Origin of the sequence: Streptomyces sp. NPDC005181 (assembly GCF_040608395.1) — a bacterium.
Taxonomy (GTDB): Bacteria; Actinomycetota; Actinomycetes; order Streptomycetales; family Streptomycetaceae; genus Streptomyces.
Map to the genome: position 1 here is coordinate 1 of NZ_JBEXID010000012.1, position 113,306 is coordinate 113,306.

Consider the following 113,306-nt stretch of genomic DNA (forward strand, 5'->3'; position numbering starts at 1 on the left):
TCTTCCCTGTCTTCTTCCCCCCGGGCGGGGGGCGCCGCCCGCCCCCGCGCCCCCCCGACCCTCACCAATTTCACGGTATGGCAGAAGCTGAGGTGCGTTGTAACTACGACAGCGGATTGATGGAAAAGTGGTATGAAATCGACTCCTCTTATCAGCGCAAGGGGATCTCTGCACATAAAGAGCAGTTGAGGAAGGCGAAACGAGAATTCCAGAAGCGAGTCTCCTTCTCCAAGAAACTGCTGGCTCGCAACTGACTGCTATGCAGTGTTCGACCGTGCATGGGGCAGGATATGCGGCATGCCAAGCGCAGAAGACACGAGCGTGCACCAGCAGCGGCCCGTCGTACGGCCCACCCAGCAGGACGAGATCGCGGCAGCCGGCAGCGAGCTGATCGGCGGCCGGTCGGGGCGCTGGGCGAGGACCGGCACCGGCCCGCTCACACCCGTGCGTGTCGTCGCGCTGGTGGCGATCGGGATGTTCGCGCTCGGCATGGTGCAGAAGGCCCCCTGCTACAACTGGGCGTGGTTCAGAGGCGCCAGTTCGCAGTACACGCACGCCTGCTACTCCGACATTCCGCATCTCTTCGTCGGGCGTGGCTTCGCCGACGGCCTCGTGCCGTACTTCGACCGGCTGAGCGGCGACATGCAGTACCTCGAGTACCCCGTACTGACGGGTGTGTTCATGCAGGTCGCCGCCTGGCTGACGCCAGGCGGCTCCATGCAGTACCGCGAGCAGATGTACTGGGTGGTCAACGCGGGCATGCTCATGATCTGCACCGCGGTCATGGCCGTGTGTGTCGCACGTACGCACCGGCGCCGTCCGTGGGACGGGCTGCTGGTCGCCCTGGCGCCCGCCTTCGCGCTCACCGCGACGATCAACTGGGACCTGCTGGCCGTCGCCCTGACGGCCGCGGCCATGCTCATGTGGTCCCGACAGCGGGCGTTGGCGTTCGGCATCCTCATCGGCCTCGCCACGGCCGCCAAACTCTATCCCGTATTCCTGCTGGGGCCGATCTTTGTGCTCTGCTGGCGGGCCGGTAAATGGCGGGAGTTCTTCGTGGCGACGCTCGGTGCGGCCGCGTCCTGGCTGGTGGTGAACCTGCCGGTGATGGTGTTCGCGCCCGAGGGGTGGAAGAAGTTCTACACGTTCAGCCACGACCGGCCGCTCGACTTCGGTTCGTTCTGGCTGATCATCGCGCAGCGTGCCGGCATCTCCATCTCGGTCGACACCGTGAACAACATTTCGCTGCTGCTGACGCTCCTGCTGTGCGCGGGCATCGGCGTGCTGACGCTGATGGCCCCGCGCCGCCCTCGCTTCGCCCAGCTGGCGTTTCTCGTCGTCGCGGCGTTCATCCTCACCAACAAGGTCTATTCGCCGCAGTACGTGCTGTGGTTGATCCCTCTCGCGGCGCTGGCCAGGCCGCGCTGGCGGGACTTCCTCATCTGGCAGGCGTGCGAGGTCATGTACTTCCTGGGGATCTGGATGTACCTCGCCTACACGACGAGCGGCGACAAGCACCAGGGGCTGCCGACGGAGGGCTACCAGCTGGCGATCGCCGTGCATCTGCTGGGCACGCTGTACCTCTGCGTCGTCGTCGTACGGGACATCCTGATGCCGGAGCGGGACGTCGTACGCAGCGACGGGTCGGACGATCCGTCGGGAGGGGTGCTCGACGGGGCCGAGGATGTCTTTGTCCTGGGACACGCGGCGGTGCACCGGCCGCGGCACGCGGCGCACGCAATCGAGGGACCGCGGGTGGAGTGGGGCGCGGCGCACGAATCGGCCACCGACTGAGCATGGCCTCGCCGGAAGGCTGCGAGCCCTCGGCGAGGCCCTGGCCTCAACGGTCGTTCTCCGGGTCGTCCCAGCGCCTCAGCGGTCGACGAGGCGGTCGAACTGGGTGGTCGTGTGGCGCAGATGGGCGACCAGCTCGTCGCCGACCTTCGGCTCCGGCGCGTCCGCGGGCACGAAGAGGATCGACACCTGCATGTGCGGCGGCTCGGCGAACCAGCGCTGCTTGCCCGCCCAGACGAACGGCGACAGATTGCGGTTGACCGTGGCCAGGCCCGCGCGGGCGACGCCCTTGGCCCGCGGCATCACGCCGTGCAGCGCCTTCGGGGCCTCCAGGCCCACGCCGTGCGACGTACCGCCGGCGACGACAACCAGCCAGCCGTCGGAGGCGGCTCTCTGCTGGCGGTAGCCGAACCGGTCGCCCTTGACGACACGTGTGACGTCAAGGACGGAGCCCCGGTACTCCGTCGCGTCGTGGTCGCCGAGCCACAGCCGTGTGCCGATGCGGGCGCGGAAGCGGGTCTGCGGGAACTGCTGCTGCAGCCGGGCCAGTTCCTCGGCGCGCAGATGGCTGACAAACATGGTGTGCAGCGGCAGCCGGGCCGCCCGCAGGCGGTCCATCCAGCCGATGACCTCCTCGACCGCGTCCGAGCCGTCCGTACGGTCCAGCGGCAGGTGCAGGGCAAAACCTTCGAGGCGTACGTCCTCGATGGCGGCGTGCAGCTGCCCCAGCTCCTCCTCCTTGACGCCGTGACGCTTCATCGAGCTCATGCACTCGATGGCGACCCGGGCCCCGACCAGTGCGTGCACACCGTCCACGGAGGACACGGACCGGATGACGCGGTCGGGCAGCGGCACCGGCTCCTCGCCCCGCCGGAACGGGGTGAGGACCAGCAGATCGCCGCTGAACCAGTCCTTTATGCGGGCCGCCTCGTAGGTGGTGCCGACGGCCAGCGTGTCCGAGCCGAAGCGGATCGCCTCGTCGGCGAGCCGCTCGTGACCGAAGCCGTATCCGTTGCCCTTGCAGACCGGGACGAGGCCGGGGAACTGGTCGAGCACGGATTTCTGGTGCGCCCGCCAGCGCGCGGTGTCGACGTAGAGGGAGAGCGCCATGGCCGGTCCGGAACCTTTCTGGTGGCTGCGGTGTATCAGAGGTATGCGGAGCTTGATGAAGTGCCTGAGCTTGTTGGCCTGCCTTCCGGCATGCCTGCTGAAGCGCCTATTGAAACGAATGAAGCCGGTTTCGTCAGCGTCGCGACATGTAAATGTCGAGTGCCTTGTGCAGAAGCTTGTTGAGCGGGAAGTCCCACTCGCCGAGGTACTCCGCCGCCTGCCCGCCGGTGCCCACCTTGAACTGGATCAGGCCGAAGAGGTGGTCGGTCTCGTCCAGCGAGTCGGAAATGCCGCGCAGGTCGTAGACGGTGGCGCCCATGGCGTACGCGTCGCGCAGCATCCGCCACTGCATCGCGTTCGAGGGCCGGACCTCGCGCTTGTGGTTGGCGGACGCGCCGTACGAGTACCAGACGTGGCCCCCGACGATCAGCATGGTCGCGGCCGCGACGTTCTCGCCCTCGTGCCGCGCGAAGTAGAGCCGCATCCGGTTGGGGTCCTCGTTGTTGAGGGCCGTCCACATGCGCTGGAAGTAGCCCAGCGGTCGCGGCCGGAAGTGGTCCCGCTCCGCCGTGATCTCGTACAGCCGCTGCCACTCGGCCAGTTCCTCATAGCTGCCCTGCACGACCTCGACGCCGGCCTTCTCGGCCTTCTTGATGTTGCGTCGCCACAGCTGGTTGAAGCCCTTGTGGACGTCTTCGAGCGAACGGTTGGCCAGCGGTACCTGGAAGATGTAGCGCGGCTGTACGTCACCGAATCCGGCACCGCCGTCCTCCCCCTGCTGCCAGCCCATCTTCCGCAGGCGGTCCGCGACTTCGAAGGCGCGCGGCTCGATGTGGGTGGCCTCGACGTCGCGCAGGCGCTTCACGTCGGGGTCCTGGATGCCGGACTTGATGGCTGCCGCGTCCCAGCGGCGGATGACGACAGGCGGACCCATCTTCACGGAGAATGCGCCCTGCTGCTTCAGATGCGTCAGCATCGGCCGCAGCCAGTCGTCCAGGTTCGGGGCGTACCAGTTGATGACCGGGCCCTCGGGCAGGTACGCGAGATACCGCTTGATCTTGGGCAACTGCCGGTACAGCACCAGGCCTGCGCCGACGAGCTGGCCGTTCTTGTCGAACCAGCCCAGGCTCTCCGAGCGCCATTCGGCCTTCACATCAGCCCATGCCGGGACCTGCATGTGACTCGCCGCGGGCAGATTCTGGATGTACGCCAGATGCTGCTCGCGGCTGATGGTCCTCAGGGTCAGGCTCATGTCGGGGCGCTCCTCGGCAGGTGTGTCCCCATCGGTCAGGGGCTCCGGCTCTCGCGCCGAAGCCTACTGCGACCGGGGAGCGCCCCGTCTGGCCCTATGGGACCTTGCCGACCCGGCCGGACCCGACGGCCCGGCCCACCGGGACCTGGACGGCCCCGGGGTGTGGACCGGCGCCGGGTCCCAGTGTGTTCGGCCGGGCCCGGACCGGAGTCAGCCGACCACGCCGCCGAAGAGGCCTCCGTGGGCCATGCCCAGGAAGAATCCGATGGCCGACGCGCCGATGCCGAGGATCAGCGGGAACCTCTCGCGCGTGGTCACCGAGATGTACTGCCCGTACGCACCCGTCAGGATCCCGAGGAGTCCGGCCCACGAGCTGATCAGATGCAGGCCGTGGAACATCGCCGCCACGAAGGCGACAGCGCCGAGAACGACTGTTACCGCCACCAGAGTGTCCTGCAGCGGATGGGGTCTGCCGTCCGTGGCCAGCAGGGAAACGGGAGGGCGGGTTCGCATTGTCTGTGCCATGGAGTACCTCCTGGCCGAAAGGCGGCGTCTCGTGGCGCCGCTCACACCCGATGTGTACAGATTGCGTCTCCTGAGCACCGGATTTCAACCGGAAGCCGGTGTGCGGGTACTCTGTAACGTCTGCACCGGTGTCTGCCCAGGCCAGCACATCAGCCCTTCTCGATGGAGGGCGTTGTCAGTGCCGGCTGTTTTACTCGGAGACACTGTTGCTTTACGCATCACGACCCTCCTGCCACGGAACGACCGTGGCCGCTGAGTCCAAAGGAGGTGGGTTCCACATGCGTCACTACGAGGTGATGGTCATCCTCGACCCCGATCTCGAGGAGCGCGCTGTCTCCCCGTTGATCGAGAACTTCCTCTCCGTCGTCCGTGAGGGCAACGGAAAGGTTGAGAAGGTCGACACCTGGGGCCGTCGTCGTCTCGCTTACGAGATCAAGAAGAAGCCCGAGGGCATCTACTCGGTCATCGATCTGCAGGCCGAGCCTGCGATCGTCAAGGAGCTCGACCGCCAGATGAACCTGAACGAGTCGGTCCTCCGGACCAAGGTCCTCCGTCCCGAGATCCACTGAGCATCTAGCTCAGCGGTCATCGGGTTCGAGTAGCAGCAAGCAGCCAGAAGCAATCCCCGCCGAGAGGTTCACCCATGGCAGGCGAGACCGTCATCACGGTCGTCGGCAATCTCGTCGACGACCCCGAGCTGCGCTTCACCCCGTCCGGTGCGGCGGTCGCGAAGTTCCGTGTCGCGTCCACTCCCCGCATCTTCGATCGACAGACCAATGAGTGGAAGGACGGCGAAGGCCTGTTCCTCACCTGCTCGGTCTGGCGACAGGCGGCGGAGAACGTCGCCGAGTCGCTTCAGCGAGGCATGCGCGTTGTCGTGCAGGGCCGGCTGAAGCAGCGGTCGTACGAAGACCGCGAAGGCGTGAAGCGCACGGTCTATGAGCTGGACGTCGAGGAAGTCGGCCCCAGTCTCAAGAGCGCCACGGCCAAGGTCACCAAGACCACCGGTCGCGGTGGCCAGGGTGGCCAGGGCGGCCAGGGTGGTTACGGCGGTGGCCAGCAGGGCGGCGGCAACTGGGGCGGCGGTCCCAGTGGCGGTGGCCAGCAGGGTGGCGGCGGTGCTCCCGCCGACGACCCGTGGGCCACCAGCGCGCCGGCCGGCGGCCAGCAGGGCGGGGGTCAGCAGGGCGGCGGAGGCGGTTGGGGCGGAAGCTCCGGCGGCTCCGGCGGTTCTGGTGGTTCTGGTGGCGGCTACTCGGACGAGCCTCCCTTCTAGGGCAGCTCGTACCCCCACTTCTTGATCACACAGGAGAAACACCATGGCGAAGCCGCCTGTGCGCAAGCCTAAGAAGAAGGTCTGCGCGTTCTGCAAGGACAAGACCCAGTACGTGGACTACAAGGACACGAACATGCTGCGGAAGTTCATTTCCGACCGCGGCAAGATCCGTGCCCGCCGCGTCACCGGCAACTGCACGCAGCACCAGCGTGACGTCGCCACGGCAGTCAAGAACAGCCGTGAGATGGCGCTGCTGCCCTACACGTCCACCGCGCGATAAGGGAAGGGTGACCGAATAATGAAGATCATCCTCACCCACGAGGTCTCCGGCCTCGGCACTGCCGGCGACGTCGTCGACGTCAAGGACGGGTACGCCCGTAACTACCTGGTTCCGCGTGGCTTTGCCATCCGCTGGACCAAGGGTGGCGAGAAGGACGTGGCGCAGATCCGCCGCGCCCGCAAGATCCACGAGATCGCGACGATCGAGCAGGCCAACGAGGTCAAGGCCAAGCTCGAGGCCGTGAAGGTCCGTCTGGCTGTTCGCTCCGGCGACGCCGGCCGCCTCTTCGGCTCCGTCACCCCGGCCGACATCGCTACGGCGATCAAGGCTGCCGGTGGCCCGGACGTCGACAAGCGTCGCGTCGAGCTCGGCTCGCCGATCAAGACGCTCGGCGGACACCAGGTGTCCGTGCGTCTGCACCCCGAGGTTGCAGCGAAGCTCGGCATCGAGGTCGTTGCTGCCTAAGGGCAGAGCTCACCAGAGCAGGTGAGGGGCCGTACTCCATGGGAGTGCGGCCCCTCGTCGTTTCACGTGAAACCGACTCCGTGGCCGGTGGTCAGCGGATGGCCCCGGTGACCATCCACTTGCCCGAACGGGTCCGCAGCCAGAGCGTCACCATGCGGACCGTCATCATCAGGGTCATCGCCCACCACAGCGCCGTCAGCCCCCCGCCGATCGTGGGCACGAGCAGGGCGACCGGAGCGAAGACAGCCAGGGTGATCAGCATGGCCCAGGCGAGATAACGTCCGTCCCCGGCGCCCATCAGTACACCGTCCAGGACGAAGACCACGCCGGCGATCGGCTGGGACAGTGCCACCACCAGCAAAGCCGGGATCAGTGTGTCCTGCACCGCCCCGTCACCGGTGAAGAGCGGGATGAAGAGGGGCCCCGCGAGCACGATCAGTGCCCCGAGCACCACACCCGAGGCAATGCCCCACTGCACCATCCGGCGGCATGCCTCACGCGCGCCCTGGGTGTCATTGGCTCCCAGATAGCGGCCGATGATGGCCTGCCCGGCGATGGCGATGGCATCGAGGGCGAAAGCCATCAGGCTCCACAGGGAGAGGATGATCTGGTGGGCGGCGATATCGGTGTCGCCGAGGCGTGCGGCGACGGCGGTGGCGATTAGCAGTACGGCACGGAGCGACAGCGTACGGACCAGCAGGGGGACGCCGGCCTGCGCGCTGGCCCGGATTCCTGTCGCGTCGGGGCGCAACGAAGCCCCGTGCCGACGCGCTCCCCGTACCACCACGATCAGATAGGCGGCAGCCATCCCGAACTGGGCGATCACCGTGCCCCAGGCCGATCCGGCGATACCGAGCCCGGCGCCGTAGACAAGACCCGCATTGAGGGCGCCGTTGGCCGCGAAGCCGCCGATGGCGACATAGAGCGGGGTTCTGGTGTCCTGCAGGCCCCGGAGTACGCCGGTCGCGGCCATCACCATGAGCATGGCGGGGATGCCGAGACTGGATATCCGTAGATAGGTGATGGCGTACGGGGCGGCGGTGTCGGAGGCGCCGAAGATACCGACGAGCCAGGAGGCCGAGGGGAGCGTCACGGCTATGACGGCGACACCGAGGAGCAATGCCAGCCAGATGCCGTCCATGCCCTGCCGTATCGCGGAGGAAAGATCGCCCGCTCCTACCTGTCGGGCGACCGCCGCCGTGGTGGCGTACGCGAGGAAGACGAAGATGCTGACGGCGGTGGTCAGCAGTACTGCGGCGACGCCCAGGCCCGCAAGTTGCGGTGTGCCCAGATGGCCGACGATGGCGCTGTCGACCATGACGAAGAGCGGCTCGGCGACGAGTGCGCCGAAGGCGGGGACGGCGAGCGCGATGATCTCGCGATCGTGCTGTCGGCGACTGGAGCGCGAGGGCGCTGGGGCCAGGGTCATAGGGGTCAATCTAACCTTCCACAGGTAACGGACGCAATGTAGTAGTGATCCTTACATTTGCGGGTGCGTCGTGTTCTTCCGCACGTGGTTTGCCGTGATCTTGTGCCGACTCGGAAAGTTTTTCTCCCCCACAGCCCGTGGATGGAGAAAGACCAGGTCAGAAGTGTGGTGATGGTGGTGTTATGAGTTTGTCCACAGTGCTGTCCCCCGCTCCGTGCACAGGTTCTGCGGAGTTCTCCACAACATCTGGTCCGTCGTCCACATGCCCTGTGGATAACTAGATTGGCTGACGGTGCTGGGCCGCCTACGGTGGACCGGCGCCCACACCCCGTTTCAGCCCTGGCATCCCACAGAACTCGACGTGCAGGAACCGGAGTCGAGCGTCTTGATTGTCGGTGCTGTGCCGTAAGAAGGAGTGGCACGGCGAGGGTCCGCGGAGCGGACGGGAGGAGGTGGCCCGGTGAGTATTCCCGAGCCTTTGGACGACCCCTGGGCCGACACCGGTCCCAGTGACCGTCTGCCCGTTTCCCGCCCGCGTCGCGGTGACAGCCGGGACCGTGGTGAGCAGCACGACCGCGGCCGGGAGAGCAGCGGCTGGGACGGCGGATCGCCCGGCTTCGAGCGCGTTCCCCCGCAGGACCTCGACGCCGAGCAGTCGGTTCTCGGCGGCATGCTGCTGTCCAAGGACGCCATCGCCGACGTCGTGGAGATCATCAAGGGGCACGACTTCTACCGTCCCGCCCACGAGACCGTCTTCCAGGCGATCCTCGACCTCTATGCCAAGGGCGAGCCGGCCGACCCGATCACGGTCGCGGCCGAGCTGGTCAAGCGCGGCGAGATCACCAAGGTGGGTGGTGCCCCCTATCTGCACACCCTCGTCCAGTCCGTGCCGACCGCGGCCAACGCCTCGTACTACGCGGAGATCGTCCACGAGCGGGCGGTCCTGCGACGGCTCGTCGAGGCCGGCACGAAGATCACGCAGATGGGATACGCGGCCGACGGCGACGTCGACGAGATCGTCAACTCCGCGCAGGCCGAGATCTATGCCGTCACCGAGCAGCGCACCAGCGAGGACTATCTGCCGCTCGGCGACATCATGGAGGGCGCACTCGACGAGATCGAGGCGATCGGATCGCGCTCCGGTGAGATGACCGGTGTACCGACCGGCTTCACCGACTTCGACGCGCTGACGAACGGCCTGCACCCGGGCCAGATGATCGTCATCGCGGCACGTCCGGCCATGGGTAAGTCCACGCTGGCCCTGGACTTCGCCCGGGCAGCGTCGATCAAGCACAACCTGCCCAGCGTGATCTTCTCGCTCGAAATGGGGCGCAACGAGATCGCGATGCGTCTGCTGTCCGCCGAGGCGCGGGTGGCGCTGCACCACATGCGTTCGGGCACGATGACCGACGAGGACTGGACGCGGCTGGCCCGCCGGATGCCGGACGTCTCGGCCGCCCCGCTCTACATCGACGATTCGCCGAACCTTTCGATGATGGAGATCCGGGCGAAGTGCCGTCGTCTGAAGCAGCGGAACGACATCAAGCTGGTGATCATCGACTATCTGCAGCTGATGCAGTCCGGTGGTTCGAAGCGGGCCGAGAGCCGTCAGCAGGAAGTCTCGGACATGTCCCGAAACCTCAAGCTGCTGGCGAAGGAGCTGGAGCTGCCGGTCATCGCGCTGTCCCAGCTGAACCGTGGTCCCGAGCAGCGTACGGACAAGAAGCCTATGGTCTCCGACCTGCGTGAATCCGGCTCCATCGAGCAGGACGCCGACATGGTGATCCTGCTGCACCGCGAGGATGCGTACGAGAAGGAGTCCCCGCGAGCGGGCGAGGCGGACCTGATGGTGGCCAAGCACCGTAACGGTCCGACAGCGACGATCACCGTGGCGTTCCAGGGTCACTACTCGCGCTTCGTGGACATGGCACAGACCTGAGGTGCGACCGGCGGATCATTGCCGCGGTCGTGGCCTGGAGCTCCCCGGTGGACCGCAAGCGACGCGCCGGGGGCCGGGATTGCGCGAGGGCAGCCTTGCTGTGCCTGCCGCGTTCGCCGACGTGGTCACTCCGTTGGGATGATTCGCGTGACGAGGGTCTCCACCACCCGGTCCAGGTCGCGGTCGGCGGTGTCGCCGCCGGTGAGCATGCCGGGCAGGGTGAAGTGGTCCAGCAGCAGGCCCGTCATGGCGAGGTAGAGCACGAGGAAGGCGTCGGCGTCGCCCGGCAGCCCGGACTCCCGGTGGAAGCGGGCGTTCTCGTCCAGGTCGGCGCGGACGGTTCGGTTGAGGTGGTCGCGGAGGGCCGGCCGACGGGTTGCCTCCAGGCGCAGTTCCAGCATGGCGAGATAGCCGGTGCGGTCATCTGCCATGCTCTGCACCAGCCACTGCATCAGCTCGGTGACCAGCTCGCGTGAGGGCGCCGGTCGCATGGCCTCCTCGACCCTGACCGGGTCCGGTGTCATCCGGTCGGTGATCCGGGCACCCGTCTGCATGAACAGATCGTCCCGATTGGCGAAGTAGTTGGACGACGTGCCCACAGGGACGCCCGCCTGCGCGTCGACCGCGCGGAAGGTGAGTCCTCGTGCGCCCTCGTGCGCGAGCACCTCGATGGCCGCGTCGACGAGCGCCGTCCTGCGCTCGGGGTTCCTGACCATGCGTACCCCCTCATCCTTTGGCTCATCGGTGGAAAGGAATTGCCCAACCACTACATATGAAGCACTATGAGTGTAGTGGTTGAGTGTCCGGTCAACCCACATCGAACGGGGATCTCGTGCGAAAGCTGACCTACTTCATTGCCTGCTCCATCGACGGCTTCATCGGGGATCCGGGCGGCGACGCGTCGTCCATGTACCCGTTCGTGAACGAGGAGTTCCTCGAGTTCCTCACGGCCCAGTATCCGGAGACGGTCGCGACCGAAGGCCGCCGCCAGCTCGGCTTTCACGACGCCGAGAACCAGAGGTTCGACACCGTGATCCAGGGGAGGGGCAGCTACCAGCTGGCGCTGGACATGAACATCACCAGTCCGTACGCCCAGCTGCGCGAACTCGTGGCCTCGCGGACCATGAAGGAGTCGCCCGACCCGAACGTCGAGCTCGTCTCGGACGATGTGGTCGGCAGGGTGCGGGAGCTCAAGGCGGAGGACAGCGAACTCGGGATCTGGCTCTGCGGCGGCTCGCAGCTCGCGGGGGAGTTGCTCGACGAGATCGACGAACTCGTGATCAAGACGTATCCGCTGGTCTACGGCTCGGGCATGCCGATGTTCGGTTCGGATTTTGCGGCCACCGAGTTCGCGCTGGAGTCGGTGCGTATCTTCGACAACGGGGTGCTGGTCAGGACGTACAGCCGCAAGCGTTGAGCTCTTGGCCCGCACACCTCGAAATGAGGTCGCCACGGAGCGGCTGCGCCGGTACTTGTTGAGCATGACCTACCACTCGGAAGAACTGCTTCCCGGCACGCAGCGCGCTCTGCTGCACCGCATCGCCACCGCGCAGGCCGAAGGCCGAGCCCCTTCGCTCGTCGCTGCGGTGCAGCGCCAGGGCCGGATCGTCTGGAGCGGCTCCCGCAGCTGCGTCGACGGCCATGCTCCTGATGCCGATACGCAGTTCAGGATCGGTTCCCTCACCAAGACCTTCACCGCCGTGCTGGTTCTGCGGCTGCGCGACGAAGGTCTGCTGGACCTCGACGACCCACTGGAGAAGCATCTGCCGGACACGGGCGTCGACGGTGTCACCGTCCTTCAGCTGCTCGGTCACAGCGCGGGACTAGGTGCCGAGTCGCCCGCACCCTGGTGGGAGCGGACGCCGGGCACGTTGCGTCCTGAACTCGCCGATGTCCTCGGCGAGCAGACCCGGATGCATCCTCCAGGCCGGCGCCATCACTACTCCAACCCCGGCTACACGCTGCTCGGCGCGCTGATCGAGGCGGTGCGTGGGGCATCCTGGGCGGAAGTGCTGCAGCGCGAGATTCTGGAACCGCTGGGCATGAGCCGTACCTCCACCCAGCCGCAGGCGCCGCACGCGGGTGGCTGGGCAGTGCACCCCTGGGCCGATGCCATGCTGCCCGAACCTGCCGAGAACCTTGGTCTGATGGCCCCGGCAGGGCAGCTCTGGTCCACGGCCACCGACCTCCTCCGGTTCGCCTCCTTCCTTGCCGAGGGGGACGACCGGGTACTCGGCGCCGCTTCGGTGGAGGAGATGCGCGCGCCGTCGGCGCCGCCCGAGTCCGGTGACTGGCAGGGCAATTACGGTCTCGGCCTGCAAGTCGTGCGAGAGGGCGGGCGCACCCTTCTCGGGCACACCGGTTCGCTGCCGGGCTTTCTGGCAGCGCTCTGGCTCAGCATCGAGGACGATGTGGCTGCCGTGGTGCTCACCAACACCACCGCAGGACTGTTCGCCGGTGAGGTCGCCGCAGTCCTCGTGGGGATCGTTGCCGAGGCCGAGCCCCGTATTCCCGAGCCCTGGCGTCCGCTGAACGAGGTCGACGCGGAACTCCTCGCCCTGACCGGCCCTTGGTACTGGGGCACGCGTCCGAACATCCTGCGGCTGACCGCGGACGGAGGGCTGGCACTGCAGCCGCTGCGTGGCAGTGGTCGCGGCGCCCGCTTCGTCGCGCAGCCCGACGGCAGCTGGATCGGACTGGACGGGTACTACGCCGGGGAGACGCTCCGCGTCATCAGGGCCGGCGACGGCAGCGTGAGCCACCTCGACCTGGGGTCGTTCGTCTTCACGCGTGAACCGTACGATCCTGCGTCGGCCGTCCCCGGCGGGGTGGACACGGAGGGCTGGCGAGGCCTCGGCGCCTGAGTGCCACGCCGTCACGTCCCTGTGACGTGGCGGCGTTGCGTTTCACGTGAAACGCAACGCGTGGTGTTCCAGAGGCCTCGGCGTGGACCTCTCAGGCCGTCAGCTCCCTTTCCAGTGGGGTCCGGAAGCGCGGAGTGATCCGCGTTTCACCCACCCATCCCGACAGCCGGGACGCCTCCGCCCCGATCGCGGCGGTGGCCTCCCGGCCGATGTCGGTCAACAGTCGCCATACCGGCTCACCGTCGGCGCGCTGAGCCCAGCCGCCCACGATCCGGCCGTTCCACCACACCGTCGGTCCGACATTGCCGGCCCGGTCGAAGAGCGCCCCCCGGTACTCCGCCGGAAGGTGGAAGCCGCGATCGGCCCAGCCCATCGCGCTCGGGTCGAGGGCCGGAAGCAGCGCCGCCCAGGGATCCAGGGCCGGTTCGGGCTCCATATCCCCCGGTGAGACCCAGCCCGTGGCGCCGTTGTCGAGCCGCACCCCCTCGGCTTCGGCGGCTGCCAGTGCCTTGCGTGCCTGGCCGAGGCTCCAGCCCGTCCACCACTTCAGGTCGGCCTCGGTCGCGGGGCCGTACGAGCGGAGCCAGCGCAGGGCCACTTCCGCCTGTGCCGCTGCGGGCTCCCGGGCGGGCCAGGGCTCGGCTGCCGTCCATCGGAACTGGCTGGACGTCCAGGAGCCGCGCGGCCTGTCCCGGCGGATCAGACCGTCGGCAGCCAGGACTCGTATGACGCGTGTGGCAACGCCTTGCACCGTCTCCTGCTTCTTGCCGGGAAAGACGGTGATCTTCGTACGCAGTGCCGGTACGGCGGCGGACAGCTCGCTGCCGGTGGCCGGGCCATGAGCCGTCAGGACGGCGAGAGTCTCCTTCTCCGTCTTGGCGAGCCAGCGCTCGTCCAGTCCGTTCCCGTCGTCCCGCAGGTGCTTGAGGAAAGTCCGGCGCTCCTTGGCGGCCACGGCCCGGGCGTTCGACGCGTCGATGTACGGAGCGAGCCTGTGCGACACGGTGAAGAGGGTGTTGCGCATAGAGAGCAGCCGGACCAGCGAGGCGTCCTCGTAGAGAGCCCGTTCCACCGCGCCGACGCTCGCCTCGGACAGCCGGGCGCAGACGGAGAGGAAGACCGTGGCCGCGTCGGTGGCGTGCAGGGCCACGACCGCGTCGGCCACGGACTCCGCGGACGCTGCCCGCGCGGAAGGCACCAGGAGATGGCGCAGGCCGAGCCTGGCCCGGCGCTGTGCGTCGCTGATGCCGTGCACCGGGGCCTCCTTCGGCCTTGGGATCCCGCCGTCGGGCTGCGAGCAGCGGTCAGAGGGAGAGCTTGAAGCCCACGTGACTGGCGATGAAGCCGAGTCGCTCGTAGAAGCGATGCGCATCGGGCCGGGTCGCATCGGACGTCAGCTGGACCAACTGGCAGTCCTGGCGCCGGGATTCGTCCACGGCCCATTGGATCAGCCGAGTCCCGAGGCCGCTCCCGCGCTCATCGGCATGAACACGGACACCTTCGATGATCGAGCGCGTCGAGCCGCGCCGGGACAGCCCGGGGATCACGGTCAGCTGCAGGGTCCCCACGACGGCGCCTTCGCGTACGGCGACGACCAGGTGCTGGTGCGGGTCGTCGGCAAGTCGGTGGAACGCGGCGTGGTATGGGGCGAGGTCGTCCGGTGACTCGCGCTGTGCGCCCAGTGGATCGTCCGCCAGCATGGCCACGACGGCCGGGAGGTCGGTGAGGGCCGCAGGCCGTATCTCCAGATCGCTCATGAGCGGCAGACTACGCAGATCACACGGCCCGCGCGGGGACCTTCAGCTCTTCGACCGTCCTGACCAGGTGGGCCAGCTCGGGATTCTTGGCGGCCTCGTCGAGAGCGGCACGCAACGCCGTGTCATTGGTCGGCCGGGCCTCGGCGAGAAGGGCGAGGCCGGCCTCGGTCACATCCGTGTAGATGCCGCGGCGGTCGGTGTCGCAGAGATGCCGGGTCAGTAGCCCGCGGTCCTCGAGTCGGGTGACCAGGCGGGTGGTGGCGCTCTGGCTGAGCACGACGGCGTCCGCTACCTGCTTCATCTGCAGATGGCCGCCCGGGCCGTTGTGCTGCCGGCTCAGGACGTCGAGCAGGGAGTACTCCCGCACGCTGAGGCCGTGCCCGGACTGCAGGGCCCGCTCGATATGGGCCTCGATCTTGCCGTGGAGCAGGGAGAGGGCGCACCAGCCCTGGGAGAGGGCGGTCAGTGCGGGGTCCGTCGCTGTCATGGTCTCTCCTCCGTGCGGGAGCTGCTTCCGTCCAGGATAGGGGACGTCCGCAATAGCCCGTGCTTGCAATTAATCCGCGCCTGCAATTATTGTGAACGCTCGTAAGGCGCAGACGCAATCTTCTGGGAAGGTGAAACCCATGCCGCTCGCGCTCCTCGCCCTCGCCATCGGGGCATTCGGTATCGGAACCACCGAGTTCGTGATCATGGGGCTGCTCCCCGAGGTTGCTGCGGACTTCCAGGTCTCGATCCCGACCGCAGGTTTTCTGGTCACGGGTTACGCCCTCGGCGTCGTACTCGGCGCTCCGCTGATGACGGTCCTCGGCACCAGGGTCACCCGCAAACGCATGCTGATGCTCCTGATGGGGCTGTTCGTCCTAGGCAATGCGGTGTCCGCCGTAGCCCCCGTCTTCGGGGTGATGCTCGCGGGACGGGTGATCGCCTCACTCGCCCACGGCGCCTTCTTCGGCATCGGGTCGGTCGTCGCGGCCGATCTGGTCGCCCCGCAGAAGAGGGCCGGCGCGATCGCCATGATGTTCACCGGCCTCACCGTCGCCAATGTCGTCGGCGTACCGCTGGGCACGTACATCGGGCAGAGCGTCGGATGGCGGACCACGTTCTTCATCGTTGCGGCCCTCGGAGTCGTCGGCCTCCTCGGTGTGGCCAAGCTGGTTCCCGAGCAGCCGAGGGCCGAGGGCGTACGGCTCCGCCACGAGCTGGCCGCATTCCGCAATGTGCAGGTGCTGCTCGCCATGGCGATGACCGTCCTGGGCTTCGGCGGGGTCTTCGCCGCGATCACTTACATCACGCCGATGATGACCGAGATCGCCGGCTACTCCGCGTCCGCCGTCACCTGGCTGCTGGTCCTCTTCGGGCTCGGCATGGTCGGGGGCAATCTGCTCGGCGGCAAGTTCGCCGACCGCCACCTGATGCCGTTGCTGTACGTGTCGCTGGGTGCCCTGGCGGTGGTCCTGTCCCTGTTCACCCTGACCGCCCACAACAAGATCGCGGCAGCCGTCACCATCGTCCTGATCGGCGGCCTGGGCTTCGCGACCGTACCGCCACTGCAGAAGCGGGTGCTCGACCAGGCAGCGGGTGCTCCGACCCTCGCCTCCGCCGTCAACATCGGCGCCTTCAACCTCGGCAACGCACTGTCTGCGTGGCTCGGCGGCATCGTCATCGCGGCCGGTCTCGGCTACACCGCACCCAACTGGGTCGGCGCCGCACTGGCCGCATCCGCCCTGGTTCTCGCCGTCCTCTCCAGCGTCCTGGAACGCCGGACGGTCACGCACAGCCGGAGCGTCGCCGGTCACATCCCCGAACCGGTCGCAGTCGCCGAAGCCCGGCGCTGACACCCCCACAGCCACCACGCGTACGTACGCTCAACCGCACCAAGGAGATATCCCTCATGACCACCACCCTCTCGCCGGTCGCTGTCGCCCCGCTGACCATCCAGGACGCGGAAGCACTCGTTGCCGCTGCCCGCACCGCCGCGGAGGCCGCCGGTGTCACCGCTGCCGTCACGGTCCTCGACGCGGGCGGTCACCTGCTGGCCTTCCGGCGCGACGACCGGGCCGTTCTCATCGCAGGCGAGACCAGCACCCGCAAGGCGTACACGGCCCTCCAGCTCGGCGCCCCGACCGCCGACCTCGTCGACGCGGTCCAGCCTGGCGGGCTCTTCCACACTCTGCCGACCGCCCTCGACCGGCCGCTGCTCTTCATCGCCGGCGGGGTCCCGGTCTTTCGCAACGGCCGGCTGATCGGCGCCGTCGGAGTGGGCGGCGGCGCGCCCGAGCAGGACCATGGCTTCGCGACAGCTGCCGTGGAGGCGCTCGCCTAGTCGGTGAACCACCGTACAGACAGCGAAAATACCTGGATGCCCGTCTCCAAGTGTCGGGAGAGGCACGGCACATGGGGGCGGACATGCGTGGTTGCGCGCGCGGACGGCGCTTCGGCCGGTCCGGTCCGCGTCAGCCCGTCGCCACGGTCAGCGGCGCGAAGCGGCGGGTCCAGTCGCCCGGCAGTTCCGGGGTCCGGTAGGTCATCACCGCGGTTCCGGAACCTGCCTGCAGACCGCACTCCTTGAGCAGGCCCAGCAGCTCCTCATGGCGCGCGTCGATGTCCACGCGAAGGGGGCGGTCCGTCGCCTCGGCGAGCGAGGTGACAAGCGCCTTCGCCGTGGCGGTGTCCCGGGCGATCAGCGGACCAACCGCATGGATTCGGTCACTCGGCCAGATCGCGGCGTAACCGACCAGCTCACCGTCGTCCTCCGCGACCCGCAGCTGGTCCGCGAACGCCGGCAGCCGGGCGAGGATGTGCGTCCGGTCGGCGCCGAAGACCTCCGTGTCCAGCCGGAGCATGGCACGCAGATCCCCGGCGGCGGCCGGGCGGACGGTCACGGCGCCCGCCGCTGAAGCGCCGCCGCTCGATGCACCACTGGGCCGGAAATGCCCGATCACCCGCTCTGCCCGCCCCACTGTTTCGAAGCCGAGCTCTTCGTAGAGTGGCCGCCCCGACTCCGTGGCGTACAGGCTGAGCGAGGTCTTCCCGGTCGCCTCGATCACATGACGCATCAGGCGACGGGCGATCCCCTGCCGTGTGTACCGCGCGGCGACGAGCAGCATGCCGACGGCGGCGAGGCCCCGGCCGTAGGAGGTCACCACACAGGCGGCCATCAGGCCTTTGCCCTCGGGGTCGTCGATGCCGTAGCCCGTCCCCGCGGACAGGAGCAGGCCCCATCGGAGCTCATCACGCGGCCAGCCGCGGTCCTCACAGAGATCGGCGCAGGGGACCAGGTCGCCCCGGGTGAGACGCCGGACGGGTGCGTCGGCGTGCGGACGGGGCAGTGGGCTGGGCATGAGACTCAGGCTGTACGACGCAGTGATCGCTCGTCCACCGCTTTACCGGAACTGGCCGGGACGCGTAGCCGGCGGCCGCGCCGGGTCGGCCCCCATGGCTTCAGTACCGAGACCGCGGTCATGAAGAGATACGTGGCTGTTGCCACGGAAGGCGCGACGACCAGATTGATGTCGACGGCGCCCTGTGTCGCGGCCGCGTCGATGCCGGGGCGCAGCGAGAAGACCGACAGGGCCGTCGTGATCAGAGTGAGCCAGAACTTCGTCCAGACCCAGCGGTGCCTGGCGAGGCCCCACGGGGCGCCGAGCGCCAGCACCAGACCGCTGAGCAGCGAGACCAGGGCGACGGGTACGACGAGCCAGTCCCCGAAGATCTTCATGGCGCGGGTTGCGGCCTGCGCGGTGGCGGTGTCGCCGGTCAGGAAGGCCGTGATCCCGAGCGTCAGCAGGCCGACGGTGAGACCCAGCCAGCTGACGGAGACCGCGACATGGGCGACCAGGAGACCTCGGCGAGCGGGACGCTTGAGTGGTTTCACGTGAAACACGGTGCCTGGCAAAGGGCAGTGGGGCGTCCGACAGCGGGAGTATCCGTGCGTACGTGCTTCGGCGTACGAGGCGCCTTGCTGCCGCATGCTCCGGGCGGGTCCCGTAGGCCGAAGCCCTGCCGTGGATTCCGGGCACAGCCATGGGACAAGGGAGCGTAACGGGAAACGTGGTTCGGATACCCGGACTTCCCATTATTTGTCCGGCCTGGAGGCGGGGCAGGCATGCTGGGGCGAGGGGCCGCACGCGGTGGCTGCGAGCACTGTCGGCACGCAAGGCGACCAGAAGATGTTCGAGGCGAGGCATAGTTATGGACGCTCCGGCCACCACGCAGACCGGCGACGAAACTCTCAGATCTCCTGATGCGACCCTGATCCACCGCACCCTGACGGAGATCGCCCCTGTCGCGGACCAGGCCACCTCGTACTTTTACGCACTGCTCTTCGTCCGCCACCCCGAACTGCGCGCCCTGTTCCCGGCCGCGATGGACGCCCAGCGCGACCGTCTCCTGCGGGCGATCCTGACGGCCGCCGACCGGATGGACGACCCCGATGCGCTGACCGAGTACCTCGGCGGACTGGCCCGGGGGCACCGTAAATACGGCACCCTGCCCACGCACTATCCGGCGGTCGGCGAGGCCCTCCTCAGCGCCCTCAGCCGCTACGCCACCACGTGGGACGGTGCGGCCGAGGCGGCCTGGATCCGCACCTACACCGCGCTGTCGCAGATCATGATCGATGCGGCCGCCGAGGACGAGGAACGAGCGCCCGCCTGGTGGACCGCTGAGGTCGTCTCCCACGACCTCAGAACGCCCGAAATTGCGATCCTCACGCTCCGCACCGACCAGGCGTACCCCTTTCTCGCCGGCCAGTACACCGCCCTGGAAACCCCGTGGTGGCCGCGGATCTGGCGGCATTACTCCTTCGCCTCGGCGCCCCGGCCCAACGGTCTGCTCACGTTCCACATCAAGGCGGTTCCGGCGGGCTGGGTCTCCAACGCACTGGTCCACCGGGCCCGCCCCGGCGACGTACTGCGGCTCGGCCCGCCCACCGGCTCGATGACGGTCGACCACACCACCCACAACGGTCTGCTCTGCCTGGGCGGCGGCACGGGCATCGCACCCATCAAGGCGCTCGTCGAGGATGTCGCCGAACACGGCGACCGGCGCCCGATGGACGTCTTCTACGGCGCACGCAGCGACCGCGATCTGTACGACATCGACACGATGCTGCGGCTCCAGCAGACCTTTCCCTGGCTCGCCGTCCGGCCGGTGGTCTCCGGCGGGTCGGGCAGGGGACTGAAGCGCCTGTTGCCCGACGCCGTACGCGAGCTCGGACCGTGGCACGAGTGCGACGCCTATCTCTCGGGCCCGCCGGGGATGATCCGCAGCGGCGTGGACGTACTCACGGGCATCGGCATGCCGCCCGAGCGCATCCGGTACGACTCCGTCGAGGAACTGGCACCCACGATCGGCCCGGCCTGAACCCGAGCCCGTACCGGCAGGAGCGGGAGCAGGCAGAAGCAGGAGGACCCCAGGTCCCGGATCAGCCCAGATCCGGCGCATGCATCGCCCGCACGCCCTCGATATTGCCGTCCAGGTAGTGCCGCAGCGACAGCGGTACGAGATGAACGGCGGCGATCCCGATACGGCTGAACGGCACCCGTACGACGTCGTACTCCCCGCACGGATCCTCGATCTCAGGGCCGTGCCGGCGGGACAGGTCCATCGAGTCCAGCCGGCAGACGAAGAAGTGCTGCACCTTCACCCCCTTCACCCCACCGCCCTCGATGTGCTCCACGGTGTCGACGAAGCAGGGGACCACATCGGTGATCTTGGCGCCGAGCTCCTCGTCCACCTCGCGGTGCAGAGCGTCGACAACGGTTGCGTCCTCAGGCTCGACCCCACCGCCCGGCGTGAGCCAGTACGGATCCACCCCAGGCTTGGTGCGCTTGATGAGGATGAGGTCGTTGCCGTCGAGCAGGATGGCGCGTGCGGTGCGCTTGACCACAGGACGTTCGGTCATGGCAAGAGAGTGGCCCACAGAACCCGTTCTGAAACACCCGCACGTCCGGGGGTCACCAGTCGGCTGCAGCGCGCACCAGCCACTCGTGCGCCCGCGCGATGTGGGGCAGGGCGAGTGTGCCGGTCCGCGCGGCCAGGAAGTAGGTGCGTAGCGGTGGCACCGGCGGGTCCAGGAGCGCCACCACCTCGCCCCGCTCCAGCGCCCCCTCGCAGAGATAGCGCGGCAGTACGGCAAGTCCGGCGCCCGCCGCGGTGCACTCCAGGACAGCCCGCAGATCCGGTGCAATGACGGTGCCTGCGGCCGCAGGACGGCAGTCGAAGACGGCGGCCCAGTAGCGGGAGACGAGCGGCAGACTCTCGTGCACTTCCACCACCGGCAGCTGCTCCAGCACCACAGGACCCTTGTGCCGCAGCGTTCCGGGGCCGAGGCGCGCGGCCCAGCGCGGGGCGGAGACCAGCACGTGCTCCTCGTCACAGAGCGGAGTCGCGGTGAGCAGCCCGCCGCGCGGCCGGGCCGTCGCGATGGCCAGATCATGGTGTCCGGCGGCGAGCCCCTCCAGTGTCTCCTCAGCGTTCGCGAGGAATGAACTGCGCAGGGCGAGGCCGTGGGAGACGAGGGGGGTGAGCGCGGGCAGGGCGCGCAGCGAGATGAATTCCGGGGGCCCGGCCAGATGCAGCGTCCGTACGGCCGACTCCTCGTCGAGCCCGCTCTCGGCGATCTCGACCAGCGCGTCCAGATGGGGGGCCGCCCGCTGCGCGAGCTCGTCGCCGATGGTCGTCGGGGTCACACCGCGGGCCTTGCGCAGGAAGAGCGGGCGGCCCAGCTGGCGTTCCAGTGTGCGTATCTGCGAGGTGACCGCGGGCTGGGAGAGGCCGAGCAGCGCGGCGGCCCGCGTGAAGGACCCGGCTCGGTGCACCGTCACGAAAGTACGCAGCAGGGCCAGGTCCACGTCCTGTCCCCTCCCACCCTTGCGAAGCGTCCGACCCGAACAACTATAAATATGTCGATAGGTCGCTGTCGCTACCGTGATTGGACACCGACGCAGAGTCAATTAGCCTTGTCCAGGCGGTTCTTCGCGCGTGGAACCGGGACGGTCCGAGCCACGAGGGGGGAGGCTCGGACCGTCCGTACCCGCTATGTCTTCCTGTGCCCCGCCGGCTCGGCGCCGGCCCATGGCCCCGCTCAGCGACCGCCCATCGCCTCATCCAGCGCCCGCTCCACATCGGCCACCAGATCGTCCGCGTCCTCGGCCCCGACCGAGAACCGGATGAAGCCTTCCGGCACGGCGTCGCCTCCCCAGCGCGCCCGCCGCTCGGCGGTGGAACGCACGCCGCCGAAGCTCGTGGCGTCGTCGACCAGCCGCAGCCCGCTCAGGAAGCGCTCGGCGATCTCGCGGTCGGACAGCACGAACGACACCACGGAGCCGAAGCGTCGCATCTGCCGCACGGCGACCGGGTACGAAGGGTCGGTGGGCAGCCCGGGATACCGCAGCCCGGTGACCTCCTGCCGCTTGCCCAGCGCCTCGGCGAGGACGAGCGCATTCGCGCACTGCCGGTCGATCCGCAGCTCCAGCGTGGCCAGCGACCGGTGCGCGAGCCAGGCCTCCATCGGTCCTGGGATCGCCCCGACGACCTTGCGCCAGCGCCGCACCCCCGCCGCCAATTCCGGATCGCGGCAGGTGACGTGGCCGAGCAGGATGTCACCGTGTCCGGTCATGCCCTTGGTGTCACTGGCTACCGAGAAGTCGGCGCCCAGCTCCAGCGGACGCTGGCCGAGCGGGGTGGCGAGCGTGTTGTCGACAGCCACCAGGACGCCGGCCCTGTGCGCGGCATCGATGAGCCGCCGCAGGTCGCAGACGTCGAGCCCAGGGTTGGACGGCGTCTCGATCCACAGCAGTCTGGCCCCTTCCAGGACCGCCAGCTGTGCGTCGCCGCCGGTCGGCGCCGTCCGCACCTCGACGCCGTACGCCTCCAGTTGCTCACGTACCAGCGGCAGCGCCTGATAGCCGTCGTCGGGCAGGACGACCGTGTCACCGGACCGCGCCTGGGACAGCAGTACGGCCGAGATCGCCGCCATGCCGGAGGCGAACACCGTGGTCTCGACCGTCTCCCCCGGCGCTTCGAGCTCGCCGATGGCCCGCTCCAGGTGGGTCCAGGTCGGGTTGGTGTCCCGGCCGTACGTGTACGGGCCGGTCGGCTCGCCGGAGAGGTGGAAGTGCGCGGCGAATACCGGACCGGGCAGCGTCGGTTCGAACTGTTCCGGTTCGGGAAGACCCGCTCGTACCGCCCGGGTTCCGTCGCCCATGGTGCTCATGCTGATCCTTCTGTTCTCTGGTCGTGCCGGTGCTTCTGTTTCCGCTGATCCTGCTGCTTCCGCTGATCGCTCCGATTCAGTCGGATCAGTCCTCGTCCGGCAGGACGACATTCAGTGCCCAGGACACGATCGAGATGATCAAGCCGCCGAGTACGGCGGTCCAGAAGCCCTCGACATGGAAGCTGAGGTTGAACTGGTCGGCCAGCCAGGAGGTCAGCAGCAGCATCAGCGCGTTCACCACAAGGGTGATCAAACCCAGTGTGAGTATGAACAACGGCAGGGTGAGCACCTTGACTATGGGCTTCACCACGAAGTTCACCACCCCGAAGAGCAGAGCCACGAGGGCCAGGGTGAGCACCTTGCGACCGGTACTGCCGCCGGACAGCGTGATGTTGTCGAGCAGCCAGATGGCTACGGCCAGCGCACCTGCGTTGGCGATCGTCTTGACTACAAAATTCTTCATGTGTCTGATCGTGGCAGACATGATCGGTGGCGAACACCGACAGAACGAAAGCAAGGGGCGGACGGGCCATGAAGGCATTCAGACTGGACGAACTGGAGGCGGAGCGGGCCGCCAACGACGGCGCGTATCTGCAGTTCCTGCGGGAACGGAACATGTCCGTCGGCCTGTACGCGCTGGACGCCGGCGATCTCGATCCGCAGCAGCCGCACAACCAGGACGAGGTCTACCTCATCGTCAGCGGGCGCGCCGCGATCACCGTCGGCATGGAGACCACACACGTGGGCAGGGGAAGCGTGGTGTACGTACCTGCTGGTGTGGCCCACAAGTTCCACCACATCACCGAGGATCTGCGGGTGATGGTGGTCTTCTCTCCGCCGGAGAGCTGAGCCGGCTCTCAGGGATCCCTAAGGGTTCGATCAGGGGAGTTCGGGGGCTCGGGCGCCCCCGCAGGCCACCCTCGCGCCTCTAGCATCGAAGCAGGTGCTCATCGAAGCAGTGATCATCGAAGCGGGTACGCACAGAGACGAGGTAGGACGATGGCCGTTCGGGAGATATTCGCGGGGATGCCCTGGTGGGTGAAGTGGGTCGCGGTGCCCGTCATCGCGATCGTCGTGTTCGGCGGCCTGATCGCCAGCGTGATCGGGTTCGTGATCGGCCTGCTCTTCAAGGTGCTGGTCTTCGTGATCCTGGTCGGCGGGCTTGTGTTCGTCGTACGGAAGTTCATGTCGTCCTCGTCGTCGCGCGGCGACTGGTAGGGCGGGGGCCGGTCACCGGTCGGGCGATTAGCCCAGCTGAGCTAAGTACAAGACGAAACGACGCCCCTTGCGGACGGTGCCGATACAGTGGCAGTCCGCTGTCGTTGCCTGGGAAACAACTGTCCGTCACCACTCTGACCAGTGGTTTGTGTGAACGCCCGGTCTCTGGACCCAGGCTTGCGGCAGGCCCGTGGGGGCGGCCCCCACGAACGGGCTGACTGCCCGTCACCATGCCTGGGGGTGACCTTTGACCACGGCATCGAGTACCGCTGTCCCGACGTTGATCGGTTCGGTTCAGCGTGCGTTGAGGCTGTTGGAGGCTGTGGGCGCCCATCGGGACGGGGCGCCCGCGAAGCAGCTCGCACGGGAAGCGGGGCTTCCCCTTCCCACCGCCTATCATCTGTTGCGCACCCTGACCCATGAAGGCTATCTGCGCCGGGAGAACGGGGTCTTCCTCTTCGGCTCCGCAGCCGAGAGGCTCGTCGACGACGGTGCGCTGCAGAGTCGTCGCAGCACCATGGCCCAGTCGCTGGCCCGCTGGCGCGACATCATCGGTGTGCCGGTGTACTGCGCCGTCTACCGCGAGGGTGAGATCGAACTCATCGCGGTCGCCGACACCCCTGCCGCACCCGCGGTCCAGGAGTGGGCGTCGTTCCGGGAGACCGGGCATGCCCATGCGATCGGCCAGTGTCTGCTGAGCCAGCTCGACGAGAAGGCCCGTGAGGACCATCTGGATCGTCACCCTGTGCAGCCGCTGACCCGCTACTCGGTGCGGGACCGGCCGGCGTTTCTCGAGCGCCTGAGGTCGTTGGACCGAATGGAACCCGTCATCGAACGACAGGAGTACGCCCTCGGAACGGTCTGTGCCGCCATCCCGATCGCAGCCGGATTCACGGCTGCCGCCATGGCGATTTCGGTGCCTCTCGACCAGGAAGATCGATTGCTCCCCGCAGTCGAACGGCTACGCGGTGAAGTGGCGAGCCTCTTGCGTTCGTTCGTGTTCTCTATCAGTATCTGAAAAATCACTCCTTGTGATCTGCTATCGCGTGCACCACGATGGCGTCAATAGGGCCATGGGGGATCATTCCTGGCCAGATTCATCTACTGCGGGGTTGAACGATGCGCGAGTCGGTTCAAGCTGAGGTCATGATGAGTTTCCTCGTCTCCGAGGAGCTCTCATTCCGTATCCCGGTGGAGCTCCGGTACGAGGTATGCGATCCGTACGCGATCCGGATGACCTTCCATCTGCCCGGTGACGCCCCCGTCACCTGGGCTTTCGGTCGTGAGCTGCTGTTGGACGGCCTCAACAGCCCCAGCGGTGACGGAGATGTGCATATCAGCCCCACGGAGCCCGAGGGGCTGTCCGACGTACACATCCGGCTTCAGGTCGGCGCGGATCGCGCTCTCTTCAGGGCGGGTACCGCGCCACTCGTCGCGTTTCTCGACCGGACGGACAAGCTCGTCCCCCTCGGTCAGGAGTGCACGCTGAGTGACTTCGAGGGCAACCTCGAGGAGGCGCTCGGCCGGATCCTGGCCAAGGAGCAGAACGCCGGCTGAAATGGTTTGCGCAGACGGCCGCCGCGCGGTCGAACACGGTGTCTGCCGAACGGGTGATATGTGCTCCGCGCCAGCCCGGCCGCTGCCTTGGGTGTCAGTGCTTCGCTCTGCGACGCCGGCCCCGTCCGTTCCGTACGGGTGCCGAAGCTCCGGTCTCTGCGCCGTGCCCTGTGCGGTCCGCGGAGACGACCAGCGCCGCCAGCACCGTCGTCACCGGCACCGAGGCGACCAGTCCGATCGACCCGACCAGCGTTCGTACGATCTCCTCCGCCACCAGTTCGCTGTTGGCCACCGTGCCCACGCTGCTCTGCGCGATCGAGAACAGCAGCAGCAAGGGAAGCGCGGCGCCGGCGTAGGCGAGCACCAGCGTGTTGACCACTGAGGCGATGTGGTCGCGACCGATCCTGATACCTGCCCGGTACAGCTTTCGTGCGCCCATCGTCGGGTCGGCCTGGTGCAGCTCCCAGACCGCCGATGTCTGGGTGACCGTCACATCGTCGAGCACGCCGAGCGAGCCGATGATGACACCGGCCAGCAGCAGGCCGCTCATGTCGATGTGCGGGTACAGACCATGGATGAGGCCGGTGCTGTCGTCGGTGTTGCCGGTCAGGCTCGCCCAGTCGATGAAGCTCGAACCGAGCAGCCCGATCAGCAGCAGTGAGAGCAGCGTGCCGATGACCGCGACCGAGGTGCGGGCGGTCAGCCCGTGGCACATGTAGAGCGCGATCAGCATGATCGCGCTGGCGCCGATGACCGCGACCAGCAGCGGGTTCGAGCCCTGCAGGATCGCGGGGAGGATGAACAGGGTCAGCACGGCGAACGACACGGCGAGCGCGATCAGCGCCATCACCCCGCGCATCCTGCCCACCACGACCACCGCGAGAGCGAAGATCCCGGCCAGCAGAGCCATCGGGAACTTCCGGTCCACATCCGTCACGGAGTACTGAAGGTCATGGGGTGCGTCGGGGGCGTACGCGACGATCACGCCCTGCCCCTCGTGCAACTGCCGTGGCGCGTCGGGCTGGACGATCTCGACGAAGGTCCTGCCTTTGTCGTGGCCGGTCGTCACCTCGATCGTGGCCTTCTCGCACAGCCCCGGCTCCTGGCCGGGAGTGGCGTTCCCCGACGGCGTCGTGGTGGTGCCGGTGGCCGGCGTCTGTGCGGCGTTCACGTCCTTGCAGTCGACCTTGTCGACGTGTACCACCTTGGCCTGCTGGGTCTGTCGGTCGAAGCCGACGCCGGTGCGCTCGTGCGCGGGCGCACCGCCCGGCCAGAGCACCACCAGGCCGACGACGACGGCGGTGGCGAACGGGATCAGCACGGCCGCGATGACCTTGCGCAGATGCTTCGAGACCGGTGCGGCAGGTCCGTGGCTGTGCGAGTGACCGTGCTGATGGTCCTGGGGGCCGGAGTCACTTTGAGGGGACGTCACCGGGGGATCATCGCAAGAAGAGGAGGGGTGCACTGTTCAGTACGCCTCGAAGGGCGCTAGCTTGGTGGCACCTTTGTACACGCGGGAGCTCGGAGCACCGGGCTGAGAGGGCGCTGATATCCGTACATCCGTACGGGACAGGCTGCGCCGACCGCCGAACCTGTTACCGGGTAATGCCGGCGTAGGGAGTAGGTCTCATGACCACATCGGACGCACGCACGCCTGCCTCGAACCAGAGCGACGAGGCCGGAAAGCCCATCGGCTGGCACAAGGGATACGTCCAGGGCTCGCGCCCGGACCTCCGGGTGCCGGTCCGGCAGGTGCACCTCACCAACGGCAAGGACGTGACGCTGTACGACACGTCCGGGCCGTACACGGATCCCGCCACCGACACCGACGTCCGCCGCGGCCTCGAGCCGCTGCGGGAGAACTGGATCATCGCCCGCGGCGACACCGGGGAGTACGCGGGCCGCCCGGTCCGCCCCGAGGACGACGGGCTCAAGCACACCTCGCCGCGCGGCGGACTGCGCAACCTCGACGCGGTCTTTCCCGGCCGCCCGCGCCAACCGCGCCGCAGCCGCGACGGGCAGCCGGTGACCCAGCTCGCGTACGCCCGCCGGGGCGAGATCACCCCGGAGATGGAGTACGTGGCGATCCGGGAGAACGTCGAACCCGAGGTCGTACGCGAGGAGATCGCCGCCGGCCGGGCGGTCCTGCCGGCCAACGTCAACCACCCGGAGATCGAGCCGATGGTCATCGGCAAGCGGTTCCTGGTGAAGGTCAACGCGAACATCGGCAACTCCGCAGTCACTTCCTCCATCGAGGAGGAGGTCGAGAAGATGACGTGGGCGACGCGGTGGGGCGCCGACACGGTCATGGATCTCTCCACCGGCCGCAACATTCACACCACCCGTGAGTGGGTTCTGCGCAACTCCCCGGTGCCCATCGGCACCGTTCCGCTCTACCAGGCCCTCGAAAAGGTCGACGGCAGGGCCGAGGAACTGACCTGGGAGATCTACAAGGACACCGTCATCGAGCAGGCCGAGCAGGGCGTCGACTACATGACGGTCCACGCCGGCGTGCGCCTCCCGTACGTCCCGCTCACCGCCCGTCGCAAGACCGGCATCGTCTCCCGCGGCGGCTCGATCATGGCGGCCTGGTGCCTGGCGCACCACAAGGAGTCGTTCCTGTACGAGAACTTCGAGGAGCTCTGCCAGATCCTCGCGACATACGACGTGACGTACTCGCTGGGCGACGGGCTGCGTCCCGGCTCGATCGCCGACGCCAACGACGAGGCGCAGTTCGCCGAACTGCGCACGCTCGGCGAACTCAACACGATCGCCAAGCGGTTCGGCGTCCAGACGATGATCGAGGGCCCGGGCCATGTCCCGATGCACAAGATCAAGGAGAACATAGACCTCCAGCAGGAGATCTGCGAGGAGGCGCCGTTCTACACGCTCGGCCCGCTGACCACCGATGTCGCCCCGGCGTACGACCACATCACCTCGGGCATCGGCGCCGCGATGATCGCCTGGTGGGGGACGGCGATGCTCTGCTACGTCACGCCCAAGGAGCACCTGGGCCTGCCCAACCGGGACGACGTCAAGACGGGCGTCATCACCTACAAGATCGCGGCCCATGCGGCGGACCTCGCCAAGGGGCACGCGCGTGCGCAGGACTGGGACGACGCGCTGTCGGACGCGCGCTTCGAGTTCCGGTGGGAGGACCAGTTCAACCTCGCTCTGGACCCGGACACGGCGCGGGAGTTCCACGACGAGACGCTGCCGGCCGAGCCGGCGAAGACGGCCCATTTCTGCTCGATGTGCGGCCCGAAGTTCTGCTCGATGAAGATCTCCCAGGACATCCGTCGTGAGCACGGTGGTTCGCAGTCGGAGATCGAGGCGGGCATGGCGGAGAAGTCCAAGGAGTTCGCGGCGGCCGGCAACCGCGTCTATCTGCCGATCGCGGACTGAGTTATCGGGTGGAGCACTGTGCCGGGGCGCTGCCAGAACTGTCCCGGCGCAGTGCGCCTGGTGCGTGTATCGGTACGACGGTTGACGGCTCCGCCGCTCACGCTGAAGCGGCCGGGTCAGTCCAGCTCGTGCTCCGGGCCGCCGAAGTCCGGGCTGGTGAAGTCGGGGCTTGTGAACGACGGGCGGGGACCCGCCGCCGGGCCCTCGTCCGGGCCCGAGAAGTCCGGTCTGGAGTAGCCGATCTTCGGGATGCGGTTGGCCGAGCGGTGCGGTGTGCGTGAAGCGGGGCCGGCCGTGGGATCGGCGAGCGCGTCCCGCAGGAACGGCAGGATGCCCCGCTCCAGCAGCGCATGGCGCCAGGCCTCCCTGGCGCGCGCCACATCCTCCGGCAGCTCGTCCTCGGTCTCCTCGGCCGGCAGCGACGTCGAGCCGTTGCGCAGCGCCGTGGTGAGCAGCCCGATGGCGGCGGCCAGTATCGCTGCCGCCATGACCGCCGCGAAGAACCAGCCGGCGGTGACCATGGTGTCGGCGAACGACGGGGGCCGACTGAGCATCTTCAGGATGTAGCCGACCAGCAGGAAGATCAGCGCGGCGGTGCCCGCGAGCATCGGCGCCAGGACGGTGACGACCGCCCCTATGCCGGCGCCCGGCCGGTCCGGATCGTCCGCTTCGGACCCGAGGCCCGAGCCCTGGGCGGAGTCGGCGGCCGGTCCGCGCAGTTCTTCGCGGACCTTCACGTAGTGGTCGTACTCGGTGGCCGCCGCCGTGGTGATCAAGGCCGTGGCGTTCAGTGCCATGGTGCGCAGCTGTTCCGTGTTGAGCCGTTCGCCGACTCCGGCCAGATCCGGTCGTTCGTGAGCGTGACGCAGCGCATCGCCGAGGATCCGCTCGTACTCGGGTCGGTCCTCGGCCAGCAGGTGCGGAGCGCTGTTCATGTGCATCCCCCGATGCTCCGTTGGGCCTGAGTACCCGCGTGGACCGGGCAGTTGGGCGGAAACGGAGGAGAGCCTGCTACTGATAGGCCGATGGTAGAGCGCTCACGGCACGGGGTGACAGGGGGTTTCCGTAAATAGGCCCAGTGGTCGGCGTGGTCAGGTCGTGGATGCGTCTTCCCCGAAGACCATCAGTCATGCAACGGCAGTTGGACGACCAGCAGCTTTCCAGCCATGGTCACGCCGCCGTCCATGGCGATGGCGAGCCCGTCCGCGTACACGTGCGGCCCGTCCACCACGGGGCCGGCGCTGTCTTCGCCGTCCTCCGAGCCGACCTCGCCGAGCAGATACGGAATGGGGCTGTGACCATGGACGATGCGCTGTCCGCCGTACGCCGCCATCAGCTCCTGGACCGCCTGCGAGCCCCCCTCGTCGCGGAAGGCGAACCGCTTGGTGAGCTTGCGGAACAGGTCCCAGCACTCGTCGGCGTCGTTACGCGTGAGAATGGCGTGCACGGTCTCGTTGACGTCTTCGATGGTGGAGCCGTAGTCGAGGTACGCCGTCGTGTCGGAGTGCATCAGAAGGTGCCCGTCCTCCTCGACGACCGCGTCGAGCCGGGACATCCACTGGAGGTGGACATCCTGGAGCCGCTCCATGTCGGTCTTCTGGCCGCCGTTGAGCAGCCAGGCGGCCTGGAAGGTGGCGGTGCCCGCACCGGAGTTGACCGGTGTGTCGGAGAACCGCTTGGCGCCGATGAGCAGTAGCTCGTGGTTGCCCATGAGGGCCTTGCAGTAGCCGCCCGCGGCCGCGGCCTCGGCGGACAGGCGCATGACCAGGTCGATGACGCCGATGCCGTCCGGACCGCGGTCGGTGAAGTCGCCGAGGAACCAGAGCCGGGCGTTGCCCGCGGCCCAGGCGCCCTCGGCGTCGATGAGGCCCTGTGCGGCGAGGGCGTCGCGGAGCTCGTCCAGATATCCATGGACGTCGCCGACCACGTACAGCGGTCCGAGCCGCGGGTCCGGGACGGTCTGCACCTGGACGGTGTCACCGCGGTTGATCACGGGAAGATCGCGCGCGGTGGGTGTGTATCCCTCCGGCTCGTCGCCCGGTACGGCATGGCCGGGGTGCGGCGGTGCGGGCGGCACCGGAGTCTGCGCATAGGGCGGCACACGGAAGTCACGCAACGTCGCCGTCCGCACCACGGGTTCCTGACCGGCCCCCTGTGTCATCGACCCCTCCACCACCGTCGCGCCGCCGTACACCTGACGGGCCCTGCTGGTCGGGGTGGTCCGCGGTGTCGTGCGCCCATCATAGGAATGCGGATCGTGCTGTGTGATGCACCAGGGGTGGTGAATCCGGGCGCACGACAGCTTCACCGGCCGATTAGTCCCAATTGTTCTGATCAGTCCCCGGACGGGGACCGAGGAGCGCTGACCGTGGTGCGGGGCGGACGGCGTTGCGAGGACGTCCGGACGATGAGTTCGGTCGGTATGACCCGCTCCACCGGACCGTCCTGGTCGACGCCTTCGATCGCGTCGATGAGAAGCTGGACGACCGCTGTGCCGATCCGGCGCGGTTTGAGCGAGAGCGTGGTGATGGGGGGCTCGGTCGTCGCGTAGACGGTGGACTCGCTGCAGCAGACCAGCAGCAGATCCTCGGGGACGCGCAGGCCGTACCGGCGTGCGGCCGCCAGCAGATCGGTGCCGTTGGGGTCGAAGAGCCCGTAGACGGCGTCGGGCCGGTCCGGGCGGGCGAGGAGCCGGTCGGCGGCGACCGCCCCCGCGCACGGGTCGTGGGCGGGATAGGACTCGTACACCGGATCCTGACCCACGCGCTCGCACCAGTGGAGGTACGCGGTGGTGGAGAGCCGGGTGTACGTGTCGGTGGTGGTGCCGGTGAGCAGGCCGATCCGGCGGGCGCCGGCGGCGGCGAGATGGTCGAGGAGGTCGAGCACGGCGGCCCGGTGGTCGTTGTCCACCCAGGCGGTGACCGGGAGGGTCCCGGCGGGGCGGCCGTCCGAGACGACGGGCAACCCCTGGCGGACGAGTTCGGTGACGACCGGGTCCTGGTCGGAGGGGTCGATGACGACGGTGCCGTCGAGGGCGACGTTCGACCAGACGTCGTGGCGTGAGGTGGCGGGAAGAATGACGAGGGCGTAGCCGCGGGCGAGCGCGGCGGAGGTGGCCGCTCTGGCCATCTCGGCGAAGTAGGCGAATTCGGTGAAGGTGAAAGGTTCATCCCCGTACGTCGTCACGGTCAGGCCGATGAGGCCGGACTTGCCGGTACGGAGGGTTCGGGCCGCGGCGGACGGGCGGTAGCCCAGGCGCTCGGCGACTTCGCGGACATGGCGGCGGGTGGCGTCCGGGAGCCTTCCCTTGCCGTTGAGCGCGTCGGAGACGGTCGTGATGGAGACCCCGGCGGCGGCGGCCACATCCCGGATTCCCGCTCGTCCCTGCCGGCCGCCGCGCCGGGGTGTCTCCGTCCGGCCCACCTGGTGCTTTCCTGCTGCTGTCATGGCGAGCCGATAGTAGGGCTCGGGCGGGCGGTTGGGCCGGTCGCATATTCACGCATTGACAGGCACGTTTCTGCATGATCGTTTGATATCAAATGCCTTGTAAAACAAGGGTATTGAGAGGGTCAGCCGCAGTGTATGACGCGTGGATGCGGATGGGCCTACAGAATGGTCGATGTTTCGAAGAGGTCTCAACTCACCTCTTCGGGGGACGCGCGCCACGGAGTGAGCCACCGGCGCGCGCCGGGATGAGGAACGCTCCCCCCATTCCCGGGCCCACCGGACGATTCCTCCGCTCTCCCATTCGCAGCAGCGCCCAATCCTCATAAGGTGAGCAGTATTGATGTGTACGACGGTCGAGGAGGACCTGCGGTGAGCGAGACGAGCCCCAAGCTGCGCGCCGAACTGGACGGCGTCCCCGCCTACGTGCCGGGCAGGCCGGCGGCGGCCGACGGACCGGTCGCGTTCAAGCTGTCCTCCAATGAGAACCCGTATCCGCCGCTGCCCGGAGTGATGGAGTCCGCCCTGGCCGCGGCCGCGACCTTCAATCGCTACCCGGACATGGCCTGCACCGGTCTGATGAACGAGCTGGCCGACCGGTTCGCTGTGCCCGTCTCGCATCTCGCCACCGGAACCGGATCCGTCGGGGTGGCGCAGCAGCTGCTCCAGGCCACGTCGGGCCCGGGTGACGAGGTCATCTACGCCTGGCGCTCCTTCGAGGCGTACCCGATCATCACCCAGGTCAGCGGCGCGACCTCGGTGAAGGTGCCGCTGACCGACGGCGAGGTGCACGACCTCGATGCGATGGCGGACGCGATCACGGACCGCACCCGGATGATCTTTGTCTGCAACCCGAACAACCCGACCGGGACGGTGGTGCGCAGGGCCGAGCTGGAGCGGTTCCTGGACCGGGTGCCGGGCGATGTGCTCGTGGTGCTCGACGAGGCGTACAAGGAGTTCATCCGCGATGTCGAGGTGCCGGACGGCATCGAGATCTACCGGGACCGGCCCAATGTGGCGGTGCTGCGGACGTTCTCCAAGGCCTACGGTCTGGCCGGCCTACGGGTCGGGTTCGCGGTGGCCCACGAGCCGGTGGCGGCCGCACTGCGCAAGACGGCGGTGCCGTTCGGCGTCAGCCAGCTGGCGCAGGACGCGGCGGTCGCCTCGCTGCGCGCCGAGGACGAACTGCTCGGCCGGGTCGGCTCCCTGGTCTGCGAACGCATCCGGGTGCACAAGGCTCTGGTGAGCCAGGGCTGGACCGTGCCTGAGTCCCAGGCCAACTTTGTCTGGCTGCGGCTCGGCGACCGTACGCTCGACTTCGCCGCGGTGTGCGAGCGGGCCGGAGTCGTGGTCAGGCCGTTCGCGGGCGAGGGTGTGCGGGTCTCGATCGGCGAGGACGAGGCGAACGACGTGTTCCTGAGGGTGGCGGAGGCGTACCGCAAGGAGCTGTAGCCGAAGTCCTGCTTGCGCATACCGGAAGGCCCCGTACCTCTCGTTCGTCGAGGTGCGGGGCCTTCGCGTGGGAGCGTCCCGATAGGGGGACCCCCCTCGAACATCCCGAAAGCCTGTGCGCCATAATGCTTGTGAATGTGAACGCGTTCACAAGCGCGTCCTGTTTCTCCCGTGATCAGACGGATTAGCAGGGCAAATTGCCGCCCACCACGGCGACGTAAGGAGAAGTGACGTGGAGCTAGCTCTGGCGCCTGAGACCTTGGCGCGATGGCAGTTCGGTATCACCACCGTCTACCACTTCCTCTTCGTTCCCCTGACGATCTCTCTCGCCGCGCTCACCGCCGGCCTGCAGACCGCCTGGGTGCGGACCGACAACCAGAAGTACCTCAAGGCCACCAAGTTCTGGGGCAAGCTCTTCCTGATCAACATCGCCATGGGTGTCGTCACCGGCATCGTCCAGGAGTTCCAGTTCGGCATGAACTGGTCCGACTACTCACGCTTCGTCGGCGACATCTTCGGCGCCCCGCTGGCCTTCGAGGCGCTGATCGCCTTCTTCTTCGAGTCCACGTTCATCGGGCTGTGGATCTTCGGCTGGGACAAGCTGCCCAAGAAGATCCACCTCGCCTGCATCTGGATGGTCTCCATCGGGACGATCCTCTCCGCGTACTTCATCCTCGCGGCCAACTCCTGGATGCAGCACCCGGTCGGCTACCGGATCAACAAGGAACGCGGTCGGGCCGAACTCACCGACTTCTGGCATGTGCTCACCCAGAACACGGCGCTCACCCAGTTCTTCCATACCCTCACGGCGGCCTTCCTGGTCGGCGGCGCGTTCATGGTCGGCATCGCCGCCTTCCACCTGGCGCGCAAGCAGCACATCCCGGTGATGCGCACCTCGCTGCGGCTGGGACTGGTCACCGTCGTGATCGCCGGACTGCTCACCGCCGTCAGCGGCGACCTGCTCGGCAAGGTCATGTTCAAGCAGCAGCCGATGAAAATGGCCGCCGCCGAGGCGCTCTGGGAGGGGCAGGACGCGGCACCCTTCTCGATCTTCGCGGTCGGCGATGTGGCCAAGGGGCACAACACCGTGGAGATCTCCGTCCCGGGGATACTGTCGTTCCTCGCGGACGACACCTTCCACTCGTACATCCCCGGCATCAACGACATCAACAAGGCCGAGCAGGAGAGGTTCGGACCCGGCGACTACCGGCCCAACATCCCGGTCGCCTTCTGGAGCTTCCGCTGGATGATCGGCTTCGGCATGGCGTCCTTCGGACTCGGCCTGCTCGGACTGTGGCTGACGCGGAAGAAATTCATGCTGCCACCGGGGCTGCGGACCGGTGAGGACGAAGTGCCGCATCTGGTCCTCTTCAAGAACAAGGCGCTCAGCCCGAAGCTCACCAAGCTCTACTGGATCGTCGCCCTCTGGACGCTGCTCTTCCCCCTGATCGCCAACTCCTGGGGCTGGATCTTCACCGAGACGGGCCGCCAGCCCTGGGCTGTCTTCGGGGTGCTGCAGACCCGCGACGCCGTCTCCCCCGGCGTCTCGCAGGGAGAGGTGCTCGCCTCGATGATCCTCTTCACCCTGCTCTACGCGGCGCTCGCCGTGATCGAGGTCAAACTGCTCACGAAGTACATCAAGGCCGGACCGCCCGAGCTCACGGAGTCCGACCTCAACCCGCCCACCAAGATCGGCGGCGACGACCATGACGACGCCGACCGGCCGATGGCCTTCTCGTACTGACAGCAGAGGAGCGGAGAGATGCAACTCCACGACGTCTGGTTCGTCCTCATCGCCGTCCTCTGGATCGGCTACTTCTTCCTGGAGGGATTCGACTTCGGCATCGGTGTCCTCACCAAACTGCTGGCCCGGGACCGCAAGGAACGGCGGGTCCTGATCAATACGATCGGGCCCGTCTGGGACGGCAACGAGGTATGGCTGCTCAGCGCGGGCGGCGCGACCTTCGCAGCCTTCCCCGAGTGGTACGCCACGCTGTTTTCCGGCTTCTACCTGCCGCTGCTGATCATCCTGCTCTGCCTGATCGTGCGCGGTGTCGCCTTCGAGTACCGGGCGAAGCGGCCCGAGGAGAAGTGGCAGACCAACTGGGAACACGCGATCTTCTGGACGTCGCTGATCCCGGCCCTGCTCTGGGGTGTGGCCTTCGGGAACATCGTGCGCGGCGTGAAGATCGATGCCGACATGGAGTACGTGGGCGACTTCGGGGACTTGCTCAATCCGTACGCGATCCTCGGCGGTCTGGTCACGCTCTTCCTCTTCACCTTCCACGGTGCGGTGTTCGCCGCGCTCAAGACGGTCGGGGACATCCGGGAGCGGGCGCGCGGCATGGCGCTCAAGCTGGGTCTGGTCACCGCGGTGCTCGCGCTCGGCTTCCTGATCTGGACGCAGATTGAGAACGGTGACGGCAAGAGCCTCATCGCGGCGGTCCTAGCCGTGCTGGCGCTGGTCGGAGCGATCGGTGCAATAGCCGCGGGACGTGAGGGCTGGTCGTTCGCGCTCTCCGGAGTGACCATCACGGCCGCGGTCGCGATGCTCTTCCTGACGCTCTTCCCGAACGTCATGCCGTCCTCACTGAACGACGCCTGGAGTCTCACGGTCACCAACGCCTCGTCCAGTCCGTACACGCTGAAGATCATGACCTGGTGCGCAGGGATCGCCACCCCCGTGGTGCTGCTGTACCAGGGATGGACGTACTGGGTGTTCCGCAAGCGGATCGGTACGCAGCACATCGCCGAGGCGCACTGACGCGCCTGGGCCCCTCTTTCGGGCGAGAGGAAGGTCTCGGTCTTTCCTCGCCCCGGTCCACCGAACGAGCTCTCTGGGGGCTGTTTCACGTGAAACCGATCGACCCGCGTCTGCTCCGCTACGCCCGTGCCACCCGGCTCTTCATGGCTGCCGTGGTGGCACTCGGAGTGGTCGGGGCTGCGCTGGTCATCGCCCAGGCCATGCTCTTCGCCGAAGTGGTGGTGGGCGGGTTCGAGGCCGGGCTCACTGTTTCCGGGCTGCGCACCCCGCTGATTCTGCTCGTGGCGGTTGCGCTCGGCCGCGGACTGGTCTCCTGGCTGACCGAGCTGGCCGCGTACCGAGCCAGTGCGGCGGTCAAGTCAGAGCTCCGCGGCCGGCTGCTCGACCGGGCGGCGGAGCTCGGGCCGGACTGGCTGAGCGGCCAGCGCACCGGCTCCCTGGTGGCGCTCGCCACCCGCGGTGTCGACGCGCTCGACGACTACTTCGCGCGCTATCTGCCGCAGCTCGGGCTCGCGGTGGTCGTTCCGGTGGCGGTCCTCGCCAGGATCGTCACCGAGGACTGGGTCTCGGCAGCGATCATCGTGGTCACGCTGCCACTCATTCCGCTCTTCATGATTCTGATCGGCTGGGCCACCCAGTCCCGGATGGACCGCCAGTGGCAGCTGTTCTCGCGGCTCTCCGGACACTTCCTCGACGTGGTCGCGGGACTTCCGACGCTGAAGGTCTTCGGCCGCGCCAAGGCCCAGGCCGAGTCCATCCGCACCATCACCTCGCAGTACCGCAAGGCCACTCTGCGGACCCTGCGGATCGCCTTCCTCTCGTCCTTCGCCCTGGAACTCCTCGCCACCCTGTCGGTGGCACTGGTCGCCGTCACCATCGGTATGAGGCTCGTGCACGGCGAACTCGACCTCTACACCGGCCTGGTGGTGCTCATCCTCGCGCCCGAGGCCTATCTGCCGATCCGGCAGGTCGGGGCGCAGTACCACGCGGCAGCCGAGGGGCTCTCGGCCGCGGAGGAGATCTTCGCCATCCTGGAGACAGAGCCGCGGGCCGGCGGTTCGGCGGACGTGCCGCAGTCGCTGCGGCTGGAGCTGGAGGGCGTGACCGTACGGCACGAGGGCCGTACCGAACCTTCGCTGGACGGGGCCTCACTGGTGGTGGACGAGGGGGAGACCGTCGCCCTGGTCGGCCCGAGCGGTGCCGGGAAGTCCACGCTGCTCAATGTGGTGCTGGGGTTCACGGCGCCGGACGAGGGGCGGATACGGGTCGGCGGCGTCGATCTGGCGACGCTCGCGCCCGAGCGCTGGCGGGAACGGATCGCCTGGGTGCCTCAGCGCCCACAGCTCTTCGCGGGCACGATCGCGGAGAACGTACGGCTGGCCCGGCCGGACGCGGACGACAGCGCGGTGACGGCGGCGCTGCGGGACGCGGGGGCGCACGACTTCGTGGCGGAACTGCCTGACGGCGCGCAGACGCTCCTCGGCGAGGACGGCGCGGGACTCTCCGCCGGTCAGCGGCAGCGGCTCGCGCTCGCGCGGGCGTTCCTAGCCGACCGGCCGCTCCTGCTGCTCGACGAGCCGACCGCGAGCCTGGACGGCGAGACGGAGGCGGGGATCGTCGAGGCGGTACGGAGGCTGGCGGCGAGGCGGACCGTGCTGCTGGTCGTGCACCGCCCGGCGCTGCTCTCGGTCGCGGACCGGGTGGTGGTGCTGGAGTCCGGTGCGGCACCGGAACGGCAGTGGACCATGTTGCCGGCCGAGGGGGCGGCCGTGATACCCCGGCAGGCGCGCGCGGACGGCTCCGGGAACCGGGACACGTACGAAGCCGAGCGGGAGCCCGAGGTGCTGCGGGAGACCGCATCCAGGTCCGGGCAGGTGCTCGCCCGGATCCGGGAGGCGGCAGGGGCGCAGCGCGGACAGCTGGCGCTCGCACTGCTGCTGGGCAGCCTTGCCCTGGGCTCCGCCGTCGGGCTCATGGCCGTCTCCGGCTGGCTGATCTCCCGCGCCTCAGAGCAGCCCCCGGTGCTTTATTTGATGGTCGCCGTGACGGCCACCCGTGCCTTCGGGCTCGGGCGCGCCGTCTTCCGCTACGCCGAGCGTCTCGTCTCGCACGACGCAGTGCTGAAGATGCTCGCTGAGCTGCGCGTCGCCGTGTACCGCGGACTGGAGCGCGTCGCGCCGGCCGGACTGGGCCGGACACGACGCGGGGACCTGCTGTCCCGGCTCGTCGCCGATGTGGACGCGCTGCAGGATTACTGGCTGCGGTGGCTGCTGCCCGCCGGGACCGCGGTCGTGGTGGGAGCGGCGGCCGCCGGGTTCACCGGCTGGCTGCTGCCGCAGGCGGGTGTCGTACTGGCCCTCGGACTGCTACTGGCCGGGGTCGGGGTGCCGCTCGTGAGCGGTGCCTGCGCCCGCCGTGCGGAGCGCCAACTGGCGCCCGCACGGGCCGATCTGGCCACCCGGATCACCGATCTGCTCGGTGGGACCGCCGAACTGACCGTTGCGGGCGCGCTGCCCGCGCGCAAGGAGAGGACGCGGGAGGCCGACACCGTCCTGACCCGGATCACGGCACGCGCGGCGACGGCCACCGCACTCGGCGGCGGCCTCTCCGCCCTGATCTGCGGCCTCACCGTCGTCGCCGCCGCACTCGTCGCTGTCCCTGCGGTGCACGACGGACGCCTGGCAGGTGTGGAGCTCGCGGTGGTGGTGCTCACCCCGCTCGCCGCCTTCGAGGCCGTCACCGGTCTGCCACTCGCCGTGCAGTACCGGCAGCGGGTCAAGCGGAGCGCGGAGCGGGTGTACGAGGTGCTGGACGCCCCGGTGCCGGTGCGAGAGCCCGCGACCCCGGCCGAGGCCCCCGCGACACCCTTCCCGCTGGAGGTACGGGGGGTGACGGCCCGGTATGCGGGAGCGTCGCGGGACGCCCTGGACTCCGTCGACCTGACGCTGACCGCAGGCCGGCGCGTCGCGGTCGTCGGCCCTTCGGGCTCCGGGAAGACCACCCTCGCGCAGGTCCTGCTCCGCTTCCTGGACGCGCGGGCAGGGACGTACCGGATCGGTGGTGTGGAGGCCTCGGCGCTGGAGGGGGACACCGTCCGGCGGTTCGTCGGACTCTGCGCCCAGGACGCACATGTCTTCGACAGTTCCATCCGGGAGAACCTGCGGCTGGCCCGTACCGTCGCAACGGACGAGGAACTGCGGGCCGCCCTTGCACAGGCACGGCTGCTCGGCTGGGCAGAGGCGTTGCCCGATGGGCTCGACACCGTCGTCGGCGAGCACGGCGCGCGCCTGTCGGGCGGTCAGCGCCAGCGGCTCGCGCTGGCCCGGGCGCTCCTCGCCGACTTCCCCGTACTCGTTCTGGACGAGCCGGCCGAGCATCTCGATGCGGCGACGGCGGACGCCCTGACCGCGGATCTGCTGACCGCGACCCGGGGCCGTACGACGGTCCTGATCACCCATCGACTGGCGGGGCTCGAAGCGGTCGACGAGGTGGTGGTGATGGACGCGGGCAGGATCGTGCAGCGTGGTCCGTATGCCGCTCTCGCGGCGGCGGACGGCCCCCTGCGCGGGATGCTGGAGCGCGAACGGGAGACCGTACAGGAGGCGGACCGGGTGCCGGACGGAGCCGAGCGGACGTAGAAAGAGGGCGGCGGCCGCCGGATCGAGCCGCAGGATCCGTCAGCCGACTTTCCTCCCCAAAAGGGGCTAACTAGGCTCTGGGTATGGCAGAGCAGGACCCGAAGGACTCACTCGAAGCCGCAACGCAGGCGACCCGCAGCCTGCAGGGCCTGTCCACCGAGCTCACCGCCCGCGTCCCACAGCTGCTGGAAGCAATGCGCTCCGTCGGCACCGGGCTCGAACTGCACTCCACCCTCGATCGGATCTGCGAGACCGCCGCCGAACTCGCCCACGCCAGGTACGCCGCCATCGGAGTCGTCGAGGAGGGCGGCAAGGAGCTCTCCGACTTCCTCACACACGGGGTGCCGCCAGAGGTGGAAGCCGCGATCGGGCACTGGCCCGGCGGACACCGGGGGCTGCTCGGCGCACTGCTCCACGACCCGGTCCCCGTGAAGCTCGCCGATCTGGCAGCCGATCCGAGGTTTGCCGGATTTCCGCCCGGCCATCCCCCGATGCGGACCTTCCTCGGCATCCCGATCCGGGTGCAGGGCGAGATCTTCGGCAACCTCTATCTGGCCGAGAAGGACGGCGGGGGCGAGTTCACCGACTACGACCTGCACATGGTGCGGGTGCTCGCCACGGAGGCCGGGATCGCCATCGGCAACGCCCGGCTCTACGAGGCGGCCCGCCAGCGCGAGCGGTGGATCGACGGATCGGTGGCCGTGACCACCGCACTGCTGTCCGGCGGCGACGCCGAAGACGCCCTCGCCGTCGTCGCCGAACAGGCCCGCCAGCTCGCCGCCTCCGCCGCGGGGATCGTGCTCCTTCCGGCCGAGGAGGGCGGGCTGGAAGTCGTCGCCGTATCCGCCGACGACCCGTCCGTCTCGCTCGGGGCGATCATCGGCCCGGAGAACCCGATGGTGGCGAAGCTGCTCTCTGGCGAGGCGGTCTTTATGGACGATGCGGCCACCGACTTCCGTATGGTCACCAGACCTGCCCACCACCGGTTCGGCCCGAGCATGCTGCTGCCGCTGCACAGCGGCGGACGGGTGCTCGGCGCGCTCGCCACCCCGCGAGCCCGGGGTGACCGGCCGTTCACCGAGACCGAACGGACACTGGCCACACAGTTCGCCTCGCAGGCCGCACTTGCGCTGATGATGGCCGAGGCGCAGCGGGACCGGGAGCGGCTGGCGGTGTACGAGGACCGCGACCGGATCGCCCGCGACCTGCACGATCTTGTCATTCAGCGGCTGTTCGCCACGGGGATGATGCTGGAGAGTGCCCAGCGCCGGTCGGTCGTGCCCGAGGTGCGGACCGGCGTCGGCCGAGCGGTCGACGAACTGGACGTGACCATTCAGGAGATCCGTACCGCGATCTTCGCGCTGCAGCAGGAACCGGCCGAGGCGCCGTCCGGGCTGCGCACCCGCGTCCTGCGCGAGATCAACATGGCGGCCGTCCCCCTCGGCTTCAAGCCGTCGCACCGCTTCCTCGGTCCGATCGACTCCCTGGTCGGCGAGCTGACCGGCAAGAACCTGATCGCGGCGTTGCGGGAGGCGCTGTCGAACGCCTTCCGGCATGCCGGGGCGTCCCTGATCGACGTGGTCGTCGATGCGACCGCCACGCTGCCCGACGGACGGGACGCGGTACGTCTGTCGGTCGCCGACGACGGGGTGGGCATCCCGGAGGGCGGCCGGCGCAGCGGGCTGCGGAACCTGGCGCGCCGGGCGGAATCGCTGGGCGGGGAGAGCTGGTTCGGGCCGGGCATCGGGGAGAACGGGGGCGGCACGACGGTGGTGTGGGAAGCACCGCTGTGACGGCCGGCCCTCGGCGTTCGGGCGGGCCCTGGGACGATCGGCGTTCAGCCTTTGCCGCGGCGCTTGCTGCGCTCGGCGACGAGCCGCTCGGCGACGAGCCGCTCGATGACGACCGCGACACCGTCCTCGTTGTTGGTGATGGTCCGGCCGGAGGCGGCGGCCAGCGCTGCGGGGTGGGCGTTGCCCATCGCGTACGAGGTGCCCGCCCAGCTCAGCATCTCCACGTCGTTCGGCATGTCCCCGAAGGCGACGACCTCGGCGGGCGAGATGCCGCGCTCGGCGCAGCAGAGCGCCAGCGTGCTGGCCTTGGAGACACCGGGGCCGCTGATTTCCAGCAGGGACGTGGGGCTCGACCGGGTGAAGGACGCCCGGTCACCGGCTGCGGTGCGAGCCACTTCGAGGAAGTCGTCCGGTGCCAGTTCAGCGTGGTGCGCGAGGAGCTTCAGTACGGGGGCGCCCGAGCCCGGGACCTCTTCGTGGAGCAGTTTTTCGGCGATGGCGACGGTGGCACCCGGGTCGAGGTGGAACGGCGGGTAGGACGGTTCGTAGTGGATGCCGGTGGTCAGCTCCACGGCGAACGAGGTGCCGGGGGCGGCCGCGCGCAGGGTGTGGACGACATCGAGGGCGACGTCGCGTTCCAGCGGCCGGACCTTGACCAGCTTGCCGTCCGCGTGCAGATCGGCGACCGCGGCGCCGTTCGCGCAGATCGCCAGACCGTGGCCATGGACATGGTCGCTGACGACATCCATCCAGCGGGCCGGGCGGCCGGTGACGAAGAAGACCTCGATCCCGGCCTCCTCGGCCGCGGCGAGTGCCGCGACCGTGCGGTCCGAGACGGTTTTGTCGTCGCGCAGCAGAGTGCCGTCCAGATCGGTTGCAATCAGCCGGGGAACGGCAGGCAGAGGCGAAGCGATAGCTGAGGTCACCAAGCCATTCTCCCGTACCGGAGCGCACGGGTGTGCGGAGGGGCGCGCATTTGAGGATGCGCGCCCCTGAGCTGGGGAAAATGCCTGGGGCATATGTCAGGGGCGGACCGCTGTCGCGATGTCGGCAGCGCGTGTGCCCGGTCAGCGGGCGTCGGAGAGAGCGGTCAGCAGGTGGCCGGTGCGGTCAGCGGAGCTGGGACAGGCCCTCTGTGGCGATTCGCTCGAAGACCTTCTCGTCCGCCGCGAAGTCGGAGTCCGCGATCGGCGAGTGGATGACGATCTCCGTGAAGCCCAGCTCGAAGTGGGTGCCCGCGAAGTCCACGAATGCGTCGAACGACTTCAGCGGGCGGTCCGGGGTGAAGCCCGTGAGCAGGATCTTGTCCAGCTCGGCGACATCCCGGCCGACGGCGTCGCAGGCCGTGCCGAGCTTGGTGATCTGCCCGCGGATGGCCTCCACGGACTGCTCCGGGGTGCCCGTCTCGAACAGCCTGGGGTCTCCGGTGGTGACCCACGCCTGGCCGTACTCCGCGGCGAGCTTCAGCCCGCGCGGCCCGGTGGCGGCCACTGCGAAGGGCAGCCGCGGCCGCTGCACACAGCCGGGGATGTTCCGCGCCTCGTTCGCCACGTAGAGCTCGCCCTCGTGCGTGACGGACGGCTCCCGCAGCAGCCGGTCGAGCAGCGGTACGAACTCGGCGAAGTGGTCGGCGCGTTCGCGCGGGGTCCACGGCTCCTCGTCGCTCCTGCGTAGTGTTGTGGCGTCGAAACCGTTGCCGCCTGCGCCTATGCCGAGGGTGATACGTCCGTCGGAGACGTCGTCCAGCGTGATGAGGTCCTTGGCCAAGGTCACCGGGTGCCGGAAATTGGGGGACGTGACAAGGGTGCCCAGACGCATCCGCTCGGTGACGGCGGCCGCGGCCGTCAGGGTCGGAACCGCACCGAACCACGGTCCGTCTCGGAAGGTCCGCCAGGCCAGATGGTCATATGTGTACGCGGCGTGGAACCCCAGCTCCTCGGCACGCTGCCAGACCTTCCGGCCGTCGCTCCAGCGGTGGATCGGCAGAATTACAGTGCTTAGACGCATAACTACGACCATACGGTGGACGTGCTGCGGACAAAACAGTGCATCACAACCCTTGACGACGGACGCTGCGGTTGAGCCAGGGCGACAGAGTTCCGCGCAGTACGAGCGCCGTGCAGGTCTCGGCGCCGGGCAGCGGCACGATCGGCCACCGGTCAGGCGGAGAGGCCTTGCCCCTCACATGGTCATCCCGGTGTGGACCGACCTCGGAGAGGTGGGCACGGCGTCGCGCGAGACGTCGGGGAGCTCGATGCCGTCGGCGGTGATTCAGCCGGGGAAGCGCAGGAACTCGGGTGGTACCGCCTCCGTGAGCCAGACCCCGTTCGCGCTGACGTAGAAGACGTGGCCCGCTCGGTGCATCGCGGCCGCGTCCACGGAGAGGACGACGGGGCGGCCACGCCGGGCGCCGACACGGGTCGCCGTCTCGCGGTCGGGCGAGAGATGGACGTGGCGCCGGTTCATGGGGCGCAGACCCTCGGTACGGATCGCGTCCAGGGCGCGGCCCACCGTGCCGTGGTAGAGGTACGCGGGCGGCTCGGCCGGCGGCAGATCGAGGTCCACCGGGACGGTGTGGCCCTGGCTCGCACGGATGCGGTCGCCTTCGATGGCGTAGCGCTGTTTGTCGTTGACCGCGACGACGTGGTCGAGCTCGGCCCGGGTGATGGGGAAGTTGTGCCGGGCCGTGGCCCGGAGCAGTTCGTCGATCGGCACCCAGCCGTTCGCATCGAGAGTGATGCCGATCCGCTCCGGTTGATGCCGAAGGTGTTTCGAAAGGTATTTGGACACCTTGACGGTGCGTCTTTCATCCATCCCGCAAGAGTGCCCGTGACGATCTCGTCGGCGCATCCGGATTTGCTCAGGATTCGCACCAGCGATTTTCGTCCACAGGTTTGATCCACAGCCAACTCGTGTTATCCACAAGCAATTTGGCGATTCTGTGGACAAGTGACCGCGTAATCAACCCATTTGATCAACTTGGTTGCATTTACCGCGCGATGCGGCAAGTGTATCCAATGTCCGTGCCTGAACCTCGCGTTCGGTGGCTGCCGCAACGAAGGCCGCGACGTTCTGCGGTCCAACGAGCTCCTGAACAGCCCGCATTGTCTCCGGCGGCAGCAGTACGGGACGAGGATCGCCCGCAGAGGGATCCGATCCGGGTGGCGTGTCGGCGCCGAGGTGATGCTGCAGATGGCGGGTGGCGAACGTCCGCATGGCGCGCGCCAGTTCCGCACCCACCGTCTGCTGGGCCAGCGGGCGGAGCCGCCGCACGAGCTCGGCGGCCTCGGACGCGTCCGCGTCCGTCGGCGGACGATGCCCGAGATAGCGGGCGAACACATGCTCTGTGGTGAACTCAAGGAAACGAGAGGCGATGTGCTCGACCTGGCCGCGAAGTTCCCTCAGATGACCGGAGATTGCGGTCAGCGGTACGCCCGCTCCGTGCAACTCGACCGCTACCGAGAGCTCTTGCGGACTCGGAACCAGGAATTCGTCGCGCCGGCCCGGGATCGGTTCGAGCACACCGAGCTCGACCGCCTCGGCGACCGCCTGGTCGTCCTGCACGCCGCCGAACTTTCTGTGCAGCTCGTCCCGGGTGATCCGGTCGGCCTGTTCGTCCGTCCAGGGCCCGTGCACCTCGGCAACGAGCCCGAGCACCCCGCCGAGACCGCGGCCCGCGTCCCACGCCTCCAGTAGTTCCTTGATGCTGGCCAGCGTGTAACCGCGGTCCAGCAGGTCGGAGATCTGCCGGAGCCGGGCGAGATGCGTGTCCCCGTACACATTGGCCCGGCCGCGCCGCTCCGGTGTCGGCAGCAGTCCTCGGTCCTGGTAGGCCCGGATCGTGCGGACCGTGGCGCCGGTCGCATGCGCCAGGTCCTCGATCCGGTACTCGGCGGCGGACCGGACCGTTACCGCCGACGGTCCCTGCCCGCTCACAGCGGCGGCTTCAGCCGGGCGATCCCACGCAGCGCGCCGGGGCTGAACCTGGACAGGAACCGGGCGGCGCGGGCCTCCGGTGTCACCGGCGCCACGGCCCGGTTGTGCACCACGGCCTCGATGATCGCGTCGGCGACCTTCTCCGGCGGGTAGTTGCGCAGCCCGTACAGCCGGCTGGTCCGCTTCTGCAGCCGCGTCTCCTCGGCGGCGTCGGCCCCGGCGAAGTGCGTCGTCGCAGTGATGTTGGTGTTCACGATGCCGGGGCAGATTGCGCTGACCCCGATCGAGCGCTCGGCCAGTTCGGCCCGCAGGCACTCGCTGAGCATCAGCACGGCCGCCTTGGAGGTGCTGTACGCGGACAGTGCCCGGGACGGCTGATACGCGGCGGCCGATGCGGTGTTGACGATATGGCCGCCCTGGCCGCGCTCGGCCATCTGCTTGCCGAAGAACCGGCAGCCGTGGATGACTCCCCACAGATTGACGTCGAGGACGTTCTTCCAGTCCTCGCTCGTGGTATCCAGGAAGGAGCCCGACAGCCCGATCCCGGCGTTGTTCACCAGGACGTCGACGATGCCGTACTCGGCGGCGACCTTCTCGGCAAGCTTCTCCATCGCCTGCTCGTCGCCGACGTCGACCGCCTCGCCCCAGGCCGCAGGGGAGCCGATCAGACGGGCCATCTCGGCTGTTCTGGCCGCCCCTTCCGCGTCCCGGTCCACGGCCACCACTCGGGCGCCGGCCTCGGCGAAGGCGAACGCCGTGGCCCGTCCGATACCGCCGGCCGCCCCTGTCACCAGCACCAGCTGCCCGCCGAACCGGCCCGCGTGCGCCCCGGTCGGTGCGGGGTTCTGGAGCGGCCGCCCGCCCTCCTGGGCCGACTCGATGCCGGCCACGAACTCGCTGATCCAGGAAGCCAGCTGGTCCGGCCGGGTGCGCGGCGCCCAGTGCTTGGCCGGCAGGGAGCGGCGTACCAAGTGCGGTACCCACAGCTCCAGTTGGTCGTAGAGCCGCTCCGAGAGGAAAATGTCACCGGTCGGTGTGATCAGCTGGACCGGCACATGCGCGAATGCGTCTTCGCGCGGCCTGCGCAGCCGGGCACGGACGTTGTCGCGGTAGAGCCAGGCGCCGTGCGCCGCGTCGTTCGGCAGAGACGGCGTCGGGTAGTCGCCGGCGGGCACGCTCTCCAGCCGCTGCAGTATCCGGGGCCACCGCTTGCCGAGCGGACCGCGCCAGGCCAGCTCCGGCAGCACCGGAGTGTGCAGCATGTAGACATACCAGGACTTGGCGCCCTGGCCGAGCAGCTGGCCGACCCGGCGCGGGGTGGGCCGGGACATCCGCTGCTTGATCCAGTGTCCGAAGTGGTCCAGGGAGGGCCCCGACATCGACGTGAAGGATGCGATCCGGCCCTCGGTGCGTGTGACCGTCGCGAACTCCCAGGACTGGACCGAACCCCAGTCGTGCCCGACCAGATGCACCGGCCGGTCCGGGCTCACCGCGTCGGCCACGGCCAGGAAGTCGTCGGTCAGCTTCTCCAGCGTGAACCCGCCACGCAGCGGCGACGGAGCCGTCGACCGGCCGTGTCCGCGCACGTCGTACAGCACGACATGCCACAGCTCGGCCAACTGCGCCGCGACCTCTGTCCAGACTTCCTTGCTGTCCGGGTAACCGTGCACGAGCACGACCGTGGGACGCGTCTCGTCGCCCAGCTCGGCAACGCACAACTCGATCCCGCCCGTACTCACCCTGCGTTCGCGAATCCCCGGCAGATCCTGCAGACTCACGCCGCCACCCTCTCCTCGGCCCAGCGCCGCACATGCGGCAGATCGTCGTCCAGCCAGAAGGCGCTCTGCTCGGGGTCCTTGGAGTCGGTGACGACCAGGATCTCCTCGAACTTGGCTCCTGTGCCCCGGAATCCGAGATGGGGCTCGACCGCCCACAGCCCCGGCTGCGGCGGATGGTCGGAGAAGCTGTACGGACTCCACAGCGGCGACCAGCCGTCCCGGTGCCCGTGCAGTGCATCGCTGACCAGCCCCTTGAGCGACTGCGCACCGAACCCGAAGACACGCGGGGACCAACGGCGCTCGGCGACCCGGTCGATCTTGTGAGCGATGACTCCGAAGGGGTACGCGCGATGCCTGTTGGCGTACCCCTGCCTGATCATCAGGCGCTCGACGTCCTCATAGATCTCGCGCAGCGAACGCCGCTCGCGCACCTCGCCCAGAATCAGCGCGCGGTGGGCCTCCAGATCGGCGAGGAGCTTGTCGTGCAGCGGGTTGAGCCCGAGACAGCCGGAGTATCCGATGTCCGCCGTGAACCCCTTGTGTACCGGAGCCATGTCGAGAATGAACGGCATCCCCGGCTCCAGCTTCCGGTTGGTCGGGAAGAACTGCAGCGGCACCTTGAATCCGGCGAACGCCGTGCGGTCACCGAACCAGGCGAACGGGAGATGGAACCAGTCCCGCACCCCGCGCCCGCGCAGCCACTCCCGCTGCATCCGGGCTGCCTCGCGCTCCGTCACGCCCGGTTCGAGCCGGGCGGCGACCGCCTCCGCGCATGCGTACGCGAGGCGCTGCACCTCTCTGAACCCCTGGAGCTCCGGGGCCGTTCCGTCCTTCACCGGTGAGGCCATGCCACCGTCCGTCCCATGCCGTGTGCGGTACGTGCTCGTAACGTGACACTGATGAATGTGACAATGACCGGCGGCTACGTCAAGGGGTGTGCGCAGACCTGTGGACAACTCCACGAGCACGTCCTGAACCGGTCCGTCCCCGGCTCCGTCCCTTACTTTCGTCGCGCTCTGCTGTCCTCCTTCGTGGGGCTCCCCTACGGGTCCGTACGACTGGAGTCTGACGCGGATCCAACCGCCTGGTCTGACGACTGGTGTGGCCCGCGCCACTACCTTCGAATACGTGACTGTGATCGCGACCGAAAGCTTGAGCAAGCGGTTCCCCCGGGTGACCGCTCTTGACCGGCTCTCCCTGGACATCGGGCCCGGTGTAACCGGCCTGGTGGGTGCCAATGGAGCCGGCAAGTCCACACTGATCAAGATCCTGCTGGGTCTGTCCCCCGCCACCGAAGGCCGGGCCGCCGTGCTCGGGCTGGACGTCGCCACCAGTGGCGCCGCCATCCGGGAACGGGTCGGCTACATGCCCGAGCACGACTGCCTGCCGCCGGACGTCTCGGCCACCGAGTTCGTCGTCCACATGGCGCGGATGTCCGGACTGCCGCCGGCGGCGGCGCGCGAGCGCACCGCCGACACCCTGCGCCACGTGGGGCTGTACGAGGAGCGCTACCGCCCCATCGGTGGCTACTCGACCGGCATGAAGCAGCGGGTGAAGCTGGCTCAGGCGCTGGTCCACGACCCGCAGCTGGTCCTCCTGGACGAGCCGACCAACGGGCTGGACCCGGTCGGGCGGGACGAGATGCTCGGCCTGATCCGTCGTGTCCACACCGACTTCGGTATCTCGGTCCTGGTGACCTCGCACCTCCTGGGCGAGCTGGAGCGCACCTGCGACCATGTCGTCGTCATCGACGGCGGCGCGTTGCTGCGCTCCAGCTCCACCAGTGATTTCACCCAGATCACCACGACCCTCGCGGTTGAGGTCACCGACAGCGACGCCCACCCGGACGGCACGGACGCGCTGCGCCGGACGCTGACGGCAGCCGGCGTGAAGCTCGTGGGCCTCGACGGAATCGAGGGGGACGGCCTGCCCGGCGCCGGTCACATCCTGCTGATCGAGGCCACGGGCGAGGAGACGTACGACGTCGTCCGCGACAGCGTCGCCGGGCTCGGGCTCGGACTCGTACGGATGGAACAGCGACGCCACCACATCGCCGAGGTCTTCCGTACCGAAGGCACCGCCCAGGCCGCGGAGACAGCCCTGGCCGGCGCCGCACAGCAGAAGGGAAGCGGTCGCGATGAGCACTGAGACCGGGGCCGTGACCGGGAGCGACAACACCCGGATCCACAACATCGGGTACCGCGCCTACGACGGCCCGCGCCTGGGCCGCGGCTATGCCCGCCGCTCGCTCTACTCGCAGTCCCTGCGGGGCTCCTTCGGACTGGGCCGCTCCGCCAAGTCCAAGGTGCTGCCGATGCTGCTCTTCGGTGTGATGTGCATGGTCGCGCTGATCACCGTGGCCGTCGCGATGGTCGCGCCCGACGCGACGAAGCTCATGATGAAGTACACGGACTTTGCGATCTATCTGCAGGCCGTCATCGGCCTCTTCATCGCTTCGCAGGCACCGCAGTCCGTCTCCCGGGACCTCCGCTTCAAGAGTGTCCCCCTGTACTTCTCGCGCCCCATCGAACGGGTCGACTATGTCGTCGCCAAGTACGCAGCCATGGCATCCGCCCTGTTCATCCTCACGGTGACACCGCTGCTGGTGATGTACGTGGGCGCCCTGCTGGCGAAGTTCGACTTCGCCGACCAGACCAAGTGGTTCGGACAGGGGGTGGCGTCGGTGGCGCTGCTCTCCGTGCTCTTCGCCGGGCTCGGCCTGGTCGTCGCCGCGCTGACACCACGTCGCGGTTTCGGTGTGGCGGCGGTGATCGCCGTCCTGACCATCTCGTACGGAGCGGTCTCCACGGTCCAGGCCATCGCCTGGGAGACGGGCTCGGCGGGCGCCGCACAGTGGCTGGGACTCTTCTCGCCCATCACGCTGATCGGCGGCGTTCAGACCGCATTCCTCGGTGCCACTTCCCACTTCCCCGGAGGGGGAGGGCCGGGCGCCGGGACAGGTGTGGTGTATCTGATCGTTGTTCTCGCGCTCGTCGCCGGCTCGTACGCCGTACTGATGCGCCGCTACCGGAGGGTCGGGCTGTGACCACCATCGAGATCGACCACACCTCGCGCTGGTTCGGCAATGTGGTCGCCGTCAACGACGTCAGCATGACCGTGGGCCCCGGCGTGACCGGGCTGCTCGGCCCCAACGGCGCGGGGAAGTCCACACTGATCAACATGATGGCCGGGTTTCTCGCGCCGTCGACGGGCAAGGTCACGTTGGACGGCGCACTGATCTGGCGCAACGAGGCGGTGTACCGGCAGATCGGCATCGTGCCGGAGCGGGAGGGGATGTACGACTTCCTCACCGGCCGCGAATTCGTCGTCGCCAATGCGGAACTGCACGGACTCGGCGATGCAGCGGCGCGCAAGGCGCTGGCCACGGTCGAGATGGAGTGCGCACAGGACCGCAAGATCTCCACGTACAGCAAGGGCATGCGCCAGCGCGTGAAGATGGCGTCCGCGCTGGTTCACGAGCCGTCGGTGCTGCTCCTCGACGAGCCGTTCAACGGGATGGACCCGCGCCAGCGGATGCAGCTGATGGAGCTTCTGCGGCGGATGGGCGCTGAGGGCCGTACCGTCCTGTTCTCCTCCCACATTCTCGAAGAGGTCGAGCAACTCGCCTCGCACATCGAAGTGATCGTGGCTGGACGGCATGCCGCGTCCGGTGACTTCCGGAAGATCCGCCGGCTGATGACGGACCGCCCGCACCGCTATCTCGTGCGGTCCAGCGACGACCGGGCACTCGCTGCCGCGCTCATCGCCGACCCGTCGACGGCCGGGATCGAAGTCGACCTGGGCGAGCAGGCCCTGCGGATCCAGGCGGTCGACTTCGGACGATTCACCGCGCTGCTGCCGAAGGTCGCGCGTGAACACGGCATCCGTCTGCTGACCGTCTCGCCGTCCGACGAGTCCCTCGAATCGGTCTTTTCCTATCTCGTAGCGGCCTGAGTAGCGGCCTGAAAGGAGCTGTGAAGCGTCATGTACAACCCCACAGTCGCCCGGCTCACCTACCGGGCCCTGCTCGGCCGGCGCCGGGCCGCGATCCTCTTTGTCCTGCCCGCGCTGCTGATCGTCATCGCCGTGGCGGTACGGATGTTCGCCGGGGCCGATGACCAGGTCGCCGCCGATGTACTGGGCGGTTTCGCCCTAGCCACGATGGTGCCGCTGATCGGTGTGATCGCCGGTACGGGGGCCATCGGCCCGGAGATCGACGACGGATCGATCGTCTATCTGCTGGCCAAGCCGGTGACACGGCCGACGATCATCTTCACCAAGCTGATCGTGGCGATCGCCGTGACCATGGCCTTCTCCGCCCTGCCGACATTCGTCGCGGGCATGATCCTCAATGGCAACGGCCAGCAGATCGCGGTGGCGTACACGATCGCGGCGCTCGTCGCCTCGATCGCGTACAGCGCGCTGTTCCTGCTGCTCGGCACGGTCAGCAGGCACGCGGTGGTCCTCGGCCTGGTCTACGCCCTGGTGTGGGAGGCCCTCTTCGGCAGCCTGGTGCCGGGGGCGCGCACGCTCAGCGTTCAGCAGTGGTCGCTCGCGCTCGCCGAGAAGGTCGGCGGGGAAGGCGCGATCACCTCCGATGTCGGACTGCCGCTCGCGACGGTTCTGCTGGCGACAGTCACGGTGCTCGCCACCTGGTACGCGGGCCAGAAGCTGCGCACGCTGAAGCTCGCCGGCGAGGAGTGAGCGGGAGCCCCTCGGAATCTCTTCGCGCGTCATATGCGGCAACCCTCGTCCGGTGGGCGGGGGTTGCCGCATGTCGGACAGTCGCACGCGTGACTGTACGGTTATCGGTTCGTTGGGCAGGGGGCGTGGAGGCAACTGGAATCTGTGGCGTCGTGGCTTTCGTGAAATCAAGGATTGCCGATGCCGGTGAGGGAACACCCGCCGGGTCGGTCATTGGGTGAGTGGCAACCGTGAGCGTCCTCCGCCTCTGAAGCCCGGGGACAGGGCTGTCCATCGTCGGTTTCACCATCGGAAGGCATGTCCATGCCCACGGAAGTCGCTCTGCTCGAATCTCGCGCGCTGCGCGTCGAGCAGATGGGGCGCGTCGACGTCCTCGACAAGGTGAAGAGCCTTGTCATGCTCCCAGACGGAATTCACGTCCGCACAGAGGACGTGGCTCTCTACTTCGAAGTATCCACAGAGGTCATCAAAAAGGTGACCCAGCGCCATCGAGGTGAGATGGAGGAGAGCGGCCTCACGCTGTTGCGAGGCGCTGAGCTGCGGAATTTCCATAGGGACATGATGTCCCTATGGGAAGGTGGGGAGGTTGAGAGTTATCCACAGGCGGCCACTCAACTCACCCTCTACTCCCGCAGACCGTGCTCAATGTCGCGATGCTTCTTCGCGACAGCGACATCGCCCGATGCGTCCGTACCTACCTGCTCGACGCCTGGCAGGCCCTGCGTGCGGGATACGCCTCGCTCGATCGGCGCGTCACCCGGGTCGAGAGTTGCCTCGCCGGAGTCGGCAGCGCTCTCCACGAACTCGGGCCGGTCCTCAACCGGATGTCGCACCGGCTCGACAGCCTCGACCGGAGGCTCGAGGCCACGAACCGGGTCGTCGGGGCCATGAGCGTCCGGCTCGGAGACATGTCCGAGGACATCGTCCGTATCGATGCCCGGATGGACGACTTCGTCCTTCAGCTCAAGGATCTGCGACGCCGTCGTAAGCGCCGCTGATCCCTGACCGACGCTCGCGGTCCGCCCCGGCCGGAACCCGTACCGGCCGGTCGCGGGCCGCGAGCCACCCCGGCCGGGGCCGTGGCCGGCGCTCGAATATTAGGTGGCGGACAAGGTCCGCCCCGGGCACAGTGGTTGAGGACGTGCACGCCACAGGACCGGGAGAGGAGCGCGACGATGACCGAGAGTCCGAGTCCGTCGAGTTCCCAGCAGGGCAGCCCGGAGCAGGCGCCGGAGTAACCATCACCTCACTCCGCCGAGCCGCTCGCAGCGGGAAGCCCGGGGCGGCCCTTCTGCGCGCATCGCGCGGCCGCCCTCCCGGAGGATTGGCCGAGTGGTAAGGCAGCGGCTTGCTAAGCCGTCGTCGGGGCCTGGACCCCGCGCGCGTTCGATCCGCGCATCCTCCGCACAGTTACGTCAGCACAGTCGGCACAGCGAACTCGTCTGCGTATTTGCGCATCGGTGCACCTGTGCGGCCGGCGCAATGCCTAGAGCAGCCGTTCCAGCACTACTGCGATGCCGTCGTCCTCGTTCGACGCGGTGATCTCGTGTGCCACGGCCTTCAGGTCGTCGTGCGCGTTGGCCATCGCCACACTGTGCTGCGCCCAGGCGAACATCGGGATGTCGTTCGGCATGTCACCGAAGGCGAGCGTGTCCGCCGCCTTCACGCCCAGCCGGCGTGCGGCCAGCGAGAGCCCGGTCGCCTTGCTCAGCCCCAGCGGCAGGATCTCCACCACACCGGGTCCCGCCATGACCACGTCCACCAGACTGCCGACGGCTCCGCGCGCGGCCTTCGCCAGAGCGTCGTCGTCGAGTGCCGGATGCTGGATGTAGACCTTGTTCAGCGGCGCGGACCACATCTCGGTCGCGTCCTCCACGAAGACGGCCGGAAGCGGCCCTTCCTGTACCCGGTAGCCGGGGCTGACCAGCACCTCACCGTCGAGTCCGTCGCGGCTCGCGGCCAGCGCCAGCGGGCCGACCTCCGCCTCGATCTTGGACAGCGCGAGAGCGGCGAGCTGCCGGTCCAGCGTCAGCGAGGTCAGCAGCTTGTGCTCGCCCGCGTGGTAGACCTGTGCGCCCTGACCGCAGACCGCGATGCCGTCGTAGCCCAGGTCGTCCAGGATGTGCCGGGTCCACGGGACGGCCCGACCGGTGACGATGATGTGCGCGGCACCGGCTGCCGTCGCGGCGGCCAGTGCCGCGCGGGTGCGCTCGGAGACCGTGTCGTCGTTACGCAGCAGCGTCCCGTCGAGGTCGGTCGCGATGAGCTTGTAGGGGAAGGTCACTTGGCGACCGGCTCCAGAACCTCACGTCCGCCCAGGTACGGACGGAGCACCTCGGGCACCCGTACCGAACCGTCGGCCAGCTGGTGGTTCTCCAGGATCGCCACGATGGTGCGCGGTACGGCGCAGAGCGTGCCGTTCAGTGTGGCGAGCGGCTGAACCTTCTTGCCGTCGCGCATCCGGACGGAGAGGCGACGTGCCTGGAAACCGTCGCAGTTCGACGCGGACGTCAGCTCGCGGTACTTGCCCTGGGTCGGGATCCACGCCTCGCAGTCGAATTTCCGGGAGGCCGAGGACCCCAGGTCGCCGGTGGCCACATCGATCACCTGGAACGGCAGCTCAAGACCGGTGAGCCACTGCTTCTCCCAGCCGAGGAGACGCCGGTGCTCGGCCTCGGCGTCCGTCGGGTGGACGTACGAGAACATCTCGACCTTGTCGAACTGGTGGACCCGGAAGATGCCTCGGGTGTCCTTGCCGTACGTACCGGCCTCGCGGCGGAAGCACGGCGAAAAGCCGGCGTACCGCAGCGGCAGCTTGTCCGCGTCGATGATTTCGTCCATGTGGTACGCGGCGAGCGGGACCTCGGAGGTGCCGACCAGGTAGTAGTCGTCCTTCTCCAGGTGGTACACGTTCTCCGCGGCCTGGCCGAGGAAGCCGGTGCCCTCCATAGCACGCGGGCGGACCAGCGCCGGCGTCAGCATCGGGATGAATCCGGCCTCGGTGGCCTGCGCGATCGCCGCGTTGACGAGGGCGAGCTCCAGCAGCGCGCCGACACCCGTCAGGTAGTAGAAACGCGAGCCGGAGACCTTGGCGCCGCGCTCCACATCGATGGCGCCGAGCGCCTCGCCGAGCTCCAGGTGGTCCTTGGGCTCGAAGCCCTCGGCACCGAAGTCGCGGATGGTGCCGTGCGTTTCGAGAACGACGAAGTCCTCCTCGCCGCCGACCGGCACGTCCTCGTGGACGATGTTGCCGAGCTGCAGCAGCAGGCTCTTGGCCTCTGCGTCCGCCTCGTCCTGTTCCGAGTCGGCCGCCTTGACGTCGACCTTCAGCTGCTCGGCCTTCTTGAGGAGCTCGGTGCGCTCCTCGGGCGAAGCCTTGGGAATGAGCTTGCCGAGCGATTTCTGCTCGGAGCGGAGTTCGTCGAAGCGGACACCGGACGACCTGCGCCGCTCGTCGGCGGAGAGAAGAGCGTCGACGAGCGCGACGTCCTCTCCACGGGCGCGCTGGGAGGCGCGAACACGGTCGGGGTCCTCACGGAGCAGGCGAAGGTCAATCACCCCTCCAGGCTACCGGTGTGCGCTTCCATAGCTCGAACCGATATTGGCGAGCGTGTCACTTTGCCCGAATTGCCGGAATTGGCAATGCTGGGGATGCCCGTCGACCAGGATTGATCTTGATCGTCAATAAAGAGCTCCTATTCCCCTAAATGGGGTATTAAGGGGCTTCGGTTCTTGACGTATCGACCTTGCGTGGGACGGGAGTTGGAGGCCGCTTGTCCACAGGGGGCGGCGATCCTCCGAAGTTATCCACAGGCTGTGAGGAAGATCTGTGGACACAGGAAGAGATCATTCCGAAAGCCACATGAAGGCGCATTGATTCCCTGTTCGAACTCACTTCACACGCTCATTCGGGTGGGAATTCCTCGCCCTAAAGAGTTGATCAATGGAATTGAGGTGACACGGGCCGACCTGCGACTCTGTGGATGAGTGTGGGGTGACTGGAGCGATTTGTCGACCATGTCGTATTGGGGTGTCGACTTGTCCCCAGGTCGAGAACCAGCCCTGTGGATAACTCTGTGGGTTATGAAAATCAGCAGATAGCACCGGCGGTGGGCGCACGCCACCGCGGCACGAGGGCCGGCCCCGACCCTCGGTCCCGGCTCTCAGCCCCGACCGTCAGTCGCGACCCCTGGTCCCGAGCGTCAGGCCCGGCCGTCCTGGTTCCGGGCCAGCCAGTCCGAGGCGTGTGTGAAGTCCGTGTCCGAGGTTCCCGCACGCAGCGGTTGTACGTCCTCCGGCGCCACTCCGGCCCGCGGATACGAACCGAGGAACCGCACCTTCGGGCAGATCCGCTTCAGTCCCATCAACGCCTCGCCGACCCTGCGGTCCGCGATGTGCCCCTCGGCATCCACCGCGAAGCAGTAGTTCCCGATGCCCGCACCCGTCGGCCGTGACTGGATCAGCATCAGGTTCACCCCGCGCACCATGAACTCCTGGAGGAGTTCGAGCAGCGCACCGGGGTGGTCGTCGCCCAGCCAGATGACCACGGACGTCTTGTCCGCACCGGTCGGCGCCGCCGGCCGGGCCGGGCGGCCCACCAGAACGAAGCGCGTCTGCGCGTTCTCCGCGTCGTGGATCTCCGTCACCAGCGGTTCGAGACCGTACGTCGCCGCCGCGAACTCACCGGCGAAGGCGGCGTCGTACCGCCCCTCCTGCACCAGCCGCGCACCGTCCGCGTTGGACGCGGCCGACTCCCACAAGGCCTCCGGCAGATGGGCCGCCATCCAGTTGCGCACCTGCGGCTGCGCGGCCGGGTGCGCGGTGACCGTCTTGACGTCGGACAGCTTGGTGCCGGGCCGCACGAGCAGCGCAAAGGTGATGGAGAGCAGCACCTCGCGGTAGATCATCAGCGGTTCGCCGGTCGTCAGCTCGTCGAGGGTCGCGGTGATGCCGCCCTCGACGGAGTTCTCGATCGGTACGAGTGCTGCCGCGGCAGCCCCGCTCCGTACCGCGTCCAGAGCCGCCGGTACGGAGACCATCGGGACAAGCTCACGAGTGGCGGCTTCCGGGAGCGTACGGAGGGCGACCTCGGTGAAGGTGCCTTCGGGACCGAGATAGGCGTAGCGCGTGGCGGACATACCGTCACCCTAATGCGCCGCGATGGCTCACGGTTCCAGCAGCCGCTGCCCCACGTACTCCCCGTCCGCCGCGCCGCCCGGCACCGCGAACAGACCGCTCGCCTCGTGCCGGATGAACGGCGACAGCGCGTCTCCTCGGTCGAGCTTGCGCTGCACCGGCACGAACCCCTTCAGCGGATCCGCCTGCCAGCAGATGAACAGCAGCCCGGCATCCGGGGTGCCGTCCGGCGCGATGCCGTCGTGGTACGAGAAGGCGCGCCGCAGCATTGCGGCGCCGCTGTTCCTGTCGGGGGAGGAGATCCGGGCGTGGGCGTTGTCCGGGATCAGCAGCTTGCCGTCGGGCCCCGCCTTGTCGAGGTCCATCTCAGTGGTCTCGGTGCCACCGCTCAGCGGCGCACCGTCCGCCTTGCGTCGCCCTATGACCCGCTCCTGCCGCTCCACCGAGAGCTTCTCCCAGTCGTCGAGGAGCATCCTGATCCGTCGTACGACCGCGTACGAGCCACCCGCCAGCCAGGCGTATTTCGCGGCGTCGCCCTCCTCCGTGTGCGACGGGACGAAGACGCGCCGGTCGAAGTCGCTCTCCGACGGCTTCGGGTTACCGGTGCCGTCGATCTGCCCCATCAGGTTGCGGGCGGTCATCGGCTTGGCCGTGGCGCCGGGGGTGCGGTTGAAGCCGTTCATCTGCCAGCGCACCCCGGCCGTCGTGGCGGCCTCCTTCTGGATGGCGCGCAGTGCGTGGAAAGCGACGAGCGCGTCGTCGGCACCGATCTGCACCCAGAGATCGCCGCCCGAACGTTTGGGGTCGAGCCGGTCGGAGGAGAACGGTGGCAGCGGGTCCAGCCCCGGCGGCCGATGCGCCACCAGGCCCGTACGTTCGAAGAAGGTGTGCCCGAAGCCGAAGGTGACGGTCAGCGAGGACGGTCCGGCGTCCAGCGCGATCCCGGTGTCGTGCGTCGTGCCGTCCGCGCTGCCGCCGACGGTGGGTTCGCCGGCCATCAGCCGCTGGGCCACGGCGGACCACCGGCGCATCAGGGCGGCGGCTTCCTTCCGTCCCGCGCCGGGTGCCAGATCGAACGCGACGAGATGACCGCGCGCCTGAAGCGGCGTGGTGATCCCCGGTTGATGTTTCCCGTGAAACATTGCCCGGGCCGTGCCGATCGTCGTCAGCGCGGTCGGCCTGTCGGCGCGGGTCGCGGCGTATCCCGTCGCACCACCCGCCGCGCCCAGCACCAGTCCGGTCGCACCGGCCGCACCCACGCCGCCGAGCAGCCGCCGCCGGGAGAGGTCCCCCGTGGCTGCCTCGGCTCCAGCGTCTTTGCCGGCCTTGCTGTTCTTGCTGCTCGCGCCGCGCTTGCTGTTGGCGCTGCTCATGCTGGTTCCGCTCACGATCCCGCTCAGCCGATCTTCACGTTCTTGTCGATGGTGGTCTGATCGATGTCCGACGTACGCACGGTCACCGCGATCTTCCAGTTGCCCGGCATCGGGATCTGGACGCCGCTTGCTGTCCAGTGCCCCTCGGTGAGCCGGTCGGGGACGACCGGCAGTGGACCGAGGTCCTTGGACGCGAGGGTGAAGGCGAGCTTCACCTCGGGTATGTCCATGGGCTGCCCGTCGGGGCCGTCGATCCAGATGTGGAGCCCGTTGGCGCCGGTTCGGCCGGGGGTGATGTCTATCCGGACCGTCCCCTTGCCGTTCCGGCCGCCGGTGTCGAACGGCAGGCTCACCGCAAGGGGGCCCGCGGTCGTGGGCGCGGATGCGGCCGTCGAGGTGTGGGCCGCTTCCTCCTCGGTACGTCCCGGCTCGGTCGAGGTCAGCACGGTCGTCACCGCCAACAGCGCCACCGCGACCCCGACTTCCGCCAGCACCGAGCGGCGGAGCCCGGACCGGTCGGGGTCGGCGTCGCGGATCCGCTTCTTCGTGGCGGTCGCCACGGCGGTCTTCTGCCGGGCGAGTTGGGTGGCCCGTGCGGGATCCGGCGGCACAGTCACCGGCTCGGTCTCCACAGCGGCTTCGGTGTCGGCGTCAGCAGGGCCGGTGTCTGTGCCTTCCGCCTCCGTCGTGTCCGTAGCCAGCCGAGCCGTCCAGCGCCGTGAGATCCAGGCGACCCCGACCAGGACGGCGACGAGCCCCACCTTCACCAGCAGCAGCTGTCCGTACCGGGTGCCGGTCAGCGCGGACCAGGATCCGACCTGGCGCCAGGACTGGTAGAGCCCGGTCGCGGTGAGCACCAGCACACTGCCGAACGCGATACGGGAGAAGCGGCGTACCGCAGTGACTTCGATGTCCGGCGTTCGGTACAGCGCGATCAGCAGCGCCGCGAGGCCGCCCAGCCAGGCGGCGACGGCCAGCAGATGCAGTACGTCGACCGGCATGGCGATGCCGGGCTGGATCCCGGTCGAGGCGTGTTCGGCAAGCGCCCATGTCCCGGCGATCCCGGCGGCGATGACCGCGCCGCCGATGGCCAGGCCGAAGGTGAGGTCCTTCTTCTCCCGCTCGTCCTCGCGCTTCGCATACGCCCCGAACAGCACGGCGATGAAGAGCGCGGCAGCGCCGAGCAGCAGCAGCCGGGAGACGAGCGCGGCCCCCGGCTTGGTGTCGAGCACGGCTTTCAGGCCGTCCAGGTCGAAGATGTCCGCGAGCTTCCCGGAGCCGGTGTACGGGTTGCGCAGCAGCAGCATGGCCAGGGTGGCCGTGGTGAGCGTCATCCAGCCGCGTACGACCAGGCGCTGCAGCGGGCGGGCGCCCGCCCCGCGCTGCCAGCAGGCCAGTACGAAGGCCGCGCCACCGGCCAGCAGGATGAAACCGGCGTAGGCGGCGTAGCGCGCGATGCCGTAGAGCGTGCCGGCGAGGCCGCCCCCGGCCTGGTCAGTCGGCAGGGCGACGGTCGTCTTGGACGGGGCACCGATGGAGAAGGTGAAGGCGCCGGAGACCGGGTGACTGTCCGCGGAGACGGCCTGCCAGGCCACGGTGTACGTACCGTCGGGCAGCCCCGTGTGCAGCGGGATGCCGTACTTCACGGTGGAGCCGCTCTGCAGGTCCCGGGGTTCCGCACCGGTGTCGGCGCGTTTGCCGCTGGGGTCCAGGACCCGGATGGAGCCGTCGCCCATGGCGACCTGTTCGGAGAAGGTGAGCGTGACCTCCTTGGGGGCGGTGGCGACCACCGCCCCGTCCTGCGGATCGCTCCCGGTGAGCGCGGCATGCGCGGACGCCGGTCCCGCGCCGCCCACCAGCAGGCCGAACACCATGCCGACGAATGCGGCGAGGAGTGCGGCAGCGGCGAGTGGCCGGCGCATCGGGGACACGGACGGGGTGGGCCCGAAGTGCGGGGCGGTGGCTGTCATGGAGTGTCAGTACCTCACTGCTTCTTCGGGTTGTGGGTGGTCTCCTTCACGGGAAGGTCGACCTTGATGGGATCGGCCTTCTCGAAGTGCAGCTCGACGGACACCTTCTCGCCCTGCCTGGGCTGCTGCTTCAGCTTCATGAACATGATGTGGTTGCCGCCGCGCTCCAGGTCCAGCTCGCCGCCCGCAGGTACTTCGAAGGACGTCACCATGCGCATCGTCTGGTTCGTCGTCCTGTGGATCGTGACGTCGTCGGAGAGCGGGCTGGTGACCGAGGTGAGCCGGTCGGAGCTGTTGCCGCTGTTCTGCACGACGAGGAAGCCGGCTGCCATGTCGTTGACGGGCTGCGGCATGAACGCACCGGTCACCTTCAGCTCGGGCTTGCCGCCCGAGGACGAGCACCCCGCCAGCGTCAGCCCGGTGGTGAGGGCGACGACGCCGGCGAGGACGGTGCGGCGGTTCACGGGTTCTCCCCATTAATGATCTTGGGGAGGTCCTTGGTGTAGTCGTCGGGCGTGGTGTCCTCGCTGTACAGCACGTACCCCTTGTCGGTCTTCGGGGAGAACGCGATGACCTGCGACCCGTGCATCGAGACGACCGTGCCGTCCTTCTCCTTCTTCGGCGGGTCGATGCCGATGCCGATCTGGCGTGCGCCCGCCTGGATGGTCGGGAAGTCGCCGGTGAGACCGATGAAGGAGGCGTCCTGGGCCTTGAGCCAGCTGCCCAGCGAGGACGGGGTGTCGCGCTCGGGGTCGGTGGTGACGAAGACGACCTGGAGCCTGTCCTGGTCGGCCTTGGGCAGGGACTTCTTGGCGATGGCGATGTTGCTCATGATGAGCGGGCAGACGTCGGGGCAGTTGGTGTAGCCGAAGTAGATGAGCGTCGGCTTGCCCTTGGTCCGCTCGCGCAGGTCGTACTTCTTGCCGTGGGTGTCGGTCAGGACGAGGTCGGGCTTGGTGAACGGCTGGTCGAACACCGTCGCGGCCTTGGTCTTCGCCTGGGCGGAGACGTCCGCGAGGGGCTTGTTGGCGTCGTCGCTGCTGTCGCAGGCCGACAGGGTGAGTGCGGCCGCGGCGACGAACGCCGCGGCCAGCACAGTCTTCTTACGCATGGATTGCTGATTCCTGGTGGGTCGGTGATTCGGTGGTGCCGGAGGGTCAGGCGGTGCGCCGGCGGCCGGCCAGGACGCCGAAGGCCACCCCGGCGGCGCCGATGAGGATGCCGACGATGCCGAGGACCCGGGCCGTGGTGTCGCTGGAGGAGGACGGCGCGGACGACGCCTCCGTGTGCTCGTCCTTCGCTTGGTCGGCGCCGGCCGCATCGCTCTTCTCGGCACCGGCGGCGCCGTGCTCGTCGGTGGTCGCGGCGGTCAGCTTGAGGACCGGAGCCGGGCTCTCGGGCTCCTCCGCGCCGTCCTTCTGCTCTTCGATCCAGCGGACGACTTCCTTGTTGTCGTACGTCTGGATGGCCTTGAACACCAGCTGGTCGGCGTCCTCGGGGAGCTGGCCGACGGAGAGCGGGAACTGCTGGAACTCGCCCGGTCCGATGCCGAGGTCGCTCTTGCTGCCCTCGGCGGTCCAGGTGACCTTGGAAACCGCCTCGTTGATCTTGTTGCCGTGGACCTCGAGCGGCTTGGCGAGCTTGCTCTTGGTGACGACGATCTTCCATCCGGGCACCGGCTGCGGCATCACGGAAGCGAGCGGGTGGTCGGTCGGGAAGTTGACCTCGAGCTTGGTCGTCGAGGCGTTGTCGCGCTCGTTGGGGACCTTGAAGTTGATCGTGGCGTAGCCGCCCTTGGCGGCCTCGCCCTGCGGCTGCACGCTGACGTGTGCGGAGGCCGTACCGGCAAGGATCAGCACGGTGGACGCGGCGACGCCGCCGACGAGGGCGATACGGGAGACGTTCATGACAGGAATCACTCCACTGAAGCACGAAGGAAAGGTGATCCGACGCGCGGGATGCGCGACGGTATCGCGACACCTCTTCCTTACGTGCGGCGTGCGTGCACCGAGCCGGGCGGCCACCGCATGGCGGGCGCCGAGCGGTGACTGCGGTCGAGTCGTGCGTGCAACGAGCGGAGGGTGTCGCGTCAGGCTGCGAGGGTGAATACGGGCGGAGGTCCGCGCCTGATCACCAGGTGCTGCAGTGGATCGCCGGTGTCGGGTGCCGGGGCGTCGACCGCGGTACGGGTGGTGAGCGGCCCGGTCGCCGGTTCGCCCGGGAAGCCGGCGCGCAGTGCCCGTACGAGAGCGAGCGCGGCCCGCAGCGCACGCAACCGGGCCCCGGCCACAAGCTGCTTGGCACCGTGCGCCGACAGCCGGACCAGCCGGAACAGGGCGATTTCGCCGCGCCGCAGCAGCCAGCCGGTGGCCAGCGCGGCCAGCAGGTGGCCGAGCAGCATGGGCAGGCTGGGCAGCAGACCTGCGAGCGCGGCCGGGTCGGTCACGGCGGTGACCGCCGCCCCGGTCGCTGTGGCCATGTGCTGATGGCCCTGGTCCATCGCCGTCACCGTTGCCGGATCGATGCCCGCGTCGGTGACGATGCGGTGGGCGTCCGCGGCGTTCAGCTGCGCCGGTCCTGCACCGCACACGAGGCTTGCGGCGAACCGGATCAGTGAGCCGTCGCCCGCCGCGCCGCCCGTCGATGTGCCGGGGTCGCCGTGCGAGGCCAGGCCGAAGAGGGTATGCAGGGCGATCTGCCCGCCGGCCAGGGCGGCGGCGATGGACGGCATGGAACGCTCGCGTCCGGCGAGCGGCGCCACCACCGCGAATACCCCGAGGAAGCCTGCGAGCAGCGTCCACCAAGGGACGGTCGCGCAGGAGGCCAGTGTGTGCCCTGCCGCGGACAGCGCAACACAGACCGCGGTGAACACCGCGGCCCTCAGCAGCCGCAGACCGGCTCCGACGCGTGCGACAGGCGTAGACATGGCCGGGTCATCATCGCACTGCGGCCCCGGTTTCCGTACGGCAGGTCCGGAAGGTCGCCTTCCGCCTGGTTGGACACGAGGCGCGTGAGCTGGACGGGTCCGGCATACACGGGTGTACGGAGTGCTGGTATCCGCCGAATGAGCGGTCTCACATCGGAACTGTGCTTACGAACCGCCCTCTGCGGCAATACGTATCGGTATGTCGAGCCGCAGCCAGGAGGCTGGAGCATGAGCATCTGGTGGTCACTCCATTTGCGGCGCGAAGCTGCGAGCGTTCCGCTTGCCCGTCGCTTCCTGCTCGGCACCATGGAGTCCGCGGGCGTGGATCCCGACATCTCCTTCGACCTGTCGCTCGCGCTCAGCGAAGCCTGTGCGAACGCCGTCGAGCACGGCGGGGAGCGGAGAGGCGCAGACGACCTCGTCGCCCCCGGGGACTGCGACCCATGGGATGCGTGGGACTCCTGGAGCGAGCAGTCGGGTACGACCTCCGGGCAGTACTGGGTCACCGCATATCTGGACGGCGAGAAATGCCGTATCGAAGTCGCCGACTCGGGGCCCGGTTTTCCCGCCCGGCGCGTGCTTCGCACTGCCGAACAGCCGCAGGCGCATCAATCGCCCTCGCACCAAGAGCAGTCCCATCCGTCGCCCTCGCACCAACCGCAGCAGCTTCCGCCGCTCAGCGCCGAGGACGGCCGAGGACTCTGCCTCATCGAGCAGCTCGCCGACCACGTCCACTTCGCCAACCGCCCGGGCCGTGGTGCGGTGGTGAGCTTCGACAAGGTCCTGAAATGGCGGGAGGGCGCCCTGCTCATGGTGTCCTGAGCGGGGCGCCCTCCGACGCACGGTCCTGACCGTCGATGATCAGCGCTTGATCAGCCTTTGAATCAGCCCTTGAGCTGAGCCATCCAGGCCTCGACCTCGTCGGCCTGGCGCGGCAGCTTGTCGGAGAGGTTCCGGTTGCCGTCCTCGGTGACGAGGATGTCGTCCTCGATCCGGACGCCGATGCCGCGGTACTCCTCCGGCACGGTCAGGTCATCGGCCTGGAAATACAGACCGGGCTCGACGGTGAGGCAGACGCCGGGCTCCAGAGTCCCGTTGACGTACGTCTCCGTACGTGCGGCGGCGCAGTCGTGGACGTCCATGCCGAGCATGTGACCGGTGCCGTGCAGGGTCCAGCGGCGCTGCAGGCCCAGCTCCAGGACCTTGTCCACGGACAGGTCGCCCAGCAGTCCCCACTCGACGAGCTTCTCGGTGAGCACGCGCTGCGCGGCGTCGTGGAAGTCGCGGTAGTCCGCACCGGGCTTGACTGCCGCGATGCCCGCCTCCTGGGCCTCGTACACCGCGTCGTAGATCTTCCGCTGCAGCGGCGTGAACGTGCCGTTGATGGGAAGGGTCCGCGTCACATCGGCGGTGTAGAGGTCATTGGTCTCCACACCGGCGTCGAGCAGCAGCAGTTCGCCGGAGCGCACAGGGCCGTCGTTGCGCACCCAGTGCAGGGTGGTGGCGTGCGGGCCCGCCGCGCAGATCGAGCCGTAGCCGATGTCGTTGCCCTCGATGCGGGCGCGCAGGAAGAACGTGCCCTCGATGTAGCGCTCGCTCGTCGCCTCGGCCTTGTCGAGGACCTTCACGACGTCCTCGAAGCCACGCGCCGTTGCGTCGCAGGCCTTCTCCAGCTCGGCGATCTCGAAGGCGTCCTTGACCAGACGCGCCTCGGAGAGGAAGACCCGCAGCTCCTCGTCGCGCTCCGCGGTGACCTTGTCGGTCAGTGCGGACTCGAAGCCCGCGTCGTGGCCGCGGACGTTACGGACCGGGCCGGTGGCCTCGGTCAGTGCGGCCGGAAGCCGACGTACGTCCTTCGCCGGGATGCCCAGCAGCTGCTCGGCCTCGGTCAGGGAGTGGCGGCGGCCGACCCACAGCTCGCCCTGGCCGTCGAGCCAGAACTCGCCGTTCTCGCGGTTGGAGCGCGGCAGCAGGTAGATGGTCGCCTCGTGCCCGTCGTCCTTCGGCTCCAGGACGAGCACGCCGTCCTGGGTCTGGTCGCCGGTGAGGTACGCGTACTCGGTGGAGGCGCGGAAGGCGTACTCGGTGTCATTGGAGCGGGTCTTCAGCTTGCCCGCGGGAATGACCAGACGCTCGCCGGGGAAGCGCGCGGACAGCGCGGCGCGGCGGGCCGCAGTGTGCTCGGCCTGGGCGATCGGCTCGAGGCCATGCAGCTCGGTGTCGGCCCAGCCCGACTTCATATTGGCGGCGAGCTCATCGGAGACGCCCGGGTACAGGCCGTTCTTCCGCTGCTTGACCGTTTCTGCCTCTTCGGTCTCCGGGGTTTCCGGGGTGAGCTCCTCAGACACGACTTGTCTCTCCTTGATACGACACTGGACCCCGTCCATCGTACGGGCGTACGGAAGGGGGCCCAGGGCCGGAAGACCTCTTACCGAGACGTGCTGCGGAGACTGATCAAAAAGACCGATGACGGAGACCGATCACGGAGACCGGCCGCATGACAGCGCTCGGTCGCATCACAGAGCTCGGCCGATGACGCGGCTCAGTCGAAGCGCGCGGCCAGAATGACGACATCCTCGGTGCTGTCGACCTGATCGAGCCCGTTCGGCAGGACGGTCCGCAGCACATGGTCGGCCACCGATCCGGCGTCACGGCGCAGCGCCTTCGGTACGCTCGCGGCCGCCGAGTGGAGCCGCGCGAACGCCCGGTCCATCGAGTCACCGGTGCGGCGCAGCAGCCCGTCGGTGTAGAGCAGCACGGTCTCGCCGGGTGCCGGAGCGAACTCCACGCTCGGCGCCTCCCAGCAGGCGAGCATGCCCAGCGGCGCGGACAGGGTTGTCTCGACGAACTCCGTGCGCCGGTCGCTGATCACCAGTGGTGGGGTGTGTCCGGCACCGGCCAGCACGATCTTGCGTGCGGCGGGCTCGCAGTAGGCGAAGAGCGCGGTAGCGGACCGTGCGGGTTCGGTCAGCCGTAGCAGCAGCTCCAGATCGGAGAGGACGGCAACCGGATCCTCACCCTCCATCACCGCGTACGCCCGCAGACCGGCCCGCAGCCGTCCCATGGCAGCCAGCGCGCTCGGCCCGGAACCGCCCACCGAGCCGACGGCGAGACCGAGCGCACCCTCCGGCAGCGCCAGCGCGTCGTACCAGTCACCGCCGCCGCGCGGTGCGGCGCGATGGCGGGCGGCCAGCTGTACGCCGGGGACCCGGGGCAGCCGGCCGGGCCGCAGCTCCTGGGTGAGGGCGGCGACCTCGGTCCTGGCCCGATCCAGCTCCAGCAGCCGGGCCAGATGCTCGCTCGCGTAACCGGCGTAGAGGCCGACGAGGTGGCGCTGGCGTTCCAGAGGTTCGGCGGGCTCGTCGTAGAGCCAGACGGCCGCGCCGAGCCGGCCGGTCGCGGCGGTGGTCAGGGGCAGGGCGTAGCTGGCGGCGTATCCGAGCCGGGCGGCGACTTCGCGGTGGCGGGGGTCCAGGCCTGTGTCGCCGAGCAGATCGGGGCTCGTCTGGGGTCCTTCGGCGCCCGGGAGGCCGTCCAGGATCCGGCCGTACGAGGTTGCGCTGCGCGGCACGGTCTCGATGTGGCCGAGATCGGCGTGGGCGAGTCCGAGACCGATGGTGGAGACCGGGCCGCGACGGTCGGAGGGTTCGAAGACGATCAGCCCGCGGCGGGCACCGACCAGGGCCGCGCCGGCACCGAGCAGCTCGTGCAGTGCGTCGTCGAGGGTGCTGGTTCCGGCCAGCCGCTCGGTGAGCTCGTGCAGCGTGGTGAGGTCGGAGACCCAGCCCGCCAGACGGTCCTGGAGGAAGGCTCCTGGCGCGGCAGGCACACCGCCCAAAGGCCCGGCAGTGTGCGCTGAAACAGGAACTGTGGGATCGATTCCAGCCACTTTCGGCAGGTGAGGGGCGCTCATGGCAACCGGCTTTCCGACCAGTGCGTTTCGTCGAATAGCATCGCAAACCCCCATGTCATTCTGCGCCGCTATCAGTGCATCCACATGTACACGCACAAGTAAGCCGATGTCCAGCATTGTCCCTGCGGGATTCGTGGTGTCAGTGTGACTACTAAGTTGACCAAAAAATGCACCCTATGGACGCTATTTGCTGTCGACTGGGTCTGGCTCGACACGGGGTTCCCTCGGGGTGAAGTCCCGGAGGAGCGTCATTCCGGGCATGCTGGGTACGTAATCGGTGAGGAACGCAGGGGCAGTTCTGATCGCCCCGGAACCTGGCAGCGGGCCCGGACGTCCTCACATGTGACGGCCGCGCCCCACCCCCGAGTGGCGGGGTTGTGCACCATGGAACGGCAGGCGCGATGCGCGCTGCCCCTCGCCATGTTTTTGGCTGGACCGGCTCAGCTCGACTCGGCTCACGCTCGGTACCGACGGGTTACCCGTACCGCAAACTTAGAGAGCTTGTACGCACGGTGAAGTAATACACACGTGGTGTGACGCACGCGTGTTGTGATGTGGCCCTCGGCGTTCAACGGAAAGGAACGAGCGCTCATGCGCGAGATCCTCGGAAGGCGACGCAGGCTCCGGCTCCGGCGCAAGGCACGGCCCGCCCAGCTCGACGCGGCCCTGACCTGCGCCACCGCATGGCAGTGGCCCGTGCTTCCCGGAGTGGGACTGAGCGCAGCCGGTGGTCGCGGTGACCGCGGCCGTGGCTGCGCCTGCCCAGATCCCGAGTGCGCCGTACCCGGCGCACACCCCTTCGATCCCGGTCTCCTCGCGGCGACCATCGACGAGCGCATGGTGCGTTGGTGGTGGACCAATCGGCCGACCGCGCCCATCATGCTGGCCACCGGCGGCCGCGCCCCGTGCGCGCTCAGCCTGCCCGCCGTGGCCGGCGCCCGGGCGCTGACCGAGCTCGACCGCATGGGGATGCGGCTCGGTCCGGTGGTGGCGACACCGACGCGGTGGTCGCTGCTGGTCGCTCCCTACACCCTCGAACAGCTCGGCGAGCTGTTGCACGCCAAGGACTGGGTGCCCAGTTCGCTGCGTTTCCACGGTGAGGGGGGCTATCTCGTCCTTCCCCCGTCCGAGGTGGGTACGGGGCAGGTCCGCTGGGAACGGGCTCCACTGCCCGGCCCTGTGACGCCGTGGCTGCCGGGCGTGGAGGCGGTCCTGGACGCATTGGTCGAAGCGAGTAACAGCGCTCCCGACGGAGGCAGCCGGCTCGCGTACTGAGGGACCGGTCAGTGCGGGTGGAGACGGGCGGGGCTCGCGGGCAGGCGTACGGGCTGCTCGGCTCACTCGTTCGGGTGCGAGCCGGCCGAGTTCTGCGGTAAATGGGTGCGCTCCACCCCAACGCCCGTATTTTCGTCGATATCTTCAGCGCACCGTCAGGAATTCCTGCGCAGCCGACAGGCGGGGCCACCATGAATCTCCGCGTGATCGTTATGGCGGGTGTGGTGGTGTCCGCCGTCGTGCTTCCGCTCGCGTCTTCTGCGGAACCCGGGGGCGGCCCCGATCACGTGCTGCGTAATGCAAAGTCTGCCGATGCAAAGTCCAGCCATGGCGGGCTTTCTGACGGGACTTCCGGAACTGGTTCGAAGGAGCCTTCGAAGAGGTCTTCGGGGGAGGCCTCAAAGAGATCTTCGCAGGGGAGTTCCAGGCCCGGTCTTCTGTCCGATACCGACCCGCCGGGCGGGCGCGGGAAAGTCGGCGGACCCGGCGGAGAGGGCGGCTCCGCCTACACCGGATCGGCCGGTACCGCGCTGCGGATCGTCGCCCGGTGCGGCCCCGAGCTGACCTCTCCCGAGGGTGTCGAGGCGCAGACCTGCGTCATGACCGACGGGCGTGCCACATGGGCGCGCAGCTACTACCGCAATACGACGGGTGACGAATTCCGGTCCGTACTCACGCTGATGGGACCCGGCGGCCGGACCGTCGAAACGCACTGCGCTGTGGAGTCACAGGATGAGCCGGGCGTCTGCGAGACGCCCCACCGCTCGCCGTACGGAGGTCCCGAGGAGTACGTGGCGGTGGCCGAGTACGCGGGTGGCGGGGGGCCCGAGGAGGCTCCGCTGCTGCTGAGGTCCGGATCCAATCCGGCGCCTTCCGCGGCGGGTTGACGCCGGATCCGCAGCCGCTGTGCCCGGCCCCGCGCGTCGCTCCGTGTCCGGGCATGAGAATGCCCGGTCGCTGGCGACGGGGGATGCACCAGCGACCGGGCTTCCAGAACGGTAACAAGAGATCTGCCGTTCGCAAATTCGATCTCGCTTATTCGGACAGCTATTTACTTGCGGGTACAGCGAGTTGTGACGTGAGTCACCGCTCGGCCCGTCGCTGTTGTCACGCCGTCACGGTCAGCTCAACGTCACCTGGCGGTTGGTGAGCCCGCCGCGGGCCCGCCGCTCGTCCGCGGTGAGCGGGGCGTCCGAGGCGAGCGCCTGCGTCAGGCGCTCCGCGAGCTCGGCCGCGGGCTTCTCGCACTCCTCGGCCCCCATCCCGCTCGGCAGATCCCAGACCGGGACCATCAGTCCGTGCGCGCGGAACGAACCGACCAGCCGCGTCCCCTCGCCGAGCGAGGAGGTGCCGGCGGCGTGCAGCCGGGCGAGCGCGTCGAGGAGCTGCTCCTCGGGGTGGGGCATGACCCAGCGCAGGTGGTTCTTCTCAGGGGTCTCGCACCAGTACGCAGCGTCCACGCCGGAGAGCAGAGTGGTCGGGATCGCCGCCTCGTTCGCACGCTCCAGGGAAGCGGAGACCTCGGGCGTGGCGTTCTCCGCGTCCGGAACCCAGAACTCGAAGCCGGAGTGGACGACCGGCTCGAACGCGGCTTCCGGGTCGAGCAGGTCCTGCAGGCGCGGCCCGTCGGCCGGCACGCGCCGGGCGGCGACAGGTGAGCCGGGCTCGGCGGCCAGTGCGCGCTGCAGGGTGTCCGCGAGATCACGGCTGAGGTCACCGGAGGAGGTGTCGTTCTGCAGGGCGAGCAGGACGGAACCGTCGTCGCGGCGCAGCGCCGGCCATGCCATCGGCAGCACGGTCGCGAGTGTCACGGACGGCACGCCCTCGGGCAGCCCGCCCTTCAGGGTCAGCTCGACCGTTGCGGCGGGCACCAGCTCGCGCAGGGCGACCCAGTCGCATTCGCCCGCCAGGCCCTCGAACGGGCGCTGAACCAGCTCGGTCACGGCCTGGGCGGCGGCGCGGCCGTGACAGGCCTTGTAGCGGCGGCCCGAACCGCACGGGCAGGGCTCGCGAGCCCCGACCACCGGGATCTCGCTGTCCTTGAGCTGCTGCTTCCCGGCCTTGGTCTGAGGGCGCTTTTTGGCCATGGTGGGCTTTCTCCCGATTGCGACAGTGCGGTCTGGGCCGCGAGCCTAGCCGCCCGTGCCGGGTCCGGGGGACAGACGCCCGGGCGCATGGGGTACCGGAAGGCCGGTGTGTCGCTATCCGGTCCAGCGGTCCGCAGGCAGATCCGTACACAGGGTTTGCAAGCCCGTCGGGTTCGCCGGTCCGTGCGTACGCCCAACCGGTACGTCGGCCTCAGCCCACGTCAGCCCGCGTCGTCGAAGGCGTCGGCGAAGTCCAGTCCGTCGAGCTCCGGCAGATGCCCGTCCCCGTGGCCCTCGCTGACCACCACCCACACGGTCACCTCGCCGGACGAGCTGTCGCGTACGCCCCACTCTTCGGCGAGCGCACTGATGATGTTGAGCCCGCGGCCACCGCGCGCCGTCACGGACGGTGTGGCCGGAATCGGTCGGGTCGGACCGCCTCCGTCCGTCACCTCGACGGTCAGCCCACCTGTTCTGTCGACGCGCCATGCGGCACGTACGTCGCCGTCACCCACATCTGTGTGCCGCCCCAGCGGCCTGCCGTGCCGGCAGGCATTGCTGAGAAGTTCGGAAAGGATCAATACAGCATCGTCGACGACCGAATCCGACACCCCGTAGCTGCGCAATTGCTCACGCATCCGGTGCCGCGCCTGCCCCACGCCCGCAGGGCCATGGGGTACGGCCATGCTCGACGACGTGGGCACTTCCTGTGCCACCACCAACGCCACCCCCGAGACCTCCTTTGCCCCACGCCACGGAGTGGATGCCCCCCTGGGCTGGACCGGAAACCGGCCAAAGGCCTGGCAGTGACGCACTCGTAACGATCGAATACAGACTGAATGCGCCGGTGTACACCCTGTAACTGATGTTAAGAGCGACCCAGTTGGGATAGAACCTGTTTTGGGCGATTAGTGATGATTGCCTCGACGCCGAGGCGTGCGCAGAGTTCTACGTCCTCGGGTTCGTCGACCGTCCAGACGTGCACACGGTGGCCGGCGTGGTGCAGCCGCTCGATGTAGTCGGGGTGACTGCGTACGATCCGCAGTCCCGGACCGGCGATCCGGGCGCCGGCCGGCAGTCGGCCGTCGCGCAGTCGCGGCGAGACGAACTGCATCAGATAGACGGTAGGCAGGGTGGGCGCGGCTACCTGGATGCGGTGCAGGGAGCGCGCCGAGAAGCTCATGATCCTTACCGGCGAGGGGCTCTCGTCCGGCGGAGCGTCGAGCTCGAAGCGCTTCAGCAGATGCAGCAGCCGCTCCTCCACCTGGCCGGCCCAGCGAGTGGGGTGCTTGGTCTCGATAGCCAGCTGGAGGGGGCGCCCGGCGGCACGCGTCTCGACGACCAGTTCGAGCAGTCGCTCAAGAGTGAGTACGGAGGTGAGCTCGCCCGGCACCGGATCCCAGTCCGGGGACTCCTCGCGGTCCTTCCAGGAGCCGAAGTCGAGGGCGGCGAGTTCGGCGAGTTCCAGGGCGGAGACGGCGCCGCGGCCGTTGGACGTACGGTTCACCCGGCGGTCGTGCACACAGACGAGGTGGCCGTCGGAGGTGAGCCGTACATCGCACTCCAGGGCGTCCGCGCCGTCCTCGATGGCCTTCCGGTAGGCGGCCAGGGTGTGCTCGGGTGCGTCGTCGGACGCCCCGCGGTGTGCGATGACCTGGATGGGATGCTGCATGGTGTGCTGCCGTGCGTGGGTCACCGCGTCATGGTGCCACCGAGAGGCGACGGTGGTGCGTACCTTGCGGTGGGGGACCGTTTTGCCGGATATAAAGATTGGTGTACGGACGCACAGGTCCTGCTTACAGTGGCCTGACGGGTCATGGGAAAAGCTGGCTCCAGACACGTACACAGCGGATCTCTTGCCGAAAATTGATGAGGAACCGAGGAGTAAAGAGCTGTGAGCACAGAGAACGAGGGCAACGAGGGCACTGCGGCTCAGGCCGTTCCGTCCGTTCCGTCCGCACCTCCCGTGCCGGCCGCTGCTCCTGAGGGCACGCCTGCGCCCCCGTCGGCGCCTGCGAGCCAGGATCCGTCGGACGCGGCGGCAACGCAGCAGTCCGGGCAGGCGATGGACTGGCCGCCGCCGCAGTCCCCCGAGCCGCAGCACGCGCATACGCAGGCGGCCGGTGCCTGGCCGCCGCCCCCGCCTGCCGTTCCCGCGTACGCGCAGGGCGCGGGTGGTGGCGGTGGACCCGTGTGGGGGGCGCCCAGCCAGTCGCACTCGCCGGAGGCGCCGCGCAAGCGCCGCGGCAGCGGCCTCGTGGCCGCAGTGGCCGCCGCGGCGCTCGTGGCGGGCGGTGTCGGCGGCGCCCTCGGCTACTGGGCGGCCGACCGGAACGACAGCGGTAACTCCTCCGGGTCGACCACGGTCGCGGCATCGACCAACCCGCAGGGCCTCAAGCGCGACCCCGGCACGGTTGCAGGCGTCGCGGCCAAGGCGCTGCCCAGCGTGGTCACCATCGATGCACAGAACGGCGACGGCGAGGGCGGCACGGGCACCGGCTTCGTGTACGACAAGGAAGGCCACATCCTCACCAACAACCACGTGGTGGCTTCCGCGGCGAACAGTGGCCAGCTCACGGCGACGTTCTCCAACGGCAAGAAGTACGACGCCGAGGTGGTCGGCCGCGCGGAGGGTTACGACGTCGCCGTACTGAAGCTCAAGAACGCACCGTCGGGGCTTGCCCCGCTGGCCCTCGGCAACTCGGACCAGGTCGCGGTCGGCGATTCGACGATCGCGATCGGCGCACCGTTCGGTCTGTCCAACACGGTCACGACCGGCATCATCAGCGCGAAGAACCGCCCGGTCGCCTCCGGTGACGGTTCCGGCGGCAGCAACTCGTACATGAGCGCACTGCAGACCGACGCCTCGATCAACCCGGGCAACTCCGGCGGCCCGCTGCTCGATGCGCGCGGTGCGGTCATCGGCATCAACTCGGCCATCCAGTCGACCGGCAGCAGCGGCCAGTCCCAGGCGGGATCCATCGGCCTCGGCTTCGCGATCCCGATCAACCAGGCGGAGAACGTCGCCCAGCAGCTGATCAAGACCGGTCAGCCGGTCTACCCGGTGATCGGTGCCACGGTCACGATGGACGAGAAGACCGGCGGCGCCGTCATCTCGGACCAGGGCTCGGGTGGCACGCCGCCCGTCAGCCCGGACGGTCCCGCCGCCAAGGCCGGTCTCAAGGCGGGCGACGTCATCACCAAGTTCAACGGCACGGTGATCGACAGCGGCCCGACCCTGATCGGCGAGATCTGGACCCACAAGCCGGGCGACAAGGTCACGCTGACCTACAAGCGCGACGGCAAGGTGTCGACGGCCGAAGTCACCCTGGGGGAGCGCAAGGGCGACAGCTGACCGGCTAGGCTGTCCTCGCGTCAACGCCGGTCCATGTGACCGATGACGCGGGGTGGGTTGCCCGAGCGGCCTAAGGGAACGGTCTTGAAAACCGTCGTGGCAGCGATGTCACCGTGGGTTCAAATCCCACACCCACCGCAACACCTGTGAAGGGGCGTCCGAGAGGGCGCCCCTTCTGCGTGCGTGGCCGACAGCGCCGGACCGATGGCGAGGAGACCGCTCGGGGCGGGCGCTCAGAGGGATCGGTCGGGACGGTCGGTGTTCTCCGGGCCCATGGGGCGGCCGGAGGTGAGGCGGGCGGCTGAGGCGATGGTGGCCCGGGCCTCGTGTTCGGTGAGGCCGGTGCGGACGGCGGCGTTGGCGAGGGCGTCCGCCAGGGCGTCCCCGAAGCCGTGTTCGTACGCACGGCAAGCAGCCCAGAAGAGACGGGTGTTGCGCTGCCCTTCGTGTGCCGCGAGAACGAACTGGACCAGGCCCTGGCCATGGTGGGGGCGGCCCGGGGGGTGGTGAGGGCGTACGGGGGGCGTGAGCAGACGGAGGAGCGTGCGGGGGCAGGGGGCAGGGGAGAGATCGGCGGAGCCGGGGGCGAGACGGTAGGTGCCGCGGGAGGTGACCGAGCCGGGGCCGACCAGGTACCCGCTCGCGCCGCGGATATCGATGCCGGGGGCCAAACGGCTTGCGGAGTTCGGTACGGATACGCCCGGCGGGCCGGTGAGCCAGATGTGGCGGCCGCCGCTGGGAGTGATCACCGTGACCGTCGGCGGGATGGTGAACAGGTGGTGCAGGGCCAGCTGCTGGAGGGCTGCCGCGGAGTCGTTCCGGCCGGTGGTGTCGATGTCGAGGTCGATACCGATGAGGTGGTGCGGGCCCCGGCCGCAGGCGATTCCGTAACCGGTGGCCCACGGGGCGGCGGCGAAGAGGGCGCGTACGGCGGCAGGGTTCGTGGTGGCGTCGTGGACGCCGTGTCCGGGGAGGCCGCAGGCGCCTCGGCACGTGACCGGCCGGTCCTCGTCGTGGTGGGGAGAGCGCAGGGCGGGGAGCTTGGTGGCGGACAGCGGAATGACGGGGAGCCCGTGCTCGGCGGCGGAGAGCGCGTGGGCGAGGGCCAGGGTGGCGGTCTGCCGGTCGGTGATGGCCATAGCTCTATTTTCGTACAACTGTTCGAAGATGGGAAGGGGTGGCGAGAGGGGGGCGCGGCGGTGGGCGGCAGGGCTGGATCGGTCACTCTCGATCGGTCGGCCCGGATCGGTCGGCCCGGATCGGTGGGCTGGATCGGTGGGCTGGATCGGTCGGGGTGGAATGGCAGAAAATGCGCCGAAACGCTTTTCCTCTTGGGGTGCGCTGGATCGAGCGGTGCCGAGGAGTGCGCCGGGCGTGAGCTGGGGTTTTTCGGCGGGCAGGAGGTTTATCGGGTGTTCCTCATGCTTGCGGGGGAATCGGTGGGCCTGGGTGGTTCGCCGGGAATTCGGTGGGCAACTTTCGTCTCGCGACGTCGTGACCAAAAGCGAGGCGGCCGGCCAACTGCCTCGAAACCAGCCGCACTTTCGGTTCCTGGAGGAAATTGACATGGCAAGCATCCGTACCGCTCGCGCCCTCACCGTTGTTGCCGCACTGCCCCTCGCCGTCGCACTCTTCAGCGGCGTGGCCCAGGCCGACAACGGCTCGTTCGCGGACGACGGGTCGAACGCGGGCGTTGCGACGATCGGTGGCAGTGGAGTCGGGGGGAACAACTCCGGCAACTCGTCGACGTCCCAGCAGCAGGCCACCGGTTCCGGGGCATCGAACCAGAGCAACTCGGCACAGGTGAAGGGCTCGGCGTTCACTGCGATCTACCAGTCCAACAAGAACATCGCGGTGAACTTCACCAATCTTTGGTGAGCAGGGGCTCGCTGCGGGCCGGTCGGGGGGCCGGTGCGCGGCGGGATCGACAACGGCCTGCGTGAAGGCGCTTCGACGTCTTCACGCAGGCCGTTCCCTTGTCCGCGCGGGGGTGTTGGGGCGGCGTCGACCTTGACAGTGGCCATGAATCTGACGGACAGTCAGAAATCCCTGATCCGTACGCCCACGTCCGGGAGGTCCGCCGCCGTGCACCTCGCCCCGACGGAGCGTCAGCAGCAGCTGCGCGCCGAGCTCCGCACCTACTTCCGCGATGTGATCACCGGGCCGGACGCGGCCTCCGGGGCGGATGTGATGTCCGGGATGCGGCCAAGACGTGCCGGTGATCCGGTAGAGCAGCGCCGGCTGCTGCGTCGGATCGGCGCCGACGGGATGCTCGGACTGGGCTGGCCCGTCGAGTACGGAGGCCAGGGCCGCGGGCCCGACGAGCAGTTCGTCTTCTTCGACGAGGCGTACCGGGCGGGTGCGCCCGTGTCCATGGTCACGCTCAACACCGTCGGCCCGACCCTGATGAAGTACGGGACCGAGGCGCAGAAGGCATACTTCCTGCCGCGGATTCTGGACGGCGACCTCGTCTTCGCGATTGGTTACAGCGAGCCGGAGGCCGGCACGGACCTGGCCGCGTTGCGCACCAGGGCGGTGCGGGACGGCGGCGACTGGGTGATCGACGGGCAGAAGATCTTCACCAGCAATGCGCAGAACGCGGACTGGATCTGGCTCGCCTGCCGTACGGATCCGGATGCGCCCAAGCACAAGGGCATCTCGATCATCCTGGTCCCGACGGACGCCCCCGGGTTCGCCTGGACCCCCATAGAGACCGTGGGTGGTCTGACTACGACGGCCACCTATTACGACGGGATACGGGTACCCGCCACGAATCTGGTCGGCGAGGAGAACGGCGGCTGGGGGCTGATCACCAACCAGCTCAACCACGAGCGGGTGGCGCTGGCTGCGATCGGGATGCAGGCCGAGGAGTTCTACGAGGCGGCGCTCGCCCACGCCCGTACCCCCGATCCGGTGAGTGGGCGACGCCCGGTTGACGAGCCGTGGGTGCGGTCCCGGCTGGCCGAGGCCTATGCCCGGCTGGCGGCGACGCGCCTGCTCAACTGGCGTTTGGTGGGGGATGTGGGGGCGGGCTCGCTGGCCCCCGGCGAGGCGAGCGGCGTGAAATTCGTGGGAACCGAATCGGCCGTCGAGGTGTATCGAATGTGCCAGGAAATCACGGGCGAGGCCGGAATGGTCCGGGGCGGTTCGCTCGGCTCCTTCGGGGACGGGGAGCTGGAGCGGATGAACAGAGCGGCGCAGATCAACACCTTCGGGGGCGGGGTGAGCGAGGTGCAGCGGGAGATCGTCGCGACGATGCGGCTCGGCATGAAGAGGGGGAAGCGGTGACGGACGCGCGGTACGAGCAGGGCGGGAGCGCTCAGGACGGGCGCGGCGGGCAGAGCGGGTCGGACGAGCTGTACGAGCGGCTCAGGGTGTACGAGGGGCGGGCCGCCGCCACCGCGGGCGTCGGCAAGGACCTGGTCAACGAGCCGATGATCAGGCACTGGTGCGAGGCCATGGGCGACAAGAACCCGGCATACGCGGGGCCCGGGGCGATTGCTCCGCCGACGATGCTGCAGGCGTGGACGATGGGCGGACTGTCGGGGCACTCGGACCGTTCCCGGGCGTACGACGAGCTGTTCGCCCTCCTCGACGGCGCCGGGTACACCTCGGTGGTCGCGACCGACTGCGAGCAGGAGTATCTGCGGCCGCTGCGGCCCGGGGACCGGATCACCTTCGACGCGGTGATCGAGTCGGTGTCGGAGCGGAAGGCGACCAAGCTGGGGATGGGCTACTTCGTCACGACGCGGATGGATGTCCGGGCAGCCGGGGAGCCGGCCGGTACACACCGCTTCCGGATCCTCAAGTACACGCCCGCGGCGATGAGGCGTGGGACGAGGACGGGAGGGCCGCCGGGGGTGAAGCAAGGCGGCCGGAGTCTGCGGCCGAGGCCGGTGATCAATCGGGACAACGCCGGGTTCTGGCAGGGCGTCGCCGAGCACAAACTGCTCATCCAGCGGTGCGGGGAGTGCGAGACCCTGCGTTTTCCCTGGCTGCCCGGGTGCAATGAGTGCGGGTGCCAGGAGTGGGACACGGTCGAGGCGAGCGGTGAGGGCACCGTCTTCAGCTATGTCGTGATGCACCACCCGCCCTTCCCCGCCTTCGGCGCGTCCGACGACGCCGGGCCGTACGCGGTGGCGCTGATAGAGCTGGCGGAGGGCGTACGGATGGTCAGCAATGTGGTCGGTGTGCCGTACGACAAGGTGCGGACGGGGATGCCGGTCAGGCTGGAATTTCTGCGCACGGACCCCGAGTTGGAGTTGCCGGTCTTCCGGGGGAGCGAGGGCTGACATGGACTTCACGCCCACGGAGGAGCAGACCGCGGCGCAGGGTCTCGCCGCGCAGATCTTCGGCGATCTGGCCACGCACGAGCGGCTGGCCGCCGCCGGGACCGGGACGGACACCGCGCTGTGGAAGGAGCTGTGCGCGGCCGGGCTGACCGCCGCCGTCGAGGAGATCGGACTGCTGGGCCTGGTGCTGCTGCTGGAGGAGCAGGGGAGAACGACCGCGCAGGTGCCGTTCGCGGCGACATGTGCGTACGGGCTGCTTGCCGTCGCCGAGCACGGTACGGACGAACAGCGGGAGCGACTGCTTCCGCCGCTGCGGGACGGCACTGCTGTCGCCACCGGCGTGTTCCCGGCACGCGATGGTCTACGGGCCGACGGGGAAGGGCGGTTGAGCGGCATCGTGCCCTATGTGCCGTGGCTGCGCGACGCCACCGTGGTGCTCGTGGCGGACGCGGACCGAGCGCTGTGGATCGTACGGACCGCTGATCCGGGTGTGGTGGTGACGCCCGTGGAGACCACGGCTCCGTGGTCGGCGGCCCGGCTCGTCCTGGACCGGGCACCCGGCGAGCAGCTCGGTGGACCAGAGGGACGGCCGAGGGCGAGCACGGCGACGAACACGGGGACGAAGGGCGACACCGGAACGACGGTGTACGGAGCCGTGCTGGCCGCGAGCCGTACCGCGTTCGCGGGGTTGCAGGCCGGGGTGTGCGCCGGGTCGCTGGCCCGGGCGGTCGCCCACGCCACCACCAGGGAGCAGTTCGGGCGCCCGCTCTCCACCAACCAGGGGGTGCTGCTGCGTGCTGCCGATGCCCATATGGACACCGAGGCAATACGGGTCACCGCGTACGAGGCGGCGTGGCGCCACGACAAGGGGCTGCCGTACGCGGCCCAGGCGCTGACCGCGGCCTGGTGGGCGTCGGAGGCGGGCAAGAGGGTCGTGCATGCCGGACAGCATCTGCACGGCGGGACGGGCGCCGATCTCGACCACCCCGTGCACCGGCACTTCCTCTGGGGCCGCCAGCTCGATGCCTATCTGGGATGCGGCAGCGAAGTGCTGGAGGAGCTGGGTCAGTTGCTGGTGAAGGAGGGATCGTGATGAAGGTCGGCGAGGAGCTGGCACCGCTGGAGGTCGCGGTGACCCGCACCCTGGTAGTCGCGGGCGCCATCGCCTCCCGCGACTACCAGGACGTGCACCATGACGCCGAGCTCGCACAGCAGAAGGGCTCCCCGGACATCTTCATGAACATCCTGACGACCAACGGCCTGGTCGGGCGGTACGTCACCGACCACTTCGGGCCCTCGGCGGTGCTCCACAAGGTCGCCATCAGGCTGGGCGCACCCAACTATCCGGGGGACACCATGGTGATGAGCGGCACCGTCACGGCCCTCGGCGACGACGGGACGGCCGAGGTGACGGTCGTCGGAGCCAATGGTCTCGGCACGCACGTCACCGGCAAGGTGACCGTCAGCGTCCCAGAAGGATCCGTATGAGCCTGCGCAGCGCAGATTCGCTCGGCGGTCGGGCCGCGATCGTCGGGATCGGGGCGACCGAGTTCTCCAAGGACTCCGGGCGCAGCGAACTGAAGCTGGCCGTCGAGGCGGTGCAGGCCGCTCTCGACGACGCCGGGCTGACCCCCGCCGATGTCGACGGCCTGGTCACCTTCACGATGGACACCAGCCCCGAGATCACGGTTGCCCAGGCGGCCGGCATCGGGGAGCTGTCGTTCTTCTCCCGCATCCACTACGGGGGTGGGGCAGCCTGCGCCACCGTGCAGCAGGCGGCGCTCGCCGTGGCGAGCGGGGTGGCCGATGTCGTGGTCTGCTACCGCGCGTTCAACGAGCGTTCGGGGCGCCGCTTCGGTTCCGGTGTGCAGCACCGGGAACCGACGGCTGAGGGGACTGCGCTCGGCTGGAATCTCCCCTTCGGACTGCTCACCCCGGCCTCCTGGGTGGCCATGGCCGCCCAGCGCTACCTGCACACGTACAACCTGACGCCGGAAGTCTTCGGCCATGTCGCGGTCACCGACCGGCGCCATGCCGCGCGCAATCCGGCGGCGTACTTCTACGAGAAGCCGATCACGCTTGCCGATCACGCCGCATCGCGCTGGATCGTCGAACCTCTGCGACTGCTCGACTGCTGTCAGGAGACCGACGGCGGACAGGCGATCGTCGTCACCGGTGCCGAGCGGGCCCGCGACCTTCCCCGGCCACCTGCGGTGATCGTCGCCGCCGCGCAGGGTGCCGGGCGGGCGCAGGAACAGATGACCAGCTTCTACCGTGACGGGCTGACCGGACTGCCGGAGACGGACGTCGTCGCCAGACAGCTCTGGCGTACCTCCGGACTCGCTCCCTCCGACATCGATGTGGGCATCCTCTACGACCACTTCACCCCGTTCGTGCTGATGCAGCTGGAGGAGTTCGGATTCTGCGGACCGGGCGAGGCCGCCGACTTCGTGGCGGACGACGCGCTGCCGCTGAACACACATGGAGGCCAGTTGGGGGAGGCCTATCTGCACGGGATGAACGGCATTGCGGAGGCGGTCCGGCAGATCCGGGACACGTCGGTGAACCAGGTACCCGGGGCGGCCAGAACGCTGGTGACGGCAGGCACGGGGGTCCCCACCTCGGGACTGATACTGGGCACGGACGGTGGATGACGGGAGCGCGACGGCGCCGGTGGGGGCGGTGGGTCCGTCCGGGGCGGCCCTGAGTCCGGATGACGGCCCCTACTCCTTCAGGAGGTGGGGTCGCCCCCACCCCTACAACCTGAGGCGGACGTGGCTTCGGGACCTGGGGCCGATCCCCCGGGGTAGTGCCCACTCCTAGCGTGGACCTATGACCACGCCAGTCTGCACGGGCGCCTCCAGGGGAGCCGCTGCCGCCACCGGATACGCGCCGCACACCTCGCCGGCGTCGCACACGCAGCACGCATCGGCCACCACGCAGGCGTCGCACGCCACCTCGCACACAGCGCACTCCTCGCACACCGCGCTCACTCCGTACGGGGCGCGTGCTCCGTACGTTCCGTACCCGTCGTTCTCGTCGTACGTGCGGGCGCGGGGGCCCGTGCTGCTGCGTACCGCGCGCTCGCTCACCGCAAACCCGAGTGATGCCGAGGATCTGCTGCAGACCGCGCTCACCAAGACGTACGTGGCGTGGGAGCGGATCGAGGACCACCGGGCGCTCGACGGCTATGTCCGCCGGGCGCTGCTGAACACCCGGACCTCGCAGTGGCGCAAACGCAAGGTCGACGAGTTCGCCTGCGACGAACTGCCCGAGCAGGAGGCCGCTCCGGCGCCCGATCCTGCCGAGCAGCAATCCTTGCACGACGCGATGTGGCGGGCCGTGCTGAAGCTCCCGGACCGGCAGCGGGCGATGGTCGTCCTGCGCTACTACGAGGATCTCAGCGAGGCGCAGACGGCCGAGGTGCTCGGCGTATCCATCGGCACCGTCAAGAGCGCGGTCTCACGAGCGCTCGGCAAGCTCCGCGAGGACCCGGAGCTGATCCCCGTGCGCTGAGCCCGAACGTCGCCGGCGGGCCGGCAGCACGCCGGGCCGACCGGCTGGCCGACGGCCGGGCGGACCGGCCGGCAGACGGGCAGGTGCGGGCTCGCGAGGTGTCCGGGGTGGTGCGACGGTTGGGGGTATCAGCCTTCCTCCCAGGACACCGGGAAACCAGGAGCCGAGAAAGGTGGCGACGGTCATGGCTGAACATCCGCACGCCGCGCTGGTCCGCAAGGGCTACGAAGCGTTCAACCGCGGTGACATGGAGGCGCTGGCGGAGCTGCTGGCGGGCGACGCGACCCATCATGTCCCGGGCAGCAGCCCACTCTCCGGTGACTACAAGGGCCGGGACGAGATGCTGGCGTACTACCGGCGGCTGGCCGAGGAATCGGACGGCACGATGACGGCCACGCTGTTGAATGTGCTGGTCGACGGCCGGGGGCACGCAGTGTCTGTGCATCGGGTCATGGCGAAGCGCAAGGGACGGACGATCGACGCCATGGGCGCGATCGTCTTCCGGATCATCGGTGACAAGGCCACCGACCTTGACGAGTGCATGGAAGACATCGAGGTCAGCGACGAGTTCTGGTCCTGATTCACGGTTCCTCGGACCGCGGGACCCTCCGGCATTCCGGCCGGAGGTATTCGACGGAAACCGATTCGTACTCCCGGGAGTAGTGACATACCGAGCGGTATGTGCGCAGAATCAGCGGAACCTTACTGCCGCGTAGCGCCCACCGGGAGGACGCCGTGCTGAGCACCATGCAGGACGTACCGCTGACTGTCACCCGCATCCTGACGCATGGGATGACGATCCATGGGAAGTCTCAGATCACGACCTGGACCGGCGAGCCCGAGCCGCAGCGGCGAAGCTTCGCCGAAGTGGGCCGCCGTGCCAACCAGCTCGCCCACGCCCTGCGCGACGAGCTCGGTGTCGTCGGCGACCAGCGAGTGGCCACCCTGATGTGGAACAACGCGGAGCACGTCGAGGCGTATCTCGCGATCCCCTCCATGGGCGCCGTGCTCCACACGCTCAACCTGCGGCTTCCCGCCGAGCAGTTGATCTGGGTCGTCAAGCACGCGGATGACAAGGTCGTCCTCGTCAACGGCTCGCTGCTGCCGCTTCTTGCGCCGCTCCTCCCCCACCTGACGTCGATCGAGCATGTGGTGGTCGTGGGGCCCGGCGACCGTTCGGTGCTCGACGGCGCCGTGCCGCGGGTGCACGACTACGAGGAGCTGATCGCCGGCCGCCCGACCAGCTACGACTGGCCCGAGCTGGACGAACGCCAGGCCGCCGCCATGTGTTACACCTCCGGCACCACCGGCGACCCCAAGGGTGTCGTCTACTCGCACCGCTCCATCTACCTGCACTCCATGCAGGTCAACATGGCCGAGTCGATGGGGCTGACCGAAAAGGACACCACGCTGGTGGTCGTCCCCCAGTTCCACGTCAACGCCTGGGGTCTGCCGCACGCGACGTTCATGACCGGCGTCAACATGCTCATGCCGGACCGCTTCCTGCAGCCCGCCCCGCTCGCCGACATGATCGAGCGTGAGAAGCCGAGCCACGCCGCCGCCGTCCCCACCATCTGGCAGGGGCTCCTCGCCGAAGTCACCGCCAACCCGCGCGATCTGACCTCGATGGCCCGCGTCACCATCGGTGGCTCCGCCTGCCCGCCCTCTTTGATGGAGGCGTACGACAAGCTGGGCGTCCGCCTCTGCCACGCCTGGGGCATGACGGAGACGTCGCCGCTCGGCACCATGGCCAACCCGCCCGCCGGTCTGACGGAGGAGCAGGAGTGGCCGTACCGGATCACCCAGGGCCGTTTCCCGGCCGGCGTCGAGGCGCGGCTGGTCGGCCCCAGAGGCGAGCATCTGCCCTGGGAGGGCGAGTCGGCCGGTGAGCTGGAGGTGCGCGGCCCCTGGATCGCAGGTGCGTACTACGGAGGCGCGGACGGCGAGGCGCTGCGCCCCGAGGACAAGTTCAGCGAGGACGGCTGGCTGAAGACCGGTGACGTCGGCGTCATCAGCGAGGACGGCTTCCTCACCCTCACCGACCGCGCCAAGGACGTCATCAAGTCCGGCGGGGAGTGGATTTCGAGCGTCGAGCTGGAAAACGCCCTGATGGCGCACCCGGATGTGGCCGAGGCCGCCGTCGTCGCCGTCCCGGACGAGAAGTGGGGCGAGCGTCCGCTCGCGACCGTCGTCCTCAAGGACGGCGCCACCGCCGACTACGTGACCTTGAAGGGGTTCCTCGCGGAGTCCGGGATAGCCAAGTGGCAGCTGCCGGAACGTTGGACGCTCATTGCGTCGGTGCCGAAGACCAGCGTCGGTAAATTCGACAAGAAGGTGATCCGCAAGCAGTACGCGGCCGGCGAGCTGGAGATCACCCAGCTCTGATCGACGGGTCCGTCAGGCGCGTACGACGAGGGCGGTACGGGGTTTCCCGTACCGCCCTCGTCGTGTCTGTCCGTCCGTCGGTCAGTTCGTGCCGATCTTCGCCAGCAGGTCGACGATGCGGGACTGCACTTCTTCGCTCGTCGAGCGTTCCGCCAGGAACAGCACCGTCTCGCCCGAGCTGAGCTTCGGCAGCTCCGCCCGGTTCATGTCGGCCGAGGTGTAGACGACCAGCGGGGTCCGGTTGAGATGGCCGTTCGCGCGCAGCCAGTCGATGATCCCGGCCCGGCGGCGGCGTACCTGCATCAGGTCCATCACCACCAGGTTCGGCCGCATCCGGGTGGCCAGCGCGACCGCCTCGTTGTCGGTGGCGGCCCGCGCGACCTGCATGCCGCGGCGTTCCAGCGTGGCTGTCAGCGCCACCGCGATCTCCTCGTGCTCCTCGATCAGCAGCACCCGCGGCGGGTGCTGCTCGCTGTCGCGGGGAGCGAGTGCCTTGAGGAGTACGGCGGGGTCGGCACCGTACGCTGCTTCCCGCGACGCCTGCCCCAGACCGGCCGTCACCAGCACCGGAACCTCTGCGGCGACCGCCGCCTGGCGCAGCGACTGCAGTGCCGTACGGGTGATGGGGCCGGTCAGCGGGTCCACGAAGAGCGCGGCGGGGAACGCCGCGATCTGGGCGTCCACCTCCTCGCGGGAGTGCACGATCACCGGCCGGTAGCCGCGGTCGCTCAGCGCCTGCTGAGTGGAGACGTCGGGCGCGGGCCAGACGAGGAGCCGGCGCGGGTTGTCCAGCGGCTCCGGGGGCAGCTCGTCGTCGACCGGCTGCGGCGACGGGCGGTTGGCGACCTCGACCGCGCCCCCCGGGCCGTCCAGCGGCTCCGGACCTTCGGCGCCCTCGTCGGGTGCCCCGATGGCGTATGCGCGTCCCTCGGCCGCAGGGGCGGAGATCAGCTGCCCGGAGGCGCTGGTGGTGGGAGTGGCGGCGGGCTGCACAGGAGCGGCCGGTGCGGCACCGGGCTGCGCGACGGCCGGCTGGGCGACGGGCTGTCCGGCGCGCTCGGCCCCGGGCGGGGCGGCGAGCTTACGGCGCCGCCCGGCGCCGCCGAGCGTCTGGTTCTGCTGATGGGCGAGGTGCTGGACGAACGGCACGCCCTGCCCGAGCGTCCGCACGCTGAACGCGCGCCCCTGCGTCGAGTCGGACGACGTGGATGCTGACGCCGAGGCGGGCATGGGGGCCTCGGCGGGCAGCGGCTGGTGCCGCGCGTCCGGCGCGGGCTCGGCTGCGGGAGCGGGCACGGGCTCGGGTGCGGTGTCTCGCGGGCGGCTCTCCGCGGCACCGTCGGCGTTGGTGGTGCCGGTGGTGTGGGTGGTGTGATCCGCTCCGGTCCAGTTCAAGTCGTCGCCGGGGGTGGCCAGGGAGGCCGGGCCCTGTCCCGAGGTGCCGTTCTCCGTCCAGCCGCCGGGCTGCGCGGGCAGTCCGGGCTGCACCGGCTGCTGCGGTGCGTCGGTGTGACGGGCCCGGCGGCGGCCGGTCGGCGAGGGGTGTGCCTGCGGCGGCGTGTGGCCGTCGTCCTGCGGGGCCTGTACGGCGTCGTGGCGTCCGGGCAGCGAGGCATCCGCCTCACCGGCCGTGGGCGGGATCCGGTCGGCCTCGGCGGGCGGGAGTGCGAACGCGGTCCGCGGCCCCGCCGGCTCAGCCGGAGCGGACCGGTCCTGCGCGGTCCCGAGCGCCCGCCGGGCCCGCCGCCCGGTCGGCTGCGGCTGGGCCGGCTGCAGGCCGCCCTCGCTCTGCCCCTGGCCGGCGGCGGGAGCGACTGCCGGGAGGGCCAGCTGGTTCTCGTTGCCCTGACGCGCCCGGTGTCCGCCCGCAGGCACCGGCATCGGCATCTCGGCCGGAACACCCTGCGGCGGCACGGTCTGCCCGCGCTGCGGACGGCCGCCACCGCCCTGAGCGCCCTCGGCCGCCGTCACCACGGAGCCCTCGGACGGCGCTGCGGCCCTGGGCAGAGCCAACGCCTGACCGGGCCCCTGCCCCGGCTGCGGAGACTGGGTGGACTGTGCGGGCAGTGGCGACTGTGCGGGCGCCTCGGCCGGGCTGGGCCTCCCCCGCCTGCGCCCCGACCCCTCGCCCTGCTGCTGGGCCGGGACGAGCGCCTGAGGCGACTGCGGGCCCTGCTGAGCCGGCTCCTCCTGTGCCACCGCTTCACGCCGCGCCCGGCGCCGTCCGGTCGGCTCCGCAGCCCCCGTGTCGGCCCCCGGCCCGGCTTCCGCCGCATCCACCGGGCTCTCCAGGAAGGCATCCGTCGACGCCCTGCGGGCCCTGCGCCGCCCGCCGACCGGCGTGCCCGGCTGCTCCTGAACGGCACCGGCACCGGCAACACCACCGGCCGTCGCCTCCGCCGGTGCAGGCACGACCGGCGGCTCCGGTGGCATCACGGTGCCCAACCCCGCGCCCAGCGGCACTTCGAGTACGTACGCGCTGCCGCTCATCCCCGGCATCTCGTGCGTCTGGAGCACACCGCCGTGCGCCCGTACGATTCCGCGCACGATCGGCTCGTGCACCGGGTCTCCCCCGGCGAACGGTCCGCGCACCTCGATCCGTACGACCTCACCGCGCTGCGCCGCCGCCACGACCACCGTCGAGTCGACATAGCCGCCGCCCGGCACCACCCGTGCCTTCCCGGTCGAGTCGACCCCGGCGACATCCGCGACCAGATGCGCGAGCGCGGTCACCAGCCGACCCGCGTCGACCTCGGCCTCGATCGGCGGCGCGTGCACCGCGAACTGGGCCCGGCCGGGGCCGATCAGCTCGACGGCGGCGTCGATACCGGCCGTCACGACGCCGTCGAGCAGCACCGTCTCCTTGACCAGCTGCTCCGCACCGCTGTCCAGCCGCTGGAAGCCCAGCACGTTGTCGACCAGCGTCGTCATGCGGGCGTAGCCGGCGGCCAGGTGGTGCAGGATCTGGTTGGCCTCGGGCCACAGCTGGCCCGCCGGGTCCGCGGCGAGCGTGAAGAGCTCGCCGCGCAGCTCCTCCAGCGGGCCACGCAGCGACTCGCCGAGTACGGCGGTCAGCTGGTGGTGCCGGGCGGTCAGGTCTGTGATCTGATCGGCCTGCTCCTCCAGCTCCGCCGCGTACCGCTCGGTCCGGTCGGCCAGCTCGGCGGTGTGCCGTTCGGTGAGCTCGGTGACTTCGGCGGTGTGCCGTCCGGTGAGCTCGGTGACCTCGGTGGTGTGGCTCTCGGTCAGCTCGGTGAGCTGCGCCGTGTGCTGCGTGGTGAGTTCCTCGTACGGCCTGCGGTCGGTGAACGTCATCACCGCGCCGACCAGCTGGTCCCCGTCGCGGACGGGCGCGGTCGTCAGGTCGACCGGCACCTGCGCGCCGCTCTTGGACCACAGGACCTGCCCGCGCACCCGGTGCTTGCGCCCGGACTTGAGCGTGTCGGCGAGCGGCGACTCCTCGTACGGGAACGGCTCGCCCTCCGCACGCGAGTGGAGGATGAGCGGGTGCAGCTCCTGGCCGCCCAGGTCGCTGGCGCGGAACCCGAGGATCTGCGCGGCGGCGGGGTTGACCAGAACGACCCGGCCGTCCGTGTCCGTACCGACGACACCCTCGGCCGCGGCCCGCAGAATCATCTCGGTCTGCCGCTGCGAGCGGGCCAGTTCGGCCTCGGTGTCGACGGTGCCCGACAGATCCCGTACGACGAGCATCAGCAGCTCGTCACCCGTGTAGTTGCCGGTGTAGCCGGCCTGGAAGTCGTTGTACGCGGCCTGCCCGTCCTCCAGGCTGGCGCTGGTGACCTCGACCGGGTACTCGGTGCCGTCGGTCCGCCGCGCGATCATCCGCGTCGGCTTCGTACGACCCCGCTCGTCCGCGGCCTCGGGCCTGCGCATCGACCCCGGAATCAGCTTGGAGTCGAACTCCGGCAGCAGATCGAGCAGTCCACGACCGACGAGCGCGGTGCCTGGAGTCTCGAACATTTCGAGGGCGATGGTGTTGGCGTTGACGACCGTGCCGTTGCAATTGACGAGCAACAGCCCGTCCGGGAGGGCATCGAGTATGGCTGCGAGGCGAGCAGCGCCTCGGGATGGCCTGCTGCTCACGACGACGCTTCCTCCCTGATTACCGCACCTTGCCGACAGCGGGCCCCATCTTGCCCCTCGGGCCGCAGGCTGTCACTGGAGGAGTCTAAAGGCAGAGGAGGGGCATCCGACGGCGGATGAGGGGGAGCTCTCACCAAGGTTCTGTGCATACGGTGTACGACTCCTACCCTGTGCGAGTCCTGTGAAGGGCCCGGTACGGGTTCTGCGACGGGCCTGGCCACCCCTGGTCAGCGGACGTTGGGGAGCACCGGACGCAGGGTGTTCCAGCGCGCGATCTCGCAGCCGTTGGTCCGGTCGAAGGAGGCGTCGACGTGCTGTCCCCGCCAGGTTCCGATGACCCGGGCCGTGGCCGACCCGCCGAACTGCTGGGTGCACATGGCGCCCGAGGGCACCGGACGGAAGGGGTCCTTGCCGTCACTCCTGTCCGTGGGCTTCGCGAGCTCCGCCAGTCGGTCGCAGGCCTGCTGCGCCACTGGATGGGTGCCGCCCGCGGGGAGGCACCGCAGCTCGTACACGCCGTCGGCCTCCCGGTCGCCGGAGTGCGAGACCGTCACCCTCAGCTGGGTCTTCTCGGTGGCGTCGTCCCCCTGGAGCACCGGCAGCGGAATGGGCAGCAGCGGCAGGGGGCCGGTGGCGGCGGTCGCGGCCGGTGCGCCGGCCGACAGTACGGCGAGGGATGCGACAGCGGTGAGGGCGAGGCGGCGCAGCATACGGGGCTCCTGTGGACGCGGAAGAACGGCGGAGGCGGTACCCCCGTCATCACTAACGCTCCGCACGCCTCGGCGTTGCGCAACCCGGACGCTTTGCCCTCGCGGCCGACTGCCTAGTACCGTAGGCGGCGATTGGAGAGACAGCACTCAGCTGTGTCATCATCTGCACGCACCACTCGCGCTCGCGCGGGGTGTGCTGGAGGCGTCGCCTAGTCCGGTCTATGGCGCCGCACTGCTAATGCGGTTTGGGTCTTAAAGCCCATCGAGGGTTCAAATCCCTCCGCCTCCGCTTGATCGCTGAAGCCCCGAGCCACTGGCCGGGGCTTCAGTCGTATCCGGACGCGGAACGTGCTCGCGGCAGCGCGGGGCGAGGTGGCCGAATGAGGCGCCGACAGGCGTTTTCGCAGGTCAGGACTGGTGTGGCTAATGGATTTCGCGTGACGGCGCAGGTCATGTAATGTTGTTCCCGCAACGCCGACCAGGCAGAAAAGCCCGGAACGCCAAGCACTCGTAGCTTAACGGATAGAGCATCTGACTACGGATCAGAAGGTTGCAGGTTCGAATCCTGCCGAGTGCACACAGCTGAGAGACCCCCGGAGAGATCCGGGGGTCTCTTGCGTTGGGCCCGTACAGCAGCGAAGTACAGCAACGGGCCCCACCAAGCGCGGGACCAGCTCGTGAGTAGGGTGACCGCGCACGTCGCGCCAGTCGTAGAGACGAGGCACCTGTGCGACGTCGGGAGGGGCATACATGAAGTTCAAGGCTGGAATGGTTGGGCTCACCGCCATAGTCCTGGCCGCATCGGCGGGGTGTGGGACTGCGACAACTGCAGGACCAGAGGACACGGTGAAGCGAGCATCGACAGTGCCTTCTCCCCAGACCTCGTCGGCGACGGCGCACACTCGCCTCTCCTCTACGGACCTACAGGGCCGATGGTGGACATGGGCAGCGTCGGAGCCCGAGGAGACCAACCCTGTTGCCGACCAGGACGGAAGCGCATGTGGGCGCAACCAGCCGCGAAATGTGTGGTTCCTGGCCGGCACTTTCGGCACTCGGGCGAGCCGCACATGCACCGTTCCCAACGGAGTTCCGGTCGCCTTTCCCCTCGTGAACTTGTTCGGAAGTCCTGAGGACTGCGCACTCTTCATGAGGACAGCCAAGGGGTCGGCGGTTCTGGACGGCGAACGGGTCGATTCGGACGCTCACCGAGGAGAGAAGATCACTGTGGCGACCGTCGCAAACAATGCTGTCACCGGAACGGGCGGACGCGGCACAACCACCGGGTGCGGCCTGTGGGTCCAGTTGCCTCCGCTGGAACCCGGGTCACATTCGCTGAAGATTCGCGGCCAGTCTGATGACTTCTCGACCGGCGTGGACTACTCGCTCACTGTTGAAGGCGCGTCAGACTAGGGCCCCATACGCAAGGCGACCCCGGGCTTCGGGGTCGCCTGCGCTGTTATCGGGTACGCGGTGATTAGCCGGTACCGCCCATCGCGTCTGACAGTCGGCCGATCGCGTCGCGGACTTCTTCCTCGCTCGCTTCGGCGTAGAACTCCATCGTCATGGCGATCTGCGAGTGCCGCAGGATCCGCTGAGCAATCTTCGGGTGAACCTTGAGGGCGACCAGGAGCGAACTGCACGTGTGCCGGGTGTTCCGGAGCGGGATGACCCGAAGGCCGGCACGGCGAGCCCGCAGCGCGAACATCCGGGTGAGGTTCCCCGGCTCGATCGGCGTACCGTGCTTCGTCGTGAAGACCAGGCCGTGAGCGTCCTGCCAGAGTTCTCCCGCGGCCTTCCGGTCGCCGAGCTGCTGAGCGCGGCGCATCCGGAGCGCCTTGAGGCAGAGTGCGGGCAGCGGCAGGAAGTCGTCTGAATCCTCGGTCTTGGTCTCGCGGTGGAGAATCTGAGACCCGGCGCGCTGGATCTGATGGTCCACGTACAGTTCGCCGGTCTCGAAGTCGATGGACTTCCACGTGAGTCCCAACACCTCACCCCGACGCAGGCCGAGGGTCAGCACGAGCACCCAGGCCGCGGTGAACGGGGGGCCACGCGTCTCCGGGTAGCTCGCACAGCGTCGAACGGCACCGGCTGACCACGGCCTCGAGGACCACACCGCTTTGTCCTGACAAGCTGGCGAAGACCCGCACCCTGCGTGCGGTACTGCTGACAGCCCGTCCGGCGCTCACCGCGCCGGTTCGGATCGTCGAGATGCCCCCGGCCGCCATTCCCGTGTCCCCGCGTTCGCCGATCGTCCTTCCCTCCGCGCCCTGTTCATCGGGATCCCGGCCCCGGCGCGGAGCCTCGTTACGATCGCACGCATGAGCTGGTACTGCACCGGGTTGCGATGGCCCCAGGAAGGGCCCGTCCTGGGGTGGCACAAGGACGGGGCGAAGGGCGGGGCCGGTTCGACGCGGGTGAGTGTCCTTGCGTACGGGAAGGAGCTCGGGTTCCGCGCCGGCGGTGAGCGGCATTGTGTGGGCGCGCGGGGAAACGTATGTCCGCTGGAGGCCGTGGTGTCCGGGCGGAGTACGGGGGCGCGGTGCCCGGAGTGCGCGCGGCTGGACCGGGCGCATTCGGTGGCCGCCGACACGATTGCCGACGATCCGCGGACGTACCGCGTCTATCTCGCCTGGTTCGGGCCCTCGATGGTGAAGGTCGGGATCACCGCCGAGGAGCGGGGTGCGGCGCGGCTGCGGGAGCAGGGGGCCGTGGTCTTCAGCTGGCTGGGACGCGGACCGCTGATGGCGGCGCGGCGGACCGAGGAACTGCTGCGGTCGGCGCTGGGGGTGCCGGACCGGATCCCGTACGTGCGCAAGCGTGCGGTGCGGGCCGCGCTGCCCGGGGCGGCGGAACGGGTCGCGGAGGTCGAGGGGCTGTACGGGCGGGCGGCGGCGCTGGAGCGGGAGGGGGCCGGGTGGCCGCAGTCGCTGGAGCGGCTGCCGTTCGAGCCCGTCGATCACACCGGGTTGTTCGGGCTCGACGGGCCGGTCGAAGTGGCACGGGCGGTGACCGAGTTGACGGACGGCGGGGTGGTCGCGGGGCGGCTGGTCGCGGCCGCCGGGCCCGATCTGCATCTGGCGGCCGTGGACGGGGTGGTCGTGCTGGACACCCGGCTGATGACCGGATGGCAGCTGGCGGGGGCCGATGCGCGGTCGGGCGTGACGGTGCCGGTGACCGATATCGGGGGCGGCGGGGTGCAGGACGGGCTGTTCTGAGATCGTCGGTGATCAGGTCGGATCGGGGCGGGTCGGATCGGGGCGGGTCGGATCGGGTCGGGTCGGGTCGGACGAGGGAGTGCGCGGTGAATGGCGGCAGCGATGACGTGGTGCGGTTCTGGGAACGGCTCGGGCTGCCGGGGCTGATCGACGTCCATACCCACTTCATGCCGGAGCAGGTGCTCCGCAAGGTGTGGGCGTACTTCGACTCCGCCGGTCCGCTGACCGGGATGGAGTGGCCGATCGCCTATCGGCACGACGAGGACGAACGGCTCGCGCTGCTCCGGTCCTTCGGCGTGCGGCGGTTCACCTCGATGCTCTACCCGCACAAGGCGGGCATGGCGGCCTGGCTGAACGGCTGGGCGGCCGACTTCGCGCGGCGGGTGCCCGACTGTCTGCACACCGCGACCCTCTTTCCCGAGGAGGGTGTGGAGCGTTACGTCCGCGAGGCGGTCGAGGCGGGGGCGCGCATCTTCAAGTCGCACCTTCAGGTCGGGGCGTACGACGCGAACGATCCCCTGCTCGAACCGGTCTGGGGACTGCTGGCGGAGGCCGGGGTGCCGGTCGTGATGCACTGTGGTTCCGGTCCCGCGCCCGGCAAGTACACCGGCCCGGAGCCGATCGGCCGGCTGCTCGCCCGGCATCCGCGGCTGCGGCTGGTGGTGGCGCACATGGGCATGCCCGAGTACGCGGAGTTCCTGGCCCTGGCGGAGGCGTACCCGGAGGTGCGGCTCGATACGACGATGGCGTTCACGGACTTCTCGGAGGACCTCACGCCGTTTCCGGCGGCGGAGCGCGGACGGCTCGCCGACCTCGGGGACCGGATTTTGCTGGGGACGGACTTCCCGAACATCCCGTACCCGTACGTGCACCAGCTGCATGCCCTGGATCGGCTGGAGTTGGGGGACGACTGGTTGCGGGCGGTCTGCTACGGGAACGCGCACGCGATGTTCGACCGGCGCTGAGCCCGCGCTTCCCGGTTTCTCAGGGAATTCACAGGATCGGGAAAGGACCCTCTCAGAGGCGTCTCACAGGGTTGAGGCATGACGACGACCACGCCCCAGGGGCGTACCGAACTGCTCAGGCCGGACCGCAATCCCGTCCGCGTGCTGGTCGTGGACGACGAGGCGCCGCTCGCCGAGCTGCTCTCCATGGCCCTGCGTTACGAGGGCTGGGAGGTGCGTAGCGCCGGGGACGGTGCGAGTGCCGTCCGCATGGCGCGCGACTTCCGGCCCGACGCGGTGATCCTCGATGTGATGCTGCCCGACACCGACGGGCTCTCGGTGCTCGGCAAGCTGCGCCGGGACCTCTCCGAAGTCCCCGTGCTGTTCCTGACCGCGCGCGACTCGGTGGAGGACCGGATCGCCGGACTCACGGCGGGCGGCGACGACTATGTGACGAAGCCGTTCAGCCTGGAGGAGGTCGTGGCGCGGCTGCGCGGGCTGATCCGGCGGTCCGGGACGGCGACGGTACGGAGCGAGTCGACGCTCGTCGTCGGTGACCTGGTGCTCGACGAGGACAGTCATGAGGTGTGCCGGGGGACGACCTCCATCCACCTCACCGCGACCGAGTTCGAGCTGCTGCGCTTCCTGATGCGCAATCCGCGACGGGTGCTGAGCAAGGCGCAGATCCTGGACCGGGTGTGGAACTACGACTTCGGCGGGCAGGCGAACGTCGTCGAGCTGTACATCTCGTATCTGCGCAAGAAGATCGATGCCGGACGGTCGCCGATGATCCACACCCGGCGCGGGGCCGGATATCTCATCAAGCCCGGTGAATAGCCCGGTGAGCAGTCGGGCGCGGCGGCGCGGAGAGCGGTGGGGAAGGGGGCCGTGGACGCTGCGGACCCGGCTGGTGGTGTCCGCGGTGACGCTCATCGCCGTGGTGGCCGCGGTGATCGGTTCGGTCACCACCATCGCCTTCCACAAATATATGTACGACAAGCTCGACGGCCAGCTGCACTCCATCGCCATGCGGGCCTCGAAGCCGCCGCCGGGCGGCAGCGTGGCCGACGCGGATGGCCTGCCGATGCCCGCCGACGGCCCGGACGACGATCCGCTGGCCTTCATAGACGCCCGCGGGCAGCCTTTCGGCACGCTCGGTGCGGTGTCCGTGGACGGTTCGATCACTGTGTCGAGCGTGGTCCAGGACAATTCCGCCGCCGTCGAGCAGAGCGCCGCGGCCGGTGAGAGGCCGCTGAAGGGCGCCGAGGAGAAAGCCCTGGAGGCGGCGGGCGTCGAGGTGGGGGACCGGGCGCGGAGCATCGTCCTGCCCGGACTCGGCTCGTACCGCGTGGAGGCGGTCGTGGGAGCGGACAGGACGACGACCGTCCTCGTCGGCATCCCCGCTGCCGAGGTGCGCGGCGCCCTCACCACCCTGATCCTCGTCGAGGTCTGTGTCACCGGGGCCGGGCTGATCGCCGCCGGGGTCGCCGGGGCCGCCATGGTCGGGGTCGCGCTGCGGCCGCTGCGCCGGGTCGCCGCGACCGCCACCCGGGTCTCCGAACTCCAGCTGCACAGCGGTGAGGTGGCACCTCTGGAGCGGGTGCCGGCCGCCGAGGCGGATCCGCGGACCGAGGTCGGGCAGGTGGGTGCGGCACTCAACCGGATGCTGGGGCATGTCGGGTCGGCACTGGCGGTGCGCCAGGAGAGCGAGATGCGCGTACGGCAGTTCGTCGCGGACGCCAGCCATGAGCTGCGGACGCCGCTCGCCTCGATCCGCGGCTACGCCGAACTGACCCGGCGCGGACGCGAGGAGACCGGTCCCGACACCCGGCACGCGCTGGGCCGGATCGAGTCCGAGGCGGAACGGATGACGGGCATGGTGGAGGATCTGCTGCTCCTCGCCCGCCTCGATGCCGGGCGCCCGCTCTCGTACGAGAGCACTGATCTGTCACCGATCGTCGTCGACGCGGTGAGCGATGCCCGGGCAGCCGGGCAACGGGGTCATCACTGGCGGCTGGAGCTCCCCGACGAGCCGGCGACCGTGCACGCCGATCCGACCAGGCTCCACCAGGTGCTGGTCAATCTGCTCGCCAATGCCCGTACGCACACCCCGCCCGGCACCACCGTCACCGCACGCGTACGGACCGGGGCCGCTCATCCGTGGGTGACGCTGGAGGTGCAGGACGACGGGCCGGGAATCCCGGCGCAGCTGCTGCCGCATGTCTTCGAACGGTTCGCGCGCGGCGATGCGTCGCGCTCGCGCAGCGCGGGTTCCACCGGGCTCGGCCTCGCCATCGTGCAGGCTGTCGTCACCGCGCACGGCGGCCGGGTGGAGGTGCGGTCGGTGCCGGGGTGCACGGTCTTCGCCGTCCATCTGCCTGCGGTGCTGCCGCCGGTTCTGCCTGTGGTGCGGCCTGCTGTTCCGCCGGTCCGTACCCACTCACAGCACAACCACAGGCCCGTCACACCGGTGTGACAGCGGAGTTGGCGAGTGTCGATGTCATGCGAACCGACTCTTCCTGGAGCACCTTGCCGGCCCGGGAGCATCTCCTGGCCGGAGCGGTCGACGCGGCAGGTGCCCCCGTCCTCGATGTGGTGGTACCCGTCTACAACGAGGAGAAGGACCTCGAAACCTGTGTGCTGCGCCTGCACGACCATCTGGTGCGTACCTTCCCGTACGCCTTCCGGATCACCGTCGCCGACAACGCGAGCACCGACCGCACGCCCCAAGTGGCGGCCCGGCTGGCGGCGGTCCTCCCGCGGTGCCGCTCGTACCGGCTGGAGGAGAAGGGGCGCGGGCGTGCGCTGCGTACCGTCTGGTCGCAATCGGACGCCCCGGTCCTCGCCTATATGGACGTCGATCTCTCCACCGACCTCAACGCTCTGCTCCCGCTCGTCGCACCGCTGATCTCCGGGCATTCGGACCTGGCCATCGGGTCGCGGCTGGCCCGCAGCTCCCGTGTCGTGCGGGGATCGAAGCGGGAGTTCATCTCGCGGGCCTACAACCTCATCCTCCGGTCGTCGCTGGCCGCGCGGTTCAGTGACGCGCAGTGCGGGTTCAAGGCCATTCGGCGGGACGTCGCGCAGCGGCTGCTGCCGATGGTCGAGGACACCGGCTGGTTCTTCGACACCGAGATGCTGGTCCTCGCCGAGCGCGCCGGGCTGCGCATCCATGAGGTGCCGGTCGACTGGGTCGACGACCCCGACTCCACGGTCCACATCGTGCGGACGGCCACCGAGGACCTGAAAGGCGTGTGGCGGGTGGGGCGGGCGCTGGCCGTCGGAGCGCTGCCGCTGGACCGTCTCGCCCGGCCCTTCGGGGATGATCCGCGCGACCGCGGGCTGAGCGGTGTGCCGGGCGGCCTGGCCCGCCAGCTGGTCGGGTTCTGCGTCGTGGGCGCGCTCTCCACACTCTTCTATCTCGCCCTGTACTCGCTCTTCCGACTGGGCGCCGGCCCGCAGATCGCCAACGGCGGCGCGCTGCTGGTGTCGGCCGTCGCCAATACGGCAGCCAACCGGAGGCTCACCTTCGGCGTACGCGGTCGTGGCGGCGCGGTACGCCATCAAGCGCAGGGCCTCGTCGTCTTCGCCGTCGGCCTCGCGCTGACCAGCGGCTCGCTCGCGGCGCTGGGCGCGGCGTCCGGATCGCCCTCGCACGGTACGGAACTCGCCGTGCTGATCGCGGCCAACCTCGCTGCGACGGTGCTGCGGTTCCTGCTCTTCCGCGCCTGGGTCTTCCCGGACCGGGCCCCCGTGGCCGGCCGCGCCGACGACACTCACCACGAACTGGGGAACGTCCGATGACCACCTTGCACCCCACCGGCCGGTTTCCGGCACCGCCGACCACGGCTGCACCGGCTGCCGAGGAGCCGTTCCTGCGGCGCGTACGGCAGGGCAGGCCGGAGGACCCGCGCTGGGCACGGCCCGCCTTCCTCGTCCTGCTGCTGGCCATTGCGCTGGCTTACCTGTGGAATCTCAGCGCCTCCGGTTACGCCAACTCCTTCTACTCCGCCGCCGTGCAGGCCGGCAGCCGGAGCTGGAAGGCGTTCTTCTTCGGCTCGCTGGACGCGGCGAACGCCATCACCGTCGACAAGCCCCCGGCCACGCTCTGGCCGATGGCCCTGTCGGTGCGCATCTTCGGCCTCAGCTCGTGGGCGATCCTGGCTCCGCAGGTGCTGATGGGGGTGGCGACGGCCGGGGTGCTGTACGCAGCGGTACGCCGCCGGTTCGGCGCGGCCGCCGGACTGATCACGATGGCGGTGTTCGCGCTCACGCCCGTCGCCGCGCTGATGTTCCGCTTCAACAACCCGGACGCGCTGCTCGCGCTGCTGATGACCGTGACCGTCTACTGCGTGCTGCGCGCGCTGGAGAACGGACGGACGACGTGGCTGGTGTGGGCCGGGGTCGCGGTCGGTCTCGCGTTCCTGTCGAAGACCCTGCAGGCGTTCCTGATCCTGCCGCCGCTGGCCGTGCTGTACGCGGTGTGCGCGCCGACGACGGTACGGAAGCGGTTCGGTCAACTCGGGCTGGCGACGCTCGCGATGGTCGTCGCGGGCGGCTGGTGGGTGGCGATCGTCGAACTCTGGCCCGCCTCCTCCCGCCCGTACATCGGCGGTTCGCAGAACAACTCCTTCCTGGAGCTGACCTTCGGCTACAACGGGCTCGGCCGGATCAGCGGCGACGAGACGGGCAGCGTCGGAGGAGGCGGGGGCGGTGGTCAGTCCGGTGGCCAGTGGGGCGAGACCGGCATCGGCCGGATGTTCAACTCCGAGATCGGCAGCCAGATCTCCTGGCTGCTGCCCGCCGCGCTGATCCTGCTCATCGCGGGCATCCGGCTCACCTGGAAGGCGAAGCGGACGGACAACGCCCGCGCGGCCTTCCTCGCCTGGGGCGGCTCGCTGCTGATGACCACGGTCGTCTTCAGCTTCATGGCCGGCATCTTCCACCAGTACTACACGGTCGCCCTGGCCCCCTGTATCGCGGCGCTCGTCGGGATGGGTGTCACGGTTCTGTGGGAGGAGCGGGCCAAGTGGGCGGCGAGCGGAGTGCTCGGTGCCACGGTCGCTGTCACGGCGCTCTGGTCGTACGTCCTGCTGGGGCGAACCCCGGACTACCTGCCGTGGCTGCGCTGGGCCGTCCTCATCGGCGGTCTCGTGGGCGCGGTGGGTCTGCTGCTCGCGGCCCGGGCCGGACGCCGGCTGGCGTTCGCCGCGGTGGGGATCGGTTTCGTCGCATCGCTGGCCGGACCGACGGCGTACACCCTGAGCACGCTGAACACCGGGCACCAGGGCTCGATCGTCACGGCTGGTCCGTCGGGCGCCAGCACGATGGGCGGTGGTGGCCGGGGTGGTCCCGGAGGTGGTGGCGGAATGCAGCCCCCGGGCCAGAACAGCCAGAACAGTCAGAACAGCCAGGCCAATCAGCAGGATGGCGGCATGGGCCGGCCGTCGACCGGCGGCCAGGGCGGCTTCCCGGGCGGCGGCCAACAGGGCCAGGCCCAGGGCCAGAGCAATCAGCAGAACGGCACGCCGGGCGGCGGCCCCGGTGGCATGGCCGAAGGCGGCATGGGCGGAGGCGGCGGCATGGGCGGTCTGCTGAACGGCTCGTCCGTCAGCTCCCGGGCCAAGAAGCTCCTGGAGAAGAACGCCGACGCCTACACCTGGGCAGCCGCGGCCATCGGCTCGCAGAACGCCGCCAGTTACCAGCTCGCCACCGGCGACCCGGTGATGGCGATCGGCGGATTCAACGGCAGTGACCCGTCCCCGACGCTCGCCCAGTTCAAGCAGTACGTCGAGGACGGAAGGATCCACTACTTCATTTCGAGCGGCACGGGCGGGACGGGCGGCATGGGCGGCGACAGCGGCACCTCGTCCACGATCAGCTCGTGGGTCGAGGACACCTTCGAGAAGGTCACTGCCGGCAGTTCGACCTTCTACGACCTGACCCGGCCCACGAGCTGATCCGAACCGGCCGTCAGCGCCGGAGCAGCAGCAGATCGGCGACAACCGGGCGGTGGTCCGAGGCAAGTGTCTCGGCCACCGCCGCGTCGCGTACCCGCACGCCGTCCTTGGACACGGCCACGAAGTCGATCCGTTTCACCGGGTCCAGCGCGGGGAAGGTCGGCGCGCCCGGTTCGGCATCGGCCAGCTCCTCCCAGAGCGGGGCCAGTTCCGGGGCATCCGGCTCCGCGTTGAAGTCGCCGAGCAGCACCTTGCGCCCCTCGTCCTCCGCCATGACCCGCCGGGTGTCGGCGACCTGCGCGATCCGTACGGACGGGTCGCCGCGGTAGTCGAGGTGCGTCACATACACATGCACGGGCATCCCCTTCACCCGTACGACCACCTCACCGAAGCCGGGCGCGGGCGCCGGCACGGGGTTGGGGACCTGGGTGGAGAGCCGGGTGATCTCGTGGTTCTCGGCGCTCACGATCCGGTACCTGGACAGCACCGCGACGCCGAACTCGCGCCGCGGCGCCCCCGTTGTCGTGGGATCGAGGCTGTATATCGGGGCGAACGACACCCGCATGTGCAGCCGCTCGGCCAGCTCGCCCGCGACATCGCGCCACTGGCTGCGGGTGTCCCAGTGGACATCCACCTCCTGAAGCCCGATCACATCGGCGTCCAGCGCGCGCAGTTCCGCCGCCTGCCGGTCCAGATCGAAGACGTTGTCCATGCCGGCGCCCGCATGGATGTTGTACGTGGCGACGCGCAGCGGCACCGGACGCCCCGGCCCGGCAGCTCCGGCGGGCGGGGCGGCGGCCACCCCCAACAGTCCCGCAGCGATCAGGACTTCCACCGTACGACGACGCAGTGACATGCCACTCCTGGTGCTGGTCGGCTCCCTTTCGGATCAGCGCCGAGCACCGTACCGCGCGAAAGTTGCTTGTACGCCGTACGGGAGGTGCTTTACGGTGTACAACGCTTCCCCCGTACACCGTACAAGAACTCCAGGAGCTCAAGGAGCCCGCATGACGGCGACCGCAGCCGCCCAGAACCGGCTCACGCCCCCAGGCCACCCGCAGCGCTGGATGATCCTCGGCGTCATCTGCCTCGCCCAGCTCACCGTGCTGCTCGACAACACGGTCCTCAACGTCGCGATCCCATCCCTCACCCGGGAGCTGGACGCGTCCACCGCCGATGTGCAGTGGATGATCAACGCCTACTCGCTCGTCCAGTCGGGTCTGCTGCTCACCGCGGGCAGCTCCGCCGACCGCTACGGCCGCAAGAAGATGCTGCTCGCGGGTCTCGTTCTGTTCGGTATCGGTTCTCTGGTGGCGGGGCTCGCCCAGTCGTCCGCGCAACTGATCGCCGCCCGTGCGGGCATGGGCATCGGCGGTGCGCTGCTCATCACCACGACCCTGGCCGTCGTCGTCCAGATCTTCGACGACGCCGAGCGTGTGAAGGCGATCGGCATCTGGTCCACCGTCAACTCGCTGGGTTTCGCCGTCGGGCCGCTGATCGGCGGGGTCATGCTCGACCACTTCTGGTGGGGCGCGATCTTCCTGGTCAACATTCCGGTCGCGGTCCTCGGCCTGGTCGCCGTGGTCCGGCTCGTACCCGAGTCCAAGAACCCGCGTGGCGACCGTCCCGACCTGCTCGGGGCGCTGCTCTCCACCGTCGGTATGGCCGCCGTCGTGTACGCGATCATCTCCGGCCCGGCACACGGCTGGACCTCGGGCCAGGTCCTGCTCACGGCCTTCACCGGGGTCGCCGTCCTCACCGGTTTCGTGCTGTGGGAGCTGCACATCCCGTATCCGATGCTGGACATGCACTTCTTCCGGAACCAGAAGTTCATCGGGGCGGTCGCGGGCGCGATCCTGGTGGCGTTCGGAATGGGCGGCTCGCTGTTCCTGCTCACCCAGCAGCTCCAGTTCGTCCTTGGCTACGGGCCGCTCGAGGCGGGTCTGCGTACGGCTCCGCTGGCGCTGAGCGTGGTCGCGCTCAACCTCACGGGCCTGGGCGCCAGGCTGGTGCCCAGGCTGGGCACTCCCGCCACCATCGCTGCCGGGATGAGCCTGCTGGCCGCGGGTCTCGCCGCGATCGCCCTGCTCGGCGGCAACGGCTACGGCGGCATGCTGCTGGGCCTGGTCGTGATGGGCGCAGGCATCGCCCTCGCCATGCCCGCCATGGCCAACGCGATCATGAGCGCCATTCCGCCGGAGAGGGCGGGCGTGGGCGCCGGGGTCAACGGCACGCTGGCCGAATGCGGCAACGGGCTCGGGGTCGCGGTGCTCGGTGCCGTCCTGAACTCCCGGTTCGCCGCCCTCGTACCGGCGGCGGTCGGCGCCGCCTCGCTGCCCGCCGCACTCGCCGCGGCGACCGGCGACGGGGAGCGGCAGCGGATCACCGATGCCTTCGCCTCGGGACTGGAGGCGAGTCAGCTGGTCGGAGCGGTGGCGGTGCTGGCCGGCGGTCTGCTCGCCGCCGTACTCCTGCGGCGGGCGGAGCGGGCAGAATCGGCTCAGGCAGACTCGGCCGCGGCAGCGGCCTAGCATCAGGCGGGGCGTACCGGACCGTATGAATCCGGTTCCTGCGCACAGGGTACGGATCAGGTCCGTCCCGCCGGCAAGACGAGGAGAGTGCGCCATGGCGTCCGCGGCCGATCGTGTGAAAAACCCTGCCCGGACCAGCGTCTGGCTGGACCAGCGGGCACCCTCACGCACCCGCAGGGCCGATCAGCCGGCCGGACTCGACCGCGAGAAGATCACCGCGGCGACGGTCCGGCTGCTGGATGCCGAGGGCCTCGCCAAATTCTCCATGCGCCGGCTCGCCGCCGAGCTGGACGTCACCGCGATGTCCCTCTACTGGTATGTCGAGACCAAGGACGACCTGCTGGAGCTGGCCCTGGACTCGGTCTACAGCGAGATCGCGCCTCCCCGGGAGGAGGCGCACTGGCACGACCGGCTGCGCGAACTGGCCACCACCTATCGGGAACTGCTGGTCCGGCACGTCTGGGTGTCGCCGCTCGCGGGTCACTTCCTCAATATCGGCCCGCACTCGATGCTGTTCTCGTACGCCGTCCAGGACGTGATCCGGGCGACGGGGCTGCCACTGCGCCGGCAGACGGGAGCACTCTCCGCGGTCTTCCAGTTCGTGTACGGATTCGGCACCATCGAGGGCCATTTCGTGCAGCGTTCCGCGGAGGCGGGACTCAGCCAGGACGAGTTCTTCCAGCGGGCCATGGGCACGATCCGGGCCCAGCCGCAGTTCAGCCGGATGGTCGAGTCGTCGCAGGACCTGATGGACGCCCGCGGCGGCGACACGGTCGAGGAGATGCGCGAGCGGGACTTCGACTTCGCCCTGGACCTGCTGATCGCGGGCATCGAGGCGATGCGGGACCGCTAGGTCCTGTCAGACCCTGTCCTGCGCCCGTCAGTACCCGCGGCCCACGTCCACGGCCGTCCCCGGCACCCGCCCCGCCGCCAACGCCTCCCAGCACGCGGCGAAGTCCGTGAGGATGTCCTCGTCCGCCGTGATGCCCGCGGAGTGCGAGGTGATCACCGTACGGGGCAGCTGCCAGCAGCGATCGTCGGGCGTGGCGGGTTCCTCGGGCAGCACGTCGAGCACCGCCCCGCCCACCGCACCGGAGTGCAGCCCGGCCTCCAGTGCCCGCATGTCCACCGTCGCGCCCCTGCCGACATTGATGAAGGTGGCACCACCCATGCCCGCGAACCGGTCCGCTCCGAAGAACCCGGCCGTGGCGGGGGTCAGCGGCAGCGTGGAGACCACCCAGCGCGCGGACGCGAGCGATTCGGCGTCGTCGTCCGCTCCGACGACCCGGTCGAAGCCCGCCGGCGTCGCACGTGACCCGCGCCCCACGCCCACGGTCCGGATGCCGCACCTCCGCAGCAGACCGGCGACGGCCGAGCCGATGCGACCGGTCCCGTAGATCACGGCCGTCTCCCCGGAGGCGAGTCCGGAGGGGATACGGCGCCACTCGGCCCGTGCGTGCTGGGCGGCGAACTCGGGGACGGACTGGCAATCGGCGAACACCCAGGCCAGAACGTACTGGGCGATCCGCTCACCCATGCGGCCCACCGTCCGGGTGAGCAGTACCCCGGGCGGCCACGGTCCGGCGCTCAGCAGGGCGTCCGTACCGGCGTTCACGCTGTGGAACCAGACCAGCGGCCCGCCCCGCAGCGCATCCGGCAGTGTGGCCCCGACACATATGAAGGGTTCCTCCGGCAGTGTGCCGGAGAAACCCTGTTCCACCGGGCGGCCGGTGATGTGCTCCAGACCGTGGACGACGGAGGCGCCGACGTCCGGTGCGGCCAGCAGCCGGGCCCGCGCGAGCAGGCCTGGCGCCGGAACGTTCTCCCTCATCCTGGAACAGCCGTCAGCTGCCGGGCGCCAGGTGGGCGGGGAACCCGCCCGTGGCAATCGGCCCCCACCGCTCCGGAGTGATCCGGATGATCGACTTGCCCTGCTTCACCATCGCCGCCCGGTACTCGTCCCAGTCCGGGTGCTCCCCCGAGATGTTCCGGAAGTACTCGACGAGCGGTTCGACCGAGTCGGGCGCATCGATCACCTCGGCCGAGCCGTCGATCTGTACCCACGCCCCGTCCCAGTCGTCCGACAGGACGATCACGCTCACGCGCTCGTCCCGCCTCGCGTTGCGGGTCTTGGCCCGTTCGGGGTACGTCGAGACGACGATCCGGCCCGAGTCGTCGACGCCACAGGTCAGCGGGGAGCCCTGCGGGCGGCCGTCGGACCGGGTGGTCAGCAGGATCGCCCGGTGCCGGGGCCGTACGAACGCCAGCAACTCATCGAGCTCCACGGCGGTGTTGGTCGCGATATTGGGTGCCATGTCCGCAGACTACGACGGCAGGGAGTCCCCCTGCACGGCCTGGATGTCCAGCTCGACCCGGAGCGTCGTGCCGATCGCCGAGATGCCGGCCTGGACCACCTGGTTGTAGTTCATGGCGAAGTCGTCGCGGCGCAGCTCGGCCGTGGCGCTGAACGCCGCGCGCGTCCCGCCCCACGGGTCGGGGCCGGTGCCGAGGTAGCTCAGGTTCAGGTCGACGTCCCGCGCGACACCGTGCATCGTCAGCTCGCCGCGCACGGTCCAGCGGTCGGGACCGGCCGGCTCCAGCCCGTCGGAGCGGTACGTGATCTCCGGGAACCGGTCCGAGTCGAGGAAGTCCGCCGACCGCAGGTGCTTGTCCCGCATGTCGTTGCCGGTGTCGATGCTGGCCGCGCTGATGACGGCGTCGACCCGGGACCGGTGGAGTTCCTCGGCGATCTCGATCCGGCCGCTGAACTCGGTGAACCGGCCGTGCACGCTGGAGATCCCCAGGTGCTGCGCGACCGCACCCACCGAGGAGTGCGCCGGGTCCAGCGACCAGACACCCGGCGGCGGCAGCTCCACGCCACCCTGGCGGGCCAGCACCACCGTGCCCGCCTCGGCCCGTCCGCTCGCCGTGACGAGGGCGGTCGACGCGGCCGGGGCGTACCCGACCGCGGTCACGATCACCGTGTACGCGCCGGCGGGCAGCAGGGCGTCGGTCCGAACCGCCCCGTCCTCGTCGGCGGCGGCTCGCAGCACCTGGGTGCCGGTCATGTCGGTCACCGTCACGACCGCGTGCTGGACGGCCCAGCCGTCCCGCGTCCGTACCTGTGCGCGAAGTCCCATCCCGTTTCTCTCCTTGCTCCATGACTCAATGAGTCGGGCCCCGGAGTGGGGACGGCAGGCCGTCCCCTGCCTGCCGTTCCCACCACCGGGGCCCATTTCCACCGGGGGCAGCCTCTCCGCTCGAAGCGCTGCCAGCCAGGGGTCCTTGTTACTCGATCACTCGCCGGGGTGGGCGAGTTCGATGTCGTGGCCGTCGACCCCGCGACCGGCCACGGTCAGCGCGCCGGCCACGGGCGGGTAGCCGGTCGCGATGACCGAGTACTCGCCCGCGTCCAGGTCGGCGAAGGCGTACGCCCCGTCCTCCCCGGTCGTCGAGGTGGCGACCACATTGCCCGCCGCGTCGACCAGCGTGACGCGGGCGTCCGGCAGCGGCCGCAGGGCGGCACCGGCCCGCACGACACCCTGGACCAGCGCACCGGACTGCAGTGCGGCGTCGACCCGGGTGACCCCCTGGCCGCCGATCTCCACGGGCAGCGCCAGCGGACGGTATCCGGCGGCGTTCACCGCGACGGTCACCGCACCGGGCACCAGCTCGGCGAAGGTGAACTCGCCGTTCTCGGCGGACTTGCCGGTGGCCAGCACATCACCGCGCACATCGGTCACGATGACCATGGCGCCGTCGACCGGAGCGCCGTTCTCGGCGGCCCGCACCGTCCCGGCCAGGCCGCTGGTACCGACGAGCAGGATGTCGTACGACAGCTGCTCGTCGCCGACGACCACGGTGGACGCCTGCGGCTGGAAACCGTCGGCGGACGCGATCAGGACATAGCTGCCGGAGCCCGGCGCCTGCAGACCGTAGCTGCCGTCGGCCTGGGCGACGGAGCGCCCCAGCTGCCGGCCGCCCAGCGAGATCAGCGTCACGGCGGCCCCGGCCACGGGCGCGCCCTCGGCTCCGCGCACCACACCGCGTACCGGGGTGCCCTGCACGGTTGCCACCGGAGCTTCGAGCGTGTCGACCGAGGTGACCCCGGCCGCGCCCTCGGAGACCAGCGCAGCAGCACCGGACGGGACCTCGGCGAGGACCGCGGCGGGAACCTCGGCCCCCGCCGGGGCGTCGTTCGCGGCATTCGTCTTCAGCGCGACCTCCTTGATGAAGATCGTGATCAGGAAGGCGATCAGCGCGGCCGGAGCGGCGTACAGGAAGACATCGCCGACACCGTGCCCATAGGCGCTCTCCACGACCGTGCGGAACGGTGCGGGCAGTTTGTCCAGGTCGGGGATGCCCCCGCCGCCGGTACCGCCGTGGCCCAGGGCCGCGCCCTTCGGACCGAGGTCCGCGAGGCCGTCCTTGACGTAGTGGGTGACGCGGTTCGCCAGGACGGCGCCCAGCGCCGAGACGCCGATCGCACCACCGAGGGAACGGAAGAAGGTGACGATGGAGCTGGCTGAGCCGAGGTCGGACGGGGCGACCTGGTTCTGCGTGGCGAGCACCAGGTTCTGCATCATCATGCCGATGCCGAGACCCATCACGAACATGAAGATCGCGATGTGCCAGTACTCCGTGTCGTACCTGATGGTGCCGAGCATCCCGAGCCCGGCGGTGACCAGGAAGCCACCGCTGACCAGCCAGGCCTTCCAGCGGCCGGTCTTGGTGATGATCTGGCCGGAGATGGTCGACGAGAGGAACAGACCGGTGATCATCGGGATCGTCATGACGCCGGACATCGTCGGCGACTTGCCGCGCGCCAGCTGGAAGTACTGGCTGAAGAAGACGGTGCCCGCGAACATCGCGATACCGACGAACAGCGAGGCGACCGAGGCCAGTGTGATGGTGCGGTTACGGAAGAGGCGCAGCGGGATGATCGGCTCGCTGGCCCGGGACTCCGTGAAGACGAAGAGGGCGGCGAGCACCACGGAGCCGGCCAGTATCGCGGCGGTCTGCCAGGACATCCAGTCGTACTTGTCGCCCGCGAAGGTCACCCAGAGCAGCAGCAGCGAGACGGCGGCGCTGATGAAGAACGCACCCGTCCAGTCGACCTTGACCTCGCGCTTGACGACCGGGAGCTTCAGGGTCTTCTGGAGCACGATCAGTGCGATGACCGCGAACGGCACACCGACGTAGAAGCACCAGCGCCAGCCCATCCAGCTGGTGTCGGTGATGACACCGCCGAGCAGCGGGCCACCGACGGTGGCGACGGCGAAGACCGCGCCGAGGTAGCCGCTGTAGCGACCGCGCTCACGCGGGGCGATCATCGCGGCCATCACGATCTGGGCGAGGGCGGAGAGACCGCCGACACCGATGCCCTGCACGACACGGCAGACGATGAGCATGCCGCTGCTGGTCGACAGACCGGCCACGACCGAGCCCGCGACATAGATGATCAGAGCTATCTGGACCAGCAGCTTCTTGCTGAACAGGTCGGAGAGCTTGCCCCACAGAGGCGTGGTGGCCGTCATCGCGAGCAGCGAGGCCGTGACGACCCAGGTGTACGCGGACTGGCCGCCGCCGAGGTCCGAGATGATCTCGGGAAGAGCGTTGGAGACGACGGTCGACGACAGGATCGCGACAAACATGCCGAGCAGCAGCCCGGTCAGTGCTTCCATGATCTGCCGGTGTGTCATCGGCGCGCCGTCGGGGGAACTGGTTCCCCCGTGCTTGGCGTGGCCGCCCCGCACACCGGTTGGTGTGGTCGTAGCCATTGAGTTCCTTGTCTTTGCTTCTGTTACACGGGGGTACGGGTGTACGGGTCGTCGTCGCTGTCAGCAGGCCGCAAACGGCACTCGTCGCTGTGCTTTCCGGGGGCGCACCCACCGGAGCCGCGACGGGCGAAACTGTCGCGCAGCCGGGCCAGCAGCGTGTTGAGCTGTCCGACGTCGTCGTCGGACCATTCCTGAAGGTGGTGGGCGAACATTTCGGTGATCCGCAGGTTCAGATCGACGAGTACGTCGTCTCCCGCGGGGGTCAGCCGCAGGATGCGGGACCGTTTGTCCGCCGGGTCCGGAGACCGTTCTATCCAGCCGCGCTCGGCCACATGGGCGACATGTCGGCTGGTCACCGACATGTCGACGGCCAGCAGCTCGGCGAGTCTGCTGATCCGCATCTCGCCGTGCTGGCTGAGGAGGGCCAGTACGGCGGCGGATCCGCCAGGACATTCAGCAGGCAGGATGCGGGCGAGTCCGCGTTTGACGGATCCAACGGCGCTGAGCTGCCGGGCCAGTTCTTCGTACTGACTCCGTGCGGCCACGGGACCCCCAGACTGTGCTTCTGCATCTTGTTGCTTAGGGCAACCATAGAACTGTTGGTTGCTGCAGGCAAACGAAAACGGCCTTGCAGAAGTAAAGGAACGCAAAAGGCTGCGTAGGGCCCGGGTCAACGCCCAGCGTGCGCCCGGCGCACTCCGCGGCCGTGTGCATCGCGCCACAGGCCGCAGCGGTTCACCGGTTCTCCGCCTTCGGTGCGGGGCCTTCACCGACCCGGGGGTTGGGCCGTACCCCCGAGTTCGCTAGGGTCCTGGCCCATGGCACACAACCCCCATGTCCCCCAGGGCCCCGAGGGCAACAGCGACCCGGCGGGCAGCACTCAGATGTTCCGCGCCTTCGTCGACGAGGGCGAGCCGCAGCGCCGGCAGCAGCCGGCCGCGTCGTCCGGACCGAAGACCGGGGTGATCGTCGCCGTCGTCGCGGTGGTCCTCATCCTCGGTGCTGTCGCCTGGCTCGCGCTCCGCTGACCTGCCGCTCCGGCTCCGCTCTCTCCACCCGTCACTTCCAGACGGCGGTGACGTCCCGGGTCTCGATATGCATGCCCAGGGGCACCCGCCAGGCGTCCACACAGACGGTGTACGTCTTCTTCCGCGCCGCTCCCGCGTCGATCGGCGCGGGCAGCGGCGCTGTCGACTCGATGGTCGCCCAGTCGATTCCCAGCGCGCCGATGATGTGCGTGGCGAAGGTGACCGTTCCCGACCGGACCGGTGAGCCACCGGTATTGCGGAACTCAACGGTCACTTTCTCGCACCAGCGGTCATCGGCTGCCGCCCGCTCGGGTGCGCTCAGCGTCAGCACCGCAGGCCCATCGGGTGCGGTGGAGCCCGGTGCGGACGGGGTGGACGGGCCCGGCGAGCCGCTTTCCGTGCCACCGGAGTCTGTGCCGCCGGTGCTCCCGGAGCCACCGGAGCCGCCCGTGCCGCCGCTGCTCGAACAGGTTGCGGAGCCCGCGGTGCCACCGGCGCCGGACGGGCCGGGCGACTGTGTACCGCCGCCCGCATCGTCCCCCGCATCGCCCGCACCACCCGGGTTGCCGCTCTTTGCGGAGGAGCCCGGCTTCGGCTCCGCGCCTGCGCCGGAGTCACTCCCGGTGCCGTCCAGCGGGATCAGCGTCACCTTCCCCGAGGGGGCCACCGCCCCCATGGGCGCCTTCTCCGGCCCCGTACCCACCGCGCCGACCGCCACGTAGCCGTCGCCCTCGTCTGCCCCCGCGCCACAGGCGGCGAGCGCGCCGCCCAGGCACAGCACGGCCGCCGAGGCGACGAACACTGTGCCCCGGCGGCCGGTCGAGCCCCATGTCTGACGTCGCATCGCGCCAGTGTGGCTGACGGCCCGTCAATTCGGAACCCTCGTGCCCCAGTGCGGCGTTCGGCGGCGCTCGGCGGTGGTCAGTCGGCGATGAGTCCTTCCCGGAGCTGTGCGAGCGTCCGGGTCAGCAGCCGCGAGACGTGCATCTGCGAGATGCCGACCTCCTCGCCGATCTGCGACTGCGTCATGTTGGCGAAGAACCGCAGCATGATGATCTGCCGCTCCCGGGGCGGGAGTTTGGCCAGCAGCGGCTTCAGCGACTCGCGGTACTCGACGCCCTCCAATGCCGCGTCCTCGTAACCGAGCCGGTCCGCGAGGGAACCCTCGCCGCCGTCGTCCTCGGGGGAGGGCGAGTCCAGCGAGGACGCGGTGTACGCATTGCCGACGGCCAGACCGTCGACCACGTCCTCCTCGGAGACCCCGAGCGCCACCGCGAGCTCCGGCACGGTCGGCGAGCGGTCGAGCTTCTGGGCCAGCTCGTCGCTGGTCTTGGTCAGCGCGAGCCGCAGCTCCTGGAGCCGGCGCGGCACCCGCACCGACCAGGAGGTGTCGCGGAAGAAGCGTTTGATCTCGCCGACGACGGTGGGCATCGCGAACGTCGGGAACTCCACGCCCCGCTCGCAGTCGAACCGGTCGATCGCCTTGATCAGACCGATCGTGCCGACCTGGACGATGTCCTCCATCGGTTCGTTACGGCTCCGGAACCGCGCCGCCGCGTAACGCACGAGCGGGAGGTTGAGCTCGATGAGTGTGTCCCGTACGTAGGCGCGCTCCGGACTGTCGTCCGGTCCGTCGGGGCCCGGTGCGGGACCCAGGGCGGCGAGCCGCAGGAACAGGGAGCGGGACAGAGTGCGGGTGTCGATGGCTTCCGACGAGCTGGTGAGCACAACGGGTGCGGGTGCGCTCTTCGTGAGCGTGAGCACCTTCGAGCTGCCCTGTTCTGCGGACATGCCACCCCCTTGAGGTCGCGGACGGTCGCGGTGAGCCGCGACCATCGGAGGAACGCAGCCTCCACCTGAATACCGGAGGCGGGGCTGCGGCAAACGCGGTTCACGCAGAATGTCACATGTCGGCAACACGCTGTAGTGACATGTCGACAAGTCAAGGTGGAGTATGCGCAGTTAACAGGGGGTGTGCGGCATTCAGGCCATCCGGAGCGGGCTTTGAGTGATCTACCCGATCCGGTTACGCCTCGATCCTATTTGCTGATCTGAGTCGTGCGAAGCTTCTGGCCAGCAGTCTTGACACATGCATCTGGGAGACGCCCAATTCGGCGCTGATCTGCGACTGCGTCAGATTGCTGTAGTAGCGCAGCAGCAGGATCCGCTGCTCGCGTTCGGGCAGCTGGACGAGCAGATGCCGGACCAGGTCGCGGTGTTCGACTCCGGCGAGCGCGGGATCCTCGTAGCCGAGCCGGTCGAGCAGTCCGGGCAGCCCGTCGCCCTCCTGGGCCGCCTCCAGTGAGGTCGCGTGGTAGGAGCGGCCGGCCTCGATGCAGGCCAGGACCTCCTCCTCGGAGATCTTCAGTCGTTCGGCGATCTCGGCGGTGGTGGGCGAGCGGCCGTGCGCGGTCGTCAGGTCCTCGGTGGCGCCGGTGACCTGGACCCAGAGCTCGTGCAGCCGTCGCGGTACATGGACGGTCCGTACGTTGTCCCGGAAGTACCGCTTGATCTCGCCGACGACGGTGGGCATCGCGAAGGTCGGGAACTGTACGCCGCGCTCGGGGTCGAACCGGTCGATGGCGTTGATCAGACCGATCGTGCCGACCTGGACGACATCCTCCATCGGTTCGTTACGGCTCCGGAAGCGCGCAGCGGCGTACCGGACGAGGGGGAGGTTGGCCTCGATCAGCGCCGCCCGCACTCTGCCGTGCTCCGGAGTTCCCGGTTCCAGCTGCTTGAGCTGCCCGAAGAGGACCTGGGTGAGCGCCCGGGTGTCCGCACCCCGGGTCCTGGCGGGCGTCGTGCTGTCGGGCGTCTCCGTCTGGACGGTCTGGGGGGGCACTTGAGGCGCTGTACTGGCCGGCACGATACGCCACCCCTTTGCGGTCAATTTCGGTCAACTCATCCGTCAAAAGCGGTCATAGCATCACAAGACATGTCCACTGTGTGCAAGCACCGCGTAGTGCCGTGTTGGGGTCAAGTTGGTTTAAACAACAGGAAAAGCCCCTCACCGGATCGGTGGGGGGCTTACGCGCTCCTGGACCGAGGGGTCCGGAACGTCGGAACCGAGAGGGTCAGAACGGATAGTCGGCGATCACCCAGGTGGCGAAGGCCCGCCACTGTCCGGTGGCGGCCTGATGGGCCGGGTGCTCGATGTAGCGCTTCAGCGCGTCCTCGTCGGCGACCGCGGAGTTGATGGCGAAGTCGTAGGCGATCGGCCGGTCGGTGATGTTCCAGGCGCACTCCCAGAACTCCAGTTCGGGGATCTGTCCCGCCAGCTCCTGGAACGCCTGCACCCCGGCGACGACCTGCGGATCCTCGCGCTGCGCGCCGTCGTTCAGCTTGAACAGGACCAGGTGGCGGATCATGGGGTACTCCTACTTCACGAGCTCGGACATGAAATCGCCGACGCCCTGTGCGGCACTCGAAACGCCCTCGAACCCTACCTGGACAAGATCCGCGGCCCGTTCTGGGGACGTGATGATCGTGTACAGCACGAAGACGACAACCATGTAGAGCGCGATCTTCTTCGCTTGCACCATCCGCCCCTGCCACCCCATTCGATCCCCTGTGCAGTCGGGCGATTCTATCCGCACAGATGGCCGTATCCGGTGGGGGTTTCCGGTGGGGGTTTCCGATGGGTTTTTCGATCACACCTCCGATCCGATGCTCGTGCATCGGCGACTGCCTGGCCGCCCCGCTCCACGTGCACACCCGCGGCGTGGATTTCCGGGCCCGGCCGACCTCAGTACGGGTGCCGGTCCGCCTTGTTCATCCATGAGTCGTAGGCCTGGGCGCCGATTTCGGGATGGACCTGCTCGACCCTGATCCTTCGCTGGTCGAGCGGCTTCTTGAAGTCCTCGTACTGATAGGCGTCGTCGAAGCCGATCCGGCGGGTGTCGTCCAGGTCACAACTGAAGTACACCGCATCGATCCGCGACCAGTAGATGGCGCTCATGCACATCGGACAGGGGGCCCCGCTGATGTAGATCGAGCAGCCCTGGAGCATCCGGGCCCGCTCGGGCACGGAATCCGGCGACCCGTCAGCACGGGGGACGTACTCCAGAGTGCTCTCGTTCTGGTGCTCCTCGGAGATCGACGGAGCCTCGGGGTTGAGACGCTGCACGGCCTTGCGGATCGATTCGACCTCGGCGTGGGCCGTGGGGTCGCCGGTGAGGAGCACCCGGTTCTGTCCGCGGGCG

General features: G+C 69.1%; 101 protein-coding genes, 4 tRNA genes, 2 pseudogenes and 1 riboswitch (1 of these 108 running past the window's edge). Of the genes and pseudogenes, 53 read left to right on the top strand and 54 right to left on the bottom strand.

All coding sequences use genetic code 11. From position 1 onward, the window contains the following. Together ABZV38_RS10995 and ABZV38_RS11000 are read left to right on the top strand one after the other, a co-directional pair. On the top strand, positions 1-254 hold a 254-nt coding region (locus tag ABZV38_RS10995; RefSeq protein WP_356326476.1), incomplete at its 5' end, for a hypothetical protein. A 43-nt stretch (positions 255-297) separates the two neighbouring features. Further along, complete coding sequence (locus tag ABZV38_RS11000) at positions 298-1,794, top strand: glycosyltransferase 87 family protein (RefSeq protein ID WP_356326477.1); 1,497 nt, start codon at positions 298-300, stop codon at positions 1,792-1,794. Positions 1,795-1,872: 78 nt separating this feature from the next. Here the strand turns inward: ABZV38_RS11000 and ABZV38_RS11005 are convergent, their stop codons facing one another. The 3 genes from ABZV38_RS11005 to ABZV38_RS11015 all read right to left on the bottom strand — a co-directional run bounded on the left by ABZV38_RS11005 (position 1,873) and on the right by ABZV38_RS11015 (position 4,681). After that, positions 1,873-2,904, bottom strand: coding sequence for an alanine racemase (locus ABZV38_RS11005; protein WP_356326478.1), 1,032 nt, complete (start codon positions 2,902-2,904; stop codon positions 1,873-1,875). 133 nt (positions 2,905-3,037) lie between these two features. Then, positions 3,038-4,156, bottom strand: a complete 1,119-nt coding sequence (locus ABZV38_RS11010) for a peptidoglycan bridge formation glycyltransferase FemA/FemB family protein (protein WP_356326479.1) — start codon at positions 4,154-4,156, stop codon at positions 3,038-3,040. 210 nt (positions 4,157-4,366) lie between these two features. Next, positions 4,367-4,681: a hypothetical protein gene (locus tag ABZV38_RS11015; RefSeq protein ID WP_356326480.1), complete on the bottom strand. Its 315-nt coding sequence runs from the start codon at positions 4,679-4,681 to the stop codon at positions 4,367-4,369. A gap of 278 nt (positions 4,682-4,959) precedes the next feature. Here ABZV38_RS11015 and rpsF point away from each other — a divergent pair, with 278 nt between their 5' ends. The 4 genes from rpsF to rplI all read left to right on the top strand — a co-directional run bounded on the left by rpsF (position 4,960) and on the right by rplI (position 6,702). Then, entirely contained in the window at positions 4,960-5,250 is a 291-nt protein-coding gene (gene rpsF / locus ABZV38_RS11020) for a 30S ribosomal protein S6 (RefSeq protein WP_030930552.1), read from the top strand. A 74-nt stretch (positions 5,251-5,324) separates the two neighbouring features. Then, the gene (locus ABZV38_RS11025; protein ID WP_356326481.1) at positions 5,325-5,957 is read left to right on the top strand and encodes a single-stranded DNA-binding protein; all 633 of its coding nucleotides are present in this window, start codon (positions 5,325-5,327) and stop codon (positions 5,955-5,957) included. A gap of 43 nt (positions 5,958-6,000) precedes the next feature. After that, positions 6,001-6,237 carry a 30S ribosomal protein S18 gene (gene rpsR / locus ABZV38_RS11030; RefSeq protein WP_003967857.1) on the top strand — a complete coding sequence of 79 codons (237 nt, stop codon included), beginning with the start codon at positions 6,001-6,003 and terminating at the stop codon, positions 6,235-6,237. 18 nt (positions 6,238-6,255) lie between these two features. After that, positions 6,256-6,702, top strand: coding sequence for a 50S ribosomal protein L9 (gene rplI / locus ABZV38_RS11035; protein WP_356326482.1), 447 nt, complete (start codon positions 6,256-6,258; stop codon positions 6,700-6,702). Between the two features lie 91 nt (positions 6,703-6,793). Here the strand turns inward: rplI and ABZV38_RS11040 are convergent, their stop codons facing one another. After that, positions 6,794-8,131 carry an MATE family efflux transporter gene (locus ABZV38_RS11040; RefSeq protein WP_356326483.1) on the bottom strand — a complete coding sequence of 446 codons (1,338 nt, stop codon included), beginning with the start codon at positions 8,129-8,131 and terminating at the stop codon, positions 6,794-6,796. 460 nt (positions 8,132-8,591) lie between these two features. Between ABZV38_RS11040 and dnaB the strand changes: the two genes are divergently transcribed. Next, complete coding sequence (gene dnaB, locus ABZV38_RS11045; protein WP_356326484.1) at positions 8,592-10,070, top strand: replicative DNA helicase; 1,479 nt, start codon at positions 8,592-8,594, stop codon at positions 10,068-10,070. 125 nt (positions 10,071-10,195) lie between these two features. Here the strand turns inward: dnaB and ABZV38_RS11050 are convergent, their stop codons facing one another. After that, the gene (locus ABZV38_RS11050; protein ID WP_356326485.1) at positions 10,196-10,786 is read right to left on the bottom strand and encodes a TetR family transcriptional regulator; all 591 of its coding nucleotides are present in this window, start codon (positions 10,784-10,786) and stop codon (positions 10,196-10,198) included. Positions 10,787-10,902: 116 nt separating this feature from the next. Between ABZV38_RS11050 and ABZV38_RS11055 the strand changes: the two genes are divergently transcribed. Both ABZV38_RS11055 and ABZV38_RS11060 read left to right on the top strand, forming a co-directional pair. Continuing rightward, a complete protein-coding gene (locus ABZV38_RS11055) occupies positions 10,903-11,487 on the top strand; it encodes a dihydrofolate reductase family protein (RefSeq protein WP_356326487.1) in 585 nt (194 codons plus the stop codon). A 64-nt stretch (positions 11,488-11,551) separates the two neighbouring features. Next, a complete protein-coding gene (locus tag ABZV38_RS11060; protein ID WP_356326488.1) occupies positions 11,552-12,934 on the top strand; it encodes a serine hydrolase domain-containing protein in 1,383 nt (460 codons plus the stop codon). Between the two features lie 91 nt (positions 12,935-13,025). On the opposite strand, the gene ABZV38_RS11065 is transcribed toward ABZV38_RS11060, so the two are convergent. Genes ABZV38_RS11065 through ABZV38_RS11075 form a run of 3 tightly spaced genes read right to left on the bottom strand, consistent with a single transcriptional unit; the run spans position 13,026 to position 15,178 of the window. Then, on the bottom strand, positions 13,026-14,189 hold the full coding sequence (locus tag ABZV38_RS11065; protein ID WP_356326489.1) for a winged helix DNA-binding domain-containing protein: 1,164 nt from the start codon (positions 14,187-14,189) through the stop codon (positions 13,026-13,028). A 49-nt stretch (positions 14,190-14,238) separates the two neighbouring features. After that, positions 14,239-14,691 carry a GNAT family N-acetyltransferase gene (locus ABZV38_RS11070; RefSeq protein WP_356326490.1) on the bottom strand — a complete coding sequence of 151 codons (453 nt, stop codon included), beginning with the start codon at positions 14,689-14,691 and terminating at the stop codon, positions 14,239-14,241. Positions 14,692-14,710: 19 nt separating this feature from the next. Then, positions 14,711-15,178, bottom strand: coding sequence for a MarR family transcriptional regulator (locus ABZV38_RS11075; protein ID WP_356326491.1), 468 nt, complete (start codon positions 15,176-15,178; stop codon positions 14,711-14,713). A 139-nt stretch (positions 15,179-15,317) separates the two neighbouring features. Between ABZV38_RS11075 and ABZV38_RS11080 the strand changes: the two genes are divergently transcribed. Both ABZV38_RS11080 and ABZV38_RS11085 read left to right on the top strand, forming a co-directional pair. Then, a complete protein-coding gene (locus tag ABZV38_RS11080) occupies positions 15,318-16,529 on the top strand; it encodes an MFS transporter (RefSeq protein WP_356326492.1) in 1,212 nt (403 codons plus the stop codon). Between the two features lie 56 nt (positions 16,530-16,585). Then, positions 16,586-17,017 (top strand): heme-binding protein, encoded by a 432-nt coding sequence (locus ABZV38_RS11085; protein ID WP_356326493.1) that lies wholly within the window; start codon positions 16,586-16,588, stop codon positions 17,015-17,017. A 130-nt stretch (positions 17,018-17,147) separates the two neighbouring features. On the opposite strand, the gene ABZV38_RS11090 is transcribed toward ABZV38_RS11085, so the two are convergent. After that, positions 17,148-18,035: a GNAT family N-acetyltransferase gene (locus ABZV38_RS11090; protein WP_356326494.1), complete on the bottom strand. Its 888-nt coding sequence runs from the start codon at positions 18,033-18,035 to the stop codon at positions 17,148-17,150. Between the two features lie 5 nt (positions 18,036-18,040). Beyond that, complete coding sequence (locus ABZV38_RS11095) at positions 18,041-18,568, bottom strand: DUF2269 domain-containing protein (protein ID WP_356326495.1); 528 nt, start codon at positions 18,566-18,568, stop codon at positions 18,041-18,043. A gap of 317 nt (positions 18,569-18,885) precedes the next feature. On the opposite strand from ABZV38_RS11095, the gene ABZV38_RS11100 reads away from it, so the two are divergent. Further along, positions 18,886-20,058 (top strand): globin domain-containing protein, encoded by a 1,173-nt coding sequence (locus ABZV38_RS11100; protein ID WP_356326496.1) that lies wholly within the window; start codon positions 18,886-18,888, stop codon positions 20,056-20,058. A 61-nt stretch (positions 20,059-20,119) separates the two neighbouring features. Here ABZV38_RS11100 and ABZV38_RS11105 read toward each other — a convergent pair whose 3' ends face one another. The 4 genes from ABZV38_RS11105 to ABZV38_RS11120 all read right to left on the bottom strand — a co-directional run bounded on the left by ABZV38_RS11105 (position 20,120) and on the right by ABZV38_RS11120 (position 23,375). Beyond that, on the bottom strand, positions 20,120-20,599 hold the full coding sequence (locus tag ABZV38_RS11105) for an NUDIX hydrolase (RefSeq protein ID WP_267004160.1): 480 nt from the start codon (positions 20,597-20,599) through the stop codon (positions 20,120-20,122). 52 nt (positions 20,600-20,651) lie between these two features. Continuing rightward, on the bottom strand, positions 20,652-21,548 hold the full coding sequence (locus tag ABZV38_RS11110) for a LysR family transcriptional regulator (RefSeq protein ID WP_356326497.1): 897 nt from the start codon (positions 21,546-21,548) through the stop codon (positions 20,652-20,654). Between the two features lie 233 nt (positions 21,549-21,781). Next, complete coding sequence (locus ABZV38_RS11115; protein WP_356326498.1) at positions 21,782-22,912, bottom strand: cystathionine gamma-lyase; 1,131 nt, start codon at positions 22,910-22,912, stop codon at positions 21,782-21,784. A gap of 85 nt (positions 22,913-22,997) precedes the next feature. Continuing rightward, on the bottom strand, positions 22,998-23,375 hold the full coding sequence (locus tag ABZV38_RS11120; RefSeq protein ID WP_356326499.1) for a phage holin family protein: 378 nt from the start codon (positions 23,373-23,375) through the stop codon (positions 22,998-23,000). A 68-nt stretch (positions 23,376-23,443) separates the two neighbouring features. Here ABZV38_RS11120 and ABZV38_RS11125 point away from each other — a divergent pair, with 68 nt between their 5' ends. The 4 genes from ABZV38_RS11125 to ABZV38_RS11140 all read left to right on the top strand — a co-directional run bounded on the left by ABZV38_RS11125 (position 23,444) and on the right by ABZV38_RS11140 (position 25,687). Continuing rightward, positions 23,444-23,761 (top strand): cupin domain-containing protein, encoded by a 318-nt coding sequence (locus ABZV38_RS11125; RefSeq protein ID WP_356326500.1) that lies wholly within the window; start codon positions 23,444-23,446, stop codon positions 23,759-23,761. A gap of 150 nt (positions 23,762-23,911) precedes the next feature. Then, entirely contained in the window at positions 23,912-24,130 is a 219-nt protein-coding gene (locus ABZV38_RS11130) for a DUF5326 family protein (RefSeq protein WP_030930600.1), read from the top strand. A gap of 247 nt (positions 24,131-24,377) precedes the next feature. Beyond that, positions 24,378-25,148, top strand: coding sequence for a helix-turn-helix domain-containing protein (locus ABZV38_RS11135; protein WP_356326501.1), 771 nt, complete (start codon positions 24,378-24,380; stop codon positions 25,146-25,148). 101 nt (positions 25,149-25,249) lie between these two features. Continuing rightward, positions 25,250-25,687, top strand: a complete 438-nt coding sequence (locus tag ABZV38_RS11140) for an SsgA family sporulation/cell division regulator (RefSeq protein ID WP_030930605.1) — start codon at positions 25,250-25,252, stop codon at positions 25,685-25,687. Between the two features lie 94 nt (positions 25,688-25,781). On the opposite strand, the gene ABZV38_RS11145 is transcribed toward ABZV38_RS11140, so the two are convergent. Then, complete coding sequence (locus ABZV38_RS11145) at positions 25,782-27,119, bottom strand: YibE/F family protein (protein WP_356326502.1); 1,338 nt, start codon at positions 27,117-27,119, stop codon at positions 25,782-25,784. Positions 27,120-27,190: 71 nt separating this feature from the next. Next, positions 27,191-27,324: riboswitch (TPP riboswitch) on the top strand. Between ABZV38_RS11145 and thiC the strand changes: the two genes are divergently transcribed. Continuing rightward, positions 27,317-29,092, top strand: a complete 1,776-nt coding sequence (thiC, locus tag ABZV38_RS11150; RefSeq protein WP_356326503.1) for a phosphomethylpyrimidine synthase ThiC — start codon at positions 27,317-27,319, stop codon at positions 29,090-29,092. (Overlaps the previous riboswitch by 8 nt.) Before the next feature lie 116 nt (positions 29,093-29,208). Here thiC and ABZV38_RS11155 read toward each other — a convergent pair whose 3' ends face one another. From ABZV38_RS11155 to ABZV38_RS11165, 3 genes are all read right to left on the bottom strand, one after another. Continuing rightward, complete coding sequence (locus ABZV38_RS11155) at positions 29,209-30,033, bottom strand: hypothetical protein (RefSeq protein ID WP_356326504.1); 825 nt, start codon at positions 30,031-30,033, stop codon at positions 29,209-29,211. A gap of 182 nt (positions 30,034-30,215) precedes the next feature. After that, positions 30,216-31,253, bottom strand: coding sequence for a metallophosphoesterase (locus ABZV38_RS11160; protein WP_356326505.1), 1,038 nt, complete (start codon positions 31,251-31,253; stop codon positions 30,216-30,218). A 173-nt stretch (positions 31,254-31,426) separates the two neighbouring features. Beyond that, positions 31,427-32,539, bottom strand: coding sequence for a LacI family DNA-binding transcriptional regulator (locus ABZV38_RS11165; RefSeq protein ID WP_356326506.1), 1,113 nt, complete (start codon positions 32,537-32,539; stop codon positions 31,427-31,429). Positions 32,540-32,908: 369 nt separating this feature from the next. On the opposite strand from ABZV38_RS11165, the gene hisC reads away from it, so the two are divergent. The 5 genes from hisC to ABZV38_RS11190 all read left to right on the top strand — a co-directional run bounded on the left by hisC (position 32,909) and on the right by ABZV38_RS11190 (position 42,183). Further along, a complete protein-coding gene (gene hisC, locus ABZV38_RS11170) occupies positions 32,909-33,988 on the top strand; it encodes a histidinol-phosphate transaminase (protein WP_356326507.1) in 1,080 nt (359 codons plus the stop codon). Between the two features lie 232 nt (positions 33,989-34,220). Further along, positions 34,221-35,732 carry a cytochrome ubiquinol oxidase subunit I gene (locus ABZV38_RS11175; RefSeq protein WP_356326508.1) on the top strand — a complete coding sequence of 504 codons (1,512 nt, stop codon included), beginning with the start codon at positions 34,221-34,223 and terminating at the stop codon, positions 35,730-35,732. Positions 35,733-35,750: 18 nt separating this feature from the next. Continuing rightward, positions 35,751-36,752: a cytochrome d ubiquinol oxidase subunit II gene (gene cydB / locus ABZV38_RS11180; RefSeq protein ID WP_356326509.1), complete on the top strand. Its 1,002-nt coding sequence runs from the start codon at positions 35,751-35,753 to the stop codon at positions 36,750-36,752. 89 nt (positions 36,753-36,841) lie between these two features. Further along, positions 36,842-40,390, top strand: a complete 3,549-nt coding sequence (gene cydD / locus ABZV38_RS11185; RefSeq protein WP_356326511.1) for a thiol reductant ABC exporter subunit CydD — start codon at positions 36,842-36,844, stop codon at positions 40,388-40,390. Between the two features lie 83 nt (positions 40,391-40,473). Next, positions 40,474-42,183: a GAF domain-containing protein gene (locus tag ABZV38_RS11190; RefSeq protein ID WP_356326512.1), complete on the top strand. Its 1,710-nt coding sequence runs from the start codon at positions 40,474-40,476 to the stop codon at positions 42,181-42,183. A gap of 44 nt (positions 42,184-42,227) precedes the next feature. Here the strand turns inward: ABZV38_RS11190 and ABZV38_RS11195 are convergent, their stop codons facing one another. From ABZV38_RS11195 to ABZV38_RS11220, 6 genes are all read right to left on the bottom strand, one after another. Continuing rightward, positions 42,228-43,109 (bottom strand): Cof-type HAD-IIB family hydrolase, encoded by an 882-nt coding sequence (locus tag ABZV38_RS11195; RefSeq protein ID WP_356326594.1) that lies wholly within the window; start codon positions 43,107-43,109, stop codon positions 42,228-42,230. Positions 43,110-43,293: 184 nt separating this feature from the next. Then, a complete protein-coding gene (locus ABZV38_RS11200) occupies positions 43,294-44,190 on the bottom strand; it encodes an LLM class flavin-dependent oxidoreductase (protein WP_356326513.1) in 897 nt (298 codons plus the stop codon). Between the two features lie 264 nt (positions 44,191-44,454). Further along, positions 44,455-44,997 carry an RNA 2'-phosphotransferase gene (locus ABZV38_RS11205; RefSeq protein ID WP_356326514.1) on the bottom strand — a complete coding sequence of 181 codons (543 nt, stop codon included), beginning with the start codon at positions 44,995-44,997 and terminating at the stop codon, positions 44,455-44,457. A gap of 147 nt (positions 44,998-45,144) precedes the next feature. Then, positions 45,145-46,119 carry a MerR family transcriptional regulator gene (locus ABZV38_RS11210; protein ID WP_356326515.1) on the bottom strand — a complete coding sequence of 325 codons (975 nt, stop codon included), beginning with the start codon at positions 46,117-46,119 and terminating at the stop codon, positions 45,145-45,147. After that, complete coding sequence (locus ABZV38_RS11215) at positions 46,116-47,897, bottom strand: SDR family oxidoreductase (protein ID WP_356326516.1); 1,782 nt, start codon at positions 47,895-47,897, stop codon at positions 46,116-46,118. Before ABZV38_RS11215 ends, ABZV38_RS11210 begins: the two co-directional genes overlap by 4 nt. Beyond that, complete coding sequence (locus tag ABZV38_RS11220; RefSeq protein ID WP_356326517.1) at positions 47,894-48,745, bottom strand: M24 family metallopeptidase; 852 nt, start codon at positions 48,743-48,745, stop codon at positions 47,894-47,896. Before ABZV38_RS11220 ends, ABZV38_RS11215 begins: the two co-directional genes overlap by 4 nt. Before the next feature lie 286 nt (positions 48,746-49,031). Between ABZV38_RS11220 and ABZV38_RS11225 the strand changes: the two genes are divergently transcribed. From ABZV38_RS11225 to ABZV38_RS11250, 6 genes and pseudogenes are all read left to right on the top strand, one after another. Next, the gene (locus ABZV38_RS11225) at positions 49,032-50,045 is read left to right on the top strand and encodes an ABC transporter ATP-binding protein (protein ID WP_356326595.1); all 1,014 of its coding nucleotides are present in this window, start codon (positions 49,032-49,034) and stop codon (positions 50,043-50,045) included. After that, complete coding sequence (locus tag ABZV38_RS11230; protein WP_356326518.1) at positions 50,035-50,943, top strand: ABC transporter permease; 909 nt, start codon at positions 50,035-50,037, stop codon at positions 50,941-50,943. The genes ABZV38_RS11225 and ABZV38_RS11230 overlap by 11 nt, the downstream gene beginning before the upstream one ends. Next, positions 50,940-51,851, top strand: coding sequence for an ABC transporter ATP-binding protein (locus ABZV38_RS11235; RefSeq protein WP_356326519.1), 912 nt, complete (start codon positions 50,940-50,942; stop codon positions 51,849-51,851). Before ABZV38_RS11230 ends, ABZV38_RS11235 begins: the two co-directional genes overlap by 4 nt. Positions 51,852-51,881: 30 nt before the next feature. Then, positions 51,882-52,601 carry an ABC transporter permease subunit gene (locus tag ABZV38_RS11240; protein ID WP_356326520.1) on the top strand — a complete coding sequence of 240 codons (720 nt, stop codon included), beginning with the start codon at positions 51,882-51,884 and terminating at the stop codon, positions 52,599-52,601. Positions 52,602-52,904: 303 nt separating this feature from the next. Continuing rightward, positions 52,905-53,599, top strand: a pseudogene (locus ABZV38_RS11245) (hypothetical protein). A 320-nt stretch (positions 53,600-53,919) separates the two neighbouring features. After that, positions 53,920-54,006, top strand: a tRNA-Ser gene (locus tag ABZV38_RS11250). An 81-nt stretch (positions 54,007-54,087) separates the two neighbouring features. On the opposite strand, the gene ABZV38_RS11255 is transcribed toward ABZV38_RS11250, so the two are convergent. The 9 genes from ABZV38_RS11255 to ABZV38_RS11295 all read right to left on the bottom strand — a co-directional run bounded on the left by ABZV38_RS11255 (position 54,088) and on the right by ABZV38_RS11295 (position 64,006). Then, positions 54,088-54,885: an HAD family hydrolase gene (locus ABZV38_RS11255; RefSeq protein ID WP_356326521.1), complete on the bottom strand. Its 798-nt coding sequence runs from the start codon at positions 54,883-54,885 to the stop codon at positions 54,088-54,090. Continuing rightward, positions 54,882-56,159: a serine--tRNA ligase gene (gene serS / locus ABZV38_RS11260; protein ID WP_356326522.1), complete on the bottom strand. Its 1,278-nt coding sequence runs from the start codon at positions 56,157-56,159 to the stop codon at positions 54,882-54,884. Before serS ends, ABZV38_RS11255 begins: the two co-directional genes overlap by 4 nt. A gap of 644 nt (positions 56,160-56,803) precedes the next feature. Continuing rightward, on the bottom strand, positions 56,804-57,739 hold the full coding sequence (gene pheA, locus ABZV38_RS11265) for a prephenate dehydratase (RefSeq protein ID WP_356326523.1): 936 nt from the start codon (positions 57,737-57,739) through the stop codon (positions 56,804-56,806). 27 nt (positions 57,740-57,766) lie between these two features. Next, on the bottom strand, positions 57,767-59,110 hold the full coding sequence (gene efeB / locus ABZV38_RS11270; protein WP_356326524.1) for an iron uptake transporter deferrochelatase/peroxidase subunit: 1,344 nt from the start codon (positions 59,108-59,110) through the stop codon (positions 57,767-57,769). Between the two features lie 23 nt (positions 59,111-59,133). Beyond that, positions 59,134-61,080 (bottom strand): copper resistance protein CopC, encoded by a 1,947-nt coding sequence (locus ABZV38_RS11275; protein WP_356326525.1) that lies wholly within the window; start codon positions 61,078-61,080, stop codon positions 59,134-59,136. A 14-nt stretch (positions 61,081-61,094) separates the two neighbouring features. After that, positions 61,095-61,544, bottom strand: a complete 450-nt coding sequence (locus ABZV38_RS11280; protein WP_356326526.1) for a copper chaperone PCu(A)C — start codon at positions 61,542-61,544, stop codon at positions 61,095-61,097. Beyond that, positions 61,541-62,191: an SCO family protein gene (locus ABZV38_RS11285; protein WP_356326528.1), complete on the bottom strand. Its 651-nt coding sequence runs from the start codon at positions 62,189-62,191 to the stop codon at positions 61,541-61,543. The genes ABZV38_RS11280 and ABZV38_RS11285 overlap by 4 nt, the downstream gene beginning before the upstream one ends. A gap of 46 nt (positions 62,192-62,237) precedes the next feature. Then, positions 62,238-62,987, bottom strand: a complete 750-nt coding sequence (locus ABZV38_RS11290; protein WP_356326529.1) for a YcnI family protein — start codon at positions 62,985-62,987, stop codon at positions 62,238-62,240. 182 nt (positions 62,988-63,169) lie between these two features. After that, complete coding sequence (locus tag ABZV38_RS11295) at positions 63,170-64,006, bottom strand: hypothetical protein (RefSeq protein ID WP_356326530.1); 837 nt, start codon at positions 64,004-64,006, stop codon at positions 63,170-63,172. A 228-nt stretch (positions 64,007-64,234) separates the two neighbouring features. On the opposite strand from ABZV38_RS11295, the gene ABZV38_RS11300 reads away from it, so the two are divergent. Further along, positions 64,235-64,828 carry an ATP-binding protein gene (locus ABZV38_RS11300; protein WP_356326531.1) on the top strand — a complete coding sequence of 198 codons (594 nt, stop codon included), beginning with the start codon at positions 64,235-64,237 and terminating at the stop codon, positions 64,826-64,828. 62 nt (positions 64,829-64,890) lie between these two features. Here the strand turns inward: ABZV38_RS11300 and ABZV38_RS11305 are convergent, their stop codons facing one another. Both ABZV38_RS11305 and ABZV38_RS11310 read right to left on the bottom strand, forming a co-directional pair. Then, entirely contained in the window at positions 64,891-66,354 is a 1,464-nt protein-coding gene (locus ABZV38_RS11305) for an aminopeptidase P family protein (protein ID WP_356326532.1), read from the bottom strand. 194 nt (positions 66,355-66,548) lie between these two features. Continuing rightward, positions 66,549-68,036 carry a PP2C family protein-serine/threonine phosphatase gene (locus ABZV38_RS11310; RefSeq protein WP_356326534.1) on the bottom strand — a complete coding sequence of 496 codons (1,488 nt, stop codon included), beginning with the start codon at positions 68,034-68,036 and terminating at the stop codon, positions 66,549-66,551. A 474-nt stretch (positions 68,037-68,510) separates the two neighbouring features. On the opposite strand from ABZV38_RS11310, the gene ABZV38_RS11315 reads away from it, so the two are divergent. Together ABZV38_RS11315 and ABZV38_RS11320 are read left to right on the top strand one after the other, a co-directional pair. After that, entirely contained in the window at positions 68,511-69,194 is a 684-nt protein-coding gene (locus ABZV38_RS11315) for a bifunctional DNA primase/polymerase (RefSeq protein WP_356326535.1), read from the top strand. Positions 69,195-69,793: 599 nt separating this feature from the next. Then, positions 69,794-70,081 carry a hypothetical protein gene (locus ABZV38_RS11320; RefSeq protein ID WP_356326536.1) on the top strand — a complete coding sequence of 96 codons (288 nt, stop codon included), beginning with the start codon at positions 69,794-69,796 and terminating at the stop codon, positions 70,079-70,081. Between the two features lie 234 nt (positions 70,082-70,315). Here the strand turns inward: ABZV38_RS11320 and ABZV38_RS11325 are convergent, their stop codons facing one another. The 3 genes from ABZV38_RS11325 to ABZV38_RS11335 form a co-directional block, all read right to left on the bottom strand. Beyond that, complete coding sequence (locus tag ABZV38_RS11325) at positions 70,316-71,281, bottom strand: DUF5926 family protein (RefSeq protein WP_356326537.1); 966 nt, start codon at positions 71,279-71,281, stop codon at positions 70,316-70,318. Positions 71,282-71,502: 221 nt separating this feature from the next. Beyond that, entirely contained in the window at positions 71,503-72,096 is a 594-nt protein-coding gene (locus tag ABZV38_RS11330) for an ATP-binding protein (RefSeq protein ID WP_356326538.1), read from the bottom strand. A 53-nt stretch (positions 72,097-72,149) separates the two neighbouring features. After that, positions 72,150-72,953 (bottom strand): glycerophosphodiester phosphodiesterase, encoded by an 804-nt coding sequence (locus ABZV38_RS11335; RefSeq protein WP_356326596.1) that lies wholly within the window; start codon positions 72,951-72,953, stop codon positions 72,150-72,152. 222 nt (positions 72,954-73,175) lie between these two features. Between ABZV38_RS11335 and ABZV38_RS11340 the strand changes: the two genes are divergently transcribed. Together ABZV38_RS11340 and ABZV38_RS11345 are read left to right on the top strand one after the other, a co-directional pair. Then, entirely contained in the window at positions 73,176-74,636 is a 1,461-nt protein-coding gene (locus tag ABZV38_RS11340) for a trypsin-like peptidase domain-containing protein (protein WP_356326539.1), read from the top strand. Positions 74,637-74,687: 51 nt separating this feature from the next. Beyond that, positions 74,688-74,774 (top strand) — tRNA-Ser (locus ABZV38_RS11345). A 95-nt stretch (positions 74,775-74,869) separates the two neighbouring features. Here ABZV38_RS11345 and ABZV38_RS11350 read toward each other — a convergent pair. Further along, the gene (locus ABZV38_RS11350) at positions 74,870-75,775 is read right to left on the bottom strand and encodes a bifunctional DNA primase/polymerase (protein WP_356326541.1); all 906 of its coding nucleotides are present in this window, start codon (positions 75,773-75,775) and stop codon (positions 74,870-74,872) included. Between the two features lie 427 nt (positions 75,776-76,202). Here ABZV38_RS11350 and ABZV38_RS11355 point away from each other — a divergent pair, with 427 nt between their 5' ends. The 9 genes from ABZV38_RS11355 to ABZV38_RS11395 all read left to right on the top strand — a co-directional run bounded on the left by ABZV38_RS11355 (position 76,203) and on the right by ABZV38_RS11395 (position 84,829). Further along, on the top strand, positions 76,203-76,514 hold the full coding sequence (locus ABZV38_RS11355) for a hypothetical protein (RefSeq protein WP_356326542.1): 312 nt from the start codon (positions 76,203-76,205) through the stop codon (positions 76,512-76,514). 207 nt (positions 76,515-76,721) lie between these two features. After that, positions 76,722-77,924: an acyl-CoA dehydrogenase family protein gene (locus ABZV38_RS11360; RefSeq protein ID WP_356326597.1), complete on the top strand. Its 1,203-nt coding sequence runs from the start codon at positions 76,722-76,724 to the stop codon at positions 77,922-77,924. A gap of 68 nt (positions 77,925-77,992) precedes the next feature. Beyond that, positions 77,993-78,928 carry a bifunctional MaoC family dehydratase N-terminal/OB-fold nucleic acid binding domain-containing protein gene (locus ABZV38_RS11365; RefSeq protein WP_356326598.1) on the top strand — a complete coding sequence of 312 codons (936 nt, stop codon included), beginning with the start codon at positions 77,993-77,995 and terminating at the stop codon, positions 78,926-78,928. A gap of 1 nt (position 78,929) precedes the next feature. Beyond that, positions 78,930-80,021 carry an acyl-CoA dehydrogenase family protein gene (locus ABZV38_RS11370; protein ID WP_356326543.1) on the top strand — a complete coding sequence of 364 codons (1,092 nt, stop codon included), beginning with the start codon at positions 78,930-78,932 and terminating at the stop codon, positions 80,019-80,021. Continuing rightward, the gene (locus ABZV38_RS11375; protein WP_356326599.1) at positions 80,021-80,416 is read left to right on the top strand and encodes a MaoC family dehydratase; all 396 of its coding nucleotides are present in this window, start codon (positions 80,021-80,023) and stop codon (positions 80,414-80,416) included. Before ABZV38_RS11370 ends, ABZV38_RS11375 begins: the two co-directional genes overlap by 1 nt. Beyond that, a complete protein-coding gene (locus ABZV38_RS11380; RefSeq protein WP_356326544.1) occupies positions 80,413-81,582 on the top strand; it encodes a lipid-transfer protein in 1,170 nt (389 codons plus the stop codon). Before ABZV38_RS11375 ends, ABZV38_RS11380 begins: the two co-directional genes overlap by 4 nt. Positions 81,583-81,760: 178 nt before the next feature. Beyond that, positions 81,761-82,444: a SigE family RNA polymerase sigma factor gene (locus ABZV38_RS11385; RefSeq protein ID WP_356326545.1), complete on the top strand. Its 684-nt coding sequence runs from the start codon at positions 81,761-81,763 to the stop codon at positions 82,442-82,444. 184 nt (positions 82,445-82,628) lie between these two features. Continuing rightward, positions 82,629-83,024, top strand: a complete 396-nt coding sequence (locus tag ABZV38_RS11390; protein ID WP_356326546.1) for a nuclear transport factor 2 family protein — start codon at positions 82,629-82,631, stop codon at positions 83,022-83,024. Positions 83,025-83,179: 155 nt separating this feature from the next. Further along, positions 83,180-84,829: a long-chain fatty acid--CoA ligase gene (locus tag ABZV38_RS11395; RefSeq protein ID WP_356326547.1), complete on the top strand. Its 1,650-nt coding sequence runs from the start codon at positions 83,180-83,182 to the stop codon at positions 84,827-84,829. An 81-nt stretch (positions 84,830-84,910) separates the two neighbouring features. Here the strand turns inward: ABZV38_RS11395 and ABZV38_RS11400 are convergent, their stop codons facing one another. Beyond that, positions 84,911-88,933 (bottom strand): PAS domain-containing protein, encoded by a 4,023-nt coding sequence (locus ABZV38_RS11400; RefSeq protein ID WP_356326548.1) that lies wholly within the window; start codon positions 88,931-88,933, stop codon positions 84,911-84,913. Between the two features lie 227 nt (positions 88,934-89,160). After that, positions 89,161-89,643: an SSI family serine proteinase inhibitor gene (locus tag ABZV38_RS11405; RefSeq protein WP_356326549.1), complete on the bottom strand. Its 483-nt coding sequence runs from the start codon at positions 89,641-89,643 to the stop codon at positions 89,161-89,163. Positions 89,644-89,841: 198 nt separating this feature from the next. Between ABZV38_RS11405 and ABZV38_RS11410 the strand changes: the two genes are divergently transcribed. Both ABZV38_RS11410 and ABZV38_RS11415 read left to right on the top strand, forming a co-directional pair. Further along, positions 89,842-89,932 (top strand) — tRNA-Ser (locus ABZV38_RS11410). A gap of 215 nt (positions 89,933-90,147) precedes the next feature. Further along, a tRNA-Arg gene (locus ABZV38_RS11415) sits at positions 90,148-90,220 on the top strand. A gap of 897 nt (positions 90,221-91,117) precedes the next feature. Here ABZV38_RS11415 and ABZV38_RS11420 read toward each other — a convergent pair. Continuing rightward, positions 91,118-91,675, bottom strand: a pseudogene (locus ABZV38_RS11420) (site-specific integrase); the annotation flags it as partial. 286 nt (positions 91,676-91,961) lie between these two features. On the opposite strand from ABZV38_RS11420, the gene ABZV38_RS11425 reads away from it, so the two are divergent. The 6 genes from ABZV38_RS11425 (at position 91,962) to ABZV38_RS11450 (ending at position 99,762) form a co-directional block, all read left to right on the top strand. Then, the gene (locus ABZV38_RS11425) at positions 91,962-92,858 is read left to right on the top strand and encodes a DUF2797 domain-containing protein (RefSeq protein ID WP_356326550.1); all 897 of its coding nucleotides are present in this window, start codon (positions 91,962-91,964) and stop codon (positions 92,856-92,858) included. Between the two features lie 86 nt (positions 92,859-92,944). After that, positions 92,945-93,823, top strand: coding sequence for an amidohydrolase family protein (locus ABZV38_RS11430; protein WP_356326551.1), 879 nt, complete (start codon positions 92,945-92,947; stop codon positions 93,821-93,823). A gap of 78 nt (positions 93,824-93,901) precedes the next feature. Beyond that, positions 93,902-94,639 (top strand): response regulator transcription factor, encoded by a 738-nt coding sequence (locus ABZV38_RS11435; RefSeq protein WP_356326552.1) that lies wholly within the window; start codon positions 93,902-93,904, stop codon positions 94,637-94,639. Between the two features lie 4 nt (positions 94,640-94,643). Then, positions 94,644-96,278, top strand: coding sequence for an ATP-binding protein (locus tag ABZV38_RS11440; protein WP_356326553.1), 1,635 nt, complete (start codon positions 94,644-94,646; stop codon positions 96,276-96,278). A 26-nt stretch (positions 96,279-96,304) separates the two neighbouring features. After that, positions 96,305-97,606, top strand: coding sequence for a bifunctional glycosyltransferase family 2/GtrA family protein (locus ABZV38_RS11445; protein WP_356326554.1), 1,302 nt, complete (start codon positions 96,305-96,307; stop codon positions 97,604-97,606). Continuing rightward, complete coding sequence (locus ABZV38_RS11450) at positions 97,603-99,762, top strand: glycosyltransferase family 39 protein (protein ID WP_356326555.1); 2,160 nt, start codon at positions 97,603-97,605, stop codon at positions 99,760-99,762. The genes ABZV38_RS11445 and ABZV38_RS11450 overlap by 4 nt, the downstream gene beginning before the upstream one ends. A 13-nt stretch (positions 99,763-99,775) precedes the next feature. Here the strand turns inward: ABZV38_RS11450 and ABZV38_RS11455 are convergent, their stop codons facing one another. Continuing rightward, entirely contained in the window at positions 99,776-100,618 is an 843-nt protein-coding gene (locus ABZV38_RS11455; RefSeq protein WP_356326556.1) for an endonuclease/exonuclease/phosphatase family protein, read from the bottom strand. A gap of 151 nt (positions 100,619-100,769) precedes the next feature. Between ABZV38_RS11455 and ABZV38_RS11460 the strand changes: the two genes are divergently transcribed. Together ABZV38_RS11460 and ABZV38_RS11465 are read left to right on the top strand one after the other, a co-directional pair. Further along, on the top strand, positions 100,770-102,293 hold the full coding sequence (locus ABZV38_RS11460; protein ID WP_356326557.1) for an MFS transporter: 1,524 nt from the start codon (positions 100,770-100,772) through the stop codon (positions 102,291-102,293). Positions 102,294-102,387: 94 nt separating this feature from the next. Further along, positions 102,388-103,146 (top strand): TetR/AcrR family transcriptional regulator, encoded by a 759-nt coding sequence (locus ABZV38_RS11465; RefSeq protein ID WP_356326558.1) that lies wholly within the window; start codon positions 102,388-102,390, stop codon positions 103,144-103,146. A 27-nt stretch (positions 103,147-103,173) separates the two neighbouring features. Here the strand turns inward: ABZV38_RS11465 and ABZV38_RS11470 are convergent, their stop codons facing one another. The 5 genes from ABZV38_RS11470 to ABZV38_RS11490 form a co-directional block, all read right to left on the bottom strand. After that, positions 103,174-104,124 (bottom strand): NAD(P)-dependent oxidoreductase, encoded by a 951-nt coding sequence (locus ABZV38_RS11470; RefSeq protein WP_356326560.1) that lies wholly within the window; start codon positions 104,122-104,124, stop codon positions 103,174-103,176. A 13-nt stretch (positions 104,125-104,137) separates the two neighbouring features. Continuing rightward, positions 104,138-104,608 (bottom strand): PPOX class F420-dependent oxidoreductase, encoded by a 471-nt coding sequence (locus tag ABZV38_RS11475; protein ID WP_356326561.1) that lies wholly within the window; start codon positions 104,606-104,608, stop codon positions 104,138-104,140. 9 nt (positions 104,609-104,617) lie between these two features. After that, positions 104,618-105,433: a YceI family protein gene (locus tag ABZV38_RS11480; RefSeq protein ID WP_356326562.1), complete on the bottom strand. Its 816-nt coding sequence runs from the start codon at positions 105,431-105,433 to the stop codon at positions 104,618-104,620. A gap of 156 nt (positions 105,434-105,589) precedes the next feature. After that, positions 105,590-108,073 carry a DHA2 family efflux MFS transporter permease subunit gene (locus tag ABZV38_RS11485; protein WP_356326563.1) on the bottom strand — a complete coding sequence of 828 codons (2,484 nt, stop codon included), beginning with the start codon at positions 108,071-108,073 and terminating at the stop codon, positions 105,590-105,592. Between the two features lie 23 nt (positions 108,074-108,096). Continuing rightward, positions 108,097-108,618 carry a MarR family winged helix-turn-helix transcriptional regulator gene (locus ABZV38_RS11490; RefSeq protein WP_356326564.1) on the bottom strand — a complete coding sequence of 174 codons (522 nt, stop codon included), beginning with the start codon at positions 108,616-108,618 and terminating at the stop codon, positions 108,097-108,099. 273 nt (positions 108,619-108,891) lie between these two features. On the opposite strand from ABZV38_RS11490, the gene ABZV38_RS11495 reads away from it, so the two are divergent. Next, entirely contained in the window at positions 108,892-109,101 is a 210-nt protein-coding gene (locus ABZV38_RS11495) for a hypothetical protein (protein WP_356326565.1), read from the top strand. A gap of 31 nt (positions 109,102-109,132) precedes the next feature. Here ABZV38_RS11495 and ABZV38_RS11500 read toward each other — a convergent pair whose 3' ends face one another. The 6 genes from ABZV38_RS11500 to ABZV38_RS11525 all read right to left on the bottom strand — a co-directional run. Then, on the bottom strand, positions 109,133-109,945 hold the full coding sequence (locus ABZV38_RS11500; RefSeq protein ID WP_356326566.1) for a hypothetical protein: 813 nt from the start codon (positions 109,943-109,945) through the stop codon (positions 109,133-109,135). 77 nt (positions 109,946-110,022) lie between these two features. Next, positions 110,023-110,892, bottom strand: coding sequence for an RNA polymerase sigma factor SigF (locus ABZV38_RS11505; protein ID WP_356326567.1), 870 nt, complete (start codon positions 110,890-110,892; stop codon positions 110,023-110,025). Positions 110,893-111,127: 235 nt separating this feature from the next. Further along, a complete protein-coding gene (locus tag ABZV38_RS11510) occupies positions 111,128-111,970 on the bottom strand; it encodes an RNA polymerase sigma factor SigF (protein ID WP_356326568.1) in 843 nt (280 codons plus the stop codon). 208 nt (positions 111,971-112,178) lie between these two features. Further along, positions 112,179-112,472, bottom strand: coding sequence for a Dabb family protein (locus ABZV38_RS11515; RefSeq protein ID WP_356326569.1), 294 nt, complete (start codon positions 112,470-112,472; stop codon positions 112,179-112,181). A gap of 9 nt (positions 112,473-112,481) precedes the next feature. Continuing rightward, positions 112,482-112,646 (bottom strand): hypothetical protein, encoded by a 165-nt coding sequence (locus ABZV38_RS11520; RefSeq protein WP_328627131.1) that lies wholly within the window; start codon positions 112,644-112,646, stop codon positions 112,482-112,484. Positions 112,647-112,849: 203 nt separating this feature from the next. Next, positions 112,850-113,306 carry the 3' portion of a nucleoside deaminase gene (locus ABZV38_RS11525; protein WP_356326570.1) on the bottom strand. It continues 110 nt past the right edge of the window, so 457 of the gene's 567 nt are visible here — the last part of the coding sequence; its start codon lies off the right edge, out of view; its stop codon occupies positions 112,850-112,852.

Excerpts from the sequence above, each read along its gene's own strand:
- ABZV38_RS11000 (WP_356326477.1), top strand. The coding sequence starts at position 298 with ATGCCAAGCGCAGAAGACACGAGCGTGCACCAGCAGCGGCCCGTCGTA.
- ABZV38_RS11005 (WP_356326478.1), bottom strand. The coding sequence starts at position 2,904 with ATGGCGCTCTCCCTCTACGTCGACACCGCGCGCTGGCGGGCGCACCAG.
- ABZV38_RS11010 (WP_356326479.1), bottom strand. The coding sequence starts at position 4,156 with ATGAGCCTGACCCTGAGGACCATCAGCCGCGAGCAGCATCTGGCGTAC.
- ABZV38_RS11015 (WP_356326480.1), bottom strand. The coding sequence starts at position 4,681 with ATGGCACAGACAATGCGAACCCGCCCTCCCGTTTCCCTGCTGGCCACG.
- rpsF (WP_030930552.1), top strand. The coding sequence starts at position 4,960 with ATGCGTCACTACGAGGTGATGGTCATCCTCGACCCCGATCTCGAGGAG.
- ABZV38_RS11025 (WP_356326481.1), top strand. The coding sequence starts at position 5,325 with ATGGCAGGCGAGACCGTCATCACGGTCGTCGGCAATCTCGTCGACGAC.
- rpsR (WP_003967857.1), top strand. The coding sequence starts at position 6,001 with ATGGCGAAGCCGCCTGTGCGCAAGCCTAAGAAGAAGGTCTGCGCGTTC.
- rplI (WP_356326482.1), top strand. The coding sequence starts at position 6,256 with ATGAAGATCATCCTCACCCACGAGGTCTCCGGCCTCGGCACTGCCGGC.
- ABZV38_RS11040 (WP_356326483.1), bottom strand. The coding sequence starts at position 8,131 with ATGACCCTGGCCCCAGCGCCCTCGCGCTCCAGTCGCCGACAGCACGAT.
- ABZV38_RS11050 (WP_356326485.1), bottom strand. The coding sequence starts at position 10,786 with ATGGTCAGGAACCCCGAGCGCAGGACGGCGCTCGTCGACGCGGCCATC.
- ABZV38_RS11060 (WP_356326488.1), top strand. The coding sequence starts at position 11,552 with ATGACCTACCACTCGGAAGAACTGCTTCCCGGCACGCAGCGCGCTCTG.
- ABZV38_RS11070 (WP_356326490.1), bottom strand. The coding sequence starts at position 14,691 with ATGAGCGATCTGGAGATACGGCCTGCGGCCCTCACCGACCTCCCGGCC.
- ABZV38_RS11075 (WP_356326491.1), bottom strand. The coding sequence starts at position 15,178 with ATGACAGCGACGGACCCCGCACTGACCGCCCTCTCCCAGGGCTGGTGC.
- ABZV38_RS11080 (WP_356326492.1), top strand. The coding sequence starts at position 15,318 with ATGCCGCTCGCGCTCCTCGCCCTCGCCATCGGGGCATTCGGTATCGGA.
- ABZV38_RS11085 (WP_356326493.1), top strand. The coding sequence starts at position 16,586 with ATGACCACCACCCTCTCGCCGGTCGCTGTCGCCCCGCTGACCATCCAG.
- ABZV38_RS11090 (WP_356326494.1), bottom strand. The coding sequence starts at position 18,035 with ATGCCCAGCCCACTGCCCCGTCCGCACGCCGACGCACCCGTCCGGCGT.
- ABZV38_RS11100 (WP_356326496.1), top strand. The coding sequence starts at position 18,886 with ATGGACGCTCCGGCCACCACGCAGACCGGCGACGAAACTCTCAGATCT.
- ABZV38_RS11105 (WP_267004160.1), bottom strand. The coding sequence starts at position 20,599 with ATGACCGAACGTCCTGTGGTCAAGCGCACCGCACGCGCCATCCTGCTC.
- ABZV38_RS11115 (WP_356326498.1), bottom strand. The coding sequence starts at position 22,912 with ATGAGCACCATGGGCGACGGAACCCGGGCGGTACGAGCGGGTCTTCCC.
- ABZV38_RS11120 (WP_356326499.1), bottom strand. The coding sequence starts at position 23,375 with ATGAAGAATTTTGTAGTCAAGACGATCGCCAACGCAGGTGCGCTGGCC.
- ABZV38_RS11125 (WP_356326500.1), top strand. The coding sequence starts at position 23,444 with ATGAAGGCATTCAGACTGGACGAACTGGAGGCGGAGCGGGCCGCCAAC.
- ABZV38_RS11130 (WP_030930600.1), top strand. The coding sequence starts at position 23,912 with ATGGCCGTTCGGGAGATATTCGCGGGGATGCCCTGGTGGGTGAAGTGG.
- ABZV38_RS11140 (WP_030930605.1), top strand. The coding sequence starts at position 25,250 with ATGCGCGAGTCGGTTCAAGCTGAGGTCATGATGAGTTTCCTCGTCTCC.
- thiC (WP_356326503.1), top strand. The coding sequence starts at position 27,317 with ATGACCACATCGGACGCACGCACGCCTGCCTCGAACCAGAGCGACGAG.
- ABZV38_RS11155 (WP_356326504.1), bottom strand. The coding sequence starts at position 30,033 with ATGCACATGAACAGCGCTCCGCACCTGCTGGCCGAGGACCGACCCGAG.
- ABZV38_RS11160 (WP_356326505.1), bottom strand. The coding sequence starts at position 31,253 with ATGACACAGGGGGCCGGTCAGGAACCCGTGGTGCGGACGGCGACGTTG.
- ABZV38_RS11165 (WP_356326506.1), bottom strand. The coding sequence starts at position 32,539 with ATGACAGCAGCAGGAAAGCACCAGGTGGGCCGGACGGAGACACCCCGG.
- cydB (WP_356326509.1), top strand. The coding sequence starts at position 35,751 with ATGCAACTCCACGACGTCTGGTTCGTCCTCATCGCCGTCCTCTGGATC.
- ABZV38_RS11190 (WP_356326512.1), top strand. The coding sequence starts at position 40,474 with ATGGCAGAGCAGGACCCGAAGGACTCACTCGAAGCCGCAACGCAGGCG.
- ABZV38_RS11200 (WP_356326513.1), bottom strand. The coding sequence starts at position 44,190 with ATGCGTCTAAGCACTGTAATTCTGCCGATCCACCGCTGGAGCGACGGC.
- ABZV38_RS11205 (WP_356326514.1), bottom strand. The coding sequence starts at position 44,997 with ATGGATGAAAGACGCACCGTCAAGGTGTCCAAATACCTTTCGAAACAC.
- ABZV38_RS11220 (WP_356326517.1), bottom strand. The coding sequence starts at position 48,745 with ATGGCCTCACCGGTGAAGGACGGAACGGCCCCGGAGCTCCAGGGGTTC.
- ABZV38_RS11230 (WP_356326518.1), top strand. The coding sequence starts at position 50,035 with ATGAGCACTGAGACCGGGGCCGTGACCGGGAGCGACAACACCCGGATC.
- ABZV38_RS11240 (WP_356326520.1), top strand. The coding sequence starts at position 51,882 with ATGTACAACCCCACAGTCGCCCGGCTCACCTACCGGGCCCTGCTCGGC.
- pheA (WP_356326523.1), bottom strand. The coding sequence starts at position 57,739 with ATGTCCGCCACGCGCTACGCCTATCTCGGTCCCGAAGGCACCTTCACC.
- efeB (WP_356326524.1), bottom strand. The coding sequence starts at position 59,110 with ATGAGCAGCGCCAACAGCAAGCGCGGCGCGAGCAGCAAGAACAGCAAG.
- ABZV38_RS11275 (WP_356326525.1), bottom strand. The coding sequence starts at position 61,080 with ATGACAGCCACCGCCCCGCACTTCGGGCCCACCCCGTCCGTGTCCCCG.
- ABZV38_RS11285 (WP_356326528.1), bottom strand. The coding sequence starts at position 62,191 with ATGCGTAAGAAGACTGTGCTGGCCGCGGCGTTCGTCGCCGCGGCCGCA.
- ABZV38_RS11290 (WP_356326529.1), bottom strand. The coding sequence starts at position 62,987 with ATGAACGTCTCCCGTATCGCCCTCGTCGGCGGCGTCGCCGCGTCCACC.
- ABZV38_RS11295 (WP_356326530.1), bottom strand. The coding sequence starts at position 64,006 with ATGTCTACGCCTGTCGCACGCGTCGGAGCCGGTCTGCGGCTGCTGAGG.
- ABZV38_RS11300 (WP_356326531.1), top strand. The coding sequence starts at position 64,235 with ATGAGCATCTGGTGGTCACTCCATTTGCGGCGCGAAGCTGCGAGCGTT.
- ABZV38_RS11310 (WP_356326534.1), bottom strand. The coding sequence starts at position 68,036 with ATGCTGGACATCGGCTTACTTGTGCGTGTACATGTGGATGCACTGATA.
- ABZV38_RS11315 (WP_356326535.1), top strand. The coding sequence starts at position 68,511 with ATGCGCGAGATCCTCGGAAGGCGACGCAGGCTCCGGCTCCGGCGCAAG.
- ABZV38_RS11320 (WP_356326536.1), top strand. The coding sequence starts at position 69,794 with ATGACCGACGGGCGTGCCACATGGGCGCGCAGCTACTACCGCAATACG.
- ABZV38_RS11325 (WP_356326537.1), bottom strand. The coding sequence starts at position 71,281 with ATGGCCAAAAAGCGCCCTCAGACCAAGGCCGGGAAGCAGCAGCTCAAG.
- ABZV38_RS11335 (WP_356326596.1), bottom strand. The coding sequence starts at position 72,953 with ATGCAGCATCCCATCCAGGTCATCGCACACCGCGGGGCGTCCGACGAC.
- ABZV38_RS11350 (WP_356326541.1), bottom strand. The coding sequence starts at position 75,775 with ATGGCCATCACCGACCGGCAGACCGCCACCCTGGCCCTCGCCCACGCG.
- ABZV38_RS11355 (WP_356326542.1), top strand. The coding sequence starts at position 76,203 with ATGGCAAGCATCCGTACCGCTCGCGCCCTCACCGTTGTTGCCGCACTG.
- ABZV38_RS11370 (WP_356326543.1), top strand. The coding sequence starts at position 78,930 with ATGGACTTCACGCCCACGGAGGAGCAGACCGCGGCGCAGGGTCTCGCC.
- ABZV38_RS11375 (WP_356326599.1), top strand. The coding sequence starts at position 80,021 with ATGAAGGTCGGCGAGGAGCTGGCACCGCTGGAGGTCGCGGTGACCCGC.
- ABZV38_RS11380 (WP_356326544.1), top strand. The coding sequence starts at position 80,413 with ATGAGCCTGCGCAGCGCAGATTCGCTCGGCGGTCGGGCCGCGATCGTC.
- ABZV38_RS11385 (WP_356326545.1), top strand. The coding sequence starts at position 81,761 with ATGACCACGCCAGTCTGCACGGGCGCCTCCAGGGGAGCCGCTGCCGCC.
- ABZV38_RS11390 (WP_356326546.1), top strand. The coding sequence starts at position 82,629 with ATGGCTGAACATCCGCACGCCGCGCTGGTCCGCAAGGGCTACGAAGCG.
- ABZV38_RS11405 (WP_356326549.1), bottom strand. The coding sequence starts at position 89,643 with ATGCTGCGCCGCCTCGCCCTCACCGCTGTCGCATCCCTCGCCGTACTG.
- ABZV38_RS11425 (WP_356326550.1), top strand. The coding sequence starts at position 91,962 with ATGAGCTGGTACTGCACCGGGTTGCGATGGCCCCAGGAAGGGCCCGTC.
- ABZV38_RS11435 (WP_356326552.1), top strand. The coding sequence starts at position 93,902 with ATGACGACGACCACGCCCCAGGGGCGTACCGAACTGCTCAGGCCGGAC.
- ABZV38_RS11445 (WP_356326554.1), top strand. The coding sequence starts at position 96,305 with ATGCGAACCGACTCTTCCTGGAGCACCTTGCCGGCCCGGGAGCATCTC.
- ABZV38_RS11450 (WP_356326555.1), top strand. The coding sequence starts at position 97,603 with ATGACCACCTTGCACCCCACCGGCCGGTTTCCGGCACCGCCGACCACG.
- ABZV38_RS11455 (WP_356326556.1), bottom strand. The coding sequence starts at position 100,618 with ATGTCACTGCGTCGTCGTACGGTGGAAGTCCTGATCGCTGCGGGACTG.
- ABZV38_RS11460 (WP_356326557.1), top strand. The coding sequence starts at position 100,770 with ATGACGGCGACCGCAGCCGCCCAGAACCGGCTCACGCCCCCAGGCCAC.
- ABZV38_RS11465 (WP_356326558.1), top strand. The coding sequence starts at position 102,388 with ATGGCGTCCGCGGCCGATCGTGTGAAAAACCCTGCCCGGACCAGCGTC.
- ABZV38_RS11470 (WP_356326560.1), bottom strand. The coding sequence starts at position 104,124 with ATGAGGGAGAACGTTCCGGCGCCAGGCCTGCTCGCGCGGGCCCGGCTG.
- ABZV38_RS11475 (WP_356326561.1), bottom strand. The coding sequence starts at position 104,608 with ATGGCACCCAATATCGCGACCAACACCGCCGTGGAGCTCGATGAGTTG.
- ABZV38_RS11480 (WP_356326562.1), bottom strand. The coding sequence starts at position 105,433 with ATGGGACTTCGCGCACAGGTACGGACGCGGGACGGCTGGGCCGTCCAG.
- ABZV38_RS11485 (WP_356326563.1), bottom strand. The coding sequence starts at position 108,073 with ATGGCTACGACCACACCAACCGGTGTGCGGGGCGGCCACGCCAAGCAC.
- ABZV38_RS11495 (WP_356326565.1), top strand. The coding sequence starts at position 108,892 with ATGGCACACAACCCCCATGTCCCCCAGGGCCCCGAGGGCAACAGCGAC.
- ABZV38_RS11500 (WP_356326566.1), bottom strand. The coding sequence starts at position 109,945 with ATGCGACGTCAGACATGGGGCTCGACCGGCCGCCGGGGCACAGTGTTC.
- ABZV38_RS11505 (WP_356326567.1), bottom strand. The coding sequence starts at position 110,892 with ATGTCCGCAGAACAGGGCAGCTCGAAGGTGCTCACGCTCACGAAGAGC.
- ABZV38_RS11515 (WP_356326569.1), bottom strand. The coding sequence starts at position 112,472 with ATGATCCGCCACCTGGTCCTGTTCAAGCTGAACGACGGCGCGCAGCGC.
- ABZV38_RS11520 (WP_328627131.1), bottom strand. The coding sequence starts at position 112,646 with ATGGTGCAAGCGAAGAAGATCGCGCTCTACATGGTTGTCGTCTTCGTG.